The sequence below is a fragment of the Acinetobacter sp. YH16056_T genome, assembly GCF_024605895.1.
Taxonomy (GTDB): domain Bacteria; phylum Pseudomonadota; class Gammaproteobacteria; order Pseudomonadales; family Moraxellaceae; genus Acinetobacter; species Acinetobacter amyesii.
Window position 1 is genome coordinate 2,363,929 of sequence record NZ_CP094545.1, and the last position, 115,343, is coordinate 2,479,271.

Sequence of the window (115,343 nt, forward strand, 5' to 3'; positions counted from 1 at the left end):
ATAAGTTGCTTCCATTGCTTGAACCATTTCACCAAGTGTTGCTTCAGACTTACCGATTGCAAGGTTACCTGTATTAAATACAGTATCTAAGTCAGACTGAGTTAAACCATGCGCAGCAAGATCTAGATCAGGCACGATTTCACGTTTTGCAAGACCTAGTGGATCTAATTTTGCGTTTTGATGACCACGGTTACGGTATGCAGCGATCAACTGTAATACACCGATTTGACGGCGTTCATGCTCAGAACTTACTGCACTTTGCACTACTGGCTGAACACGGCTTGAATTACGGCCTAATAATAGGAATTGCTCACGTACATTGCTGTGTGGTTGATCACCTTTCGGGAATTTATCGAAGTATTCACGCCAATCAGCCTCTACTGAGTCTGGAGCCGTTAGATACTGCTCATAAAGTTCTTCAATATACGCTGCACTGTCAGCGCTAAGTTCAGTGTCAAGACGCAGTGCGTCAGCAACTTCTTGCATTTGTGGACCCATTTCCTATTGCAAAACATTTCAGGATGCTTTTTAAGCGAACCCATGATTAGTAATGTCAAATTGGTAATATGACATTAGTCCCCATTAGGCTTAAGCCTTGAGGCGTTATCACTACATTAGGATTACCCAATGTGATTAATGAACAATAACGCCCTCAGCGGCATCATTACTCATTGAGAAATACCCGACATAAATCGGGCAATTTTTGCAAATCGTCTTAGAAAAAATAAAATTTGCACCATTATCTTTTCTAAAGCGACTTTATTAACATTTATATACCGTCTACAGCGCTTAAATTGTAGAAAAAATGTACCCAATTCAAAGTCATTTTTTACATATAGTGATACTTTAAATGCTAACACGTTCGAGCATTTTCAATTGATTTTTTTGACACATACCTCTCATAAATTAGCGAAATACACTGTTTGTATTTTCATCTATGATATGGTGCTACATATAAAATGATCTTTCAATTAAGACAAAAGTCTACGTTCGATTTTTACCTCATCTCATATACAAAAACAAAAGAGAGCTGACATTCCTATCCTCTCTCTTTTTACTACGTTACATAATAACATCTTCTAATCCTTTTGACAGACTTGAACGAGCGTTTCATCAATAAATAACCATTTATCTATCACTTTATACTTTTAATTCACTACGTTTCTATGAAATCCATTTATAGCACTCTGCAATGACAGCGAATAACTTTCACTATCATCATTTTTATATATGACAAAAAAAGCGCACCCAATGGTGCGCTTTTTTTTTACTGCTAAATCTATTAACCAAGATCTAAAAGCATATTACGGATGTGACCGATTGCTTTAGTTGGGTTAAGACCCTTAGGACATACAGATACACAGTTCATGATACCTTTACAACGGAACAATGAGAATGGGTCATCAAGACGAGCCAAACGCTCTTGAGTTGCTGTATCACGAGAGTCAATGATGAAGCGATATGCGTTCAACAATGCTGAAGGACCCAAGAACTTGTCTGGGTTCCACCAGAATGATGGACATGAAGTTGAACAACATGCACAAAGAATACATTCGTACAAACCATCTAAGTGTTCACGCTCTTCAGGAGACTGCAAACGCTCTTTAGGAGGTGCAGGCTGATTGTTGATTAGGAACGGATGGATTTTATTGTACTGATCGTAGAACTGATTCATATCTACAACCAAGTCTTTAATAACTGGAAGACCTGGAAGTGGACGAATTGTAATCACTTCTGGTAAGTCGTTTAGGTTCCAAAGACACGCTAAACCATTTTTACCATTGATGTTTACACCATCAGAACCACAAATACCTTCACGACATGAACGACGGAATGTTAATGATTCGTCTTGTACTTTTAATGCTAGAAGCGCATCAAGCAACATACGGTGCTTGTCAGTCAACTCTAGTTTAAAAGTTTGCATGTACGGAGCTGTATCCTTATCAGGATCGTAGCGGTAGATATTAAATGTACGAGTACCTCTACTCATCTTACTTCTCCCAATTAGAATGTACGTGGTTTAGGCGGAATAGCATCTACAGATAAAGGCTTGTAACGTACTGGTTTGTACTCAAGACGGTTATCTACAGAGAACCATAAAGTGTGTTTCATCCACTCATCATCACGACGACCGTATGGGTAGTCAGCATGATCAGGTGGTAATTCAAAATCTACCACTGTATGCGCACCACGACATTCTTTACGCGCAGCCGCAGAAATCAGTGTCGCTTTCGCAACTTCATACAGGTTTTCAACTTCTAGAGCTTCAACACGCGCTGTGTTAAATACTTTAGATTTGTCTTTCAAGTGAATGTTACGTACACGTGGTTCGATCGCAAGAATCTGTTTCACACCCTCTTCAAGAAGTGCAGATGTACGGAATACACCAGCGTGATCTTGAACGATGTCACGGATTGCATCTGCAACTTCTTGAGCATTTTCACCAGAAGTTGATTCATCAAGATGACGAACACGATTCAAAGTTTTTTCAAGAACAGTTGTAGGAAGCGGTGCATATTCATCACCGTGGTGTTTAGTTACATAGTCAACAATATGTTCACCAGCAGCTTTACCAAATACAACCAAGTCAAGCAATGAGTTTGTACCTAGACGGTTAGCACCGTGTACAGATACACATGAACATTCACCAATTGCATAGAAACCTTTCACTGGTTTAGTGAAATCACGGTCACCCGCATTGTGTGAGTACACACCAGTTTCTTTATTGTAGTTCGCAACCAAAGCTTCAGTTTCACGAGATACAGGAACAACCACTTGACCATGAATATTTGTAGGAATACCACCCATTTGGTAATGGATTGTAGGTACTACAGGAATTGGCTCTTTAGTGATGTCAACGTTCGCGAATTTCTTACCAATCTCAAATACAGATGGAAGACGTTTCATGATTGTTTCAGCACCAAGATGCGTCATATCAAGCAAGATGTAGTCTTTCTTAGGACCACAGCCACGACCTTCTTTAATTTCTTGGTCCATTGAACGTGATACGAAGTCACGAGGTGCCAAGTCTTTAAGTGTCGGAGCATAACGTTCCATGAACGGCTCACCAGCATCGTTACGAAGGATCGCACCTTCACCACGACAACCTTCTGTCAACAATACGCCTGCGCCCGCAACACCTGTTGGGTGGAATTGCCAGAATTCCATATCTTGCAATGGAATACCTGCACGAGCTGCCATACCAAGACCGTCACCAGTATTGATATAAGCGTTAGTAGATGCACGGTAAACACGACCAGCACCACCAGTAGCGAACAATGTTGCTTTACCTTGGAATACTGCAATTTTACCTGTTTCTTGGTCAATTGCTGTCACACCAAGCACATCACCCTCTTCATTACGGATCAAATCAAGTGCGATCCATTCAACGAAGAATTGAGTACCCATTTTCACGTTGCTTTGATAAAGCGTGTGAAGAAGTGCGTGACCTGTACGATCGGCAGCAGCACATGCACGTGGAACTGGTTTTTCACCATAGTTCGCAGCATGACCACCAAACGGACGTTGGTAAATTGTACCGTCAGCATTACGGTCGAATGGCATACCTAGGTGTTCAAGCTCATATACAACTTGAGGCGCTTCACGAGTCATAAACTCAATTGCGTCTTGGTCACCTAACCAGTCAGAACCTTTAACTGTATCGTAGAAGTGGTAGTGCCAGTTATCTTCTTGCATGTTACCAAGAGATGCACCAATACCACCCTGCGCTGCAACAGTGTGTGAACGAGTTGGGAATACTTTAGTCAGTACAGCAACTTTCAAACCAGCTTGAGCAAGTTGGTAAGAAGCACGCATACCTGAACCACCACCACCAACGATGACTGCATCGAAAGTTAGGTGTGGAATATTTGTGTAATCTTCTTTAGGGGTTATAGCGCCCATGATATTTTCCTATCAATTTGCCCAAAAAATCTGGATCGCCCAGATCGCGTATGCAAATACTGCAACAATCACTGCAGAAGTCAGCACTAAACGCAGACCGTTTGCTGAAGGACCCATTTGACGAGTAGTCACATAGTCAGTGAATACTTGCCACATACCAATCCAAGCATGCGCAACAAGAGATAAGACAGACAATAAAGACATAATCTTCATTGGTGTTGTCATCATAAAGCCATACCATTGCTCAAAAGTGAATCCGCTATTGCAAAGGATCCAGCCCAGTACAACAATAGTATAAACAGCCAATACAACGGCACTTACACGCTGGATAAACCAATCGCGAGAACCTGATCCTGTTAAACCTGTAGCACTTTTCATTAGAGAACAATCCATACAAATGCTGCAACAATACCGATTGCAGACAAGATCAATGAAATAGTAGCTGCGATACGACCACTTTGAAGTTCTTCAGCAACGCCAAGATCTGCAAATAGATGCTTGATACCACCGATAAGGTGATAAATTAAGCCGGCTACAAATACCCATACGACAAAACGCACAATAAAGCTATCAAACACAGCTTGAACTTGCGCAAAACCTTCAGGTGAAGATAAAGATTTGTCTAAAATCCAAAGAAGGACCGGTACGAGTAAAAATACGATAACACCTGATAGACGGTGTAAAATTGATGCAATAGCCACAGGGGATTTTAAGTTTACGTCTAAAACTTGACCCATGGACAAATTGACAGGTCTGTTGCTTTTCACAGCGGGCATCCTGTAAGTAAAAACTCCATCCGGAGTTTGTTGGAATTAATTCGTAGGAAAGCTAGCATAGTCAGACATTACAATATAATAAACTCTGCAGCTGTCTGATCTTATAAACGACAGGGAATTATAAAACGTGAACTTTCAAAACACAAACGAAGACAATTAGGAATTTTGCAAAATATCCTTAAATAAGAATCATTAACAATAACTTTTCTAAAAAAAAATACCTTATTTATCTAAGAAAATCATACTATGTTGTTGGTTTTAATCAGTTAAATGTAAATTTAACTTATTGTTTTTGTGTGTATATAGCGATTTAAACTTTTAGACTAAAGATGAACAAATCTAAATCTTTCTTTTCCCACTACATTTTAAAATCTTCCAACACATTCGCCAAGCCATAATCATAAAAATAAATGTGCATCATTTTCTCAAATGATAAAACTGAAAGATCATGAAACGAAATAAGAACTTAGTCTGTGCATAAAAATCTCAACAACAGCAAATCTGTTTAATAAAACGCCATTTTTTACCTTTCAAATGACAAAAATGATCATTTATTAAGCTTTTAAAGGCGTTTAATTAACTATTTTTTAACCAAACGAACTTTTTTTTAAGTACGATTAAGTCGTTTTAATTATGAATAAGAAAAAAGCAATTTAGAGCCACAGATGTGTGTAAGTTACGAAAATTATAATAATTTAATGAAATAGCGGTCTTGTAATTCATATTTGTTTCAGAGTTTTTAAGAATTAAAAATTGCTTACAATTAAGGCAATAGGCTTTTTTTAATCTGCACCTCCCCTGCAAATTGACTTATTATACTGCGTCGGCACTGTGATTTTACTCATTTTTTAAGCGGATGAATTGTGCTTCATTTCAAGGAATGATCCTCAATTTATATCCATAAGTATAATTGACAAAATTTCAGTTCCCTCTAATCTTAGAGCAAATTTTTGATCCGTCTGATTCTCGCATTAAAAGATTAGTACTGAGTCAGATAAAACATTCACCAGGACAGGAGATCTATTGAATGTCTGAAGCAACTGGCAAAAAAGCCGTTTTACAGCTTGATGGCAAAGAAATTGACTTACCAATTTACAGTGGCACTCTAGGCCCAGATGTAATTGACGTTAAAGATGTGTTGGCCGCAGGTCACTTTACTTTTGATCCTGGTTTTGTCTCAACGGCTGCTTGTGAATCTAAAATCACTTTCATTGACGGCGGTAAAGGTGTTCTTCTACACCGTGGCTACCCAATCGACCAGCTTGCTACTAAAGCAGACTACTTAGAAACTTGCTACCTTCTTTTGAACGGCGAGCTTCCTACTGCTGAACAAAAACAAGAATTCGATGCTAAAGTTCGTAACCACACTATGGTTCACGATCAAGTTGGCCGTTTCTTCAATGGTTTCCGTCGTGACGCTCACCCTATGGCGATCATGTGTGGTGTTGTTGGTGCGCTTTCTGCGTTCTATCACAACGGTTTCGATGTTGAAAACATTGATCACCGCGAAATCACTGCTATTCGCTTAATCGCTAAAGTTCCTACTTTAGCTGCTTGGACTTACAAATACACAGTAGGCCAACCATTCGTTTACCCACGTAACGACTTAAGCTACGCAGAAAACTTCTTGTACATGATGTTTGCTACTCCTGCAGACCGTGATTACAAAGTTGACCCTATTCTTGCTAAAGCAATGGACCGTATCTTCACGCTTCATGCTGACCACGAACAAAACGCGTCTACTTCTACAGTACGTCTTGCTGGTTCTACTGGCGCTAACCCATACGCATGTATCGCTGCGGGTATCGCGGCTCTATGGGGACCTGCTCACGGCGGCGCGAACGAAGCTGTTCTTAAGATGCTTGATGAAATCGGCACTGTAGAAAACGTTGCTCCGTTCATGGAAAAAGTGAAAACTAAAGAAGTTAAACTTATGGGCTTCGGTCACCGAGTTTACAAAAACTTCGATCCACGTGCGAAAGTAATGAAAGAGACTTGTGACGAAGTGTTAACTGCACTTGGTATCAACGATCCACAACTTGCTTTGGCTATGGAACTTGAACGTATTGCGCTTTCTGACGAATACTTCATCAAACGTAACCTATACCCTAACGTAGACTTCTACTCAGGTATCATCCTTAAAGCGATTGGTATCCCAACAGAAATGTTTACTGTAATCTTCGCTCTTGCACGTACTGTTGGTTGGATCAGCCACTGGTTAGAAATGCACAGCGCACCTTACAAAATCGGTCGTCCTCGTCAGCTTTACACTGGCGAAACTCAACGCGATATCCAAGGTCGTTAATTCGAAAGAATTGTGCGAATCTAAAAACCGTCCCTTTGGGGCGGTTTTTTTATGCAACTAGATTTATTTTGCGCTATTAAACACCCCCATCTGACTGAATTTTCCAACTCAATCATTAGATAAAACGATGCCTCACAAGCTATAAAGTATGGTGTTTATTGCTGAGTGTATTTTAAATCGCCATTTTCTAGAAAATCTCACACTGTTTCATCAGATATCGTCATAAAAAAAGCCCAATGCCACGTAGAAATTAGGCTGTAAACAAAAGGTTTAAATATTGATGATGCTTCATTTTGGCTTATCGAGTTAAGCGACATTTATTAAACCAAAGTCTCTAAGCAACAGTCTCATAATCTGCCAAATCCACATGTTTAAGACGCTGCTTTAACTGTTTCAGTGACCACGGCCAAGCTGCAAAATTGCGCCCATTGGCATCTAAGTAATAGCTCTTACAGCCGCCACTATTAAAGACTGTCGTCTGTAGATGTGTCTGCACTTTTGCATTGTGATAGGCCAATACATTTGGCTTAATTTCAAGCCGTTGTATCTTCTCTTGTTTCATTTTTACCAAGGCATCGACGATATACCCAACCTGTGCTTCTGCAATCCCAATGAATGAGTCATAAACCAAAATATTTGGCCCGAGCACCAAGAAGGCATTAGGTACTTGCGCGATACTGGTACCCAAAAACGCTTCAGGAGAACTGTTTTTCCAAAGTTCTGACAATAACTCCCCTTTGGCATTTTTTACACGTTGTCCAATCGGCGGATGAGAAACTTCAAATCCTGTGCCCCAAATAATGACATCGACTTCATGACGTTCACCATTTGCAGCGATGACGGTATTACCTTCTATTTCAACTAAACCATGTGGCACAAGTTCAACATTGGCTTGCTGCAATGCAGGATAATAGTTATTGGCAAATAAAAGACGCTTACAACCAATAGAAAAGTTTGGTGTTACTTTTTCACGTAATTCAGCATCTTGAATTTGTGTTTTCAACAACTGACGACCCAAATAATTGACTGGCTCTAACAGTGAAGGATTACGCAGTCCTAAATTGATACCATTTAATATACCGGCCACACTTTTGCGCCAAGTTTCTTGAACAGAGGGAAAGCGTGTAATCATGCCTTTCGCACGGTCATTCAGTGGTAAATCTGCTTTTGGTAATACCCATGGCGCAGTCCGTTGAAACACCACCACATTTTTGGCAATAGGTTGAATCTGAGGAATAAACTGAATCGCAGATGCTCCCGTACCTATCACTGCAATACGTTTATCTTTTAAGTCATAGGCATGGTTCCATCGCGCAGAATGGAACATTTCACCTTCAAAGCTTTCAATACCTTTAATTTTTGGAATTTGCGGTTCAGTAATCGGCCCAGTGGAAAAGATCACTGTTCTTGCCGCATACTTACCTTTACTGGTCTCCAATTGCCATGGCTTTAATTGCTCATTCCATTCCGCTGCAATTAATTCACAATTGAACTGAATGTTGCGATACAGCGCATGCTGCTCCGCAACACCTTCTAAATAGTTCAGAATCTCAGGTTGCTTGGCAAATAAATGACTCCATTTATGACTCGGTGCAAATGAAAAAGAATATAAAGCCGAAGGGACATCACATCCACAACCTGGATAGGTGTTGTCGCGCCATGTTCCTCCTACGCGATTGGCTTTTTCCAAAACCACATAATCGGTATAACCTCGTTCATTCATTTGATGAGCGGCAGCTAAACCGGATATCCCCGCACCAATCACAATGGTATCGTAGACACGCACTTGATTTTCTACGCTTGGTTTTTGTAGGCTAGGTTCTGGCTCTGCTTGGTCTTGTGCTGCTTTTTTAGCTTTAGCAGAAGACGATGCAGGACGACGTGCATTAGTATGTGCTGTGGGCTTTTTAGTTTGAGTTTTCTCTTGATCTAATGCTTTTACATCTTCGTCATGTAATTGTGTCGGCATGTTCATGCTTTTGCTCCCGACTTTTTAATATAGTTGTTAAATATGGGATAACCCACCCCCAATAAACGGGTATAGGTTTGCGGGGATAAACGCTTTAACCACCAAAATAATTTGGCATCAGGTTGCGGAATGGTGTACAACTTCCCTGCATCTAAATTATTCAATGTCAAATTGACTACATCGTGGCTCGTCGTAAATGCATGATTCATCAGCAGTTGATCAGCTAAGCTTGAATATCGATTGGGCAAGCGTCCATTCTTCATGATATTGGTCGGCACCAAGGTTGGGCACAGTACATTCACACGGATATTTGCCGATCGGAGCTCTGCCGATAAAGTTTCAGACAATGCCAACACACTCGACTTCGTCACGTTATATGCTGTCATTTCTGGTGCAGCAGTATATGCCGCAGCAGAAGCAACATTAATAATCGCGCCGCCCTGCTTATTTTGTTTCAACTTGGGTACAAAATAATGGCAGCCATGCACCACACCCCACAAATTGACATGCATACACCACTGCCAGTCATCTAAACTCAGTTCATCAAATTTACCACCCAGCCCGACGCCTGCATTGTTGATCACCAAGGTCACAGCATGTCCCATCAACTGCTCAGCTTGCTCTGACAATGCTTTTACTTCTTCAGCTTTACCTACATCACACTGCACCGCATAAGCATTTGATGATGTCATGGATTGAATTTGATCCACCGTTTCTTGCGCTGCTTCTAGATGAATATCGGCACAGACCACTGTCCCACCACGACGTGCCAACTCCAAAGCAAAGCTTCTTCCTATACCACTGCCTGCACCAGTAACCACCGCGTAGGCATTTTCACTTGGCTTATCCTTTTTTCCAAATAGACCCATGGTTGTGTCCTTTTATCGTTTTAATGCTGGGGTAAATTCTTTGACAAAATAAGGTGTTAACACGCCATCAACAGGGTTCAGCAAACGCTTTTTGTAATATTCAAGAAATGCAGAAGTGTCATGATCATTCGGGTGAAAACTTGGTCGTAGATAGTCAAAAATATGCCCGAGGCTGCTGCCATAAACACCATCTTTTAACCCAAAAATCAGCTGGAAACTGCGCGGAACATCCTTCCAGTAACTTAGGCTAATCAAGTTCGATGGCTTTCTGTAGAAAGGGACAATCGAAGCACCAATTGAAATCAAACCCAAAATGGTAATTAATGCAGGGAAAAAACCGGCAATACGTAAAGCATAATTACCTGATAATTCTTGATAGACATCATAGGCAATGTCTTTGTGTTCAGACTCTTCCAACATATGCCACATCCAAATAGCGCGCTGCTTTTCATCTATTGAATTAAAAAAGATTTCTTCATGATTCATCATGTATTCCGCAAGCACTGCGGTGAAATGCTCAATTGCTGCCATTAAGGATAACTTTATTGGCTGTGGCATACGTTCAAAACCATAGGCAAAGACGTAGTGTTCTAACTTTCTAAAAAATTGCACAGGCAGATTTCTTGCGCGATATGCTTCATTCATTTCTTCATGCATACGTGAATGAATGGCCTCTTGCCCAATCAACGACGTGACACGTTGTCTTAATACAGGATCTTGAATAAAGTCGCGATGATATCGAGCAGTATCAATCACTAAATCTTCGCCACGGGTTAAGAAAATAGATAAAGATGCAAAATAGGCACTGGCCAATTCTGCATTCATATAAAATTTTGGATCAATTTTTTCTGGCTCGAAATCAAATTTCATATGACGAATAGGAACAACGGCAGACTGTTTTGTTGGGTCAAAGACAGGGCCTGCAAATACGCGTGCTAAAGTTTTTTTTATCGGTTGAAAAGCGCTCATGATTTTGCTCTCAATTTGGGTGTTTACCGTTCATTGACTTCATGTCGATTAAAGTAAAAACACATAGATTGAGGATCAAATTAAGTGAGATAGATCACTAGGCCATTAGCAAAACCGACCTCTAGATTTGCAAAAATGCTCAAATATTTTCTTTGTCAGACAATCTTTAAAACATCAATGCTGTATGGCTCAAAAGCTTGTCATTAAAGGTCATGGCGTATTTTTTGTGAGGGACGATTATTAGATTTTTTGCACTTCGCCAGTCACAGATTGATAGACCCATTGATGATCAAACAGGCTGTCATCTAAATGATCTAGTTTAAAATTACCGATAGCCACAGCATAGAATCCATTGCCCTGCTGCTTAAAATGTGTGATCTCTTGCATGAGTTCTTCAGTCAGTTGACCCATTATAAAGTCGGAAATTACCACCACATCGGCATGTACAAAATTCGGTTGTTTCAACATGTCCACGGCATGATTCATCGCAGGGATAATATCGGTTCCCCCATGAAATGACTGCCCTAAAAAGTGAATGACATCATCCAAAGCACTGTTACTCTGTAAATTCAGCGCGGTTAAATTGGTCGAGAAATTTACCAAACACATCGCTCGCTTTTCTTTTAACGCTCGAATGGATAAATATAGACAAATCGCTTTGGAAATCAGTTCAGGTTGCCCATTCATTGAGCCACTAGTATCTAAGCAAACAATCATCGGGCCTTTTTGTCCGACTCGATGCTGCGTATGGCGTTGGTCTTCAATCACCCGTCCCTGTTGCTGACCTTGTCGATTAAAACTCATCAAATTAGATTCTAAATATTTCAAATCAAATAAAACTTGCAAGTCTGGATCGGCTAATAGCGCCAACTCGCTAGGTAAAGCCATACTGAGTTCTTGTGCCAATTTAATTCCAGTAATTTCCTCTTGCGCCATCGGGGTGTGAATAAGCTGCAGTGGTTCTTGTTCTAACTGCGCAGAAATCCGCTTACGTGGCATATTCGGCTGTGCGCTTCCGATCATTTGACATAAACGTTTAAGCGCCCGATCTTGCTCGAGATAATTCGCCCATTGCTCAAAGTTCTGTACATCATGCTCAGTTAATTGCCCTTTGGAATAGTCTAGAAAAATCCCAGTTTCAAACCCGACACTGTCATGGTGCTTGACCATTTTCGACAATGTCGCAAGAAAATCTTTGATTTCATCTAAAAAGGCATCTCGTTGTAACCTGAGCTGCTCAAACTCCCAATGCGCAATGGCTTCGGTCAATTTACGCTGCCATTTGCCTTTAAATAGCTCTATTTGTAATTGACGCTGCTGCTTGGTCAGCAATGGCTGTTGGCTCTGTTGCCACATTTCAGTGAATTCTGGAATCCCTAAGGTTTGCATGAAGGCGGCATATTCAGTGTGGAATTGAACAAAATCACCCTGCTCCCAATGCTTTAACGCAAGCCAATATTCCAATTGCTGCTGCGCCACTGCATAGGGATGCTGCTGATCTAAACTCGATTTTGCCTGAAAGGCCCATTCCTGAATTTTTTGATCGAGCTTTTTTGCAACTTTATGATCTTCCAACCAATGTTTTAAACTGGATTGTTTTAATTCATCATATAGTTGTGAACTTAATTCATCGAGTGCCGATTGAGTTTGATGTCGTGTCAGTTTTAATTGCGACATAACTGTTCCAAGCGCTCACAATCTTGTAACTGCAACTGATATCTCGCCAATTGCTGCTCAATAGATTGAATTAATTGTTGAATATCCTGTTCAGTGACAAAGACCGATTTAAACTGATGTTTTTGACTGTTAAAGCGTTCCGTCAACAGATCCAATTCTGTTTGAAACAGTGCTTTGAGCTGTTGAACTTCGTGTAACAGCTCATATTGGCTTTGTGCTGAAAGAGAGCTGCGTGGACTACCTTTGGTATGTTTTATATACGGCGTCACCACTTCTTCTAAGCCGTAATAACCACCTTTTAACGTACATACTCTTGAACCATTAAAATTACATACGATGCCACGCACTTCTTCACCAGTATCATCTAAGGCAAAGAAGTCCTTTTTCGTATCCATTTTATCCAGTTCGAGATACAACACTTTATCTTTATAGTGTCGATCTAGATTAGTCACTGCACGCAAGTAGTCAATGCCATGAATTAAATAACTCTCATACACATCATCGGTATAATAAAAATGATTGAGCACCCGCTGTTCAAGTGCATCCTTCTCTGCCACATGCTGTTCGAATTGCAAACCGTAATTTAAGCCATTTTCAGCCAATACTTCATCTATCTGCTGCGATACAAAACCAATGTCTTCAGGCTGATTCCACAAGCAATGTTTTAAAATCAATAGATCACTCAAAATCACCGATGGACGATCATTTAAAAATGCACAGGCTTTGACTAAATAAGCCACACGTTGCCAACGACGGTCAGAGACATAGACCACGTGATCTTCAAAGTTATGATTGAGTCGTGTTTTAAGTTGATCAAATAGATTTAAAATCGATTCGGGTAAATCCACCTGATAAATCTGTTCCCGCCAATCTTGTAACTCTGCTTTTGTTATTTTTAAAGTTGCATCGACTTCAACACTGACTTGACTCGGTTTGGCCTCTAATAGTGCATGGAAGTTTTCTGCAATAGCAATCGGCGGCACTTCTAAACGCAAAATAAAACGATCATACAATGCATCTAGACCTTGATTTGGTTCGGGAATTTCATTCGATGCACTAACCAAAACATTCAATGGAACTTTTTGGACAATGTCACCATTTTTAAAACTCCGCTCATTCACCAAGGTCAGTAAAGTATTTAAAATCGCAGGGCTGGCTTTCCAAATTTCATCTAAAAATGCAAAATCTGCCCGTGGTAAATAATGTTCTGTTTTACGAATGTATTGATCTTCTTTTAAGGCTTTGATCGATACCGGTCCAAAAATTTCTTCAGGCGTACTGAAACGATTCATCAAATATTCAAAATAGTCATGGACCTCAAAAGCAGAGGCGATTCGACGTGAAATCAAACTTTTTGCTGTACCGGGCAAACCATATAAAAAGGTATTCATGCCCGCAACACCAGCCAATAAACTCAAAGCAATAATCTGCTCACGTTCATACATATTTTTGCTGATTTCAGAAATTAAAGTATTGATCCGTGCTTGCATCTGACTATCTGTTTGACCGAAAACTAAATTGTAACGCCCTAACCGATTTTTCGCTGTAGCAGATGCAAAAATATCGCTCTTTAAATACAGCGCAACAGCGTGATATTGTATTTTCAGGTTATAGTAAAACTACACATCCCTTTGGAACAATAAACACTTTTCATCATGTTGCCCTTCTTTCCTACACTCATCCGACTGTTAAAACTTGAAGGTTTTAAATATCGATCCCTCACGGCAGGTGAAATATCCATGTGTCGCAGTGTGTTTGGTGATTTGATTCAATATGAGCAAGTGAAAGTGATGAATCACCCTTTTTTGCCTTGGCAATCGGCGCATGTGGTCATGGCGCCTCAGGGGTATATCCATGCACGAAATTTACTGTTTAAAGCGGACTATGCCAAAGCGTCTTTAGGATATCGTGCCCTGTTTATTCATGAAATGACCCATGTTTATCAATACCAGCAACAGATCAATGTTTTGGGTCGGGGTGCTATTTTGCAGATGGCGTATTTCTTCAGTTTTAAAAAATATAATCCATACCGCTATACCCTCAAACCACACAAAGCATTTTTTGACTACAACATTGAGCAACAAGGCGACATTGCTCGTGACATCTATTTAAAGCGAATAAAAAATATTATTTTATATCCAGAACTTGTTCATCAAATTGAGCTGTAAAGCGTCAATGCTCTTTGACGAATATTTATAGATAAAATTGAATATCGCCTGATCATTCTATTTCACACTAGTGCTCGACCATTGACGCTATTTTAAGTACAAAAAAACAGCATTAATATTTACTTTATAGCACATAAGCTCAGCTAGGCTTTTAAAAGCTATGAATACCTCTAGTATCTCGCTTAAATTCAGATAAAATAGGTTCACCTTATTTTTTTGCTTTGCATCAAAACAAGTGAATTATCATACGATGATGGTGTTTTGTTTTCGCCTTTCGGCAGTATTTTTCGTATCTAAATACACTCGCTGAATAATCACAATAATACAAATCAGTGTGTTAAGTGTATTCACCTATAGGAATAGGATTTAGTTGGAATGAATAGTTTTAAAATTGCACTTGCTCAGTTCTCTCCGCATATTGGTAACCTAGAATCAAACGCAGCAAAAATGCTTCAACAAGCCAATGCTGCAAAAGAACAGAATGCAGATATTATTGTTTTTCCGGAACTTTCTACAGTTGGTTATCCTGCTGAAGATTTATTATTACGTCCAAGTTTAAATAAACGTACACAGCAAGCTTTTGAACAATTAGCGAGCATTAAGGACATCGTTTTAGTCTTTGGTTTTGTGAATCAAACTGAAGATGGTCAGCGCTATAACTCTGCTGCTGTCATGAAAAATGGTCAAGTTCTCGGGATTTACAATAAACAAAATCTTCCAAACTATAGCGTTTTTGATGAAAGACGTTATTTCAGTGAGGGTCATCAACACCTTGTCTTTGAATATTTAGGTCATAAGTTTGGTGTGTTGATTTGCGAAGATGTTTGGGCATTACCAACTGTTCAACAGCTTGCTCAGTTAAATGTTGAAACCGCTTTGGTGTTGAATGCTTCACCTTATGAAGTTGGTAAACCACAGCATCGCATTGAAACCATGACTGCATTGACCAAACAATTGAACATCAATCTGGTTTACTGCAACCAAGTGGGCGGTCAAGACGACCTTGTCTTTGATGGCACAAGCTTTGTGATGAACAATTCAGGTGAAGTTGCGTTGCAAGCACCAAGTTTTGTTGAAGATCTATATATCGCAGAATACGATGCTGAACAAAAAGCCTTTAAAACAGGTGCAATCACGCCTGTATTAAATACCATGGCTGAAATCTACCAAAGCCTTGTAATCGCAACCCGTGACTACGTACAACGTTCAGGCTTCCCTGGCGTGATTTTAGGTCTATCTGGTGGTATTGACTCAGCATTAACTTTAGCGATTGCTGCCGATGCGATTGGCGCCGATAAAGTTCAAGCGGTCATGATGCCATATACCTATACCGCGCAAATCAGCGTTGAAGATGCTGCTGAACAAGCCAAGAATATGGGCGTAACTTTTGGTATTGCCGAAATCAATCCAATTGTGAATGGCTTTATGCAAACCTTATTCCCTTTCTTTGGCGATGCACCGACTGATGCGACTGAAGAAAACCTACAAGCGCGTTCTCGTGGTACGTTGCTAATGGCCTTATCGAACAAGTTCGGTAATCTTGTACTTTCTACAGGGAACAAGTCTGAATTGTCTGTTGGTTACTGTACATTGTACGGTGACATGGTCGGTGGCTTTGCAGTTCTTAAAGACGTTTATAAAACGATTGTATTTGAACTAGCAAAATACCGTAACAGCATTTCAGAAACACCAGTGATCCCTGAACGTGTAATTACTCGTCCACCTTCTGCGGAACTTCGTCCAGATCAGAAAGACCAAGACTCATTACCTGAATACGAAGTATTGGATGCCATCTTATATGCGTATATCGAAGAAGACATGAGCCAAGATGACATCATTGCCAAAGGTTTTGATGCTGAAGTCGTGAAAAAAGTCATCCGTTTGGTTGATCTAAACGAATACAAACGTCGCCAAGGCGCGATCGGTCCACGTATTAGCTCACGTGCATTTAGCCGTGAACGACGCTACCCAATCGTGAATGGTTGGAAACCGGGTATCTAATTACTCAATTCAAATCAAAAAAGCCCAGTTCTATAACTGGGCTTTTTTATAGGCGCAAAAAACACAGCAGTAAATATAAAAAGTAATTGAGATGTGTATTTCAAAAGTTAGGACATCAATTCATAACATCAAAGATTTGAGTTCTCTTTTATTTCTACATTAACATCGTGAACAGATCATTTTATTAGTGCTGTAATTATTTCAATCTATTTGACTTTTTCTAGGCACAAAAAAAGAGACCAAGCTGAGAGCTTGGTCTATAAAAATGGTGGCTATGACGAGACTTGAACTTGTGACCCCCGCATTATGAGTGCGGTGCTCTAACCAACTGAGCTACATAGCCGTAAACTGTGGTGGCATTATCTAGATTTCACACATTATCGTCAAGCATTTTTGTTTGCAATTGTTCAGAGTTTAAACAAGCAAAGTTCAAGATGTTACTATTTAAGCAAATTATGCTATTTTTAGCCCTATTTACTATATTTTTTGATTAAAAATTAGAGTTTTATCATGCAATTCAATTCGATAAAAAAAGCCTGTCTGACCCTCAGCCTTGCCGTCATGACCTTAACGGGCTGCCAAATCGTCTCACCTATTTTTGTTGACTATAATGGTGTGCGACGTGATGTGGCGACTTGGATTAATAAACAGCCTTTACTGAGCATGCAACAAAAGCGCAGCATGGCTCAACTTAGCCGAGCACAGCAGCCTATCATTCGTCTCGACTTCAATGATCAGGAGAAATTAGTCAGTGTTGCTCGCGCCAATGAAGCTGCAATGTATTGTGCCAATCAGTATTTATCAGCTCAACAGATTCAACGCCTACAGAAACAGATCTTTCCTGAAGATACTTTGCATAAATTAAGCCTGCTTGAGCAACAAGCGTTGCATATTACCCTGACAGAGCAAGAGAAACGGTGTGATTGAAAATATGTCTGCTGTTGGATGAATTATCTAGGCTCAATTTTTCAGCACCAAATTGTCTTACAATCTAGACATAGCTGCTTACATTATTGAGCATTTTTGCTATCGCTAAGCATGGTGAAGACAAGTCCATATTTTTGCAATATTTTTATTACAAAATTCACAATATCCTTATGAATTTACTTGGTTTTATTCCAAAATAAAAAAGCGTATGATGAAACTATGATCAATGTAATAGCGCTTTTTTTCAGGTTTTTCCATCCAAATTCAATTGATCAGATAAGGAGAAATAAGATGGCTTTAAATAATATTTTAGTTCCAGTGGACGGTTCAGAAACTTCTTATGCTGCGGTGGCTAAAGCTGTCGAGTTTGCAAAAACTTTTGGCAGTAAAATTACTGTGGTTCAAGTACTGACGCTCGATCCATATATTGCTGCAGAGTATATTTCAGCAGCGCAAACCAATGATTTAATTGAACGTGCTCGTGCATCGATTTTAAATACACTTGAAGAAGCAAAAGCGAAATTTTCAACTGAAGGTGTCACTGTTGAAACTCGCTTACTTGAAGGTCAAGTGGTGCATACTGAACTGGTTAAAGCTGCAGAAGAAACACATGCGGACTTGATTATTATTGGTTCACATGGCCGTACAGGGATCAAAAAATTCTTCTTGGGCAGCGTAGCTCAAAGCGTACTAGGTGCTTCAGACATTCCTGTTTTGGTTGTACGCAAATAAGCCATTAGATTTATAGCGTGAAATAAAAAGCCTTCTGATCCTAGAGGGCTTTTTATTGACTACTTCATCAATTATAAAATTATAATTCTATGTTTAAGGCAAGGATTTTTTAGGGTAACCATTGATATTGTTTCAATGAGATGCGTCCATTCACCACAAAGACATTTTCAGCTGCCAATTTCAATTGCTGGATATTTTCACCTTTTTCATTGCAACGCTGCGTGCTGATTTTTCCCTGAGCATTCACCACCCGATGCCATGGGATCGTTGATGTTGCATCTAGATGCTTTAGTACATAGCCAACCAGTCGTGCATGTTTCGGTAAACCCGCTAATTTGGCAATTTGTCCGTAAGTGGCAATCTTCGCCTGCGGTATCAATTGAATGACCGACAAAATTTGCGTTGCCAATTCATCACTCTGCTTCATCTGATCTCCTTTGAGCCGCATAAAAAAGAGAACCCGAAGGTTCTCTTTGATTAATACTTAATTTTGACAGATTAGTACAGTAATTGGTTGTGATCGATTAGATCTTGTAAAGTCACATCGGTATTTTTCAAAGTGAGTAATTCAACTTTATCGACACATTTGGGCTATGACAACCATTTGTATAAATATCGCCCCTTGGTAGAGAGCGCATTTATGCAATTAAAAACATGGCGAGATATCGTATTTCTTATGCAAAAAGACAGCGTCATTTAAAGCAGAACTTCAAATAAACTTTATCATGATGTGACTAAAAGCTTCATGACGGCACACCTTACACGTCGGACTGTCTTTAAGAATTCATTTCTTCCCAAAGCCACAGTTTTTTGTCTTTTCATGGTTTCGCATTTTTTCTTTGAGGAATGACTAGAGTGCTTATAAATCTGAAATGATATGCCTACAGCATTTTGTGTCATATGCGCTATCGGTATAGCTAGAATTCATTGGCTCACTAGGTGAAATTTATGCAAGTAAGTTTTCTAGTACTTATGAACTGCTGACATTGTTGTCATGAGCTGAATTGTCCATGTTTGCAATGTTTTCAGCATCTATACCAATACGAAGTTTACGCCATTGTCGTCGACCTTCAGACTGATGTTTATTAGGTTTCGATTCACCTTCAGCTAATAACTTCAAACCTATAGAGTCAACAAGTAGATGTAGTCCATCAGAACTTTTTTGATAGCTAATCGCAATATCAATATGTTTTTATCTCCTGCTGAATGACCAGTCATAATTTCCCACATTTTGCTGTTTCATGATGGAACACAGCTAGAAATAAAAAAAGGAAATGCTCAAGCATTTCCTTTTTTTAAATCGAACAAAGCAATTTAGAAGTTTTCGGGATTTTCTAATCGACGAACTTCTTGCACTTTCTCTGGATTATGTACAGCAGCAACACCATCATCCGCTTTGGTATCTATTAATGCTTCTGGGTTATATACCGTGATGGTTTCATTACCATGTATATCTTCGCCCACGATATATTGGAAACCCTTTTTATTCATTTTATGGCACATTCTTTGATACCAACCTTTGAAACCTTTGGTTTCTTCATTCGGGTTGTAATAAAAAGCATTCATCACAGCGGGTAAACCTAGGCCACACACGAGGCCCGACATTAAGACTGCAATAAATGTATATCCAATCAAAATACTGCTGTATTCACTGAGTTCAGGAATATTGGCAACAGCAAGGATTAAGGCCAATGAAATACCGCCACGAACCCCACCCCACGATAAGATGGCAAGGCTACCGTTGTAACTTTTTTTGCGGAAACTTGGGAAGAATGCAAAAGATAAATAGTTTGCTGCAAAGCGCGATGCATGCAAAATGATAAACGCCACCATACCGCCTAAAATTAAGCTGATACTTAAATCTAAGATAAATAACTCGAGACCGATCAGGGTAAATAAGAAGGAATTGATGATTCCTTCCACGGTATGCCAGAAATGGTTCACTTCCCTGATTTCTCGGTCTTGGAGGATTTCTTTCCATTTATTCCCAACGATCAGACCACCAATAACACATGCAATTGGTGCAGATGCATGTGCGAATAAAGCGACTAGATATGAACCACTTGCCAATAATGCTGTGGTTAAAATCAAGGACTCCATTTCATGTTTACCGCGGAGTAAACGTAAAATCCCTAAACCAAATGCCCAACCAATAATGACTGCAACAACAATTTCATATAACAGTGTTTCAAGCGTACCAATGACGGTAAAATGTTCACCTTGCAAAACATTGAGTAAAGTCATAAACACAGCAATACACATGGCATCATTAAAGAGCGATTCGCCTTCTAATTTCACCATCAAATGATGTGGGGCACGTACAGAACTTAATACACCTTTAACCCCAATTGGGTCAGTCGCACCTAAAGCAGCGCCTAATAATAACAACACCAATAAATCAACATGATGACCAATTAAGAACTGATAACCATATAAAGCAACACCAAAAAACACCGCACAAAGCACCAAGGCAATACTGGCCAAAATACTGATCGGCTTCCAATGTAAACGTAAATCTGAAACTTTAAATTTCAAGGCTGAAGAGGTCAAAATAAAACAAATCACGCCATTAATTAAAAAGTCATAAAAGTCGATATGACGAACTGCCTCTTCAATATTGTGCAAATTAATCGTCACAAATTGATTGCCATTGAGTAAACTCGCACCCCATTGCAAAATAAAGACAAAAATTGCAGAAACAATGGGAACACCTATGGCTTGTGGAAAAGCCAAGATACGTTTATTAAAAATGGTGGTTGCAATCGAAAGTGCAAAAATAACGGTAAAAACCTGTAGAAAAAAATAATTTCCCATTTCGTTCCCAATTTTGGTGCTGTGTCGCCTACAGAGTGAGATATAGGTATTTTAAAAATAAATACTAAATTATTTGGTATTTAAAAATAAAATATTTTAACGAATTTTATCTAAATACCGTGTATAAATTCAGTTTTTTTCACATCTTTTATCAAGATCATTTAACATAGCAAGCCTGCATCGATTTTATGCATTTTTATCCTCTAATTTATTTCTCCTATGCATCAGACCATTAAAACTATTTTTCGACTCTTTTTTGCTGCTGTGATCTTTATCATTACTGCAGCGCTGATCCTGACTTGTTTTAGCAAGACACAGGAAATTTTACGTGCTGAGCACTATTTTAGTCAGGCAAAAAAGGTTTCACTGGATTCAACACCCAAAGAACAATTGGTTTTGGTCTCCAATAATGAATCACCCGATCGTGCGATTTTTATCATGCTGGCGAATAATGGTTATCTTGCCAAACTGAATTGTGAAAACTATGCACAAGATATTTGTCTCGATGAATTTAATCAGCAACACACCCGACAAATTCAACACCTCGATTTACTGAAAATCGGACAATTTCAATATATCCAAAATGTGAGTTTCACCAATAGCCGCACTGGACAAAAACAACAATTACGCTATAGCGATGCCCAATTAAAACAGTTCTATCAAAACGATATTTCAGGCCTTAAATATACTGTTTTTGGCGTGGCTTTATTCGCATTTGCCGCATTGTATGTCAGCTATCGTATTGTTCGAAACTTTAAATCATTTCTTAATAAATAAGTTTCAATCTATTTTTCAATGAAAAAAAGAGGATGTTTGCATCCTCCTTTTTTTTGTTTTAAATGGCTTGGTTAAAGGTATCACAGCTATTGATATTGCCTGATTTCAACCCTGTCTGGAACCATTTCATACGTTGCTCACTGGTTCCGTGCGTGAAGCTATCTGGGACCACTTGCCCAGTTGCACTTTTCTGTAAATAGTCATCACCAATCTTATGTGCAGCGTCCATCGCTTCTTCTACATCACCCTGCTCTAAAAATTGGGTACGCTGTTGATTATGATGCGCCCAAATACCCGCAAAGCAGTCTGCTTGTAGTTCTTGCATGACCGAATAACGATTACCTTCAGCTTTAGACGCTTGCGCACGCGCCTGCTGAACTTGCTCAGAAATACCTAAAATCGTTTGGATATGATGTCCAACTTCATGGGCAACCACATAGGCTTGCGCAAAATCACCCGCCTGATCTTGACGACTCAATTCAGTTTGATTTTGTTCACCCGTGATGCCCATTTGCGTACGCATATCTTTAAAGAATGCAGTATCAATATAGACCTTCTGATCTGCTGGGCAATAAAACGGCCCCATTGCAGCTTGTGCTGTACCACAACCCGAGTTGACCACACCATTAAACATGACCAATTTAGGCGCTTTATACTGGGCATTTAACTGTTCTTGGAAGACTTTAGTCCATGTATCTTCCGTATCGGCCAAAACCGTTCCAACAAAATCCATCGCTTCTTGTTGTTCAGGTGTTGGATTATCCAAACCTTTGACTTCAGCCGTTTGACCCTGTGAAGTCACTTGTTTAGTCGCCTGATAAGCTTGCTGCGGATCTACACCAAAAAACTTCCACGCAACAAATGCTACAACCAAACCGAGAATACTGATACCACCCGCTTTTGCACCGCCACCACCGCGACGGTCTTCTACGTTTGAACTAACTCTTCGACCTTTCCAGCGCATAGTGATCTTCCTTATATAAAATAGTTGATATCCGTGCGTTTACAGATTAATCCTTTTGCGACTTTGGCCATACTTTTTGAACTAAAGACACGACGCACAGCACGATTAAACCTGCAATAAAACCTGTCACTAAATTGATTAAAGTCGGTGTTAATGCACCCACAATACTGCCAACTGTAGGAATATGTTCTGCATAATCCACAGAACCTTCAATAAAATGGTGTAGCAGAGGCACACCATGGGTAATGATGCCACCACCCACTAAAAACATGGCAATCGTACCTACAATGGTTAATGTCTTCATCAACTTAGGTGCAAATGCTAACAAACCTTGTCCAACGGTCTTTTTAAATTGTGATGCTTGTTGCGTGAGATAAAGTCCTAAGTCATCAATTTTGACAATCATCGCGACAAAACCATAAACACCAACGGTCATTATAATTGCAATCACCGAAAGCACCATGACCTTAGTCCCAAATGCCGCAGTTGCAACCGTACCCAATGAAATCACCACAATTTCAGCAGATAAAATAAAATCGGTCCGGATGGCACCTTTGACTTTTTCTTTTTCAAAAGTCACCAAATCCGTTTCAATATGGGTCATCTCTTCACGAGCAACTTCTTCTGTTTTGGCTTTTTTATGATGCAAACTATGCAGGACTTTTTCCACACCCTCATAGCACAAAAACAAACCACCAATCATCAAAAGCGGTGTAATCAGCCAAGGTGCAACCACACTGATCAATAAAGCAGCCGGAACCAAAATTAATTTATTAACAAAAGATCCTTTGGCGACAGACCAAACGACAGGAAGTTCACGATCGGAACGGACACCACTGACTTGTTGTGCATTCAGTGCTAAATCATCTCCAAGGACACCCGCTGTTTTTTTGGCTGCCATCTTACTCATCACAGCAACGTCATCCAACACAGTTGCAATATCATCAAGTAAGATTAATAAGCTACTCGCCATTATTTTTATCCTTTAGGCATTTTTTAATATTCTAATTCTATTTAACGCTAAAATTGTATTTAGTTTTTTAATAATTAACAAAATATTCACCCATTTTTCAGTCAATTGTGCTGTGTCAGTAACAATCAAAAATAGAATGCCGTACAATGGGGACATTCTTTGAAAATCAGCCGTAGCTTTGACTACCACTTTGGAACAGATAATGAGTACTCAAGATAATCGTCCAGTGATTTTGACTGGCGACCGTCCGACTGGACAATTACATTTAGGTCATTTTGTAGGTTCTTTACGTTCACGTGTAGGTTTACAAGATTCGCATCATCAACATCTCCTTTTAGCTGATGCTCAAGCCTTAACTGATAATGCCGATAACTTCGAAAAAGTTCGTCGCAATATTATTGAAGTCGCAACCGATTATCTTGCTGTAGGAATTGACCCAACCAAAACCACGATTTGCGTTCAATCATGCTTACCAGCATTGAATGAATTGACCATGTTGTATTTGAACTTTGTGACGGTTTCTCGCTTAGAGCGTAATCCCACCATCAAATCTGAGATTCAAATGCGTGGATTTGAGCGTGATATTCCTGCAGGTTTCTTATGCTATCCAGTGGCTCAAGCTGCCGATATTACAGCGTTTAAAGCATCTGTCGTTCCAGTGGGCGAAGACCAAATTCCAATGATTGAACAAACCAACGAAATTGTTCGTCGTTTAAACCGTCAAATTGGTCGTGACGTACTTCCTGAATGTAAAGCTTTACTCTCTAATGTAGGCCGCTTACCAGGTTTTGATGGTAAAGCAAAAATGTCTAAATCTTTGGGCAATACCATTGTGCTTGACGCGACTGATAAAGATATCAAAAAAGCCGTAAACGCAATGTATACCGATCCAAATCATTTACGTATTGAAGATCCAGGTCAAGTGGAAGGTAACGTGGTATTTACTTACCTTGATGCATTCGACCCAGATAAAGATGCTGTTGCGGAACTGAAAGAACACTATCGTCGTGGTGGCCTAGGAGATGGTACGGTGAAAAAGCGTCTTGAAGGTGTGCTAAAAGAGCTCATCGGCCCGATCCGTGAACGCCGTTTAGAATTGCAAAAAGATCCTGACTACATCATGGATATTTTAAAAACCGGTACCGATAAATGCCGTGATATTACCCAACAAACGTTGGATGAGATTAAATCTGGACTGGGTGTATTCCACTTCTAAATTTAAAAAATTCCATAAAATTAAGCCTTTCCAATGTGAAAGGCTTTTTTATAGGCACTTTTTGTGAAAGTATTCACAAAATCTCCTTAGTTTTAACGTTAGGTAACATCACTTAACGTGAACACCAATGAAATGACTGACCGTTCACTCTATTATCTATTTATGTTTTAGGAATACCTAAATTCATAACATTTCTCCTTTACCGAACCTGTGGAAACAGATTCGTTGTTATACGCAATGAACACCCCAATCATTGCGTATTTTTTTGTCTGAAAATTGGCAACTACCAATATCCAAAAGTCCACTATAAGCGGACTTTTCAATGAATACATCATTTTAAAAATGAATATAAATTAGTAACTGATGTTACGCAGTAACATCAGAAGCGCAATTTTCTTCAAATAAAAGAACGATACGCAGTAACGTCATCCGCAACTGTTCGAGGCAGGACTACTTCTAATCAAAAAAGTTTTTGCGATACTTTGAGTAATTTGACGCTAGTAAACGAGTTTTGCGGATGACAATGGTTTTGGGTACTTTTGCCGAAACAAAAGTACCTCCAGCCGAAGGCTAATCCCTTTATTCAAACCCTAGATGCAAGACTCCGTCGAATAGACTTAAAAAAATCATTTTAAAAATGCGTAATTACTTTTACGCGCGTAACATCAGTTAGTAATGAAATAAACGGTTATCTAATGGTAGTTCAATTCCAATTGACACTCCACCATCATTACCATTTAAATCTGAGTCACTTACCCAACCGTTAATTTTTAAAGGCATATCTGGACGTAAATAATGTGTCCAAGTTAAGTCTAGAGCTTTCAATTCATCTTTTTCAGGAAATGCTGCGTTATTCAAAGCAGCACGCTCTGTTTCAGAAACTTTTGCAAACAGTACACGACCATTTAGACGGTTTAGTTGATCAATACGTATATTTCCACCCACTGAAACCATTTGAGCATCACCACCTAAGGCATGACCTAGTGGATAGCCATGTTGATAGTAGCCATCTGTATATATGTGGTGGTTATAAGAAATGCCTTTAGCATCACCATTGGTTCGAGTATCGACCCATTCAGTATAGAGTTGATAAGGCATATTTTTCACACTTGAAGAATAATCAACCCCAGCAAGATACATGCTTTTTGCAGGCAAACCACCTGCTTCATCTTCACCAATATATTGGCCATACAGACTGGCTGGAACTTGCAATAATGGTTGTAAATTCAAACGCGCATCAAAACCAGCCAATTGATTTGAGGGATTTCCTTCACCCGCGCAACCCGTATCTGTACATTCATTATCTTTGCCAATGAATGCATTCCAATACGCCTTAGCACTTCCTGGTTGCCCTTCCCCATCAATTTGGAAAGTACGTGAAGCCCCTAACTCAAGATATGGTAATGGCTGTGCTGTAAGTCTAAAACCAATTAAATTCGTATCTGGAACCGCAGCATAGTCATCTAATCGACCAGCAAAAGCTTGATACTGCCAAGGGCCGATCCAAGATAACCACGGTGTTTCAAAAGCATTCTGTTCTGCACGCTATGCAGTAAAACCATACACAGGGCGACTCGCATCACCACGGATTAAACTACCGTCATGACCAGGCCCCCAATAAGTCGGAATCTGACCTGCAATTAACCATTGGTTCCAAAGCTTCCCGGCAATGTATGTGCCTTCTACATTTACATCTTGATCATTATTAATTTGTTGTTTATCTTCAGCATTTACACGTAAACGACCATCCCAATTTTCACCACCAACGTTCAGTTCAAGTGCACCTTGATACTGCGCTTTTTGATGATCACCAAAATTTTGCGGTAAATTATTTTTATCTGACTCAGCAAATAATTCGGCTTTTAATAGTGTATTTTCAGCAGTCAATTTATTTTGAATGTTTTGTAATACTTTTTGCTGTACAGATGTCGTCGCTTTTGCAGCAGATAAAGCGCGCTGTATTTCATCACCACTCATCGGCCATGTTGAGGTGCTAATTTGAATGACGCCTTGCTGATTTAACCAATTTAAATCTGCGCGTAATTCTTCATTATTTAATACAATCCCCTGAGCAAAAACAGGAACTGATAATCCAAACAGTACAGCAGCATAGAGTGACTTTCTTAAATACATGCTCTTTTTCTCAAGTTTAATTCACAGCCCACCTTAGATTTTTCAACTCATTTATTCAAGGGCGAAACTGTATCTACCCTAATTTTTTATCATTTCGATTAAAATGCTCAATAAAAGCACAAAATAAAAAACCCGCATTAAGCGGGTTTTTCATTTCAAAACTTAATTAGTTTTTATGATTAGTTTTTATGACGCATATGTGGGAACAAGATCACTTCACGAATACTTGCAGCATTGGCAAATAACATCACCAAACGGTCAATACCAATACCCTCACCCGCTGTAGGCGGTAAGCCGTATTCAAGCGCTTCAATGAAGTCTGCATCGTAATGCATTGCTTCATCATCGCCTGCATCTTTTTCGGCAACTTGAGCTTGGAAACGTTCAGCTTGATCAATTGGGTCATTTAACTCTGAGAAACCATTTGCCAACTCACGACCACCGATGAAGAATTCAAAACGGTCCGTAATATGTGGATTATCATCATTACGACGTGCTAATGGTGAAGTTTCCGCAGGGTATTCTGTGATGAATGTCGGTTGACGAAGTTCAGTTTCAACAGTTTCTTCAAATACGATGGTTTGAAGTTTACCTAAACCAAAACCAGGTTTTACTTGCTCTTTCAGTTCATTTTTAACGAAGTTAGCAAGGAACTCACGGTCAGCCACATTTTCAGCAGTGAACGTTGGGTTGTGTTCAAGAATCGCATCAAACATCGAAATCTTCTTGAATGGACCTTTGAAGCTATACACTTCTTCACCATAAGGCACATCCGTCGAACCCAAGATGTCGATCGCCAATTTTTCAAGCATATTTTCAGTCAAAGCCATCAGGTCTTTGTAGTCTGCATACGCTTGATAGAATTCGATCATGGTAAATTCTGGGTTATGACGTGTTGATACACCTTCGTTACGGAAGTTACGGTTAATTTCGAACACACGCTCAAAACCACCAACGACCAAACGTTTTAAGTAAAGTTCAGGCGCAATACGCAAGAATAAAGGCATATCCAATGCGTTGTGGTGAGTTTCGAATGGACGCGCAGACGCACCACCCGGAATCACATGCATCATTGGTGTTTCAACTTCCATGAAACGCTCATTGCTCAAATATGAACGAATACCTGACACCACTTTTGCACGAATTTCAAAAGTTTTACGTGTTTCTTCGTTCATGATGAGGTCTAAATAACGCTTACGGTATTTAACTTCAGTATCAGTCAAACCATGGAATTTGTCTGGAAGTGGACGGAGTGATTTGGTTAAAAGCTCAAAATGTTCAATATGAACATAAAGGTCACCTTTACCAGAACGACCAATATAACCTTTAATGGCAATAATATCGCCCAAATCGAGTGCTTTAATTGTTGCAAGAACATCAGCATCCAACTCTTTACGTGGTACATAAAGCTGGATACGACCAGTCATATCTTGGATTACGATGAATGAACCACGGTTCAACATCACACGACCAGCAACTTTTACATAAACCTTTTCGCCTGCTTCAATTTCTTCTTTTGATTTTTCAGCGAATTGATCTTGTAGGTCTTGTGCATAGTGTTCACGCTTAAATGTGTTAGGCCACGGGCTAACACCTGTTTCCTTGGCGTGCTCTTTGATGTGCTCTAACTTGGCATGACGCTGTGCAATTAAATCGTTTTCGGAAATGGCTTGTTCAGAAGTCGATTGAGCGTTATGTTGCGTCATCTCTGTCTCAAATAGTTAAAAAACGGAAGTTGCATAGCATAGCAGATTTCCTTTGAATTGAGCAGTAAGCAATGCGCGCATTTTTTTAATAAGTAGAAATTTATCGAAGTAAGATGTTTTGACAGCTATACCTTCAGGTCTGCTTAATCCATACCTTTCATATATGCACGAGATAAAAGTTAAATATTTAAACTTAGCGAGCCAATATTTAGCGATATCACAATGACTACTGCGCACTTCAAAATATTTATAACTATCAATATATTGAAATATATTTCAATAGCTTAATTCAACCTTTTAATCTATTTTCTTTAAGACTAAAGTCTTTTAAATGCCTACAAATTAGACCAAAAGCTAAATTCTCTTTTTGACAATTCTCTCTACAATGAAGTCATAAAATTGTTGAAAAATAAAATATTCAACACATCCAAAAATGTTTTAAAACAGTGTGTAGAAAAACAATGACTTCCTGCTTATCGAAAATTCTGTTTTTACATGGATTGGATTCTTCCCGTGAATCTACGAAGTTCCATGCCATCAATGCAAAACAAAAATTCTGCATTGAAGTGGACTATCGCAACTTAAATTTTCAAACTGTTGCGGATTTTTACCACGAGAGTATTGAAACCATTAAGCCCGATATCATCGTCGGGCATAGTCTCGGGGCATATTGGGCATTAAAAATGTCGCTGTTTCATCGTATTCCGTGTGTAATTGCCAACCCGAGTCTGCATCCAGACTTTCGCGACGACTACCCTGCAATTAATGAAATGGATTTGGATCACGATATTCCACAAATTGCCTATATCGAACGTGGCGATGAAATCTTAGATATGTATGAAGCAGAACAACAACTCGAAGACTATATGCAAGTTCAAGTGATGGATGGCGGACACCATCGTCTACAATGCCCTGAAAATATTAATGATTTAATCCAACATCTCGAATTAAACTATTTAAAAAAATAAATCATAAGATTAATCATAAGTAGCAACGTCTTTTTTATCAGACATAAAAAAGCCCTGTCATAGACAAGGCTTTTTACATTTTAAAACTGACGCTTAGGCTGCATCTGCTTCAGGACGTGTTTTATCATCTAAAACAGACCAAATATTTAGTCCTAAATCTTTATGCAAGTCAGGCAAATCTAAGAAAATGCTTGCGCCTAAAACTTGGTGTTTACATTTTTCAGCCAATTGTTTCACTGCACGAAGCGTACCGCCCGTCGCCAATACGTCATCCACAATAATTACTTTTTGTGATTCGATTTCAGCTGACATTTCAAGACGATCTAAACCGTATTCAAGGCTATAACCAACACCGACCACTGGTGGTGGTAATTTTCCGGCTTTACGTACCAACACCAAACCTTTGCCTGTACGCTGAGCAAGTAAGCTTGCCAAAACAAAACCACGCGCTTCAACTGCAATAAAGCTATCTACTTCTGCCAATTGCTCGGCTGGAATACTTGCAATTAGGGCATCAGTTAACGATTCGATGTTATTCATAAATAACGGCGTAAGGTCAAAGAAGCAAATTCCTGGTTTTGGGAAATCTTGGACAGTACGAATGTTAGACCACAATGCCGCAGCAGTAGAATTACTCATAATAGGAGAAAATAAATTAAGGAAGGAATGTGTGAATTTTAACGCGATTTGAGAGAAAAGAACAGCTAACCCCCGACTAAAATGCATATTTAAGATACAGCAAATTTACATAAGTTACTGATTATTAATATTGTATTTATTTAAAAAATATCAAATATATATTTTCCTAATCATAAAATAAAAGATTTTAGAGATTTTTTCTGCAAGACTTTAGTCTATGAAGATAGAAAAAGCGGTATTTAGAACCCAATTCACGGAAATGAATTCCAATATAGCTTTCAATAGGCATAAATATTGTCAGACAATTTTTCACAGATCTGGGGTTTTGATGATATTTATTGTCCCTCACTGCCATTCTGCTTTTAATTTCACTCATTAAACTCTTAGCCACTTTACTTTATCGTTAGAACTGCGTAAAAATTTAACATAAGAGTCTACTGTATAAGGCTAATTAACCTTAAGGTATAAACTTATACAGTTATGAAGTATTTACTGACTTAATTTTGTGTCAGTTTTTGGAGAATGGAATGAAAAAGTATCAGTGCATCGTTTGTGGATGGATTTATGACGAAGCAGAAGGCTGGCCACAAGACGGTATCGTGGCAGGAACGAAATGGGAAGATATCCCAGATGATTGGACTTGCCCAGACTGTGGCGTCTCAAAAGTAGATTTTGAAATGGTTGAAATCTAATAAATAGAATCTAAGGCCATCATCGTTATGGTCTTTTTTTTGTCTTTAAAAAAATATGAAATGTGTTTGGAGTTGAGTATGCACCCTATTGTCATTATTGGTTCTGGTATGGCGGGATATGCCGTTGCACGTGAATTTCGAAAGTTAAATACTGAACTAGAACTTATTATGATCTGTGCGGATGATGCCATTAACTACGCTAAACCGACATTATCCAATGCGCTCGTTGGTAATAAAGCTCCTGAGCAAATCCCTCTAGGGGATGCCGCAAAAATGTCGGCTCAACTCAATATGCAAATCATCAATAACAGTTGGGTTAAAGCTATCGATGCAGCAAAACATGAGCTCGCCATCGAAAGCCAAAATGGAACTCAAACACAACTGTATTCAAAACTCGTTTTAGCCGTCGGTGCAAATCCAATTCGCTTAGCCATTTCGGGTGATGGCAGTGAAGACATTCATGTCGTCAACAATTTAGATCACTACAAAGCTTTCCGTAAACAGCTTGCAGCACGTGAAGATAAACGTGTGGTGATTTTAGGGGCAGGCTTGATTGGCTGTGAATTTGCCAACGACCTCCAAAATACTGGGGCGAAAGTATCGGTGGTCGATTTAGCTCCGCAACCTTTGGGTCGCCTACTGCCGTCTCATGTTGCAGCTAAATTCCAAAGCAATTTAGAAGAAACGGGTATTCAATTCGTTTTAGGTACGACAGTCGACAAAGTGTCACGTATTGAAAATGGTGACTATCAAGTGAGCCTTGCCAATGGTCAAAGCTTAGTGGCAGATGTTGTGTTGTCTGCGATTGGTCTACAGCCTGAAATTAACTTGGCAAAACAAGCCGGCATTCACACCAGTCGTGGCGTATTAACCAATAAAGGCTTAGAAACCAACTTGGCAGATATCTATGCTGTCGGTGACTGTGCTGAAGTCAATGGTACCCTTCTGCCATACGTCATGCCGATCATGCAACAAGCACGTGCTTTGGCAAAAACCCTCAATGGTGAACATACCGCAGTGCATTATCCAGCCATGCCTGTAGCCGTTAAAACACCTGCTGCGCCATTAACTGTCCTTCCTGCACCTATTGATGTTGAAACCCAATGGGAAACAGAAGAGCTTGAAGATGGCATGATTGCCCGTGCGATCGATCAAGATGGCGTATTACGTGGATTTGTACTGCTCGGTGCAACTGCTGGGAAGCAACGCTTAACTTTGACTAAGCAGGTTCCGGACTTGATTCCTGCTTCAGTTTAGGGTTTAAATACAAGGACGTCCTGATAATAATAGACGTCCTTTTTAAAGGAAAATAAAAATGAATAGTGCCCTTCAGTTTAATATTTCACCTTATGCCTCTTTTATGCATGAAACTCGCGTAGAGTTAGGCAATGGCATTGAACTTCATGTCGAGGTGGGTGGTCATCCTGAAGATCCTGCAATCTTATTGATTATGGGACTCGGCGCACAAATGTTGTATTGGCCCGATTTCTTTTGTAAGTCCCTAATAGATCAAGGTTACCGAGTTATTCGCTTTGATAATCGTGATATTGGTCTGTCGAGTAAAATTCGTAACCCAGGCCCACGTCTTAACACCTTTAAATTGATGGGACGTTTTGCCTTAGGTCTAGAGAATCAGGGTGCGCCCTATGATCTATACGATATGGCAGACGATGTTGCACTATTAATTGATCGTATGGGACTCGATAAAGTCCATATTTTAGGCGCTTCAATGGGCGGCATGATCGCTCAAATCGTGGCAGCACGCTATCCAGACAAAGTGCACAACTTAAGCTTACTTTTTACCAGTAACATCCAACCCTTACTTCCACCGCCATTTCCAAAGCAATTATTTAGTCTAATTGAAAAACCTGAATATAACGATGAAGATGGCATTATTAACCATAGCCTGAAAGTTTTTAATATTATAGGCTCTCCAGGCTATATTAATCAGCTTGAAGTGATACAAACTGCACGTAAACTCTATAAGCGGAGTTATTACCCAGCGGGTGTACTTCAACAGTTTTTAGCAATATTATGTACAGGTTCCCTGCTGCAGTTAGATAAACAAATTCAGCATAAAACCATTGTGGTTCATGGAGCTCGTGACCGTTTGCTGCCGCCAAGCCATGGTAAGGCCGTTGCAAAGGCTATTTCAGGTGCTAAATTTGAATTAATTGATGGAATGGGGCATGATATCCCACCGCATTTTATTCCATATCTTAGCGGTTTGTTTGCTGATCACTTTAAATCATAAATTAGGACACTATGGCTGCATTACCATCCTTAAGACAGCTGTCATATCTAGTAACACTGTCAGAAACGCTACACTTTACTGAAGCTGCGCGTCGTTCTTTTGTCACCCAGTCTACTTTGTCTGGCGGGATCATGGAACTTGAGCGTTTACTAGGTGGCGTATTGGTAGAACGCGACCGTCAAAACGTGCGTTTAACTCCTCTTGGTGAACAAGTTGTCGGAAGAGCTCGAGTTCTATTGGCAGATGCGCAAGACCTAATGCGTTTAAGTCGTGAAATGAGCGAACCTCTAACGGGTGATTTACATCTAGGGGTCATTCCTACTATTGCGCCATTTTTACTTGCACCATTATTAGAAGAAGTGCATAAGCAACTACCAAAAATTCAATTGCATTTACATGAAGCACAAAGTGAAAAAATTGTTGAGAAACTCGAGCACGGTAATCTAGATATCGTATTACTTGCTCTTCCTTTCGATACACGTAGCTTGAAAGTTGCAGAAGTAAACAAAGAAAAATTGTTCTTGGTGTACAACAAAGCTGACCAAAATGCAGCTCAAGCGAAATCTTTAGACGACCTAGATTTATCTCGTTTAATGTTGCTTGAAGAAGGCCATTGCTTACGTGATCATGCTTTGAGTGCTTGCCCGATTGGTGAACGTAAAAACGACCATCGTTTAAAAGCAAGCTCATTGCCAACTTTGGTTGAAATGGTTTCCGCAGATTTAGGCTTTACCTTATTGCCTGAAATTGCAGTTCATACCAATATGATCAAAGCCAATGAAGATTTGGCTGTGAAAGAAATTGAAGCAAGCCCTACACGCACATTAGCATTGGTGACGCGTAAAAGTACGCCGCTTCAAAGTGAATTTGATGTATTGCTTCAAATCTTGCAGAAAATCACTAACAATCTGCACTAACTAATCAGTGTGAAAATTAAAGAGAGCCCTGTGCTCTCTTTTTTATTTTGCAGAAATGAATAATCCAGAAATAATAATATTGAGATGAATTTAAAATTTAAAATAAAAATATAGTATCTAGAAAAAAGAAAAGGCTAACCCAAATAGGTAGCCTGATAAGGTAATATATGACTTGATGTATATCTCAATTCATCGCCTCGATAATATCTTCACACTAGCCAGATAAGTAAGAAGATTAATACATCTTAGTAAAATATAACTTTCGTTAAAATCACTAGTTTCAGGTATTTTAGATAAAGTACGTCTGATTCATTTTCAAAGGGCTTTTTTCATAATTATGTTTTGTGCTATAAAATAACCATAATGAGAAATAAATCACATTATTTTAAATAGTCACTAATATTCATGTTTAAAATAACTAAGCAATAGGTGAATATTAACTCACATCAGAAACAGTTCAATTTATTAGTTGTCAAAATACTGCTTTCACATTTCATTTATTATTTTCAATTCGAATCGAAATCTGATGATTATTTAATCAATATTCTAAAAATAAAAACGAAAAAACTATAAATCTTTGCATTCAACATAATGAAAAACACAAAAAACCATACATTAATTAAATTCTATTATATCACAATAACTTAATTATACTTTGATGTATAAATCACTACTTCTAGGTATATTTTTCTAATTCACTTCCATGCACATTATGGAAATGCAATTTGATTAAAAATAATAAATGAGCGAAATGTATGATGAGTGAATTTTTATTACCAGTACCCGTTTTGATCATTGATCATCAATCAATGACTTCAAAAACAGTGCTGTTTAACATCTTAGGAGACCTCGGTTATCCTGAAGACCTCATTACATTTTCAGAAAATTTAGCAGATGCAGAACAACAAATTTTCAATCAATTGCCAAATTTAATCTTTTTAGTGGTCACGCAACAGTCTGATATCTCATTCATACATAAAATTAAGAAAATCTATCCTTCAAGTAATCTCATCATTTTAGTCAATGAACAATCTGCTGATTTAACCTTACATGCGATTCAGATCGGTGCAACCGCCTATATGCTGATTCAACAACCGATTGAAGACACTTATAACCAACTGAAAACCATTTTAAGAGGTGGGGCTGCCCTGCACCCAACTTTTGCTAAATTTTTATTGAGTGAAACTTTTAGTCCGCAAAATGCAGCGCCGAAACAACTCAGTCTAAATCCAGCTGAATATCAAATTTTGGATATGGTCAGCCATAGTGCGACTCAAGAGCAGATGGTCAATGAATTAAAACTATCAACGTATCAAATTGATGGTTTTGTCAAAAATATCTATAGAAAAATTTGTAGCTACAGCTAAATTTAGCTGAGATAAAGTATTCAAAAATAAATCTATACTTAAAAAATACCAAAGGGAGCATCTGCTCCCTTTATTTATAACCCACATCTATTTAAATGCATCTAAAAGCACATGCTGTGAATTATGTGCCTCCTCTCCCTCTTGAACATGGGTACGAATCCAACGACCATCACTTTGGAGCAACCAAGCTTGCTGATTATCTTTTAGATAATTCACTAAACCTAATTGATAAATACGCTTTTTCAAGGCGGGATCCTCAATTGGGAAACAAGCTTCCACACGGTTAAATAAATTACGATCCATCCAGTCTGCACTTGAACAGTAAATCCGAGCATCGCCATTATTACTGAAATAATAAACTCGGGTATGTTCTAAGAAACGGCCAACAATAGAACGTACGCGAATATTTTCAGACAGCCCCGGTAAACCTGGACGCAAACAACAAATAGAACGAATAATTAAATCAATCTGCACACCCGCTTGTGACGCTTCATACAGTTTATTGATCAACTGAACTTCAGTTAATGCATTGACCTTGACAATGATTTGCGCAGGCTTACCTGCTTTAGCATTGGCAATTTCATTATCAATATAATTAATCAGTTGAGCATGTAAGGTAAATGGCGCATGCAGCAGTTTTTTCAACTTCGCCATTTTACCCATACCAGTCAGTTCTTGGAAAATGCGATGTACATCCTCACAGAGTTCTTTATCGGTGGTTAATAGGCCATAATCGGTGTAAATACGCGCATTGCCCGCGTGATAGTTCCCCGTACCTAAATGCACATAACGCACCAATTTATTATTTTCACGGCGTACCACCAAAATCATTTTGGCATGGGTCTTATAGCCCACGATGCCATACACCACCACTGCACCCGCTTCTTGTAATACATTGGCTACAGCAATATTTGATTCTTCATCAAATCGTGCACGAAGCTCAATTACTGCGGTAACCTCTTTACCATTACGTGCTGCTTCCGCTAAAACTTGCACAATTTCAGAGTCTGCGCCACTTCGATAAAGCGTTTGTTTAATGGCCAAAACTTGTGGATCACGTGCAGCTTCGCGCAGTAGGTTAATTACTGGTGCGAATGATTCAAAGGGATGGTGCAGCAAAATATCTTGTTTTTGCATCGCACTAAAAATGTTTTCAGATTTTTTGAGTACTTTCGGTATAACAGGAATATGTGCGTCATAACGTAGATGTGGACGTTTAAAGTTTGACAGTAAACGTGCAAGGTTAACTGGTCCATCTACTTTATAGAGTTGCTCTTCTTCTAAATCGAACTCATCAAGCAAATATTCATAAATATGCTGCGGACAATTTTCTGTCACTTCCAAGCGAACGGCGCGACCAAAACGACGTGAATTCAACTCACCTTTGAGGGCTTTAGCCAAATCTTCAACATCTTCATTTAAAGCCAAATCGGCATTACGCGTCACACGGAATTGGTAGCAACCCGTCGCCGTCATGCCGGGAAACAAATCAGAGACATGTTCATGAATAATTGCCGATAGCATCACATGATGCTCTTTGCCACCGGTTAATTCATCAGGAAGCCGAACGACACGTGGCAGCGAACGTGGTGCAGGTACAACGGCTAAGTCAATCTGACGGCCAAACGCATCCTTCCCTTCTAAAGTCACAATAAAATTCAACGACTTGTTGACCAAGCGAGGGAATGGATGTGCGGGATCTAAGCTAATTGGCGTTAAGACTGGAGCAACTTGCTCTTGAAAATATTTTTTCACCCATGCCGACTGTGCAGGGGTTAACTCACCACGACGTAAGAAGCAAATATCTTCTTCACGCAGTTTGGGTAAAATTTCTTGATTTAAAATACGATACTGGCGCTCAATTGCCGCATGCGCTGTCGCAGAAATTTCATCTAATACTTGTTTTGGTGTTAAGCCATCTGGACTGCGGCTTTCATTACCTAAGTCTAGCTGTTCCATCATTCCCGCAACACGAATTTCAAAAAATTCGTCTAAGTTACGTGAAAAGATCAGCAAGAAATTCATGCGTTCAAGTAATGGATGTATCGGATCAACCGCTTGTTCGAGCACACGCAGATGAAAGTCGAGAATCGATAACTCTCGATTAATATAACGATCATTATAAGTATATTCAGTAGGTACTTGCGCGACTTCAGCTGCGGTATTCATTTCAAACCCATATTAAAAAATGTGTGCTGTACTCAGTTTAGTATGCTTCAAATTTGTGACAATTTCATAAAAAAAGCCCATTAATATGAGCTTTTTGTTGTAATTCAAATCACTGCCATGCCATTTGACGAGTGTTTAGATCGTTCTTAATCTGGGATATGGCTATAACGCATATATTTTTGGATCATGCGCTTACGATAATTTAGCTTACGATCTTGTCGATTTTCATCATAATATTTTGGATTGGGTAAAATAGCCGCAATAAACGCTGCTTGCTCTCGACTCAAACTCCTTGAACTTTTACCAAAGTAGTGCTGTGTTGCAGCTTCTACGCCGTAAATGTTATCCCCAAACTCAACCGAGTTGAGATATACCTCTAAAATGCGTTGCTTCGTCCACATGCGCTCCATCATCCATGTTGCAACGGCTTCCTGCCCTTTTCGGATAAATGAACGCTTATTATATAAAAATAAGTTTTTTGCCAATTGCTGAGAAATGGTAGATCCACCTGCAACCACTTTGCCTTTATCTTTATTGCGTTCTAAAGCATTTTGCATGCCTTCCCAATCAAAACCTTTGTGTTGTAAAAACTTGCCATCTTCCGCGGCAACAACAGCATGTTTGACATAATCACTGATTTGGTCGTAATCACGCCATTCGTGTTTAATCGGTTTTGATGGCTCAGACCAATAATCTAAACGCATCATCATCGTCGATTCCACAGGATGTGTACGCCACCACACCAGACTACCAAAGATCCAAAGCTGTACCAAAAGCACAAGACTGACAAGAATTAACAATGTACGAACAATAAAGGCTTTCATGTCAGTGTGTTACTCCAGAAATTCTGTTTTTTCATGTTAAGCTTATTTTTAAATATTTTGACACAGTACAAGAATAGCATGTCTGAACTCAGCCCTCCTGCTGTATCAACCCGTAAGCTGCAAATCCAACTGTGGTGGATCACGGCACTCTTAATTACCATCAATGTTGGACTCTTTGGCTGGCAAGTGTTGCATGGAATGAACGTTAGCCAACCCGACACACTGGATGCTTTGCGTTGGGGTGCTGATTATGCACCTTTAACCTTTTTAGAGGAACCCATCCGCTTATTCAGCAGTATGTTTTTTCATTTTGGCCTGATTCACCTGATGTTGAATATGTGGGCTTTGTATATTTTTGGCAGTGTTGCCGAGCAAATGTTAGGTCGTTTCTACTTCCTCGGCCTGTATGTTTTAGCCGGACTCATGGGAAGTTTATTGAGTGGTTATTTAACCATTCAAGATAGCTATGCATTATTGGCCGAAGGTGCAGCCAATCAGCAACTTTTTCCGAGTATTGGTGCAGGCGCATCGGGTGCAGTGATGGGACTGGGTGCAGCGCTGACGATTATTTCGCTGCTCCCCATGTTACCTCAACAGCAATTTTATCTGGATAAAAAAACCTTATTGATGGTGATGGGGATTAACCTCGCGATGGGCTTTATGATTAGTGGGATTAACAATGCCGCGCATATTGGCGGCATGTTGATGGGCGCTGCCTTGGCTTTCATTTGGTATGTGGGACAAAAATTACATCAATCCCTAATCATTCAAATGATCGGTCTAATCACCGCAGCTGTCGGATGCTACCTGTTTTATCTGCATTGCCAACAATTAATCCAACCGATTTTACCGCTTTGGGAACACTTTATCCTGCTGATGAAGCAATCTCTCGCAGCACGTTAAACAGTGGAATGAACCCTGTGGCTATCAACACAGATATGTTGAAAACACATCAAATCATGTCTAAACCTGGACTGCGCACTGGGTTCCTGCTCCACTCTTAACTTGCTCGGCTGTTAACCATCTCCCCCCTTAACTATTTAGTTCACGTAAGCTTTCTAAGGGTGGGATGTCGCAAAGATAACTTAAGCGATAACGTCCGATCAATGTACAGACTAAGGTCATGACCAGTGGGAGGATCAACCAAATCTCTGCATGTAGCTGGATGGTCAGTTCCATTTTATAACTGACAATCGCACTGATCACTTCAGCAAAAATACATGCCACAACACCCGAAATTAGCCCCATCAAACCAACTTCCAAACTGAGCATCGACTTTAACTTTTGCTTGGAACTGCCGAAGGACCGCAGTAATGCCACTTCTTTTTTGCGTTCATCCATAAATAAGTTCAAACATGCGACCAAAACTAAAATGCCTGAAATACTGACCAACAGCGCCAAGATGGTAATAATCTGAACCAATACACTGACGATGCGTTTGATCTCATCCAAAATTAGACTGACATCAATAAACACGGTATTCGAAAACTGCTGAATTAGACCAATTAACTGATTTTTATCTTGCGGTGGAACATAGAAGCTCCCCAAGTAACTACCGGCATTTTCATCCATGGTTTGGGGAGAGAAAATAAAGAAGAAATTTGGACTAAAGCTTTCCCACTCCACACTGCGAAGGTTGATCACCTTGGCTTGTAAAATCCCTTCAGGAAGGCTAAAACTCAGTCGATCTCCAATTTGAATACCCAGTTCTTGTGCGGTTTTCACTTCTACCGATACTTCATTGACCTGTTGAAACTGCTGATTGCCCGCGATGATTTGATTATCTTTTGGAAAAGTTGCAGCCTGTGTGAGATTCAATTCACGGCGTAATGAATTATTGCTTTTAATTAAGGCATCCGAAAAAGGGAGATCATTTTTGGCAACTAATCGTCCACGAATATTCTGGTACATCGGCGTCCCTTGCCAACCATGCTGCTTGAGTTGTTGATTAAAATCCTGCAACTCAAATGGCGGTAATCCATAGACAAATTGGTTAGGTGTCCCTTGTGGTAATTGTTGTTGCCAACGTTCCAGCAAATCTGTACGTAATACCGCTAAAACCGTAATCAGACTTAGACCCAATGCTAATGCGGTAATTTGAAATGCCGTTTGATACGGTGTGCGTATATACGCTGAGATTTTCGTCCCCCAACTTTTCAAAGCCTTTAAACTGAGCCAGACCATCATATATAGGCCAACACACAGGAAGATGATGGCGCAAATCAGCCACAGGGTGAGTTGTAAATTTTCAGTTAAAACCACACAAAACACCACCAAACTGAGTGTTCCGAAACTTAGCATCCAAAGCATGGAACGTACAGAACGCTCTTGTTGTCGTATCACCCGTGCTGGCGGCGTCCCTAATAATTGCCAAAGACTCGGAAGAACAAACCCTAATAGCACAATCGCACTGGTAAATATTGCGATTGGAAGCGGGCCAAGCAGCATAGACAGGGCTGAAAACTCTAATTGTAAATTTGGAATCAGCTGTAGCATCAGTTGCAATAAGCCAAACCCCAATCCCAGACCAATCAAACTTCCAAACAGGATTGAAAGCCCGAGTACAACCAACAGTAAAGCCAGATAAGCACTTAATATTTGCTGTTTGGTCGATCCAATACAGCGCATCAATGCAATAGCATCTTGATTTTGTTGTACATAGCGCTGGCTGGTTAATGCGATGGCGATGCCACAAAGTAGAATGGTTAAAATATTCGCCAGTTGTAAAAACGTTTCAAGATTGGCAATCGGCTTCATCAAGCGGGTATTGCCTTCACTGGCATTTCTCAGTTTTAAACTGCTTTGAGCCGCATCTTGAACCTGCGTATTATTTGGGTTGGCAGCACGGTCTTCAGATTGATCACCAAATTTCTGCTTATACAGTTTTTCAAATCTCTGGGTATTTTGTGCATCTCCTGCCATTAACAGGCGATATTCAATCCGACTCCCGACTTGGATGGCATTGGTTCTCGCCACCTCAGACTGCGCAATTATAACCGTCGGTGAAAAACCACTGAAGCCAAGCTCTTGATTGGTGTCATGAATGATTTTGGCACTGACTTGAAAAGCAGCATCAGCAATATTGATCTGATCTCCCACTTTTACGCCCAACAAATCCATAGCACGCGGACTTAACCAAACCTCACCTGCTTGTATGGAGCGGTTTAGTTTCGGTTCTGTTTCGAGTTCACCTCTTAATGGAAATGCAGCATCAACGGCTTTGACATTAACCATGACAAATTGCTGATCAGTGTGCGCCATGCTGCTAAATAGCGTGACATTCGATTGTTTTAATTGCTGTGCTTTGGCTTGTTGTCGCCACTCTTGTGGAATTGGTTCATTGCCTGTCAGCACCAAATCTGCTGCCAACATTTCAGCAGCTTGTAGCGCTACAGCATTTTGAATTTGTACATTACTAAACTTTAAAGCCGTGGTGGCACTGATCGCCAAGGTCAGTGTGATCAATAATAAATACACACCCGTGGTTTTAAAACTCAGCTGTAAGAGTGGTCGAAACAGTGCCAAAAGATTCATGCAGCATCTCCTGTTCGATGCTCAATCAATTGACCATTGACCAATTCAAAATGGCGCTGACATTGACGGGCCAAATCGGCATCATGCGTCACCAATACCAAAGTGGTTCCCATTTCACGATTTAACTGAAATAACAGTTGTTCAATTTCCTGTGCCGTTGCACTGTCTAAATTACCTGTTGGTTCATCTGCAAAGATCAGATCGGGTTCACTCACCAAAGCACGGGCAATCGCAACCCGTTGCTGCTCACCACCGGATAAAACTTTGGGAGCTTGATGCGCTTGTCGTTCTAGTCCGACCTTTGCTAACAGTTTTAATGCTTTTTCTTCTGCGGCTTTGACCTGAAAATTTGCTTGTAGCCGTAGCGGCAGCATGACATTTTCCAGAGCCGTTAAATGTGGCAACAACTGGAAAGACTGAAAGACAAATCCAATATGAGCCAAACGGACTTGAGCACGCTGTTCTTCATTTAATAAATGAATATCTTGACCACAGACCCGTAATTGTCCCGAACTGGCCTGATCTAGTGTTGCCAAAATACCCAACAAGGTGGATTTACCTGAACCAGAACGACCAGTAATCGCAACTTGTTCCCCTGCAAAGATTTCAAGATCGAGTTGTTCAAAGATCGATAACTGTTTTTGTGGAAGTTGTATCTTTTGTGTCAATTGCTGTGCAGAAATAATCGCCTGTGGCATGATGTCAACATCTGTCGTGAGTTGGGTCATATCTTCCCTATATGCAAAATCGCATTCAAAATAATCGTCTATTGAGTTACTTGCTGGCTATTGCACTGATGTTCTGCCCGATGCTGCTCTCTGCCAAAACCATTATGATTTTGGGCGATAGCTTAAGTGCGGGTTATGGTGTTTCAGTGCAGCAAGGCTGGGTTCACTTATTACAAAAACGTCTAGACCAACAGTATCCGAAACAACATAAAGTGGTCAATGCAAGTGTCAGCGGTGAAACCACCAGTGGTGCTTTGGCACGACTGCCTAAACTGTTGCAGACCCATCGTCCAGACCTTGTGGTGATTGAGTTAGGTGGTAATGACGGTTTACGCGGACAACCCCCTGCACAAATTCAAAAAAATTTAGCGCAGCTGATTCAAAAAAGCCAACAGGCCAAATCGAAAGTGATTTTATTTGGAATGAAAATTCCACCGAATTATGGCAAGGCATATAGCCAAGCTTTTGAAAATAACTATCAAGTGTTGAGCCAACAGTACAAAATCAAATTATTACCTTTCTTTATGCAAGGGGTGGCGGGACATAAAAACTTAATGCAACAAGATCAGATTCACCCTAATGCCAAAGCGCAACCAATTTTGCTGAACAATGCTTATCCATTAATTAAAGCAAACTTATAAATTTAGTGGGTGAAAATGGATTCGTTAAAAAAGGCGCTTCATTTGAGCGCCTTTTTTTAAATCTTGTATTTACTGTAGTTTGCTTAGAAATCGTAGAAGCTTACTTCACCCGTTTCGAGTGAATACTCAGCGCCCACCACTTTTAATTTGCCTTGCGCAATTAAGTTTTCAAGGACTGCTGAACCATGACGCAGTTGATTCACTGAGGCAAAAACATTTGAACGTACTGCATGCATTGAAAGTTTTTCGAGGTCATCTTTCAATTCAGTTTGCATGAGTATTTCTACAGATGGACGAACGCGGTTCACAATCGACATCAAGTTTGCTGATGGTGGTGTCGCAGGGTTAGTTAAAGCTTCAATCGTAGAATGAATTGCGCCACAGTGTGTATGACCCAATACAATGACCACAGGACATCCAAAGCTTTCTGCTGCAAATTCCACGCTACCGACTTGAGACGGTGCCACAATATTACCTGCAACACGAATCACGAATAAATCGCCTAAGCCTTGATCAAATACCATTTCAGCAGGAACACGTGAGTCTGAACACCCTAAAATAATTGCAAAAGGTTCTTGGCTTTCGGCCATTTCAGCACGTTGTTGATGCGTCAAAAGCTTTGGGTGATTCGTTTCACCGTTTACAAAACGTTGATTCCCTTTTTTTAAACGATCTAAAGCTTCTGCTGCTGCTAGCATGTTCTAATTACCCTTATCCGAAGTTGCAATATTTTAATCCCAGTCGAATCGATTGTCACTTGCAAAAACAATTGCTGTGAATTTTTTCTACGACGATGCAACTTGATAGAAAATGCTACTCTACATTCATCAAAAAAAATTATTTTTTCTGTAATGGTTCACATTATTAAAACGCAAGTTTAACCACGTCAAAAAAGCAATGGATGACAAAGGTCATTTTTAATTTACAATATATTTCATAAATATACGCTTTTGCTATTTCAGCCCATTCTGATAATAGTCATATAAATGATCTAAAAAATATATCGATTCGATTTAACTGGGGTAAACGTCAATGAAAGGACATCATTCACGCATTTTTGGCTTTTTCAAGCTAGCAACAATTTGCTGTATGACGTTTACTGCCAACAACACTTTGGCTGCAAATCCGTCTCCCATCAGCAAAAACTTTGCCGTACCCTCTATCGTGCAAAATTATTTGAGCCAAGAGCGTAAAGCGGCAGGTTTAGTCACACATAGTGTTCAAGTCGGCAATGTGAATTGGAGTTATAGCGAAGGCGGTCAACGCTCTAAACCGACCATCTTGCTCATTCATGGTTTAGGCGGCACACGTGATAATTGGAATCGTGTTGCGCATTATTTAACACCGAACTATCACGTGATCATCCCTGACCTTCCGGCCAATGGCGATACACATGTGCCGGTCGATTTTGATGTCTCAGTGCCGAATGTCACGGAACAACTACGCCAGTTTGTCCTTAAAATAGATATTGAAGATAAACTGAATGTTGCAGGTCACTCATTGGGTGGTTCCATTGCCACGGTATATGCCTCTCAATATCCTTTTGATACCCAAAGTTTATTTTTACTCAACAGCGCGGGCATTTATAAACAGGCCAATACCAGTTACACCCGCGACCCGTATAAACTTAAAAATTTAATCGTTTCAAAACCGGGGGATTTAGATGATGTCATGCATAAACTCATGCAAAATCCGCCCAATGTTCCGACACAGCTTAAAGAAGCGCAGGAGAATATCTTAATTGCGCGTGCGCCCTTCACCAGTAAAATGATCGATCAAGTCGTCACGCTCAATCGAATCTACACCCCTGAAACTTTTGCTCGTTTAACACGAACAGTAGAAGCCCCAACCCTGATCCTTTGGGGCAAACAAGATAAAATCTTTAATGTGGAAGTGGCTGGCGAACTCAAGTCTTTACTGAAACGTGCAGAAACCCCAGTGATTTTAAATAACGTCGGTCATATGCCAATCTTAGAAGCTGAACAACAAGTTGCAGAGCATTACTTGCCTTTCCTTGCGAAAAGTCAAAAGTTTAAAAACCCTTTGGTAGATAAACTGATTCAGTTAAACTGAGCATTCGCCATTTTTAGATACCCATGACTGGGACTTCAGGGAAAGTATGCAGAAAAATCCGATGATTGAGCAGTTGATTGACGCTCAACTGAACTTTTTAGATCAGAGCTTTTCACACAATGATACCGTAGCCACTGAATTCACCCACTTTTATCAATGGTTTCGTAAACAATCTTTGCAGCAGATTTGGAGTTTTGATCAAATCAATGCTTTGTTGCAAAAACAAATTTTAAATACCCCTGCAAGTCAATTTCTGATTGAGCAAATTGCTGAACATATCAAATTTGCACTGATTCATCCTGCAAATGACAGCACCACGATTGCCGAAATCATTCCTGTGTTGACCATCGATAAAATTGCACAGTATGTGGCCAGTAAACAAGGACATCGTCAGCGTTTAATTCATACCATGGTCAACAATCCTGCATTTTCAGCCATGATCAGTCAATTGATTCAACATGCGATACAAGATTATTTAGATAATTCGGTGATTGCAAAATCGGTACCCGGTGTTTCACGATTTATGAAAATGGGGAAATCGGTACTGGAAAATGTCACAGATACCAATTTAGATAATGCGGTCAGCAAATACTTGCAAAAGAATATTTTAAAACTCAGTCAAATGAGTGAAACCGTGTTAAATCAGCACTTTGATGATCATAAGCTGTACCATTTTCAAGCCAATTTGTGGCATAAAATTAAAGCGCTGCCAGTTTCGGTATTAAAGAACTATGTTGAAGTTCAGGACTTGCCGCAAACGGTTGCCATGGGTCATGAAATTTGGGACTTTATGCGACAGTCCGAGTATATGAAACAGCAAGTGCATGATGGCGTATACGCTTGGTACGTGCGTAATGCAGAACGCCCTTTTGATTTATTGCTACGTGATTTAAATATTGATGAAGCGTTAATTCAGCATGAACTTCAAAACTTACTCAATCCAATCGTTCAACAAATGATTGAGTCGGGTTATTTGCGTGAGCGTTCACGTCTCTATTTAGAACAATTCTACTACTCAAGTGAAGCACTGAAAATTTTAAATATCCCAACATAAAAAAAGCCGCGTTAAGCGGCTTTTTTTTGGACATACTTAGAACTGGTATTTCAAACTTGCATAATAAGCTCGACCCGGCTCGTTATATGTTTGGTTGACCGTTTTATCACGCAGTTTTTGCTCATCAAATAGGTTATTCACACCGATACGAGCACTTAAAGCCGCATTAAATTTATAACCAAAGTTAATGCCTGCAATGCCATAACTTTTCACGCTATCCATCGCCAAGCCATCTTTGCTTTCAAGACTGGTTTCTGCATATTGACGTGGTTTTTGACGTCCATATTGGGTATAGACAAAGTTACTGTCTAATCGATCCGTGATGTTGTAGTTCAAAATAGAGTTTAGTGTGTAATTCGGAATCACTGAAAGCGGGTTGCCTGTACGTTTATCTTCAGAGTTGATCATATAGGTGACGTTATTGGTCCACGTGATATCACCCCAATCCAAAGAAATACTTCCTTCAACACCTTCTACCAAGGCTTCAGGCGTATTCATCCAACGCAGTACATTATATGTTGTTCCATTTACTTCTAGTTCTTCTAGACGTGTATCCCCTGCAACGATCTTATTTTTATAATCATTACGGAACCATGCAAAGCTTGCATTTACGATGTCTTTTTCAAACTGTACACCTAATTCTTTATTCACTGAAGTTTCAGGTTTGAGATCGCCATTACCTTGTAATAGACATTGGCTCAGCCCAATCGGACAGCCATTACCGCGAGTGCTTAACAGATAACCTTCCGCATTTTGGTACATATTAGGTGCTTTATACGCCTTAGCTACACCACCTTTTAGTGTCCAATAGTCACCAAGTTTTTGCGTAATATTGAGACTTGGACTCCAGCTATCTCCCGATTTACTATGATTATCATAACGCAGTGCCAAAACAACATCGGTGCTTTCGCCCAAATTCATATTATTTTCAATATAGGCCGACGCAATCCGTGAATCCATTTGTGAACGGTCACCTGAAGTCAGCGCATCACCAAAACCGCCTGCGCCAGCTTGTGTATTAACCGTATCGGTAAAGTCATCTTCGACCCACTCAGCGCCTAAAGTTAATACTTGTGGGACATACCATTGGAACGGCAGATTGGCTTCTGCATTAAAGCGAATGGTTTCTAGATGTGACGTTTGTTTATTCTCGAGATTATTAATCTGACCCTCTGTACTACCGCCTGTACCTTCAGGTAAGCGCTTATTTTTGGTTTTGTCATATTGCGCTATGAGTTTACTGTCACCCCAACCCCAAGTACCTTCATGAGTTAATGCAAAACTATCACGATAAATGGTATTGGTTTCTTCACCGATTAAAGCCGATAAAATTGGTGCTTTGTTTGGATCGGCTGGATCAAATACACTGTTTTGACTGTCGCCTGCAAAACGGTTGCCTTGGCGGCCAACACTTGCATCAAACATCAAGACTTGTTGATCATTCAACTGCCAAGCCAAGCGCCCAGCAATATCTTTATTCTCTACGCCTTCTCGACCCGCCATACGCGCGCCATTGTCCATTAAGGCATTAATATCCGCAGCATCTGAATCGGTTTTGTTATAACTACCGTAGAAACGATATGAAAGGACATCTTTGAGAATTGGGCCGCTTAAGTTAAAGCTTTCACGGTGACTTGCGCCCTCTTTAGCATCTTCAGGCTGATTGGTAAAAACCTCCACAGAGCCATGCACGTCGTTGGTCACTTTCTTGGTTTTAATATTGACCACACCACCCATCGCACCTGAACCATAACGCGCTGCAGCTGGACCACGCAGCACTTCAATTGATTCAATAGCATCTGCAGGTACCCAGTTCGAATCACCACGTGTATCACGCTCACCGCGCCAGCCATAACGTACTGAGTTTCTCGAATTTACTGGCTTGCCATCAATTAAGATCAACGTGTTTTCAGGCCCCATACCACGGATATCAATCTGACGGTTATTACCACGTTGGCCTGTGGCACTGTTACCAGTCAAATTCACACCCGGCATACGGCGCACATACTCTGAAATATCATTCACAACCGGCATTTTTTCTAAATCTTCTGCCGTAATTTTTGAAGCACCTAATGATTGTTTAACTTGTTCTGCTGCAGTAACAACAATAGTTTCCATTTTAACTGCAGATTCATCGACTGCTTCTGCTGCTTCATTCGCATGGCTGAGGCTTACCATTGCGCTAAGAACTGAAAGTGTAAGCGTTGATTTTAATAGTTGTTTGGTCATTGAGTGCTTCCAAATAAACGTATTTATGGAGAAATCTAGAATAATGTGTTGCACATTGTAACCACCACAAACAATATTGCAATTAATTTTAATAATCATTCTCATTTATATTTGTGATATAGCTTATCATTTTGATGTAGAAACCCTAGAAATATCTGAAAATCTTCGTTTTTTTGATTTAGACAATAAAAAAGCCGCAACGTTGCGGCTTTTTATAAAAATACTGAACTTATTTGAAATAAGCACCTTCAGTATTACTGTGATCCGTTTGGTCAACAACACGCATTAACTCAGGTACATGCTGCTTCAATGTTGTTTCAACACCTTGTTTCAAGGTTAAATCGATTGAAGAACAACCTTGACAACCACCACCGAATTTAAGTACTGCAGTTAAACCATGTTCTGCATCTTCAACCACTTCTACCAGTGCACAGTTACCACCATGACCTGCAAGGCCAGGGTTAATTTCTGACTGTAGAACATAAGTGATACGCTCTTCTACAGAAGCATCTGGACCCACACGTGGCACTTTTGAGTTTGGTGCACGGAATGTTAACTGACCACCAAAACGGTCTTTGTTATAGTCAATCACCGCATCCAAAAGATATGGAATAGACGGTGTGTCAATAAATGCAGGGAAATCTGGATAGTCTTGTTTATAGTCTGTAGGCACAACTTCTTCTGGTGCACTGTAAGCCATACAACATTCAGCACGTGGCGTACCCGGATTTTCCACAAAAACACGTACACCAATGCCCGGTGTATTTTGTTTATCCAAAAGATCTTTCAAATACTCTTGGGCATTTGGAGTGATCAATAGGTTTGGAATTTCTTCAGCAACTGCTGTGCTGTTGTTCTCAGTCGACATTACAATATTTCCTCAAGCTGAAGTCGCTATTTTAACTTAAGATGCGGGGCATTAGAAAAAAATCAACTAAAATTGTCGGAATTATTCTGAAAGTTCACGCTTTAGGCAGATTTAATGGCATTATTGAGCATAAATTTTAACAAGTAGAATAGTCATATATGTTGGGCCTACCCTTTAACCACACCGTGACCATTATCCTGATTACGGTGGTGATTTCACTGATTGCATTTTCAAATCAGAAAGTGATGAATCGTTTGTTATTTTGGCCGCCAGCCCTCAGTCGTGGCGAATATGACCGATTTATTAGCCATGGTTTTATTCATGCAGATGGCGCGCACCTATTGTTCAACATGATTACCTTATTTTTCTTTGGTAGCGTGATTGAAAGTTTTTATCGCCAATATTTCTTCGACATGGGCTTTGTATTGTTTTATTTAGGCGGTTTGATCGCTGCGATTATTCCGAGTTATTTAAAACATAAGCATGATACCCATTGGGCAAGTTTAGGGGCTTCTGGGGCAGTATCTGCAGTACTCTTTGCTTATATCTTGTTTGAACCGTGGAAACTGATTTTTGTATTCTTTATTCCTGTTCCTGCGATTATTTTTGCCGTGCTGTATGTGGCTTATAGTATTTGGTCAGGTAAACGTGGCAACAGCAATATTAACCACAGCGCACACCTTTGGGGCGCAGCATATGGTGTAATCATAACGATTATTCTTGAACCGAAGCTCATTCCACATTTCTTAAGTCAGTTATTAAACGTTCCTTTCTAACATTAAGTTTAAAAAATCAGCCTGATGTAACCAGTAAAATGACAGCCTAAACCGTTTCAGTTTAGGCTTTTTTATTGTGCTGCGTTAAACCGAAATGTCCTTTAATTTTTTCTTTAGCCAATTTCCCACATCTACAACACTGCACTTTAAATATCGAGCTAAACAATTTCACAGCAGATTGAAACGCTATCTATCCTTGCCCTGATTTAAACTGAAATGACACAGAATAAAAAAGGGAAAATTCCAATGAAAATAGTCCTGATGTTCTCAAGTTTGCTGTTGACCTGCGTGTTGAGTGCTTGTGCCGTTCACACCCGTGAAGGCAGTATCGTGGTCGACCCAGATCGTAATCACTACCCTTATAAGTACCCAGATCGCCATGGCGACTTTTGCCCGCCCGGACAGGCTAAAAAAGGCCGTTGTTGATTTGCCGTTGCTGATTTCATACCCTCTTCTTTTAAGCCTTCAAAACGAAGGCTTTTTCAATTCCGACAATAAAAATTGACGCTGTATATTCTACGAAAGTTCACAAAAGCACATGACAAATCATATAAATCTGGCACTTTATGCCACCCTATTTTTTAATTTGGCATAGATAATGTATACATCTGTATATTAATGACAAAATTAGCTGAGATATTTTGCATGTCGAGTTCAACTGAAGGTCTTCAATTTCCCATTTCGGCTTCAAACCAAAAGCCGAGTACATCTAAAACTGGTCGTGAAATTATCGCTGAAGCCTTAGCTGCAGTTGACCATCACTCTTCTGTACGTGCAAAACAAGAAAAAAACTGGCGTAAAAAATATCCTGAATATTTTAAAGCCTTGGTTGAACAAGGGATTCAATCATCTGAAGCAGCGATCAACATTGCTGAGCAAGGTTTAAATAAAGCGCATCACGTCTTTGAGTTTTATCGTGATCAAGAAAAGCATACGCTCAAAGATGCAGTAGCTTTGACTGCACATCCGCTGCATACCGTGAAGTTAAAAGGTGAAAGTGACGCAGCGCCTGAGTGGTATGTGCCCTATCATGGCCAAAAACTGCAAGGTGAGGCTTTACTGGCTCAGATTCAAAAATGGCAAGATGCTGGCATTATTGAAGCAAGTCATGCCGACGCATTACGTGAAGCCATTGCACACCCAGAATGGTTCGATTTGTCAGATCGGACTATGGTGCTTTTTGGTGCTGCCTCCGAAGCTGGCCCTCTGACGTGGTTAGCAAAATGGAAAGCCAATATTGTGGCAATCGACCTCAATAATGAACGTGTTTGGGATCGAATCTTAAGCACGGTTCAGGCCGGTAATGCCACTTTATATGCACCAAGTCTCGACGCTGTGCATGAAGACACATCCATTCAAGAACTAAAACACAAATTGGGCGCCAATTTACTGACACACATTCCTGAAATTGCACAGTGGCTTGCACAAAGTGAACATCAACTTGATCTGGCTGCAATTGCCTATTTAGATGGTGAAAAGCATGTTCGTGTTGCAATGGCGATGGACAGCATCATGGCTTATGTCAGCCAGCAAAAAGCCGACACCAGCTTGATGTTTATGTGTACTCCGACCGATGTCTATGCGGTGCCAGAAGAGATTGTTACGGCAGCGCAAGCCAAATTCCAAAACCGTGCTTCTGCACAAAAGCTTTTGACGCAAAGCATTGCCAAAGTCACAGGTCAGCATTTCTTTAAGCAAAATAATGAGCAAACCACCACAGCAGACAATGGAAAATCCTATGGTATCGCTGACTGTTTGGTGGTGGAACAAGGTCCTAACTACGCACTTGCAAAACGTATTCAACAATGGCGCGCAACTGTCGCACGTCAAAATGGTCAGCGGGTTAGTATCAATATTGCGCCATCCACCACGACCCGCTCAGTGACGAAGAATCCATTATTAAAAGCCGCATTTAATGGTGCGAGTTTATTTGATGTGGAATCGTTTCAACCTGAAACCACCAATGCACTCATGGCGGCTTTATGGATTCATGACTTGAGAAACCCTCAATCGGTTGCTAACCCTGAAACAGCGCTGGATCATCCTTTAGAACTCATGATGCATGGTGCCAACCATGGTGGCTTATGGCGTGTGGCTTATTTGGCGCGTACCGCCTTACCTTTTGCGGCGCTGTATGGTTTTGCTGAAGATAAATTGCCCGTGAAAAAGGTATTGGGTCTGTTTAAAAAAGCATAATTGCATTGGTTTAAATCATTACTGAACTTTGCAAAGTTTCAACTTGCTAGTTTGATTGTTCTAATTCAGCTCAGTCACCCCATTCAAATCGGTGATGACTGAGATTGAGCCATAAAAAAACGCTGCCGAAGCAGCGTTTTTTTATATCTGGAATTTGAGTTGCTTAGAACACTTTCAAGAATAACCAGTACAAGCAACCTGATAGACAGATCGTTGCAGGTAAAGTAAAGACCCAAGCCGATAGAATGGTTTTCACTGTTGCAAAGTTCAGACCCGATTTATTCGCGACCATAGTACCTGCAACCGCAGAGTTAAGTACGTGTGTAGTCGATACTGGCATACCAAAACCATCTGCAGCAGCAATCGTTGACATAGCAACAAGCTCGGCAGACATACCCTGACCATAGGTCATGTGGTTTTTACCAATACGCTCACCTACAGTCACGACAATACGTTTCCAACCCACCATGGTTCCAAGACCCAGTGCCAATGCAACAGCGACTTTCACCCATGTTGGAATGTACTGTAAGAACGAATCTAAGTGACTACGATATTCCTTCACTGTCTTTTGTTCAGCTTCTGCCATTGCTGGTAGTTGTTCAGCTTTATCTAGACGTTTAAAAGCAGTAGTACTGAGGTACATGTCATTACGAATCGAAGATACTTCTTGTTCAGGAATATCTTTTAAGTCGCCATACTGCGCAACACGCTCACCTAAATGATCGGTCAAACTTGCCAAAGCTGGCACAACTTCTGGGCTGACTTCTTTGGTTTGAATGTATTTGGTGAGTACATCACGTGCTTGTGCATCAGGAATATCCTTATGCTCTGCGTAGATCGCAGTCGCAGTTTGAGCAGATAACTGATGGAAAGATTGAATATGTTGATTATCTAAGTTCTTATTCAATGAATAAGCCAATGGCACACATCCGATCAAAATCAGCATGATCAGACCCATACCTTTTTGACCATCATTTGAACCGTGCGCAAAACTTACACCTGTACAGGTAAAAATCAAAATTGCACGAATCAGTGGTGGTGGCGGCTTATTGCCTTCTGGTGGTTGAAACAGTTCAAGCTGTTTGCGGAAAATACGCTTCACCAACAAGAAAACGAGAGCCGCAAATGCAAAACCAATCAGTGGCGAGAACAATAACGCCTTACCGACTTTAAGCACCTGCTCCATATCTACACCGCTCGCACCACCGCCTGCATTTAACAGGTAGTTCATGATGCCAACGCCAAGAATAGAACCAATCAAAGTATGCGAACTAGACGCAGGGATGCCTAAGAACCAAGTTCCTAAATTCCACAAAATCGCTGCGATCAACATAGCGAAAACCATGGCAAAGCCAGCACCTGAACCGACATTCATAATCAATTCAACAGGTAACAAGGCAATAATGCCGTAAGCGACTGCACCACTGGCAACCATTACGCCTAGGAAGTTACAGAAACCCGCCCACATTACCGCAACCGGTGCTGACAAGGCGTTGGTATAAATCACTGTTGCTACTGCATTTGCAGTGTCATGGAAACCATTTACAAATTCAAAGCCAAGTGCGATGAATAAGGCTGTGCCCAATAAAATCATTGAATAAAGACTTAAAGGCGGAACATGCGCTAAATCGGCAGTCACCTGAAAACCAATATAAATCAACGTTGAAATAATCACCGTTAAAAATACCGGCATAAAGAATTTCGGTGTAGGCACATGAACATTCGTAGACTTTTGAGTAGTCGACGTGTGCGCTGAATCTACGGGAGTTTGTTTAGAATTCATGCAGGCAGGAATAGAGGATTTTAAAATCCCCATATTGTTCAATTTAATTATGACAATTATATGACAAAGCGGTGTCATATAAAGCAATTTTTCATGCTTTATTTGTTTTTTTAAAGTGTTAAAAACCGACTTTTATACTCTACTTTCATAAAGTAAATCAGTTGTTTAAGCTTCATATTCAAACTTTAATTTCTTTGAAACCCAATGTTTCAACTTATATTTCATCTGTCATCTTTTTTTTTCATATTGCATAGCCCTACTGTTTGTTTTTCAAGCTTGCCTGAGCAATATGACAAATTCATGAAGCTTTCCATACATTTATATGAAATTGGTATATGAAATTAACAAGTTGCAATATTGCTCATTAATTCAACAAGCTAATAATTGCGCGCTGTAAAGATGGTTGAATATCAATAAAACTGCAATGAATTCTGTTAATATATTTGCCGATTTTATATTCCATCGGATTGGGGTTATTTATGTCCACGCTTGCCACCCTAAAAGAGCTGCTCGCTCAACGGATTCTGATTATCGACGGTGCAATGGGCACCATGATTCAGCGTCATAAACTCGAAGAAGCTGACTACCGTGGTGAGCGTTTTGCAGATTGGGCATCTGACCTCAAAGGCAATAATGACCTATTGGTGTTGACTCAGCCGCAAATCATTCAAGGCATTCATGAAGCCTATCTCGATGCTGGTGCAGACATTATTGAAACCAACAGCTTTAACGGCACAAAAGTTTCAATGTCTGACTACCACATGGAAGATTTGGTATCAGAGATCAACCGTGAAGCAGCGCGTATTGCCAAAGCCGCTTGTGAAAAATACTCAACGCCTGAAAAACCGCGTTTTGTAGCAGGTGTGCTTGGCCCGACTTCACGTACTTGCTCGATCTCGCCAAATGTAAATGACCCTGCATTCCGTAACATTACTTTTGATGAGCTGAAAGAAAACTATATTGAAGCTGCACATGCCCTGATTGAAGGCGGTGCGGACATTCTGCTCATTGAAACCGTATTCGATACCTTAAACTGTAAAGCTGCCATTTTTGCAGTGAAAGAAGTGTTTAATCAGCTGGGCTATGAATTGCCATTGATGATTTCAGGCACCATTACCGATGCCTCTGGCCGAACTTTAACTGGCCAAACTGCTGAAGCGTTCTGGAACTCTGTGCGTCATGGTGATTTATTGTCGATTGGCTTTAACTGTGCCCTAGGTGCAGATGCCATGCGTCCGCATGTAAAAACCATTGCTGACGTTGCCGATACTTTTGTTTCGGCGCATCCGAACGCTGGCTTACCAAATGCCTTCGGCGGTTATGATGAAACCCCTGAACAAACTGCTGCCTTTATTAAAGAATTTGCAGAAAGTGGCTTGATTAACATCACTGGCGGCTGCTGCGGTACAACGCCGGATCACATCCGTGCTATTGCCAATGCCGTAAAAGACATTGCGCCGCGCCAAGTGCCAGAAACCAAACCCGCTTGCCGTCTCAGCGGTTTAGAGCCGTTCAACATTACAGAAGATTCGCTGTTTGTAAACGTCGGTGAACGTACCAACGTGACAGGTTCTAAAAAATTCCTACGTTTAATCCGTGAAGAAAACTTTGCCGAAGCTTTAGAAGTTGCACAGCAGCAAGTTGAAGCCGGTGCTCAGATTATCGACATCAACATGGATGAAGGCATGCTGGATTCAGAAGGCGCAATGGTGCACTTCCTGAATCTTGTAGCCTCTGAGCCTGAAATTTCACGTGTGCCTATCATGATTGACTCATCAAAATGGGAAATCATTGAGGCAGGCTTAAAATGTGTACAAGGTAAAGCGGTTGTAAACTCGATCTCCCTCAAAGAAGGCTATGACGAGTTTGTGCATAAAGCGCGTTTGTGCCGTCAGTATGGCGCTGCCGTGATTGTGATGGCCTTTGATGAACAAGGTCAGGCAGATACTGCTGCACGTAAAAAAGAAATCTGTAAACGCTCTTATGATGTATTGGTGAATGAAGTGGGCTTCCCTGCTGAAGACATCATTTTTGACCCGAACGTGTTTGCAGTGGCAACAGGTATCGAAGAACACAACAACTATGCTGTGGACTTTATTGAAGCAACAGGCTGGATCAAGCAAAACTTACCACATGCGATGATTTCAGGCGGTGTGTCTAACGTATCGTTCTCCTTCCGTGGTAATGAACCTGTACGTGAAGCGATTCACTCTGTGTTCTTGTACCATGCCATCAAGCAAGGCATGACCATGGGTATTGTCAACGCTGGTCAAATGGCGATTTATGATGATATTGATGCTGAACTGAAAGCTGCGGTTGAAGATGTGATCTTGAACCAAAACCAAGGTGAAAGCCATCAAGAAGCTACAGAAAAGCTGCTTGAAGTTGCTGAAAAATACCGTGGTCAAGGTGCTGCGCAAAAACAAGTGGAAAACTTGGAATGGCGTGAGCTTCCCGTAGAAAAGCGCCTTGAGCATGCTTTAGTGAAAGGTATCACCACCTTTATTGATGAAGATACTGAAGAAGCACGTCTGAAAGCTAAACGTCCACTCGATGTGATTGAAGGTCCGCTGATGGACGGCATGAATGTGGTAGGTGATTTGTTCGGTTCAGGCAAAATGTTCCTGCCGCAAGTGGTGAAATCTGCACGTGTCATGAAACAGGCTGTAGCTTGGCTGAATCCGTTCATTGAAGCGGAAAAAACAGCTGGCCAATCTAAGGGTAAAGTCCTGATGGCGACTGTTAAGGGCGATGTGCATGACATCGGTAAAAATATCGTAGGTGTGGTGTTAGGCTGTAACGGCTATGACATCATCGACCTTGGCGTGATGGTGCCTTGCGAGAAGATTTTACAAACTGCGATTGATGAGAAAGTCGACATTATTGGTCTATCTGGCCTGATTACGCCGTCACTGGATGAAATGGTTTTTGTTGCGAAAGAAATGCAGCGCAAAGGCTTTAATGTTCCATTGATGATTGGCGGTGCAACCACTTCTAAAGCACATACGGCAGTGAAAATTGATCCGCAATATTCAAATGATGCAGTCATTTATGTTGCCGATGCTTCACGAGCTGTGGGTGTAGCAACAACTTTACTTTCTAAAGAAATGAAGCCTAAATTTGTTGAAGACACACGTGCTGAATATGAAAAAGTCCGTGAGCGTATTGCCAATAAACAGCCGAAAGCAGCGAAACTGACGTATGCTGAATCGGTTGAAAATGGCTTAAAAATTGACTTTGCAGCCAATGCACCTGTGAAGCCAAACTTTATTGGTACGCAAACGCTGACCAATTATCCATTGGAAACATTAGTTGAATACTTTGACTGGACACCGTTCTTCATTTCTTGGAGTTTGGCAGGTAAATTCCCTGCTATCTTAACTGATGAAGTTGTAGGTGAAGCAGCAACTGACTTGTATGAACAAGCACAGACCATGCTAAAAGACATCATCGACAACAAACGTTTTGATGCTCGTGCTGTGTTTGGTATTTACCCTGCAAACCGTTCAGCAGCGGATTCGGTTGAAGTGTATAGCGAAGATGGTCAATCGGTTACGCATACCTTCCATCACATTCGTCAACAGTCTGATAAAGTGACAGGTAAACCAAACTTGTCATTAGCGGACTTTATTGCGCCTAAAGGTGTCGCAGAAGACTACTTGGGCGGTTTCACTGTATCGATCTTTGGTGCAGAAGAAATGGCCAATGAGTACAAAGCTAAAGGCGATGACTACTCTGCAATTCTTGCGCAATCTTTAGGTGACCGTTTTGCGGAAGCGTTTGCGGAGCATTTGCATGAGCGCATTCGTAAAGAGTTCTGGGGCAACCAAGCTTCTGAAACCTTAAGCAATGAAGAATTGATTAAAGAGAAGTATATAGGCATCCGTCCTGCGCCGGGCTACCCTGCTTGCCCTGAGCATTCTGAAAAAGCGCCATTGTTTGATTGGTTAGGTTCTACCGATAAAATTGGTACGCAATTGACTTCTAGCTTTGCAATGTGGCCGCCTTCATCTGTCAGCGGTTTTTACTATGCAAACCCTGAAAGCCAATACTTTAACGTGGGTAAAATCGCAGGCGATCAGCTTGAGGATTATGCAAAGCGTAAAGGCTGGACTTTGGATGAAGCGAAGCGTTGGTTAGCACCGAATTTGGATGATTCGGTTCAATAATTTGCATTAATAAAAGCTCTCACAGTGAGGGCTTTTATTTTTTAATCCCCCTAAATCCCCCTTTTTCAAAGGGGGACTTTCGCGTATCAATTTAATTACGTGACAGCTCCTCCCTTTTTAAAGGGAGGCTGGGAGGGATTTTTTAGCCAATTTACAAGAAATATTAGTAACTCTTATTTTCATTTTAAATAACCATAAACCTTTATGTTTTAATGGTTCGGGATATTTTAGTCTAGCAACTATTTCTATCTTTTCGATAGTGCTCAACTGTGAATATTTTTTATGTTCTCTTCTTAAATATTTATCTATTCCATTCAATCCTGAACCCAAAAATGCAATTTTAAGATAGGCAGTTGCTATGTGTTTATGACTATATTTTCTACAAATTAAAATAGACAATAATTGTTCACGAAATTTTCTAATCCATGTTCGCTCATACCTTTCAGTAATTACTCTGACATATTGTTGAGCCACTGTACTTGCTCCTTGAAATTCATTTTTAAACTTTGTGCAGTAAATAGCACGAAGCATTGCATAATGATCTATTCCAAAATGCATTGAAAATCTATGGTCTTCAGCAAGGAATAAAATATTGAGTGTTTCATCATCTACGAACTGATAAATACTATCTAAATGAACTTCACATTTCTTGAAATCAGAATTTATTTCATCAAAGTTTAGAATTTGAAATAACTTAGCTACAAAATAAAATGGAATGGTTGCTAAGAAATAAAGTGCCCTCATACTTTACCTTTGATTTCAGCAATAGATTGGGGAAATGGTTCTTTAGATAACCAAACTTTTCCTTTTTGATCAGCAACCATTGAATAAAAATCACCTTCAAACTTAGTTGCTTTACGATCACTAAAAAAGATGAAATTTTTCCTTAATTCAAATCTGCAATAAATTGTTGATTGTCTCCGCTCTCCATATTCAGTTGCATGTAAAGTTAATATATCTGGACCAAAAATATTTTTTTGAATTGACCCTTCTATTTGTGCTCTAGCACGATGTTTACCAGTATATTTAAGGACATGTCGGCTATGCGTAAAACGTTTTCCATAAGTAGAATCTTCATAAATTTTTTCAGAGGCTCCTCGAATATTATTCCCCTCTAATCTCAAAAATAAATTATGTTGTAATTCCATATTTTCATAGGGTCTATATGCTGTTTTCTCAGTTTTAGATCTCAAATACCATTTTCCTGAAAAGTCTGGTATTCCTAAAACCCGTTCTCTAACCCAGAAGAAAAGACCAGCAATAATGATTGCTGCAAAAACTGCTTCTAATACATCCCCACATGCAAAATCCTTAATTAATACATCCAAAAGTTCAATTTCACTCATTTTTAAGATTTTTATAAAGAAATTGATTCATTTTATATAAAACATAAAGTCTTTTAAAGGAAAAACTCTATAAAAAACAATCAACTTATCTAGAAAACCATGAGATTAATTACCTTTATATTTCTATTTTTTCTTATAATCCCTCCTAATCTCCCTTTGAAAAAGGGAGGAACTACGCGAATCCACAATGGCAATCAAATTCGTGTGAAGTCCCTCTTTCTTAAAGAGGGATTTAGGGAGATTCTTTCAGACAATACCGATAAATCACTTCCACCACATCATCAATCTGCGCCATTACCTGCCCATTATCAAACCTCGGCACTTTTAGCCCAAGCTGAGCCAAAGCTTCATCTCGAATTCGATCTGCCTCTAATTCTTCAGGCGAAAAGTGCTGACTACCATCGCACTAAAGCCTACATTCAAGCCCTCACCCCAGCCCTCTCCCAAAGGGAGAGGGAGCACCATCTAATTTAATAATCAGGTTAATTCAATAGTGAAAGTTCCCTCTCCTCTCAGGAGAGGGTTAGGGAGAGGTAAATCAGTCATGTTATTGCGTAAATCACGCGAGGCTTGTTTTAAATTTTTATTGTAGGGTTTCATTTTATTCTTCTATTTTAATATTTTTAATCCCTCCTAACCTCCCTTTAAAAAAGGGAGGGACTATCACGTAATTCATTTAATCACATGAAAAAGTCCCCCTTTGTAAAAGGTGAGAAGCGTAGCTTCGCAAGAGAGGGATTCTATCGAAGAATATATACAACTGAGACGTCAATTTTCCACCACACTCATCGATCAACTGCCCTTTTTTACACTTTTATGTCAGACACCACGCCAATTTCCTTATAATAATCACTTTAGATCTCCCCAAATTCATAACCCATTGGTGCATTAATGAAAAAACTCATGAACGGTGCAGAAAACATCGTAATTGAAATGTGCAAAGGCTTTGTTCTTGCGCATCCTGAACTCGCATTTAACGAGTCACACAAAATCATTTCACGCAAAGAAAAGCACAACAACGTGGCATTGATCAGTGGTGGTGGTAGCGGTCATGAACCTGCCCATGCAGGCTTTGTCGGCACAGGCATGTTAGACGCTGCTGTGTGCGGAGACGTATTTGCATCTCCGTCGCAAATTCAGGTTTATAAAGCCTTACAGCAAGTCGCAACTGACAAAGGCGTGCTGATGATCATCAAAAACTATTCTGGCGATATGATGAATTTCCAGAATGGCGCAGCCCTTGCGACTGAAGACGGCATTAAAGTTGACTATGTAAAAGTGGCAGATGACATTGCGGTTAAAGACAGCCTATATACAGTCGGTCGTCGTGGTGTTGCAGGCACAGTATTTGTACATAAGATTGCAGGCGCAGCAGCATCAAAAGGCTTAGAACTTGCAGACGTAAAAGCGATTGCTCAAAAAGCTGCAGACAACGTCATTAGCCTTGGTTTTGCTTATAGCTCATGTACTGTTCCAGCCAAAGGCACGCCAACGTTTACTTTGACTGATGACGAAATGGAATATGGCGTCGGCATTCACGGTGAACCCGGCATCCGTCGTGAAAAAATATTGCCTTCTAAAAAAATGGCACAGCGCATCGTGGATGATTTATTCCTCGACCGTCCAGACATGAAAGAAGTTGCAGTCTTGGTCAATGGCTTTGGTAGCACACCGCTGCAAGAGTTGTATGTCTTTAACCATGATGTATGCGAACACCTTGCACGTAAAGGCATCAAAATTTACCGCACATTTGTCGGCAACTACATGACCAGTATCGACATGAATGGTGCATCTGTGTCCTTGCTTGCTGTCGATGATGAATTGAAAACCTACCTCGATGCAGCAGCCAATACCCCTGCATTTAAAATGGATGGTTCAGCAGCACAGCCTTTAACTTTTGTGTCCAAAGATTCTTCAGCCGAAGCTGTAGTAAACACCCAAGTTGAAACACAGCCTGAACATGCGGTGATTAGCAATGAGCAATTCACCATCGAAAACATGCGCTATGTGGTGGATGTGATGTCTGCCTGTATCATTAGAAATGAAGTGCCATTCTGTGAGCTGGACGCGCATGCTGGTGACGGCGACTTCGGTATGAGCGTGGCGAAAGGCTTTAAGCAATTAAAACGTGAATGGCAAAGTCTGATTCAAGCGCAGCAGATGGATGAATTCATGCTGAACTGCTCAATGATCATTATGGAACATTGTGGTGGCGCGTCTGGCCCAATCTGGGGTTCAGCATTCCGTGCGGCAGCGAAATCAATTCAAGGCAAATCAGTTTTAACTGTCGCTGATTTTGCCGAGATGCTGCAAGCAGCGGTCAAAGGCATTCAAACTACAGGTGAGCGTTCATTTGGACGCGGCGCAGTGGTGGGTGATAAAACCCTGATTGATGCACTTGTACCATGCGCAGATTCTTGGTCTGCCCATACCGATAAATCCTTTAAAGAAAACTTTGTACTTGGTGCAAAAGCGGCGGTTCAAGGCGCTGAAAAGACCAAAGAAATCGTAGCGCGTATGGGACGTGCGGGAACTGTAGGCGACCGTAGTCTTGGCTATCCAGATGCTGGCGCACATGGTTTAGGTGTAATCTTTACGGATATTGCAGAACATATTAAATAACTGAGCATCTTTAAAAATTGCCAGACCACATCAAAAGCATCGATTCGTCGGTGCTTTTTTATGACTATTTTAAAGCACTTTTTTTATCAAATATCTCATGCATACAATACCCTTAGCATGAAATCCATTTTCAAATAATGCTTAAAAATTAACACAATTGAGCTGCTTTATCGCCCAGCGCTTTGCTAAGTTAAAACACATAACGATTAAAAAGGATGAGACATGGATATCACTCAAATTTTCATCCATGACACGACATGGAGCTTTGCTGCTGAAGTTATCTTACGCAGCATCATTATGTTCGTTTTAATTATCGTTTTTTTACGCCTTACAGGGAAACGTGGCGTTCGTCAGTTGTCTATTTTTGAGGTCGCGATCTTACTCGCTTTAGGCTCAATTGCTGGCGATCCGATGTTTGATGAGGAACTCCCCATCTTACAAGCTCTCATCGTGATGACGGTGGTGATTGGTTTATACCGCGTAATCACTTGGCTAATGATGAAATACCAACCCTTTGAAGATTTAATTGAAGGCAAAGCCCTCTACATTGTGGAAGATGGTGAATTGGTTTTAGAAAAGATTAAACAAGGTAAAATGTCACATGATGAATTCTTCTCTGAAATGCGTCAGCAAAATGTTGAGCATCTAGGACAAGTTCGAGTTGGTTTATTAGAAAGTGATGGCAAGTTTAGTATTCTGTTTTACCCACCTGAACAAGTGCGTTATGGACTGCCACTATTTCCGAAACCCTATAAAGCGGTTCGAGATATCAAAATGCATCAGCTGTATGCCTGTACGCACTGTGGCAAAACCATGTACATTCACGGTGCTCAGGATACCTGCCCGCGCTGCGGATGTTGTGGCTGGGCTGAAGCGATTAATACACAGCGTTTAGCTTAAGCATTCAAGGCTTAAACTTAAAATTCTGTGCCTCTTCAATTAAACACGTCATCAAATACAGTCAGCCCCAACGACCATCACCTCAAACCCACCCTTCAATGTTTTATTCGCCATCTAAAAGTGCAGCAGCAGAGATTTCATGGGTTAATATCTGTGCATCATTTCAATTCAGGCAAGACATCAAGCTTTCATCTTTTAAAGACCCCAAGATGCTCAGACAGACTCCCAAAAATGTATCATTCGTCAATTTTCAGTTTCATTCTCGCGCTAACATCTATCAATCAGATAAAAATACAAAATAATGAATTGCCCTGAATTAACTCAGAAATGGCGCTATTTGTTTTTCATTTTTTAAACAGATTCAAAAAACATAGTTTTTCACTTAATAATCATTCATTTAATTTTGTCATTGCAAATCACCATTGCACTATTTTAGTGCATTGTTGTCATACTCATGCAAGTCTTTGCTTTATATCGAGTCTTCTACATTTTTTAGTTTTTTTAATCAAAATTTCCCTCTCTCACTCCTCTTTTCGAAATTATTCCGCTCGATATACTGAACTTCTTTTCGTGAACTAGCGCACTAAACTGGAACACCTTATGCAAAATATAGATCTCCTCTTTCTCCTTCTTGGTGCAGTCTTGGTTCTTGCCATGCATGCTGGCTTTGCATTTTTAGAATTAGGTACAGTACGACATAAAAATCAGGTCAATGCGCTGAGTAAAATTTTGACTGACTTTTCTATTTCCGCAATTGCATACTTTTTTGTGGGTTATTACATCTCTTATGGTCAGCATTTTTTCCATATTGGGGACACTTTAGCAGCCGATCATGGCTACAACTTAATGCGTTGTTTCTTCCTGCTGACTTTTGCCGCAGCCATTCCAGCGATTATTTCTGGTGGTATTGCTGAACGTGCAAAAATGCGGACTCAAGCGATTGCCACATTATTATTGGTCGCTTTGGTCTATCCATTTTTTGAAGGCATGGCGTGGAATGGTAATTTTGGGCTACAAGCATGGTTAGAACGCACATTTGGCGCAGCCTTTCATGACTTTGCAGGTTCGGTCGTGGTACATGCGATGGGCGGTTGGATCGCTTTAGTTGCAGTACTTTTACTTGGCGCACGTCATGGACGCTATAAAAAAGACGGTCGTATCAGTGCGCACCCGCCTTCAAGTATTCCATTCCTTGCCTTGGGCTCTTGGATTTTAATCGTCGGCTGGTTTGGCTTTAACGTGATGAGTGCGCAACGTTTGGATGCCATTTCAGGACTGGTTGCGATTAACTCTCTCATGGCAATGGTGGGCGGTACGCTTGCAGCAAACTTTATGGGTAAAAATGACCCCGGTTTCTTACATAACGGTCCCTTAGCAGGTTTGGTAGCGATCTGTGCAGGCTCAGATGTAGTTCATCCTGTCGGTGCGTTGATTATCGGCGCTATCGCAGGTCTGATCTTTGTCAAACTATTTACATACACTCAAAACAAACTCAAAGTCGATGATGTACTTGGCGTATGGCCACTACATGGTGTCTGTGGTGCTTTCGGTGGTATTGCAGTGGGTGTATTTGGACAAAAATGGTTGGGCGGTTTAGGCGGTATTTCAATGATCTCTCAATGTATCGGTACGCTGCTCGCGATCGTGATTGCATTGGCTGGTGGTTTTATCGTTTATGGTCTACTCAAAGTAACGATGGGCATTCGCCTAGATCAAGAAGAAGAATTCCGTGGTGCAGACTTAAGTATTCACCGTATTTCGGCAAACTCTGAAGAAAACATGTTTTAAACAGCATAATCTAAAGTGGCATTTATGCCGCTTTTTTAACCCTGAAATGCACTCAAAGCTCTATTTTTAGAAATCCTTATTTTAGAAAATCTAAGACCTGATCCAAATGCTGAATTTTATTCGGAATGCTGTGCTGTTGTTCTGCACTTAAAGTATGAAAGCCTTCAAGCAATACGGCAGACATCCCTGCTTGGCTCGCACCATAAATATCATTGACAGGATGATCACCAATAAATAAACACTCGGTTTCCGTCACGCCCAACTCACGACAACTGTACTGAAATATTTCAACTTTGGGCTTACTGATGCGTGCACTTTCCGAGCTGATGATCTGATCAAAATACGATGCAAAACCCAGTCCATTTAAAATATTCAGGCGTGTGGCATGTCCACCATTCGACACCACCGCCAATTTATACTGCTGTTGTTTTAGTTGCTGCAGCAAGCTCAATGCTCCTGGCATCGCCACAGCAAACTGACCAAAGTGCTGAAACCAAAATTGTGTGAGTTCATCAAAATCAGGGCGTTGTATCCAATCCAGCTCCGTTTGTAGAGCATAAGCGACAGATGCCCCAATACTCGGATGAGTAAGGAGTTCTTTTTTCGGATATCCCCCATTATCTATACGGTTAATAATACGTTTAATCTGTACAAGGTCTACCTCCGCCAACGTCGACTGATAAGACTCGGCTAAATACTGCGTATAGGCCTGAACGCTGTGATCTCGGTGAGTCAAGGTATTATCTAAATCAAAAAGGACTGCACGTATGCTCATAAATCTTCATTACTGAGTTTTCAAAAACTTTAACACAATGCCCGTTCTGCTTTATGCACCTTCTTCGCTATCGATATCAATACAGTTCAAATAGCCGATTAAGTCTGATTTAAGTTTTGTGGTTTCAAATAGCAGCATTCAAACAAAATAATTTCAGCACATCACACGACTTATGCTCTCGAACCGTACCTTTTTATTGCGACAAGCCCTGCTGCTCACACTCAGTTTGGTTGGCCTCCTTTATGTTTTTCCCGTCGGCGGTTCGCTCGACCAAGCTTTTATTCAGCCTTGGGTCGACCTACATGGTGGTTTTCCTCATCGTAATGATTGGGCACTTGCGGTGCTGAACCATCGCTATATCAAGAATATTGTCATAGGCGTTTATGTTCTCTATATCGCAGCGTGGATATGCAGTTTTAAATATCCGCATCTGAAAGCACGTAAGTTTGAATTTGGCTATTTTATCGTGGTGGCTCTACTCAGCACGGCAATTATTGGTTTACTCAAATCACAATCTGCACATGCCTGCCCTTGGAATATGACCGTCGCCACAGCCCATGGCTTTTCTTGGGATTTTTCAGCACGCCAAGGACACTGCTTCCCCGGTGGCCATGCTGCGACTGGTTTTGCCCTAATCACGGGCTATTTTGTTTATCGAATACATCGACCTGCCCGTGCCTATTTCTTTTTATCTGCTGGGCTGATTTTAGGCTTTGCTTTTGGCTGGGCGCAAATGATGCGGGGTGCACATTTTCTGAGTCATAACCTTTGGACAGCATGGATCATTTGGGCATTTAATTGTGTCATGTATGTGTTGTTTTCTCGCCATTTCAATGCATCAACTACTCAGCAAAAGAGCAAAGCATTTACATGGATCTAATTAAATCCCTGAATTGACCTTGATTTGAAAATGATTGAGTCACTCATGATTCACTCAATGGGATCTGTAAACTCACATTCAGACCACCCAATGTTTCACTTTTAGAAAACTCCAATTCCGCACCGATATGTTTTGCGGCTTTATCTACAATTGCCAGCCCTAAACCACTTCCAATTTCTTCATGATTATAAATTCGATAAAAGCGTTTTCGAATTTGCTCATATAAAGCTGGGTCGATGCCAGGCCCACTATCTTCAACCTGTACAACCGCCTGCCCCGCATGTTCAAAGACGGAGACATTAATCATGCCCTGTGCAGGGGTATATTTAATGGCATTATCAATCAAATTAAAAATGATTGAATGTACCGTTGGCTCAAGACTATATAAGGCAATGCTTTGTTGTTGCTCCATGCCAAGGTCAATATCTTTTTGCATAGCCAAATGTACCAGTTGCTCCACGCAATTGGTTGCGACTTGCTTAAGATCAAAATGTTGTTTGCGCTCAAGTTCAAAGACCGAGGCGTCTTGTTTTGCCAAACTCAATAATTGACTGACCAAATGCTGAATACGAATTAAACCTTTACTCAAATTTTGTAGAGCGTCATCTTGTGGAAATTTTTGTAGCAAAATCTGCATTTGCAAATTCAGTGCGGTAATCGGGGTCCGTAACTCATGCGCTGCGTCAGCAATAAACTGGCGCTGTTCCTGCTGCGACAACGAAATTCGTTCAAACAACTGGTTCATTTCAATGATAGTCGGTGCAATTTCCTCTGGATACGGCATTTGAGAGATTGGAGAAAGTTCAAAGGCATCCCTTTTTGCCAGTTCTTTTTTAAATTTTTCCAGTGGGTTTAAGCTGCGTTGAATCAACCATCCCAAAGCGATTAATGCAAAAGGTATAAAAACCAAATAGGGAATAAACATACTACTGGCCAATTCTGCTGCAAGATGCTGCCGAACCGACTCTTGCTGACTGACCTGAATTTGCCGATCTGTGAGTGGCAAAATATAGGTATGCCACTCATCCTGTTGGGTACTGTGGGTATAAAAACCGGCTTTGGGCTGAGGCGCGACCAATAATTTTAATTGATGGGTTTGATGTGCATTGGATTGATAGGTCCACACATCAACAAATAAATCTTCTTCGTGATAATGCTTATGTTGATCAAATTCACTGCGAATGGGCTGCGGATCATGCTCTGCAACACGTTCCGCCAAATTTTGCATTTGCGCATCTAAAATTTCATTAATTTCTTCAAGCGCAATTCGATATGCTGAAAACACCAAAAGACAGCCCAAAAGCATACTGAAAACAGACACATAAATAATTAGTCTCTTTTTCAGAGAATAAGGCTGGTGCATGGTTGATAATTCCTTTGCCTTAACCGAGTCGATAACCTAAACCACGAATGGTGCGAATAAAATCTTTGTCTAATTTTGTTCTGAGATGATGCACATACACTTCTATGGTATTACTACTGATATCACTATCAAAATCGTAAAGCTTATCTTCTAAATTGGCTTTCGAAAAAATCTTATTCGGATGCGTCACCAGTGGAATCAATATGGCCCATTCACGGTTAGATAAATCAACATATTGCCCCTTATAGCGTGCAAGATGCTGTTCGATATCTAAAATCAATTCACCATGTTTTAAAATTTTCTGTGGTGCTTCGACTGAACTCAGCCCTGTGCGTCGAAGGAGAGCATGAATCCGTGCAAGTAATTCATCAAACTCATAAGGTTTAATTAGATAGTCATCTGCCCCATGGTTTAATCCATCTACACGATTTTGTAATTGATCACGTGCGGAGATGATTAATACCGGCAATTTGGGCTGCATTTGACGAATTTGTTTCAGGACTTGCATACCATCCATCATCGGTAAACCCAGATCCAGCAAGACGATATCAATTCCCCCTTGCATTATGAGCTTTAAGCCATCGATACCATTATTCACCCACTCGACTTCAAACTGTTGATAGTTCAACAAGGTTTTAGTCGATTCGGCAATCATGAAATCATCTTCAATAATAAGTATTTTGTGCATGGCTTAAGTCCTGCGCTGTACTGAACTACATTGTTGCAACATATTGTTTTTTTCATCAATCACTTGAGTCTGCACATCGAGCAAACTCAATAGCGATGGAAATAGATTATCCTGACTTAATTTTTGGCTTTTTTGTGCCATTAAACAAGTATATTGCGCTGAATTATTTTTTTGCCACGCCGGTGAAAACCACATCAACATCGGTACATGGGTTTGCTGTGACGGTGCAATTGCGTATGGAGAACCGTGTAAATACAAACCATGCTCACCTGTCGACTCGCCATGATCGGACAAATACCACAGTCCTGTTTGATAGTTGTCAGTCACTTTTAAAGTGTTAATCAATTTACTCAGTACATGGTCGGTATAGACAATACTGTTGTCATAACTATTTATTAATTCCGTCGAGCTACATCCCTGTATGGCATTGCTATTACAGGTTGGCTTAAATTTTTGAAACGCTGTGGTACTTCGTTTGAAATAGGCAGGGCCATGACTGCCCATTTGGTGTAATACAATTAAACGAGGTGTCTGATCTGCTTTGGGAATCGAAGCCAAATATGCCTTCAAACCATCCACTAAGATTTCATCATGACATTCGCCATCGGCATCACACCACTTTTTATTCAATGCTTCAGGAAATTCATATTTTTCAACACGTGTGCATGTACCCTTACAGCCTGAATTATTATCTAGCCACGTCACCTTATAGCCTGCACGCTGTGCAATATCGAGTAAACCTTCGCGATGACTTGCAAGCTGTTCGTCATATTCGGTTCTCGGCATGCCCGAGAACATACAAGGAACAGACACAGCGGTTGCGGTGCCACATGAACTGACTTGGCTAAAATTGATAATATTTTGCTGACTGAGTTCAGGATTGGTATTTTTAGCATAGCCATTGAGTGAAAAACTTTCCGCGCGCGCAGTTTCACCAACCACTAAGACCATCAATTTTGGTAAGCTTTTGGCGCTTACGTTTTCAACCATATGTGCATCTTCACCATAGATCAGCAATGGCAAATCCTGTTTCGGTGCTTTTTTGTGATAATAGGAAAATGTCGAAGCGATACTGTTTTGTGGTGAGAGCATGCCTTTTAAGTCACGATGCTCACGAAAGATCGCAGCATAATCGACAAAATAAACAAACAGCAAAGCACCCATGAGGATGAGCGACAGCACTATATGTAAACCTTTTTTGGCTACCACCGTGCTTAGGGCCTCTTTATGCAGTGGCAAAAGCCAGATCAAAAGCACTGGCAAAATAACCAGTCCAAAGACCCAGATAAAAAATTGTGGCGAGATTAAATCCTGCACTTCCTTTACATCTGTTTGCATCATGTTCTGCACTTGGTCAGATGTAATGGTCACGCCTAAACTATTGACAAAATAGGCACTCAAGCCACCAATGATCAGCAAAACACTCGCCAAAAGTTTTGAATTCCATCGCCATTGCAGTAGTTGCATCAGCACATTATAAAGTGCCACCACCACCAGTACGGTTGCCGCTAAAAATAGTCCGGCCTTCAGCCCCGTATAAGGCGTGAGCTGCTGGATTTGCTGATAAAACGCGAGGTTCAAAACCACCCCAAGCCATAAGGCAAGCACGAGGTTAAATTGACTTAAACTAAGTCTTGGAATTTTTTGCTGTATTTTAGCTATGACCTGAAGCATATTGGCATCAATTATTGATCTTTGATGCCCTAATCTAAAAATTCAAACTTAAAAATCACTTAAAACTGATCAAAACCAAGCAAGATAAATCAAAAAGCGATGTAAAACATCGCTTTTTGAACAACTTAAATCTAAGTCTTAGAATTTAAATTCTAGACCTGTACCCAATACAGGTTGTTCGCTTTCATTCGAACCTTGTTCAAGTGCTAAGTAACCTGCATAACCATAAGCTTTCACTTGTTTGCTAAATGCATAATCCGCACCTGCAATGAATTGCTGAGCTTCGTAATCATCACCCACTTTATAGGTCGTGGTATTTTGACTATATTGTGCTTTTACTGTCCAAGCTTTTGCAGAAGGTAGATTGTATTCTGCACCGACTAACCAACCTTGAGCATCATCAATATTTTCTGCTGCAGCATCATTACCTTTAGCAGCCTCAACCTCTGATGTTTGATACAGTGCTTTGAGCGCCAAACCACCCTCAAGATTTACACGACCGATCGCACGAATTGTATTTGCTGCTGCAAATACTTTAGTTCCAGTTATTTCAGAATTAGAAACAACTTTATCATTCACGGTATATGAACCACTATTTAGCATCCCTACACCACCAAAGTTCGATGGAATGGCTTTGTCATAGGCTAAACCTGCGACAACAACGGGGCTGTCATAGACAACAGACGCCGACCAAGCATCGCCAAGACCACGACCTGCAGTTTTTACTACACCTTTGTCGCTCTTGATTCCTGAAGATTCACCTGTTGCAAGCAATGCATTAACTTTAATTGCACCTTCAGCAATTTTAAATGCTGGTGATTCATAGACAACAACGTTATCTACACGGTTTTCACCCGTCATGATGCCTGTAACATCAGCACGGTTACCCACGTAGTTATTGAATGTATCAACCGGACTAGACAATTGTTTTAATGGTGTATCGTGTGCACCGACTTTCAATGTACCAAGTTTCGCATCTTTCAAACCAACGAAGCGGTTACGCTTAGACCAGTCATCGCCTTCGCCGTCTGAGTTAAATGCCCATTCAATTGCATAAACTGCGCTTAAACGGTCAGTCAGTTTTTCATCGCCCTTTAAACCCAAGAAAGAACTGTTTGAACTGATTTCAACGACATCTTTGTCTGAAACACCCGTTTTATTATCTTCAGGTAAATAATCAACAGACGCATCAATTTCACCGTAGAAGGTTGGTGCTGCAAAGGTTGACCCAGCCAAAAGGCTCAATGCGATTGCCGCTGCTAACTTAGTTTTCATCAAAAATTTTCCTTAAATTATTTTGTAACAGATATTACACACGCGAAACATATTACAAAATTATTAAAATAATATTTGCATTGCTCTTTTAGTGCTTTAGCTGATAAAAAACAACCAAAATCATGATTTAGAAGTGATTTTGGTCATTTTTTGATGCTTTCCCCCAAAATAGAATCGGGACTAAGCTCAATGCAGCCAAACCTGTGATCCAAAATAAATAAGTGCTATAACCCAACTGATCGGCCACTATGCCACTGATGCTATACAGCCCCCCACTCACCGTCGCCATAATGGCAACCTGAAATGTAAAGTCCGTTGCTGCAAATGCTTTACGACTATATTGCATCACCAAAGTCAGCATGATCACAAGCAGCATGGCTGAAATCATGTCTTCGGCAGCATTGATCCCATAGATCAGCCATTCATGGACGGGCCGTTTTGCCTCGAACTGCAAAGCCAACCATGCATAGGCTAATAAGCTGAATATTTTCAATACTGAATAGAAAACCAAGGCCTGTGCCCGAGAAATATACTTCAAGCTAAGACCAGCAAGCCCTGCCCCAATTAAAGCAGCCACTGCACCTAGCATGGTGACATACAGACCAATTTGACTAAAACTCAATCCTAAATCGACCATCAGTGGCTTAAGTAAGGGTCCTGCTAGACCATCTGCAAGCTTAAAACTCAATAAAATCATCAGCCACAGTGTGAGAGTTTTAGTTTGAGTAAAATAAGTCAAATATTGGCGAATAGCGTAGAACAAGCCTGAAGTATGTTTATGGTTGTTATCATGCTCTTGAGAGGATTTTATATTGAGCTGTGGCTTTGAAGGTTCTCGATAGAGAAAAATAGGAATCGTATTCATGAACACCAATGCCGCTAAAAACAGAAAGGTGGCTTGCCAATCCAACCAATCCAAGGCCCAAAGTACAGCACCACCGCCCACGATAAAGCCGAGTCTTGAACCAATCACCTGAAAGGTATTGCCCCAGTGCTGTTGGTCAGTTTTTAAAATATTGACGGCCAAGCCATCGGTTGCGACATCTTGAGTCGCACCAACCAAATTCATACTGAGTAAAGCCACAAAAAATAGCAGCAAATACATCGGTTCATTCAAGCTTTGGATCGGCAAAAATGATAGGAAGACCAAGACCACCACGGACAACAACTGCATTGGAATAATCCAACTCCGATAGTGCCCTTTGGACCTTGAACCATGTCGATCAATCCACGGTGCCCAAAAAACTTTGATCGACCATGGCAGCATGAGTAATCCAAAGCCACCAATATGCGCCAAAGACACACCTTGCGCTCTTAAAATCACCGGTAAAGCATGTGTCATAAAACCGACAGGTAACCCTTGCGCCCAATATAAGGAAAACAGTAAAAGATAGAGCTGACGAAGCTGGATCATAAGTTCCTAAATGTTGAATGCGCTGAAGTTACATTTAGAGTAGTCAAAATACGGCTATTTTGCCAATGATCTAAAAAAATCATCGACCTAAGATAAGGTCAATGCTGATGCCATACTTTTAAATGTGCATCACATCAAAAATGGATTTCACCTATATAAGAATATGCAATGAATCAAAAGACTCAATTATTTCCAGTTTTGCCCGATCAAGTTCCATCACGTGGTTCCACTCTGAGCCGCGCAATTTTTAAAAAACTTTTTTTGGCACAAGGTTGGAAATTTGACGGCGAATTTCCCAACCTTGCCAAAGCTGTGGCGATCATTTCTCCGCATACTTCTAATATAGATGCATGGCATGGTTTTCTCGCCTTGCTTGGAATCGGGATAAAAATAACCATTTTTGGTAAAAACACCCTTTTTGATACTCCCTTAAAACCACTTTTGGATTGGGTCGGCGTGATCCCAGTACAGCGTGAAAATCCACATGGACTGACACGTGAAATTGCTGAGATTGTCCAAGCGACAGATCAAATTTGGATTGGAATGACACCAGAGGGAACACGAAAAAAAGCCGATAAAATCCGCAGTGGCTTTTACTATATTGCTTATGAAGCACAGATACCTATTGTGATGTTTAGCTTTGATTATGCAAAGAAAACCATTCATTGCTTAGGTGTTTTTGAACCCAGTGGAGATTTTGAAACTGATCTCAAAAAAATTTTGAAGATTTATGATGGCAAATTTTCCCCGAAAAATCCCGAATGGTTGGCATTGCCGTTACAAAAGCACTTGAAAAAGCCCTAGTCAAATGGCTATTTTTTTGATGTGATGTGCACTTTGTATATTTAAACATCAGATTTCACCCATGAAACTTTTGCATTACCTGATTCCTAGCCTCTTTGTATTGGCACTCACTGGCTGTGACTCTGCAACCAAAACGCCTGCGACCACGACACCTACACCAGCCAAAGCACGTGAACCGGTGATCGCGATTGCGCTCGGTGGCGGCGGTGCCAAAGGTTTTGCACATATTGGTGTGCTTAAAGTGCTCGAATCGCACGGTATTAAACCTAAAATTGTGACTGGGACTAGTGCGGGTAGTTTTGTCGGCAGCTTGTATGCTAGTGGAAAAACGCCTTATCAAATGCAGCAATTGGCCCTGAACTTTAAAGAGTCTGATATTCGTGATTTAACCTTAAATAGCCAAGGCATTATTCAAGGGCAAAAACTGCAAGACTTTGTTAATAAAAACGTCGGCAATAAATCAATTGAACAATTTCCAAAACGCTTTGCTGCTGTAGCCACCCGTTTAGATAATGGCAGCAAAACTGAATTTAACCGTGGTAATGCAGGCCAAGCGGTACGTGCATCGTGCAGCATTCCAAATGTATTTGTACCTGCAACCATTGCAGGGGTGAAATATGTCGATGGTGGCTTAGTCAGCCCGATTCCGGTGAAAACGGCACGTGATATGGGTGCAGATATCGTGATTGCGGTTGATATTTCTGCGCGTCCTGACGGTAGCAAAGCCGTAAGCATGTTTGGTTTACTCGATCAAACCATTAACATAATGGGACAACAAAGTATTAATGAAGAACTAAAAAATGCCAATTTCGTGATTCAACCTAAAGTGGGACATATTGGCACACTCGATTTAAAGTCGAGCAATGCGACGATTTTAGAAGGTGAAAAAGCCGCACAGCTCAAAGTGAATAGCATTATTAAGGCGATCGATAACTTTAAACAGTCCCCTGCGGCCTTTAAACCAGCACCAAAAGCGAAAATATAATTCAACGATTTTTTTTATATTCATTGAGTTATACATCTGCTACATTGATATAGATACTGGTTCATCTATATCAATTCACCCTTATATAAGAGTAGATGTATGGAATTTATTTTAGAACCTTGGCACTGGTTTGTATTGGGCGTCGCTTTGATGCTTTTTGAACTAATTTTGCCGTCTTTTGCTGCGCTATGGTTTGGCGTTTCCGCAATTTTGGTTGGGATCTTATATTGGATCTTTCCATCCATGGACTTTAATGTCCAAATTGTGGTTTGGATTATTTTTGCCGTGCTCTGCACATTTTTGTGGTTCAAATTTATTAAGCCTTTATCCATTGATAAAACCAAAGCAGGTCTGTCGCGTGAAGCGACGATTGGCCAAGTGGGTATGGTGATTCAAACCCAGCTAAATCATGGCAGCGTTAAAGTTCGCTTCCCGATGCCTGTTTTAGGTTCAGACGAATGGCATTGCCGTACCCAAGATGCACTTCAAGTCGGTGACCGTGTTCGCGTGACTGATATTTTAGGCAATGATTTAGTCGTCCAACTGCACAGCAGCAACCACCCCACTGACAATCCATAAATAAGTGAGAAATGACATGTCTGGTGTTTCTATTGTTTTTTTAGCGCTCTTAGTTTTTGTAGCCGTCACCATTTTTAAAGGTGTCCGTATTGTTCCCCAAGGTTATAAATGGATTGTTCAGCGTTTAGGTAAATACCATACAACGCTCAATCCGGGACTGAACTTTGTGATTCCGTATGTCGATGAAGTGGCTTATAAAGTCACAACCAAAGATATCGTCTTAGATATTCCCTCTCAGGAAGTGATCACACGTGACAACGCGGTACTGCTGATGAATGCTGTGGCTTATATCAATTTAACCACACCTGAAAAAGCAGTTTATGGTATTGAAAACTACACATGGGCGATTCAAAACTTAGTTCAAACCTCTTTACGTTCAATTGTCGGTGAAATGGACCTCGATGATGCACTTTCATCGCGTGATCATATTAAGGCTAAACTTAAAGCTGCTATTTCTGACGATATCTCTGACTGGGGAATTACGCTTAAAACTGTAGAAATTCAAGATATTAAACCTTCTCATACCATGCAAGCTGCGATGGAAGAGCAAGCGGCCGCTGAACGTCAACGTCGTGCGACAGTGACCAAGGCAGACGGTGAAAAACAAGCGGCTATTTTGGAAGCAGATGGTCGTTTAGAAGCCTCTCGTCGTGATGCAGAAGCTCAAGTTGTACTGGCAGAGTCTTCTCAACGTGCAATTGAAATGGTGAGTTCAGCCGTCGGCGATAAAGAAATTCCAGTTGCTTACTTACTGGGTGAACAATACGTTAAAGCCATGCAAGATATGGCTAAATCTAATAATGCCAAAACTGTGGTTTTACCTGCGGATGTACTGAATACGATTCGTGGTGTGATGGGACGTAATAACTAAATCTTCGCATTAATTAAAATGGGTCGTGATATACGGCCCATTTTTATGCCCAAAACAAAAAAGAAGGCAAAGTTTGTCAATTTATGTTTAAATTTCACGTTATTTTTTTGACGTTTTAGGACTTATCGTTCGATTTCACCTACTTGGCTTAGGCAAATCCCATTGAGTCCCCTAATTAAACGCAATTGTCCAACGCCAAAGCGGATACCGTATGAGCTCCCTGAATCCCACCCTAATTACCTTTCTCTTTTATATTGTCGCCATGGTCGTGATCGGTTTACTTGCATACCGTGCGACCAGTAACTTTTCTGACTACATTTTAGGTGGCCGCCGATTAGGGAGCTTTGTCACTGCCCTTTCTGCAGGTGCATCGGATATGAGTGGTTGGTTGCTCATGGGTCTTCCGGGGGCGATTTACCTTTCAGGTTTATCTGAAATGTGGATTGCAATTGGTCTGATCATTGGTGCTTGGCTCAACTGGTTACTTGTGGCAGGTCGTCTCCGTGTACATACCGAAGTTCAAAATAATGCCCTGACCCTACCTGACTATTTCTCAAATCGTTTTAACGATCAAAAGAAAATCTTACGTATCGTGTCTGCTGTGATTATTTTGATTTTCTTCGCAATTTACTGTGCTTCAGGCATGGTTGCAGGCGCTCGATTATTTGAAAGTATGTTTGGTATGTCGTATAGCACTGCGCTTTGGATCAGTGCCATTGCAACGGTGAGCTATGTGTTTATTGGTGGCTTCCTTGCTGTCAGTTGGACCGATACCATTCAAGCGGGCTTTATGATTTTTGCCTTGCTACTTACCCCTATCGTGGTCATGTTGTCATTCTCTGATTTAAGCCAGTTCACTCTGGCACTAGAAGCGGCACGCCCTCAAGCCATGGATGTATTTGCTGACTTAAGTTTTGTCGCAATCATGTCTTTATTGGCATGGGGCTTAGGCTATTTTGGTCAACCGCATATCTTAGTGCGCTTCATGGCAGCTGATTCTGTTAAATCGATTCCCAATGCACGCCGTATTGGTATGACATGGATGACGCTCTGCCTCGGTGGCGCAGTTGCAGCAGGCTTCTTCGGTATTGCTTATTTCCAACAGCATCCAGAACTGGCAGGTGTCGTTACAGCAAACCCTGAAACGGTCTTTATGGAATTGACTAAAATTCTATTTAACCCATGGGTGGCAGGTATCGTATTGGCTGCGATTTTAGCTGCGATCATGAGTACCTTAAGCTGTCAGCTTTTAGTCTGTTCAAGTACCTTAACTGAAGACTTTTATAAATCATTCTTACGTAAAAATGCTTCACAAAAAGAATTGGTTTGGGTCGGCCGTATCATGGTGTTAATGATTGCGTTGCTAGCGATCTATATGGCGGCTAATCCTGACTCTAAAGTCCTTGGTCTCGTCGCATATGCATGGGCAGGCTTCGGTGCTGCATTTGGCCCACTGATTATCATGTCATTGTTCTGGAAACGCATGACACTCAATGGTGCTTTAGCAGGTATGGTGGTTGGTGCTGTTATGGTTATTCTATGGAAAAACCTCTGGGGCGATACAGGCGTTTATGAAATTATTCCTGGCTTCATTTGCTCACTACTTGCAATCATCATTGTAAGCTTAATGGGCAAAGCACCATCTGCTGAAGTCACTGAAAAATTTGAAGAAGCAGATCGTATCTATAAAGAAAGTATTTAAGACCAATAGCACTTAAATTTAAGCTCTAATTTTTAATATCTGCAAAAAAGGACGCCTAGCGTCCTTTTTTGTTTTTTATCATGTCATCCATTTAGCTATTCCGTATATGGTTTATTGACTTCTGTTCCAAATATACAAAATATAAAAAAGCCCACAACATGTTACATGTGTGGGCTGAGGTCTTTTACTGCGTTATATTAACTTTGACGTTTTAATAAAAACTGCGTGATCTTGTGTAATTCTGCCGCATCTTCTGCAAAATAATCCAAAGCTTGAAGCGCTTGTGCATGTAATTCTTCTGCATAAGCTTGGGCTTGATCAAGACCCATTAGCGCAGGATATGTCGATTTATCCACTTGTTGATCTTTACCCGCTGTTTTACCCAATGCCTCAGTATCAGCAATAATATCTAAAATATCATCTTGCACCTGAAAGGCTAAACCAATCGCAAGACCAAATTCGCGGAGTTTAGGAATAGCTTGATCTGTGCCATTAAATATTGTCACTGCCGCCATCATGATTGCTGCAGAAATTAAAGCGCCGGTTTTATTTCGATGAATGTTTTCTAGTTCATCCTGACTGACGTGTTTGCCTTCCGCTTGTAAGTCTAGGACTTGTCCATTGACCATTTTTGAAGTTGCAGTCGCTAAAATTTGCATTTGCTTTAAGATAATCGGCGCTTCAACGGCTGGGCCTTGATCAAAGAGACGACTGCCTAAAACTTCAAAAGCCATCGATTGTAAAATATCGCCAGCAAGTAAGGCCGTATCTTCACCAAAAGCCACATGACAAGTTGGTTGACCACGACGAAGTAAATCATTGTCCATACACGGCAAATCATCGTGTGCCAATGAATAGCAATGAATAAATTCAATTGCCACCGCAGCACGGCGTACTGCTGCAAAATTGGTATTGGGTTTTAATGCTGCTGTTGCATAACAAAGTGCCGGTCGAACACGTTTTCCACCCAACATCACAGCATGATACACCGCCCCTTTTAAGGGTTCTGGAATTGAAAATGCATCAAGCGCTGTCAGTAAATCCTGCTGAATACGCTGCTGCGCTTCTGTCAGGGCATGTGTGGAAACGTCTGTTAAAGAAGACACATTCACCTCAAATACTTTAAATATTTAACTGCTTCGTTCATTAGCAAATCGACTGCCAATGTTTTCTGTCAATTTTGACCTGTTGCATCATACTGCTTTCTCAGATCTTTCTCTATGTTACGACCTAAATCTATGTGTTTTTCCCACAGTCTGATGGTTTTTTAAATGTCGTTTCCTCAAATAGCGCCACATTTTGTCCATCATTAAAACAAGTACAATTTTTCGAGCCTTTCTTGGCTTGATACAAAGCCTGATCGGCACGTGCCAATGTTTCAAAAAATGACTCTGTACCATCCCACAAGGCCACTCCGCATGAGATACTCAGTTGTAAAGCCTTATCCGCATAATTCATCGAAGAAGCATAGATTTGCTCACAACATTGTTGTGCAATCGAACATGCAGTCGATATAGCCGTGCGTGGCAAAATCATTGCAAACTCTTCCCCACCCATGCGATATATTTGTGCATCTGCGTGTTGACTAATTTGCACCCTTAAAAGCTGCGCACTTTTTCTTAAAACCTCATCGCCAAACGCATGACCGTAGATATCATTGATTTGCTTAAAATTGTCTAAATCGAGCATCATCAAACAAATTTCATCGGCTTGTTCAACCGCGAAGCTTTTTTGCCACTGAGAAAGGTCTAAATCAAAACCTCGTCGATTTTTTATCCCTGTCAGATAATCAAAATAAACTTGTTGTTCGAGTTGTTGGTTATGTTTCAACAGCGATAATTCGAATTGCTTTAAATTTGTAATATCCGCACAGCACAACAACACACGTTCCAAATCGCCACTTTGTTGAAACTTTGGTTTGAGCGTGAACCAATAATGCCGTTCATTTTCACTATACATAAAGGGTTCAATGCTATCGTTCTCTAAACAGCGTAAATCAAACTCAGAACTTGTGGCTTTGGTTTTTTGCTGCATCACAGACACATGATTTAATACGATCTCTTGTAAGTCTGACTGAAACCGATGTTTAAATATTTGATTGGCGCATATCAGCTCAGCTGTCGCAGAAAATAATGCAGCAGGCATTGGCAACGCTTCCAATACAGCCAATTGTTCAGTAGGTAGATCCGATTTTATTAAGTCTTTTTTAAGCATGGTTTCGCTACTTTTTTTCAGGGTAAAGCTACGCAAAATGCTAACAAAATTAATCTGGCATAAATCACAGAAACTTTCTAATATTAAATGCAGTTCATATTATATAAAAAGATATACCAATTCATGATTTGCTTATTCATATAAAAGATAAAGGCAAAAAAAAGCCCCTGCAAAGCAGAGGCTGATTTCAAATGAGATGTTAAATGCTTAATCCAAACTATCCGCAGGAATACGCACCCAACCTTCCATTAAGACACGCGCACTTCGGCTCATTACGGCTTTTTTAACGACCCACTGACCATTTTCATAAATTGCTTGCGCACCTACACGTAGCGTCCCAGATGGATGTCCAAAACGCACAGCTTCTCGCTCCCCACCACCCGCGGCTAAGTTCACAAGCGTCCCCGGTATCGCAGCTGCTGTACCAATGGCAACTGCCGCTGTGCCCATCATGGCATGATGCAGTTTCCCCATCGACAAGGCACGAACCAATAAGTCCGTATCTTGTTCTGAAATTTGTTTAGAACTCGAAGATGTATAAGCTTTCGGTTTTGAAACAAATGCAATCTTTGGTGTATGTTGACGTTGCTCTGCTTCAGCAATATCTGAAATCAAACCCATTTGCTGCGCACCATAAGCACGGATTTTTTCAAAACGGGCCAATGCCTTAGCATCACCGTTGATCGCATCTTGCAGTTCAGTGCCGACATAACCAATATCTTCTGCATTTAAGAAAATCGTTGGAATACCTGCATTAATGAATGTTGCAGGGAAACTGCCTTCATCGGGTACGGTTAAGGTATCGACCAAATTCCCTGTAGGGAACATAGCGCCGCCATCTTCACCATCATCTGCGGGGTCTAAAAATTCAATTTGAACTTCGGCTGCTGGGAAGGTTACACCATCTAGTTCAAAATCACCGGTTTCTTGTACTGCACCATCAGTAATAGGTATATGGGCAATAATGGTTTTTTGAATATTGGCTTGCCAAATACGAACCGTACATAAACCATTTTCAGGAATACGTGATGCCTCAACCAAACCATTTGAAATGGCAAATGCACCAACCGCTGCTGTTAGGTTTCCGCAGTTACCACTCCAGTCGACAAATGCTTTATCAATCGACACTTGTCCAAATAGATAGTCTACATCATGCTCAGGCTGTGAACTTTTTGCCAAAATCACGGTTTTACTGGTACTTGATGTCGCTCCACCCATCCCATCAATTTGTTTGCCATAAGGATCTGGACTGCCAATCACACGTAATAAAAGTTGGTCGCGAACTTTTCCAGCTTGTTGTGCTGCAAGGGGCAAATCATCTAGCTTGAAAAATACACCTTTACTTGTACCACCACGCATATAAGTCGCTGCAATTTTAATTTGGGGAGCAAAACTCATTTTTATTGAATCCTTAATCTTTATCATTGTGTTTTGGCAGAGCGTTCTTTTCTGCGCTTTTGCATCATACAATGTTTAATTGAAGTTTTAACAATCACATGACTTAAGTATAAAAAAACAACATTCGATACCTTTTCCATATAAAGCCAAGCATCAGAATTTCAATTAAAATAAAATTAATCTATTGATTCATAAATTTTTAATTCAGCATTTAAAACGAAAAATAGGTTATTAAACCTATAAATATTTTTCATAAATTTTGAGCTACTAGGCTATTCATTCTCTATACATTACAATTACCAAAATTAAACCATTCTCGGGAAGAGTAACTTGACTACCAATTCCTCCGAACTCAAGCGTGGCTTAAAGAATCGTCATATTCAATTGATTGCCATGGGTGGTGCAATTGGTACAGGCTTATTCTTGGGCTCAGCGCATGTGATTCAATCTGCTGGACCATCCATTATTCTTGGCTACGCCATTGGCGGTTTGATCGCCTTTCTAATTATGCGTCAGTTGGGTGAAATGATCGTCCATGAACCTGTAGCGGGTTCATTTAGCCATTTTGCATATAAATATTGGGGGAAATTTCCAGGTTTCTTAACAGGTTGGAACTACTGGATTCTCTATATTTTAGTGGCAATGACAGAACTCACCGCTGTTGCGAAATACATCAATTACTGGTGGCCTCATATTCCAGCATGGGCATCTGTACTGTTCTTCTTCGTGATCATTACTTTAGTAAACTTAGGTAATGTGAAGTTTTATGGTGAATCTGAGTTTTGGCTGTCGATTATTAAAGTCACTGCAGTTATTTCGATGATCGTATTTGGTTTGTATTTGCTACTGACTGCAGATGCCAACTCAACAGCATCATTTACCAACTTATGGAGTCAGGGCGGTTTCTTCCCAAATGGTTTTGAAGGCTTATTCTTCATGCTGGCTTTCTTGATGTTCGCCTTCGGTGGTATTGAACTGATTGGTATGGCAGCAGCGGAAGCTGAAAATCCAAAAGAAACTATTCCTAAAGCGATTAACCAAGTTGTTTTCCGTATTTTGATTTTCTACGTGGGTTCTTTGACTATTCTATTGTCACTTGTGCCATGGAATCAGCTTGAACTAGGTGGTTTAGACAAAAGTCCATTTGTGATGATCTTTAGCCAACTGGGTATTGATTGGGCTGCACATTTACTGAACTTCATTATTTTAACTGCAGCACTGTCTGTTTATAACAGCGGTATGTATGCCAATAGCCGTATGCTTTACAGCTTGGCGAAGCAAGGTAATGCTCCAAAAGTTTTCGCTAAAACCAACAAAAGTGGCGTGCCAATTCCAGCGGTATTACTTTCTGCAGTCCTGATTTTCGGTTGCGTACTCTTAAACTACTTCGTACCTGAAGATGCGCTTGGTCACTTAATGTATGTGGTGGTTGGTGCACTTGTCCTTAACTGGGCGATGATTACCATGACTCACTTACAGTTCCGTCGTGCAAAACGTATTTTGAATTTTACAACGTCTTATCCTGCACTTTGGGCACCAGTCAGCAACTACATCGTTCTGATCTTTATTGCTTTAGTTCTCTTTATTATGTGGACTCAGGGCTTTATGGAATCTGTTCTAATGATCCCTGTTTGGATTACAGTCATGTTATTAATGTTTAACTATCTTAATCCTAAAGATTTGAGCGACATTGACCCCAATGAAGTTCATAAAGACTAAGTAATTTAAAAAGTTATTGTTTCGGCAATAACTTTTTTTTTAGCTAAAATAGGAGTACATTAGCCTCCGTCTTGCGCTCTTAGCTTAACTGGATAGAGCAGTTGCCTCCTAAGCGACCGACGTGGGTTCGAGTCCCGCAGAGCGCACAATTTCTGAAATATCCCTCCTCCCTGTATTTGTAATCCCCCATATACCAATAAATATAAAGAAAGAACCTTTCACACTAAAAACCCATCAATTACAGTTTTTAACTTAATTATTGTTTTTACAAAGATTACTGTTCAAAGACTATTTTTAAGAACAGTTAAATAGCGCTTTAAAATGTGCTAACCACCTACCTCTCAATGCAAAAAACGACACATAGTATGGTCCATAAGGCCAAAAAATCAATTTATGACTGCTCATATCAAAATTTTTTCAATTTTTTTCTAGGTTTAGAAAATAATGCGCTAAATGAAAATATTAAATAATAATCAAAATGTTATATATACTAATTAGTACTTTTACTCTAAAAATAGCAACTTTTAGCCATATTTTTCAATCTAGAGCATTTACTCTTATTTTAATTGTGCTATTTTTGTCACATGGAGTAACAATTAAGCCTAAGAGTATTAAGAAGTTTTCCATAACGAATATATGCAGTAACCATAAAAATCAAATTCGTATCTCAAGGAATGACGAAGAATGAAATTAAAAACTTTAGCTACAGCCATGATTCTTGCTTCAGTTCCAATGACAGGTGCTTTTGCAGCAGCACTAGATCGTTCAGGACAATCTATTTCTGCATTTTTACAACCAGGGAACTATTTTGAAGCAGGTATTTCGGTTTTAGATCCGAATGTTTCAGGGAAGATGAACAGCACTGCACCTGCTAGCAACCCAACATTAGGAGCTCTTGCTAATACATCACTAGATGACATGGCGGGTGATTACTATTTTCCACAAGCAGCATTAAAATTACAGCTAACTGATAATTTTTCTTTTGGTTTACTATATGATCAACCTTTTGGTGCAGAAGCTAAATATAGTGCAACAGATCAAACACTACCAGTTGCAGGTAACCCTGGCGCATTCCAATTAATGGGCGAAACAACTGAAGTCGACGTTCACACCCAAAATATTTCGATGATATTTGGTTTTCAACCGACTGAAAATTTCAACATTTATGGCGGTGGTGTATATCAAACAGTAAAAGGCGATGTTCAACTACGTGGTATTGCATATGGAGCAAACCAAGCTCTCGGTTTATATAATGCAAATATGAAAGAAGATAGCGCCGTTGGTTGGTTAGCAGGATTAGCTTACCAAATCCCAGAAATTGCTTTAAAAGCATCTATTACTTACCGTTCTGAAATTGATCACGAAGCTGCAACCACAGAAACTGGAAACAGTGCTCTACTTGGCGGTGCTTTTTCAACACGTGCTGACACCAAGATCACTACACCTCAGTCTGTTAACCTAGATTTTCAAACTGGTATCATGGCCGACACTGTCGCATTTGCGAATGTCCGTTGGGTAGATTGGTCAAATTTCGCAATTCGTCCAACTGCTTTTGGTGCAGCATCTGAAACACTAGGTGCCATTGGTCGTGGCCCAGTGGGTGGGTTTGATCTTGTTGCTTATACTGATGATCAAATCAATGCTACAGTCGGTGTAGGTCGTAAATTTAGTGAACAATGGGCTGGTAACGTCTCTGTAGGCTGGGATTCAGGCGCAGGTAACCCTGTATCAACACTTGGTCCTACTGAAGGCTACTGGAACGTAGGCTTAGGTTTACAATTCAGCCCAGCGCCTAACTACTTTATCGCAGGTGGTGTTAAATACTTCATGTTAGGTGATGCTGAAGCACAACCTGCATCAATGTTTGGTACAAATGAATCAGTAGCATCATTTGAAGATAACGATGCTTGGGCATACGGTTTAAAAATCGGTTACCGCTTCTAATTTAAATATGATTCGGGCCATAGTTCGCTATGGCCCTAACTTTTTATTCTTTCCCTATCTTGTTTGATCAAACAATAAACATTTAAATTTACTAAAACATTTATCAAAAACTAAGCTTTTTACTCTAATTTTTCATTTAAAAATCATAAAGATAATTATCAATCACTAGAATAAATACTCTAGTCATGCTCATTTTTTAACTTCCCTAGTTCAATTTTAGAGTAGCAACTCTTATTTACTGTTTTTCTATTTATGTTACTTTCCACACATTGAAATAACATCAAAAGTTACAAACAGGGAAAAGTATGCGCTTAAATCACCTTAGCTACGCAATTTTACTTACCGCTTTACCAACAGCATCATTATTTGCAGCGGGTCTAGATCGTTCAGGTCAGTCTATTTCAGCATTCTTACAACCTGGTAACTATGCAGAAGCAGGTATCACTGTTCTAGATGCAGAAGTAAAGTCAAATGAACTTAATGTCGATGACATGGCGAAGTCATATTACTTCCCTTCCGCTGCTGTCAAAGTACAAGCGACTGACAAAATTTCACTAGGTTTAATTTACGACCAACCATACGGTGCAGAAGCTGAATATGATGCTGCATCGCAAGTATTTGGTAATGGTGCTCAAGGTACATCTGTAGATGTTAAAACTGAAAGCTTAACTGCCCTAATTGGTTACCAACCAAACGAAAATTGGAACTTTTATGCAGGTCCAGTTTGGCAAACTGTAGAAGCCAATATCAAACTACGTGGTGCTGCTTATGGTGGTAATGCCAAACTTGGTACTTATAACATCGAAATGGAACGTGAAGAAGCTTATGGCTGGTTAGCAGGTGTTGCTTATTCGATTCCTGAAATTGCATTAAAAGCGGCTATTACCTACCGCTCTGAAATTGAACATAATACAAAATCCAATGAAACTACGCTTCTACCGTATCCATCTTTAAGTGCGCTGACATCATCTGTTGATGCAACAACACCTCAATCAGTTAACTTAGATTTCCAAACAGGTATTGCTAAAGATACGCTAGCATTTGCCAATGTTCGTTGGGTACATTGGAGCCAGTTTGCGGTTAAACCAACTTTACTTGGTAACGTAAGTTCAATTCCAGCACCTCATGTCCGTCAAAATCTTATTGATTACTCAGACGACCAATGGTCAGCTAATGTTGGTGTAGGCCATAAATTTAACAGCAAATGGTCTGGTTCTGCATCTGTAGGTTACGATTCGGGTGCTGGCAACCCTATTACGACTTTAGGCCCTGTTGAAGGGAATTGGAATGTTGGTCTAGGTGGTCAATATAGTCCTGCTGAAAACTATTTCATCCAAGCAGGTGTTAAATACTTCTGGTTAGGTGATGCTACTGCTCAAACTGGTGGTAATCCAGTAGGTGAATTTGAAGATAACCATGCGCTTGGCTATGGTTTGAAAATAGGCTATCGCTTCTAAGTTGTTAGAACAGCTTTGCATTAAACAAGAAAGGGCGCATAAGCGCCCTTTTCTATAACCAGCTATACAGAATTAAGCTGGAATATCACGAACTGAAGCATTACGAATCGCTTCTTTTAATGCAGCATAGCCATGAATTGGTGGGAATTGTGGAAATTCTGCAATCACATTGTCAGGCGCATCAAATAAGAAACCCGCATCTGCTTCACCAAGCATCGTCGTATCGTTATAAGAATCACCTGCTGCAATCACCCGGAAGTTTAACCCATGCAATGCTTGAACGGCTTTACGCTTTTGATCAGGTTGACGAAGCTTATAAGCTGAGATCATACCATTTTCATCAGTTTCTAATTTGTGGCAGAAAATCGTTGGCCAACCAAGTTGCTGCATTAATGGATGTGCAAACTCATAGAAAGTATCTGAAAGAATAATCAATTGAAAATGAGTACGCACCCACTCTACAAACTCTTTTGCACCTTCAAATGGCCCCATATCTGCGATTACGTCTTGAATATCGTTTAAACCCAAACCGTGTTGTTTTAGGATATTTAAACGCTGAGTCATCAACACATCGTAATCTGGAATGTCACGAGTCGTTGCTTCAAGTTCTTTAATGCCTGTTTTTTTCGCAAAATTAATCCAAATTTCAGGTACTAAAACCCCTTCTAGATCTAAACAAACGACTTCCATGCACTCTACCCTCTGTTATGTGAAAAAAATTTTTCATTATCATAGCGGAAGAATAAAAAAATGCATTGTTCTTTTTTAAATCTGTTTTTTTCATAAGTATCTATTTTTTAGTGATAAGTGTGTTTTAGCATTTCCATTAAAATAGTTCTGAAATAAATTAATATAGGTTTTAACGTTCCAAGCCTATAGCCAGGACATTCATGACTACCATCCCTACTATTGACCTTGTCGATGCACTTGCATCTGAATATGCAGATAAATCACCTTCTGAGATTATGAAACTTGCGCTTAGCCAGCAAGGTGAAGTTGCGATTTCCTTTTCTGGTGCAGAAGATGTTGTACTGATTGATCTTGCATCGAACTTAGGGATTCCTTTTCGTGTATTTAGTTTAGATACCGGTCGCTTACACCCTGAAACTTACCAATTTTTAGATACTGTCCGTAAACATTATAAAATTGATATCGAAATCTGTTTCCCAAAAAGTGATGCGGTACAAAAACTGGTGACAGAAAAGGGCTTTTTTAGCTTCTATCAAGATGAACATAAAGAATGCTGTGGTATCCGAAAAGTACAACCTTTGCGTAAAAAACTAGCCACTTTAGATGGCTGGATCACAGGTCAACGTAAGGACCAAAGCCCTGGCACACGTAATGAAATTCCTGTGGTACAAGCAGACCCCGGTTTTTCAGGTCCGGGCAAGCAATTGATTAAATATAATCCTTTGGCAAACTGGTCTAGCGCTGATGTATGGAACTATATCCGTCTCATGGAAATTCCATATAATCCACTACACGAACGTGGCTTTATCTCGATTGGCTGTGAACCATGTACTCGACCTGTTTTACCGAATCAACACGAACGTGAAGGTCGCTGGTGGTGGGAAGATGCAACCCATAAAGAATGCGGCTTACACGCAGGCAACATGAAAAAATAAAGATCACAAAACCACTGCATAGCAGTGGTTTTTTTCAACGCATAGATACACATAATTCCGTATCATTTCAACGTAAAAACGCTATACTGCAAATGACAATTTAATAATTCTAACAATGCTACTCATACATGAGCAGCTGTAGAAATTGCAGTGAGGCAATCAACGCTATGCGTCCATTACATCCTATTGATTTCATATTCTTAAATTTAGAGAAACGGCAACAACCGATGCACGTAGGTGGTCTATTTTTATTTCAGATCCCTGACAATGCACCAGATACTTTTATTCAAGATTTAGTCGCAGATATTCGTAATTCAAAATCCATTCCTATTCCTCCTTTTAACAATAAACTCAACGGCTTCTTTTGGGATGAAGACGAAGAGTTTGATTTAGATCATCACTTCCGCCATATCGCACTGCCGCATCCCGGTCGTATCCGTGAACTTTTGACTTATATTTCACAGGAACACAGTGCGCTGATTGACCGTGCAAAACCGCTTTGGACCTGCCATATTATTGAAGGCATTGAAGGCAATCGTTTTGCCATGTACTTCAAAATCCACCACGCGATGGTCGATGGCATTGCAGGTATGCGTTTAGTTGAAAAATCGCTTTCGCATGACCCAGATGCTAAAAGTATTGTGCCACCATGGTGTGTAGAAGGCCCTCGTGCAAAACGCCTGAAGCAGCCTAAAGCCAGTCGTATGAAAGGTCTGTTATCGACCATTAAGGGACAACTTGACTCTACTCCACGAGTTTTGTACGAACTGTCACAAACCGTGATGAAAGATATGGGGCGTAACCCAGATTATGTGTCTAGCTTCCAAGCGCCGAGTTCAATATTAAACCAACGGGTCAGTTCTTCACGTCGTTTCGCTGCTCAGTCTTTTGAATTTTCACGTTTGTCACATATTGCCAAGTCACTTGGTGTAACAATTAACGATATTGTGCTCGCAATTTGTTCAGGTGCATTACGTGAGTATTTAATTACACAAAATGCATTACCTAAAAAGCCATTGATTGCCATGGTGCCTGCATCTGTGCGTACCGATGATTCAGATATGTCAAACCGTATTACCATGATTTTGGCCAATCTTGGAACCCATAAAGAAGATCCGCTAGAACGGTTGAAGATTGTGCGTCGTAGTGTGCTCAATGCCAAAGAGCGCTTTAAGCGGATGAACTCGAATCAAATTTTAAACTACAGTGCTTTTGTCTACAGTGCAGCAGGTTTAAATATTGCATCAGGCTTCATGCCAAAACGTCAGGCCTTTAACTTGGTCATTTCGAATGTTCCCGGCCCACAAGAGCCGTTATATTGGAATGGTGCACGTTTAGAAGCGCTCTACCCAGCGTCTATTGTTTTGGATGGTCAAGCGCTTAATATCACCATGACCAGCTATTTAGATAAGCTTGAAGTTGGTTTAACCGCATGTCGTAATGCGCTGCCAAAAATGCAAAATTTACTCACGCATTTGGAAGAAGAAATTCAACGATTTGAAACTATTGTGAACCAAGATTCCCCAAAGTTACAGGCGGTTAGCTAACCGCCTGTTTCTAGATTTGGTATCAATTCATCAGCATCTTGAACCATGCATAATGATAAAAACCCGTCTAAATTAAACAATCTAGACGGGTTTTTAGTATTTGAACTTTGATTGATTTTTTGGAGCAATTTATGTGTATAAGCTAAAATTTAGGTGAACAAATCCGTTGCTATTGTTTAATTATGACTTGTAGATACGAACTGATAATTAAGTTTATTTTCCATTATTTATAAAATTTTAGCGCATTAAATATTTTAGAATTGCGCGTTAGCACTTTAACCCTCTGGATTACATTATTTATATTTCAATATTTAAGCTTTAATTGCTCGGCACTGTTTAAGTAACTGATGACAAGCAGAACGAATCATAGACGCTGTAATTTGAACCTCATTACCACGCTCATCCACGATATAACCTGAATGGATCGCTTTTGCTTCAACAACAGTTTTAAGACCACTTTTCATTACTGTTTTACTAACACCCATAGTACACCTCTTTTTGCTAAGCCATTTTCAAGTCCAATGCAGGAAAATGGCTTTGGCTATTTGATGTGTCTAGTATTCAAAATAACAGTTCAAAAGTAAAATCTCAGTTGTAACAAGTGTTTAACGATATTCTGTTACAATTTCAGCTCAGAATGATATCGTATTGCTCTTGCGTATATAAATTTTCCACTTGGAACTTGATCACACGGCTAATAAAGTGCTCTAAATCAGCTACCGCAGGTGCTTCAGCAGTTAACAATCGGTCAATCACCGACGGATGTGCCACCACGGTAAAACCACTTTGTGACTCATAAGCACGTGCATATCTCAAGATTTCACGGAAAATTTCATAGCAAACTGTTTCAGCCGTTTTCACATAACCACGCCCCTGACAGGTTGGGCAAGAATCACAAAGAAGATGCTCCAAAGATTCACGGGTGCGTTTCCGAGTCATCTCCACCAAACCCAGCTCAGACACTTGAGTGATCTTGGTTTTTGCATGATCGCGCTCGAGCATTTTCTCAAACTGGCTCATCACTTCTTCACGATGATGTGCTTCTTGCATATCAATGAAGTCAATAATGATAATCCCGCCCAAGTTACGTAGTCGAAGCTGACGTGCAATGACCTGTGTGGCTTCCATATTGGTTTTAAACACAGTGTCTTCAAGTGAACGACCACCAACATAGGAGCCAGTATTGACATCAATCGTGGTCATGGCTTCAGTTTGATCGATCATCAGATAGCCGCCAGACTTAAGTGCTACACGTGTCTGTAAGGCTTTCTGAATATCTTCTTCGACATTGTACAAGTCAAAAATTGGACGCTCACCTGGATAATGCAGTAAGCGATTTTGCATACTCGGTACAAATTCTTGGACAAACTCTTGCAATTTGCCATGTACTTCGCGTGAGTCGACCTGAATTTTAGACGTTTCTTCGTTGGCTAAATCACGGATGACGCGTTGCGGTAAAGGCAGCTCTTCAAAAATCAAAGATGGCACAACAATACTGCGTTGTTTACGTTGTATGTATTCCCACAGTTTTGCTAAATAAGCCATGTCCTGCGCAATTTCACATTCAGGAATACCTTCAGCAGCAGTACGAACGATGACTGAACCCGGTAAATTGTGTTCCTTTTGAATGCGTTCAATCATGCTACGCAAGCGATCACGTTCTTCTTCAGACTCAATGCGCTGTGAAACACCGGTATGACTGCCATATGGCATTAAAACGAGGTAACGGGAAGGAATAGAAAGATCAGTTGATAGTCGTGCACCTTTTGTACCCAACATATCTTTCATCACTTGTACGGTGAGTACTTGTCCCGGTTGTAACAGCTCAAAAACGTTCGGGGTCGGTTGATTGCGCTGCCAGACCATATCATTGATATGTAAAAAAGCCGTTCTCGACAATCCAATATCAATAAAAGCAGCCTGCATACCCGGAAGCACACGAACAACTTTCCCTTTATAAATATTGCCCACTAACCCACGCTTCACGGTGCGCTCAACAAATAATTCATTGACCGTACCGTTTTGAATCAACGCCACCCGACATTCCATCGGTGTGACGTTAATCAACAACTCGTCAGACATATCAAAACTCAAAACATTATAAAAATTCTTGTGTTGCAGCAGTTAATTTAATGCCTTAACTGTCTGTAATAACTGTACGGTTTCATGCAAAGGCAGCCCAACGACATTGCTGTAGCTCCCTTCAATACAAGGAATATAGCGCGCAGCAATTCCTTGAATGGCGTAGGCTCCCGCCTTGCCGATTGGTTCACCTGTTGCCCAATAGCTTTCCATGTCAGCTAGACTCAGCGTTTGAAATTCAACCTGTGTGCGCACTACTATACTGTATATTTGATCTTTTGTACTGACACAAACACCTGAAAACACATCATGTTTTCGTCCAGAGATCATTTCCCACATAGAAAAAGCATGTGCTTTCGACGCTGGTTTTCCTAAAATGTGCTCATCAACGCCTAAACTGGTATCGGCGGCAATAACAATAGCATCAGGGAATTGTTGTTGTACTGCGCAAGCTTTAGCACGTGCTAAACGCTCTACATAATCCGCTACAGGTTCTCCTTCCAACACGGACTCATCAATATCTGGACTGAAAATTTCAAATTCCAGACCTAATTGTTGCAATAGTTCGCGTCGTCGAGGAGAACTCGAAGCTAAAATTATATGCGCCATTTTCTCAAGAAGTAATACATGATTGGCCAAATGAGTAAGCTAGTAACAATTGGCTGCCAATGGCGGGCAAATGAAAACTGTGCTCCACCCATCACTTGAACAATCCACACAAACAGTAAATGCGCGAAAATTGCCATTGCAGCAATAATCCATAAATTACCAAATGTGAGGATACGACGTTCACGGGTCAAAAAGCGTGTCACAAATGCAATGACCACAAAACTCAGTGCGTTCATGCCAAATGGCGCATCAGTCAATAAGTCCGTAAAGAGACCTGTGGCAAATGCAAACCAAACACCGCACCATGTCGGCTGACAGAGGACCCAAAATAGCATGATCATCATCATGAATAATGGGCGCCAACCCGATAGGTCATAAGAAAGCGGATACACCATCAGCACGGATGCCAAAATGATGGAAAAGATAATTGGAAATAATGGGTCGCGCTCTGTATGACGACTAAGCTTAGCGAGTGACATGCGGTTGCTCCATCGCTAAAGAATCGGAAAATAGCACAACCACATGATGACCACCTGCCAATTGGGCAGCAGGATTGATATCAATTTGGGCAAATTCACCACTATTGTGACGACTGACTTTCGAGACTGTCCCCACCAAATATCCTGCTGGGAAATGTGCCCCTAGCCCTGAGCTATAGACTTTTTCACCGACTTTGATATTCGCACTGGTTGGCACGTATTCCATCTTAAGTCGACCTAAGTCACCTGTACCCGTAACGATTGCGCGCATACCTGTATGCTCCATACGCACGGATAAAGAGTGCTCTTTGTCTGAGAGCAACATGACACGGCTACTATGCGGGTAAACATTGATAATTTGCCCCATAATGCCCTTGTCATCGAGTACAGTTTGTCCCACTTTAAGCTGACTGCTGGCTCCACGGTTAATCACAATAATATGACGTAAGGGATCAGCATCAGTACCAATGACTTCGGCAATCTCCATACGACCATCAATGATGAGTGGTGTATCGAGTAGTCCACGTAGTCGAGTATTTTCAGCAGAAAGTTCAGAAAGTTTCTGTAAACGGACTTGAGCCTGAATTAACTCTGCTTGCATCGCGGTATTTTCACGACGTAATTGAGCTTCAGACTTGGTTTGTTGATTCAGCCATTCTCGCGATAACACTGGATAGCTTGCAAGGGCATAAATTGGATTATATGCCGCATACAAGACGTCTCTGGCCGGTTGAATTACATGTGGCATGCGCCAATCAAAGAAAAGCACCACCAAGCATGTAATCACCGCAATGATAAATGAGCGAAAAGATGGCGGTTGTCTTGAAAACAGTTGCGTTTGCACCCGCCGAGTCCTTTTCTTAGCCTACAAATAACATGTCATGATTTGGGTTATCGAAGAATTCGAGAACCTTACCACCACCACGTGTAACACATGATAGTGGATCTTCTGCAACCACGACAGGAAGACCTGTTTCTTTTGCAAGAAGCTTATCAAGATTGCGAAGTAATGCACCGCCACCAGTCAACACAATACCGCGTTCTGCGATGTCTGAAGACAACTCAGGTGGCGTTTGCTCTAGTGCAGATTTAACCGCAGCCACAATGTTTTGCAGTGGATCAGAAATCGCTTGAGTCACTTCATCAGAAGTTACGGTAATCGCACGAGGTACACCTTCAGCCAAGTTCCGACCACGGACTTCGATTTCCAAAGGTTTTGCACCTTCTTCTGGAAGCGCCATACCAACTTCTTTTTTGATGTTTTCTGCAGTGGTTTCACCAATCACACAACCATGTGCTTTACGCACGTAATTAATGATTTGTTCATCAAATACATCACCACCGATACGTAGTGAGTCTGCATAGACACAACCTTGAAGTGAAATGATCGCGATTTCAGTTGTACCACCACCAACATCGACAACCATCGAACCACAAGCTTGCTCAACAGGCATACCTGCACCAATTGCAGCAGCCATTGGCTCTTCAATTAAGCGAACTTCACGTGCACCTGCATTGTATACAGCTTCACGGATTGCACGGCGTTCCACCAACGTCGATTTACATGGCACACACACCACGACACGCGGTGCAGGTGGGAACAAACGTTTTTCGTGCACTTTGCCAATGAATTGATTCAACATCGTTTCAGTGACTTCAAAATCTGCAATCACACCATCTTTCATTGGGCGAATCGCAGAAATATTTGCAGGTGTACGACCTAGCATTTGCTTCGCGTCAAGACCTACTGCGGCAACGATTTTTTGTGAACCACTGTGGCGAATTGCCACCACCGTCGGTTCATTTAATATAATGCCTCGTCCTGGCGCATAAATAAGTGTATTTGCAGTGCCTAAATCAATGGCAAGATCCGGCGAAAACAAGCCAATTAGTCGTTTTAGAATCACGGGGACGTTCTCAGTTAAACTTTTATATGGACGCAAGGTGGCAACTTTAACTAAATGTGATGATTTGAACAAGTCAATCGCTTATTATAAGCCACGATATTTTGAATTTTTTTAATACTGATTAGGTAATGTTATGTCTACATCGGATGCACAGCATTCTGCAGATCTAAATGCACAAACAGTTTCAGCGATTGCCCATCTGGCTCGATTGTCGCTAGATGAAGCGCAATCTGCTGACTATGCTCAAAGTTTAAATAAAATTTTAGGCATGATGGAAACCCTGAAAGGCATCGATACTGACGGTGTTGAACCACTAAAAAGTCCATTCGACAATCCACAGCCCTTACGTGAAGACGTGGTATCTGAGACCAATCATCGCGAAGCATATCAAGCAGTTGCTCCTGCCGTACAGGATGGCTTGTACCTTGTTCCGCGTGTGATTGAATAATTTTTATTCAGATCAACATTTTTTCAAATTAAACGTAAAGAAATATTTCTCATGACAGATTTACATCGCTTATCAATTCGTGAATTGTCTGAAGGTTTGGCTGGCGCTAAATTTTCTTCACGCGAATTGACAGAACACTATTTAAAACGCATTGAAAAAATCGATGCTCAAGTCAAGTCATACGTGACCGTGACTGCTGAACAAGCACTTGCGCAAGCAGATGCGGCTGATGCTGCAATTAAATCAGGCAATGCAACTGCGTTGACCGGTGTACCAATTGCGCACAAAGATATTTTCTGTACCCAAGGCATTAAAACCACTGCTGGTTCTAAAATGCTGGACAATTTTATCTCTCCTTACGACGCAACCGTTGTAGCGAAAGGTAAAGCTGCGGGCCTCGTGACACTTGGTAAAGTGAACATGGACGAATTCGCCATGGGTTCGACCTCTGAAAACTCTTACTACGGCGCAACGGCGAATCCTTGGAATTTATCGCACGTTCCGGGCGGTTCATCAGGCGGTTCTGCGGCAGCGGTAGCGGCTGATCTTGCTCCGTTCGCAACAGGTACAGATACAGGCGGTTCAATCCGTCAACCGGCGTCTTTCTGTGGTTTGACTGGCCTTAAACCGACTTACGGTCGTGTATCACGTTTCGGTATGATTGCGTATGCATCATCTTTAGACCAAGGCGGCCCGATGGCACGTTCGGCTGAAGATTGTGCTTACCTCATGAACGTGATGGCAGGTCATGACGCGAAAGATTCAACTTCGGTTGAAAAAGACGTAGACAACTATGTGGCGAACCTCAACGGCACATCGGTTAAAGGCTTACGCATTGGTATTCCGAAGCAATACTTCAATGTTGCAGGTTTAGATGCTGACGTGAAAGCACGTGTTGAAGAATCTCTGAAAAAATTGGAAGAGATGGGCGCAATCTTGGTTGAGATTGACCTGAACATGACTGAAAGCTACGTACCAACGTATTACTTGATCGCACCTGCTGAAGCATCGTCTAACTTATCTCGTTTCGACGGTGTACGTTATGGCTACCGTGCAGAAAATCCTGTGGATTTGATGGATCTTTACAAGCGTTCACGTTCGGAAGGTTTTGGTAAAGAAGTTCAGCAACGTATCTTGATTGGTACATACGCGCTTTCTGCGGGTTACTACGATGCTTATTATGTGAAAGCACAAAAAGTACGTCGTTTAATTCAACAAGACTTTTTAAAAGCATTTGAATCTGTAGACGTGATTGCTGCTCCTGCTGCGCCTACGACAGCGTATAAGATTGGTGCAAACCTTTCTCCTGTAGAAATGTACTTAGGCGACATCTACACCATCGCAGTGAACTTGGCAGGTCTGCCTGCGATTAACGCGCCTGTTGGTTTTGACAAAGACAACTTACCTGTTGGCTTACAGTTGATTGGTAACTACTGGTCAGAATCTCAATTGTTGTCTGTGGTGCATCAGTACCAACAAGCAACCGATTGGCATACACAACGCGCTGCAATTGCTGAGGAGAACGCATAATGGCTAAGAACGCTGCGAAACCAAAATCTAACCTGATTGATGGTTGGGAAGTCGTTATTGGTATCGAGATTCACACTCAGCTTGCGACCAATACCAAAATTTTCTCAGGTTCATCTACCACATTTGGTCAAGACCCAAATACACAAGCTAGCCTTGTAGATTTGGCAATGCCGGGCGTATTGCCAGTATTGAACAAAGAAGTGGTTGATCTAGCAATTCGCTTTGGTTTGGGTATCGATGCGTACATCGACCAAGCTTCTGTATTTGCACGTAAAAACTATTTCTACCCTGACTCTCCAAAAGGCTACCAAATCAGCCAAATGGACAACCCGATTGTGGGCTTGGGTCATATCGACATTCAACTTGAAGATGGTACGGTTAAGCGCATTGGCGTAACCCGTGCTCACCTTGAGGAAGATGCAGGTAAATCGATCCATGACCAATTTGAAGGTCAATCTGGTATCGATTTAAACCGTGCAGGCACACCTTTACTTGAGATTGTCTCTGAACCTGATATGCGTTCGGTTGAAGAAGCAGTTGCCTACATTAAAGCGATTCACACTTTAGTGCGTTGGTTAGGCATTTCTGACGGTAACATGGCAGAAGGTTCGTTCCGTGCGGACTGTAACGTGTCACTACGTCGTCCGGGTCAACCATTTGGTACGCGCTGCGAGTTGAAAAACTTGAACTCTTTCCGTTTCATTGAACAAGCGATCAATGTTGAAATTGAACGTCAAATGGAAATCCTAGAATGGGATGGCACCATTGATCAAGAAACACGTTTATTCGACCCTGTGAAGATGGAAACGCGTTCAATGCGTTCTAAAGAAGAAGCGAACGATTACCGCTACTTCCCAGACCCTGACTTGTTACCTGTGATCATTGCAGATGCGCAAATTGAAGCGGCACGTGCTGCATTGCCTGAGTTGCCTGCTGCACGCCGTGCGCGTTTTGTAGCTGACTTTGGCGTGACTGAGTACGATGCTCACGTGCTTACGCTTACTCGTGAAATGTCAGAGTTTTATGAAGACGTGGTGAAAGCTGCTGGCGGTGCTGCTCAAGGTAAAGTGGCTGCAAACTGGGTGATGGGCGAATTCTCAGGTGCTTTAAACAAAGCGGGCTTCGAGCTTCATGATTCTCCTGTATCTGCGGAAAAACTTGGCGGCATGATTGCACGTATTGTGGACAACACCATTAACGGTAAGATTGCAAAGCAAGTGTTCGGCTTTATGTGGGAAGAAGGCAAAACTGCGGACGAAATTATTGCGGAAAAAGGCTTGAAACAGGAAACTGATACAGGCGCGATTGAAGCGATTATTAAAGACGTGCTTGCGGCAAACGAGAAGATGGTTGAAGAGTATAAATCTGGTAAAGAGAAAGCCTTTAACGGTCTTGTTGGTCAAGTGATGAAGGCTGCGAAAGGTAAGGCCAACCCTGCACAAGTCAATGAATTAATGAAGAAATTGATTGGTTGATTTGATTAATTTTGGAATAAAAAACCCGCTTTAGAGCGGGTTTTTTCTTAATCCTTCAGGTCTTAAATCAGGTATTTCCACATTAATTTCTGTTGCCTTAACACCTATCAATTTCTGATTTTTAATAATTTCTTTATTCACCAACACTTCAATCGTACGGAAAGTTAACTGCATAATTGATTCTAATAATTCAGGAAGTATTTGATTAATTTTAATATCCTTAGAATAAAATAATGTTCTTCCTTTATACTTGTCTAGTTGTCCTTCATTGTAATCAGGCATAAGAATAAATCTTTCTTTTAACTTACCATTCTCTTTGTTTTCATAGATACTAGCTTCCATGTCTAAAAAACCGTTATGTACAATATGGTTTCGTAATTTCTTAATTAATAAAACATCTGAGTTTTTATCTTCAAAGATAGTACCTTCTCTGTCCTCAGTAGACCACTTTAATTTTTTTTCATTCTTAGTTTGACCAATTAAAGAATCACCATGTGAATATTCTAATGATTTTCTCTTTGGATATTCATTAAATTTAGAAGGTAAGTTTTCAGCTTCAAAAGCTAATTTACTTAAATAATCTAATACAGAAGAAGTCTTAATTATTATTGATTCCAAAAGTGAGCTAATGATAATTCCTTCCCTTGAATATATAGTTGTTAATCCTTCTTTTGTTTTACGTCCTTCAAATATATTTTCACCATTAAACTGATCATAAAAGAAGTAAAAATTATCTTGTACTTGCCTGCAAAGATTCTGAATATTTTTTGTCAAATATAGAACTTCAAAAGAATAAAAATATTTATATATGGATTCCTTCATCTCCGATTTGCTAATTATTTCTTCAAGATAGTTTTTAAATTCATCTCTTGATAACAAACTTTCCCCACTTAATCCTGCATATATAAAATAGATCTCTTTCATAAATCAAAAAACGATCTTCTTTTTGGTTAATATTTGCACTCCGGATTTCTTAGCATTCGTGCATAATCTGCGGATGAAATACATCGATTCAAACAAGCTTTCTGATCCTCAGTTCAAGCGATACACAGGCATCTCATGGTCAACTTTCTATTTGATGGTTGAGCAATTGAAGAAACATGTCCCTGCCAAAGGCAGACCGCCCAAGTTAAGCCTGGAAGACCAGGTTCTGCTCTGTCTAAGCTATTGGCGGGAATACCGAACCTTATTTCACGTTGCGACGAGCTACGGGGTTTCAGAGCCCACAGCCTCAAGAATTGTCCGTCATGTTGAAGACTGCCTGATTCGGTCCAATCTCTTTAATTTACCCAAAGATTTACCCGAGGGCGAAGGCATCGATTGGAATGTTGTGATCGTGGATGCCACAGAAATTCCAATCCAAAGGCCTAAAAAAACAGAAGAAAAGCTATAGCGGCAAGAAAAAGACCCACACTTTCAAAGTACAGGCCATCATTCATTATCAAACTCAAAAAATCCTGAGTTTATGTACGAGTCGTGGTGCCGTACATGATTTCGAACTCTTCAAACGTAACTTGAATCAGATTCCTGCAGGTGCATTTATCCTTGCGGATAAGGGTTATCAGGGAATTTATACAGTGTATCCAAATAGCTTGTTGCCATTAAAAGCAAAGAAGCGCTGTAAACTGGATTCCGAACTAAAAATCTATAATCAGGAAATCAATAAAAGAAGAATTGGAATTGAGCATGTATTTGGCAGTTTGAAAACCTTCAAAATTCTTGCTGAGCGATATCGCAATCGAGGCAAAAGACTAGCATTGAGATTCAATCTAATTGCTGGAATTTATAACTTGGAGCTGAGTGAAAAACGACTTATGAAAGAAATCTAATATTTACTCTTGTCTAATTTATCAAAGTACTCAACATTAAGATGATCATAAATTTCTTGCTCATTTTCAAAAAGTGAATTAATTATAAGATTTGCATAAAATACACAGGCATTATCAATCTGCTCCATCAAAAGTTTTATATTAGATGAATAACTACCATCACTCTTTTTAACAATATAGTATTTCTTCTTATCATTAATGCTCTTAGTTGAAATACCATCTAAATTAAGTATTTTTTGTTTCATTAAGATTACCGTCAAAAGTTATAATTAATTCAATATATTAAATTAATCATATAAATAAAATGAGATCATACCATGTATTTTTCATTACAAATATCGAAGACTTAGGGCGTATTCAGCTTTCAAAGTCCTTCTTTATGCGCGACTTCTAATACCCTCATCCCCCGCCTTCTCCCAATGGGAGAAGGAGCATCCATTACTAATTTAATACCGTTATAAATTTTGTAATGGATGTTCCCTCTCCTTTTAGGAGAGGGTTAGGGAGAGGTAAACCATTTAAATTTCAAAATTTTAAATATAAAATCCACCAAAACACTTCACACTAAAAACAACATGACCATCAAAAAAGTATCATCCATCGCCAAACTCGAAGCCTTAGGACGTATTCAACTTTCAAAGTCTTTCTTTATGCGTCACTTCCTTTATAGCGAAATTGCCAATTGGTACGGCGTACCCAACTTCCCCGACCATCCTGACATTGCCATTCGCACAGGAAAAGAACTCTGCCAACAACTGCTCGAACCTCTACAAGAAAAGTTTGGACGTATCGCTATTCGTTCAGCCTATCGCTCACCAAGCGTCAACCAACTTGGCAACGAAAAAGGACATAACTGCGCGAGTAATGAAAAAAACTTTGCAAGCCATATTTGGGACTATCCTGACGCAAAAGGCTACGGTGCAACGGCGTGTATTATCATTCCCTCACTCATCGATTTAATTGAAAAAGACCCAAATAATTGGAAACAGATTGCATATTGGATTCACAATCACTTGCCATACAGTCATCTAGAATTTTTTAAAAAAGAAAATACGTTTTGTGCATTCAATATCGGTTGGCATGAGAAACCACTTAAAGAGATCAATAGCTATGTCACAGGATCTAAAGGCAAGCTGAAAGTAACGCATGAACCAAATCTAGACTATGAAAAATTTTATCCTGATTTGCTGTGATTTATCCCTCTTCCAATGGGAGAGGGAGCTTTCAAAGTGAATAAATACTTAAACGATTTTTTGGATATCCCCCCTCTCCTTTTAGGAGATAAGCAGCAGTGCTGCGCAAGGGAGAGGTAAATATTTAACTTTTTAAAACTTTGTGAAAAACATTAAAGTCATTAATAATTGATAGCATCTAGCCTACTAAACTCATCATATTTTGAACTATAACCATCTATAACTTTTATAAATCTAAATAAAAATATACAACTAAAGAATTTACAGCCTGCTTAAAACTGTCATTCCAATATGCTAAGGTAAATGAAAAATTGATATAAATCATATTTCAACAGAGGGTTACATCATGTCAAAACAAATTCTTATGCTCGTGGGCGACTATGCTGAAGACTACGAAACAATGGTACCTTTTCAATTTTTAGTTGGTCTTGGTTATACCGTTCATGCCGTTTGTCCTGACAAAAAAGCTGGCGACAGCATTGCCACAGCCATTCATGATTTTGAAGGTGAACAAACTTATAGCGAAAAACGCGGTCATAACTTTGCGATTAACTATGACTTTGATGCAGTTAACTCAGAAAACTATGTCGGCTTAGTGATCCCGGGCGGTCGTGCGCCTGAATATTTACGTATGAATACACGTGTGATTGAAATCGTACGCGAATTTGACGCGGCGAAAAAACCTATTGCAGCGGTTTGTCATGGGGCGCAAATTCTAGCGGCAGCCGATGTGCTAAAAGGTCGTACCTGTTCGGCTTACCCAGCATGTGCAGCCGAAGTTAAACTGGCTGGCGGTCAGTATGCAGATATTGCAGTCACGGATGCAGTGACCGACGGTCATTTAGTTACTGCTCCTGCTTGGCCTGCTCACCCTGCGTGGATGGCGCAATTTGTTAAAGCATTAGGCGCGACGATTACCATTTAATGCTTGAGTCAGCAAACTAAAACGCATTGGATCATCATCCATTTAGGGTGAATCCATAAAAAATGCTCCTTGTATAAAAGGAGCATTTTTTATTTACTCAAAATAAAATTAACGAACCACACCTAACTTATTCCAAATTTCTGGGGTTAAAAATTTGGTCACCAATTTATTCAAATCGACATAACGCAGTACGCCTTGTAATTGTTGTTTAATTTCAGGCGTCTTTAATATTTCATCCCCCGTCATACTACCAAGCTCTTGAAAACTTTCGCCTACAGCCTGTAGACCGTCGGCTTTAATTACAGCCTGCGTTTGCGTAGAACATTGCTCCACCAAAATTCGCTGCATCACTTGAGCCAGATTTTTATCGAGTTGCGTTTTTTGCGCATCACTGACATTACTGTATTGTTTTAAATCTGGATGCGCTGCCAAGGCAGAAAAGGTCCATTGCAGCACCGCTGTTTTATCCGCAGCAGTGGTCGATTTCACTAAACATTGACTAAGCTGATCGACCGTAGGACTCGCCAAACTCACCTGAGTCGACCCGAGCATGATGAGCGTCAATAAAGCCAAACCTGCAGGTCGTGAAAAACGTAGATGTAATTTTTTAGATAAACCGTAAGCCATAGACCAAACTCCCAAAACTTGAGTCACCTTTGTATCATGAAGTGCTGTATTTGCTGTTTGGTCTATGTAACTCAACTATTCATTTTTGCTAGTCGGTGCATAGATGAGAGGATGAATCGTTGGCCTTCTATTCCAATACCAGTAAAAATGTCCATTGGTATCGAGCAAACTATGGGTGGTCAATGTCGATTTATTGCTATCACCTCGCCAACATGCAAGTGCTGCATTACGGTTATTATGTAGGTCAATAAACTCGGGATTTAAATATTTTGGTTTCGCAGGAATGTATAAAGCATCTCCCGGATTGACCCATAAATCTGCCAAGTAAATCTTGCCTAGATTTGGAAAATAGCGCCCTACTGAGATGACCAGTGGCAATTGATCCTGATCTGTCGCGCTAAAAATATGCGGAAAGTCATGATGTTCTAAATCAGTAATGACAAATGGCGTTAAAGTTTTACAGCCATTTAAATTTGATGTTGCATTTTCATAAGGCAAATAATGCCCTGCCATCATGCCGTATTCATAATGAATTTCTGATAGTCGTTTTTGATTTGAATGAATCTGAATCGCTTCACCTGCATGGACTAGGGTGATACCAAAAGCTGCCGCGGTTTCTTTGGTTGCCACCAATGGCATAAACTCGAAGTATTGCCCTTCAAAATCAAGCTCAGTTTGCTCGCCCCAATCGGTAGTGATCGTCGAAATTTCGGAAGGAACTGCGTAGGCATTTCCCATCGTCATTTTCGCATTAGTAGTTAACTCGGTAATTAAATGAATCCCCGCCCCAAGTGACGCTAAATATGTTGGATGCCCTCGATCATTCAAAAAGAAGGGGGTTTGCTTGATATCAACTAAAATTTCTGTCAATTCACGGTCAAATAATGGTGCATTAAAATAAATTTCATTTACTGAACTCATGGTTTTTTCCTTATTATTTTTAAAACTTTACTTGAGTACATCATTAGATCAGGATAAAAGCCTATTTCCCCAAATGGCTTTTATCCTGTTGAGGTTTATTTCATACGATTCAACATATTTTTTGCCCCTGCATGGTTATAGTTGGTCGCTAAGTTTTGTAAGATGCCTTTTGCTCTTGCATTGGCGTTTGGATAACTTTTGCTATATGCAGGCACTGAGGTTAAGCATTTTGCAACGAGCATACCTGATTCAGCATAGGCTCTATTGGCATTTGCACCATTTAATTTGCCATAGCTATAAGCGCGCTGTGCATTATTACAAGCGGTGACTTGGTTTTTTCCGGCATTCAGATCGCGTCGTGCATTCACATATAAGCGCATTTGTATCTGCTGAGATGTTTCAGCAACTGGTTTCACTATAGGTTTGTTTTCAGGCTCTTTGGCTTTGGTTTCTTTTTTAGTCTCTACTTCTTTTTTTGCTTCATCTTTCGCATTGCTTTTTGTTGTCGTTGCTTTTGCTTTTGCTTTGCTTGGTGTGGCTTTTTTAGCTACAGTTTCTTCTTGTTTATTATAGTTTTTGCGACGTTCTTCGGGTCCAATAATTGCTGTATACAAACTCACTAAGCGGGTTTCAGAACGGTCATTTGATTTACGCTCTGAAACGGGTTCAATTGCAACCATCCAGCGTTGTCCATCTGCCTGACTACACTGAAATACGCCTGTGCCCTGTTTTATACTGCTATAGGTCGCTAATAATTTACGACTCCATGCATTTTTGACTTGGTTCAAATTACTTTTATTCAGTTGAATAAATTTGCCATTTTTGGCTTGGCAGTAACTACTCATATTTTGCTTGGGTATCAGTGATTCTGCTTCAACATTTTTCTTTTGTGGTCCCCAATCATAGACGTATTCTTTCGCCTTCCCATTTGAACTATTTAGCCCTTTTTGATTGATCACATCTTGTGGTGTTGCATAATGATTAAATGAATTTGGGTTTAAACTCTGCATGGTTGTACAACCATGTAATGCAAATCCAATACTCCCCACCCATAACATTGCCTTTAAATTCACAGCAAAAATCTCAAAAATTTCACCCTTAAAAAATAGCGTAATTTAGTGCCTTTCACAATTTTATAATCTTGATTTTATTTATTATTTTTATAAATTTAATCACTAAAATCGTACACGTTTGAGATGTGTGCATATGTTGTTCATTTTAATTTGATGAATTTCACATTTTATTTAAGTGTATTTGTTTATCCTTGGTGAACGGTCATCATCGTTCCCTTTTAGGTTATTTCGCAAGCATTTATGTATCGCTATGTGCTTATCAAATCTGCCATCAGAACAAGCCTCTATTATTAATAATAATATAAAGCTGGGCCTATCCATGATTCGAGCGACAATATGGAATCGAGTAAAAAAACAGCTCATCTAAAAATATTAATCTATTGATTTTATTGAAATATATTAACTTAAAATTAAAGTCATAAAAAAACCTGCATTTTAGTGCAGGTCTATTTTAAACTTATAAAATCAATTATTAATTTTTTCTTCAAATGCTCTTAAACGCTTATAAATAGAAATCAGTTCGATAATGGTTGTCCATGAGGAAATCAGGTATTGGAAAGAATCACGTACACGCCCAAAGACATTTAATATTTGCATTAATATACCGAGCGTGATTGTTCCCGCTGCAATACTTGGGAACAATATAAAGAACCCATAAATATTATCAAGCTGCATATACCAAATACGAACCAGGTTGAAATAAGCATAGTGAAAATACAGTCTAAAATAATTAAATCGGACTTTAGTAAATAATTCTTTTAATGTGAGAGGGTCTGCTCGATCTGCATAATCTTCACCATAAACTAATTCTTTACGATATGCTGCTTCGACTTTTTGATTATTAAACTCCAAACCCGGTAGTTTATAACCCACAAGCATTAAAATAACCGTCCCTAATACTGCCCAAAGGACTGCCGCCCAAACCAATGCATAGGCGATTTCCCCCACGACAGGTAATTTCTTTACATGTGTTGATAAAGTTAACAACACAGGTAGAAATGCAATTAAGGTCATCACCGATTCAACCAAGCTAACCCCAAGTCCTTCTGTGGTTCTCGCAAAACGCATCGTATCTTCTTGAATACGCTGTGAGGCACCTTCGATGGTTCTCAGTTTTTCCCAATGTGCAGTATAAAAGTCATTCATTGCGGTACGCCAACGAAAAACATAATGACTAACGAAAAACAGGTTCAATACCGCCAGTGTGACATATACCATGGCCACATAGAGAAAAGTCAGCGTCTCTGAATATAGCGTCGCCACTTCGCCCCCACCACCTGAAAGCATCTTCTGGATCAGATCATAGAATGGGTTATACCAAGCATTGATTACGACATTACATTCCACACTAAACCAAACATTAAACAGAATAAGTGCGGTTCCCCACACTGACCATCGCTGCCAAGGATTATCTGATTTGATCTTCCAAAAGGCTGCAAAAAGCGCCGTTGCTACAAAAAACCAAGCATAGAACCATAAAAATTTGGGACTCCAAAATCGGCTAATACCAATAGGCAATTCTGCTTGATGATAATTTGCAGGTAAACCGAACATCGTCCCCCAACTATGACCACCGCTATACCATAAGGCGATATTAATTATGAACCATATAAGGAATGATCCAAAAAACCATTTTGGATTTGGAAAAAAAGATTTAAACATTAGTCCTACATTTCCCTGAATCTTTGTTTTTAGTTTGAGTTGCTGATGATAAGTTTTATTTCATCAATTTTGTTATTCGGATTGAATATTTAACGCTGTTTAATCTGAAATTTAACAATCAAATACAAGACGACACATCATTCTGTTAGCTTAAGCATGAAAACTGAAAATTGCCTTAAATTCCTTTATTGATCAAGTCATATTGATGATTTGGTCATTGTTTGTGGAACAAAAGACACATCTTAGGACATACAGTTCCAGTTAAAAAGTTTGTTATATTTTAAAATTATTTTTGATATCAATAGATTAAAAAACCATAATTTATTTAACCATTATTTAAACTTAAGTTATGGAATTCTCTAAAATATTTTCTGCGATGTAGCTCACGTCATTTACAAAACATGTTTCTTCGCCAATAATATGCTAAGTTCAATTAACAACCTATGCTTGGGGAAGTAAAATGGAAAGTGCAATTGTTGAATTACTCAAACCAATTACATTAAATAAAGAAAATTGCAGTCCTTTGGTTTTTGAAACTGGTACCGTTCTAAAAGTGATTATGCAAACGCCAGAAGGCCTTTTGGTAAGTAATGATGACAAATTTAACTTTGTGATTTCATTGAAAGATAAGAATGAAGTTTGGCGCGAAATTTAATTTTCGCCTCACTTTGTGATTTGTTTTTAAATCATATTTATTCTAAGAAATTTAATCATACAATTATTGAATAAACAGGATAAGGTTCTTAAATTCCATAAAAAAAGAATCCTCCTTTTAAGCAAATATTTTTCATAACTTAGCTTAACGTTTAAATCCGTAAATCATATTTTTCTAAAATCGCATTGGTTTTCTGATGCAATCCCTCAAAATAGACTTTACTCACCAGTGCTGAAGGCTTGTTTTTTGGCAATGGACGAATTTCATGTGCGTGCGGAAAACGTTCAGTAAAATCAAATCGTTGAACCACTTTTTTAAATTCATCAATCACAAGATTTTCATCTTTACAAAAAACATCGTAGGCTTGCTGTTTTTCTGCATCCCAAAACTGCTTAAATGCATCTTGAACACTTTGACCATTCAGCATTCGTGGCATTTGTTCATCAATAAACTTCTGAATCAAATCCATTTTTTTATACATTTTTCGGTCATTACTGAGTAAAGATTGGAGTTGTTGCTGCTGTTTAGCCCTTTGAATCGAGGACGGTGGCGCAGCAGCAATCATATTTAATAATGTATAAATATAATCCTGATTGACATAATCACTAATAATAAAATCTAAAGCAAAATTCACGTCACGTAGCACTGAATCTTTTTCAACTGCTGTACCTTTATTTATTCTGTCATATAAATCTTTATATTTAGATTTATAGTCTTCAAGTTCTTGCGGCACTATAACTGCGTTATCAACATCAAAGTCTGTATACATTTTCAGTTGTGAATGTAGACGAATCACATCACGAAAAGCTTGAATAAACTGCAACTGCTGACTTTCGAGTTTTAGATCATCTACTGACTGACACTCAGGTGTTATTTTTCTTAATTCACTAACACACTTATTAAATTCTGCTAATTGTTGATCCAACGGTGGCACAATCACTTGCTCAAAATTTTGGTCGTCTGCAAAAGTAGAAAGAGCTTTATCTGTTGCCTGCTTTAAATTTCTAAAACACACGACATTGCCAAAAGCTTTTGTTGGCTTATAAATACGGTTTGTACGCGAAAAAGCCTGAATTAAACCGTGATATTTTAAGTTCTTGTCGACATAAATCGTATTAAGTGGCAATGAGTCAAAACCTGTCAGGAACATATTCACCACCAACAGCAAATCAATTGGCGGACCTTTCAACTCCCCAACTTCTTTAGGTGGTTTAGGGACTTTGAAGTACTTAACGCGATCACCTAGATTTTTATAATATTCATAAAATCCTTCGTCACAGTTATAGCTAGTCAGATGGCGCGTATTAAATTCTGCAATGATCCGTTCAAGTTGCGCTTTACGCCCCATATCAACTTGACTCGGCTGTTCAAGTTCTTCTTCAGAAATCGTACCTGTTGTGGAGTCATTGGCGTCGTTTGTCGTGTCCTGCGCTCCAAAAGAAAAAATCGTACCAATCACTAAAGGGGTATAAATTTCTTCCTTCTTGTCCGCTTCTGCAACCAACTCTGCTTGGACTTTGGCAAATATTGCATAATATTGAAGCAGGACATCTACTGAGCTGACACAAAACATTGAACAAAATTCGCGTTTTGCCGTTTTTTTGTCATGATTTTTTAAAATATAACGTACAATTTTTTCTAAGCGCTCAGGGTTGTCATACAATTCTTTAGTATCGATGCCTTGTATTTTTTCATCACCTGCATTCACCTGATGAGCGGTAAATTGTCCTACGTAATCAATTTGAAATGGTAAAACATTTTTATCTGCTATCGCATCGACAATCACATATTTATGCAGCCGTTTAGGAAATAGAAATTCTGTGGTGTATTTCACCCCACCAATGCTTTGACAGTTCACAGGAAAAATAGGCGTGCCTGTAAAACCGAACATTTGCGCCTGTTTAAAGAAGCGTTTGATATTTTGGTGAGTATCACCAAATTGACTGCGGTGGCATTCATCAAAAATAAATACGACTTTTTTATCTGCCAAATCGGCGATCAATTCTCTGAATTTAGGGAGTGTAATTGCGTTATTCAGCTTTTGAATGGTCGTCACGACCAATTTATCTGTGAGTATATTGCTTTCATTTTTTCGTGAGTTCAGCCGTTTACCGATGAGCTGTTCGACCAATGTTTTGGTGTTGGTCGTTTGGTCTACGCAGTCGGGAACAAAGGCATTGAACTCTTTAGTGGTTTGATTATCTAGGTCTTTTCGGTCCACGACAAAGATAACTTTTTCTATTTCTGGCAACTGACGCATGATTTCACTGGCTTTAAATGCCGTGAGTGTTTTACCTGAACCTGTTGTATGCCAAATATAGGCATGATCGGTTGAGGTTTTCACATGCTGAATCATGTTTTCAACTGCATAGACTTGATAAGGTCGTAGCACCATTAAGCATTCATTGGTTTGATGCTGAACGATGTATTTACTGATCATTTTCGTAATATGTGGTGCGTTTAAAAATGCTTCGGTAAATTTACTCAAATCATTAATTGCTTTGTTGTTTTCATCGGCCCACGGAAATGTGAAATCAAACAGTGGCGTACCGTGTGAATAATATAAGCAATTTACGCTGTTGCTAATGACAAACAGCTGTATGTATCCAAACAAACCTTTTCCAGATGTATAGGCGTCTTTACTGTAGTTATGCACTTGGTGAAACGCTTGTGCGATTTCTACGCCACTACGCTTAAGTTCAACTTGTACCAACGGAAAGCCGTTGATCAATAGCGTGACATCAAAACGGCTGGTTTCTGTACCGTCATCGCCATATTGAACAGTCACTTGATTGGTGACCTGAAAGATGTTTTTTGTTGCGTCATCGCTTAAAAAACGCAGTGTTTGGGTCGTACCATCATCATATTTGAGTTGAAATGAACCACGTAAAAGCTTGGCTTTGCCGAAAATCGTATGTTCACTGCTCAGGTAATTCCACACCTGTTCCCATTGCTCATGTGTGAGTGGTGCAGTCAATGCGTTAAATTTTTCTATCTGTTTTTTTAGATTTAGGAGTAAGGCTGTTTCGTTTCTGTACTGAACACGTTCGTACCCTAAAGTTGTTAAGTGCGCTATAAATTGGTTTTCGAGTTCGAGTTCTTTTTGGGTCGACATTTATAATACTGCTCAGTTTTTAACTATTGGTATGCATATCTATTGATTCTAATAGATTTATTATATTTTTCAATCTTTTAAATTCATCAAATAAATATCTAAACTGATGATACAGATCACTGTTTTTTCTTTTAGGAATCCTTCAGTACTTTCTTAAATAAAAAAATTCCCACATTTGAATAAATGCAGGAATTTTATGAAGCAATATAAACAATCAGACAAACATTTGCTGTAACAAGCCTTTTTTCCACTGTTTAGCTTGTTCAATTTGCTGTGCTACACCTGCAATTTTTTGGTCAATTGCAGAAAGGAAATTGGCAATTTTGGTTTGTTCTTCTAAACAAGGTACTTTGACCTCAATATTACCAATTGAGGTTGTATTTAAACTTGGCACACCTGTGGCTTCATTCAAATTTAACCAATTAACCAATAGCAGTTGCTGATAAACAAATTTAGGTATTAATCTCTCACCAATTTCCGTATAAAAAAGAGTATCAACCGTCCAAAATTTCCCAGATATAAACTGAGGTTTATCAATCGTACCTTTACGACCAATAAGAATACTGTCGCCGTCGTAAAGATAAGAATCAACGTATCGCATTATCCCACCTGTCCCAAGAACAGGAATATTTCCTTCTTTTAATGCCTTATGATCTTTTCCATATTTGATAGTAATAACATCTCTAAATTTTAAATTTTCCCACTCCCCAAACTCCCTCCCATCATCCGCTTTAAAACGTATCTGCTGACTAAACAGCTTTTGCATCAGACCTTGTTTATATTGGCTCAGTAGTTCATATTTCTGAGTTAGTAGGTTAATTTTTTCATCCACAGCGGAAAGAAAAGAAGCGATTTTTGTTTGTTCTTCTTTGGATGGAAAACCTAACTTGATTTCTTTTACATCATTTAATGACAGATTGGGAGGATCAGTACCAGCAATAGAGTTTTCCAATTCTTCAACAGTCTTCGATTTTTGTAATAACGAATAAATAAAATCTAAATTGTTACTTCTGCTCGAAATTTTAGCAACTCGCTGATTAAGCAAAGCACCATCATAAAAATTCCCAATCTTAGCTATTTTTAATTTCTTATTTAATATTGGACGAGTCAACGCAATTACATAATCATCTTTATTTACAACAAATTGTGAGTATTTATCTAAATATTCTAAAGGTAAATATGAAGGGTTATTTGGCGTCATTTCCTGTATGCCAACATCAGCAATTTTCAACCACTTAGCACCACTATCAGTAGAAGCACTGCTTGGAAAAGCATATCCAGAAATTAAACTAAAACTATCACTAAGGTTTTGTAGCGTCCAATCCGCTTCAAACTCTTTAAACCGTAACTTAGGCGAAGCCATTACTTCACCTCCGCAAACGGAGAATCAATGCCTAACTCTTTACAAAAACCTGCAATCAACGCATCAGTCTTTTGACTTTCAACTTCTAAAGCTTGAAGCTGTTTCGCTATTGCATCTAAATCAATTTCAGCTTCCGCTTCAAAAGTATCGACATAACGAGGAATATTCAAATTAAAATCATTGTCAGCAACGTCTTGCAGAGTTGCAACATATGCATATTTTTCAATATTCTGACGGTTTTCAAATGCACCAATAATATTGTCTAAATGCTCTGGCAAGAGCTTGTTTTGATTCTTTTGCTTATCAAACTCATTGCTCGCATCAATAAATAAAATATTGTCGCTATGCTCACGGTTTTTCTTCAACACCAACACACAAGTTGGAATAGTCGTGCCATAGAAAATATTGGCAGGCAAACCAATAATCGTATCAATCACATTTAACTTTTCAATTAGATGCTTACGAATATGTCCTTCACTCGAACCACGGAACAAAACTCCATGCGGCAGTACGATCGCCAAAGTCCCATTTTCATCTAACTGATAAAGCATGTGCTGTAAAAACGCCATATCTGCCTTAGAACTTGGAGCTAGCTTGCCAAAATCACGAAAACGCGGATCGCTTAAGTATGACTCACTCGCAGACCACTTTGCCGAAAATGGTGGATTCGCTACAATCGCATCAAATTTCAGTTCCATATGCTGTGGACGTTTTAAAGTATCCTCCTGCTTAATTTCAAACTTTGAATAATGCACATCATGCAAAATCATGTTCATACGCGCCAAGTTATAGGTCGTACGATTCATTTCTTGACCGTAAATCGCATCCACATCGCCGACTTCACGCTTTACACGTAGCAATAAAGATCCTGAACCACAAGTCGGGTCATATACACTGCGTAGACGTTCTTTACCTAAGGTGACAAGTTTTGCAAGCAAAGTCGAAACCATTTGCGGTGTATAAAACTCACCTGCTTTTTTACCAGCACCTGAAGCAAATTCACCAATGAGAAACTCATAAGCATCGCCTAAAATATCAGACTCAGTATTCGATAGATCAAAATTAATATCGTCTAAATGTACGATCACACGGCTAATCAACTCATTACGGTCATCAGGCGTATTTCCTAACTTGGTCGAACTTAAATCCATGTCTTCAAACAAATGCGAAAAATCATCGGCCGCATCTGTACGCAATGTACTTTGCTCAATTGCCTTAAGGGTTTTAATTACATCATCCAAAATGTATTTTTTTGCTCGAGCCAATGTTGCCATACTGTGGAACAATTCTTGTGGTGCTAAGAAGTAGCCCATACTCGCAAGACATTCTTCACGCACAGCACTCAAATATGCATGATTATTTTCAGTATCTTCGACCAATTCTGTAAACTTAATTTGATCCGGCGCCAAAATTTCGTTGGCATTATTTTGAATTTTTTCAGACAAATATTTATAGAAGATCAAGCCCAAAATGTAATCACGGAATTCATCTGCCCCCATTTTACCGCGCAAAGTATTGGCAATATTCCAGAGTTGTTTTTGCAGTTCTTGAAGCTGGACTTGAGTCATTGTTGTACCAAAAAATGTTTTTAATTAATCATAAAAAAAAGCCGAACCCGAAGGTTCGACTTTTTTGAATTTTGGTGGAGATGGCGTCAATTGAACTCAACTCCTAAGCTATTGATTTAGTGAACCATAAAGTCAATAGCGTTTTACCTGTACCCATTTTTTACCCAAATTAGATTTAGCGCATTGAATCACAAAATTTATTTTGTTCAAATTCATGAACAGGATTTGAAATGGTTACTGATTTTAACACGTATGCATTTAACATTAAAAGATATGTTATAACCTTCCTTTTTTATATTTGTTTTTTTCATGTATCATTCAAGAGTACAACTTCAGGGTGAAAGTTATGTTTGACAATATAGATGCTTTAAAAACAAAATTAGATCAGCATCGTCCTCTTTCTCCTGCAATTGTAAAAAATCTACAAGAAGATCTTATTGTTCGCTGGACATATCATTCAAATGCAATTGAAGGCAATACACTGACATTGCTAGAAACAAAAGTGGTTTTGGAAGGCATTACCGTTGGTGGAAAAGCATTACGAGAACATTTCGAGGCAATTAACCATAGAAATGCGATCTATTATGTTGAAGATATTATTCGTAAAGAAGAACCTTTTTCTGAATGGCAGATTCGTAATATCCATCAACTCATTCTAAAAAATATCGATGATGACAATGCAGGACGTTATCGCCAACAAAACGTGTTGATTTCAGGTGCTACGACTAACCCACCCGACTATACATTGTTGAATGATAAAATGGCTCAGCTTGTCGATTGGTACAATACTGAGGCACATAAGCTACATCCTATTGAACGTGCAGCTAAAGTACATGCAGACTTTGTAGGCATTCATCCATTTATTGATGGGAATGGTCGTACATCACGCTTATTGATGAATCTCGAATTACTTAAAGCTGGATATCTGCCTTGTGTGATTACAGTAGAAAATCGTTTGGCTTACTATGAAGCTTTAGATCAATGGTTGGCTTATGGAAAGACTGAAGCTTTTATTCAGTTGGTTTCTGAGGCTGTATTGGAAGGGTTTAAGCCGTATCAGGTTGTTTTAGGTATTTAGAGCTATCTAACTTACATTTTAATTTATTTGGATGGGATAGTGCACTCAGCGCGCACCATCTTTACAATTTAAATAATTGTTTATAATAAACATTTATAACCAACCAATGTCATTGTACCGCGAAAAATACCGCTAAAATTCAGCATCCTAAAAATATTGATGATGGCAATGTAGGAGGTTATCGTCAGCAAAACATTTTAATTTCAGGTGCTACGGTAATCCCCCTAAAAATAATAGGATCTAAAAGTAGAATTTTCTCTTAAGATACAAGCTGGAGATTCTTCATGAAAACATCTTAATATCCTGACAGTCATATCATGTCCATCTTGAAGCAAGCTGAATCTAGTACCCCCTTGTTACCATTTTTTGCCGAGAACATAGCATGTGTAAGGCGAGTTTTTAGAAATGGCGTGCTAAATATAGTGGTATGTATGCCTCATTAATTAAACGACTGAAAGAACCTATTCGGCCTGA

At 40.0% G+C, this 115,343-nt stretch carries 95 protein-coding genes, 2 tRNA genes and 3 pseudogenes (1 of these 100 running past the window's edge); 45 read left to right on the plus strand and 55 right to left on the minus strand.

The window, feature by feature from the left end; translation table 11 throughout:
• The 5 genes from MST17_RS11680 to sdhC all read right to left on the minus strand — a co-directional run.
• Window positions 1-486: the 5' portion of a 2-oxoglutarate dehydrogenase E1 component gene (locus MST17_RS11680; RefSeq protein WP_180026502.1), read on the minus strand. Its footprint begins 2,337 nt before the window's first position; the window shows 486 of its 2,823 coding nt (coding positions 1-486); it begins with the start codon at window positions 484-486; its stop codon lies beyond the left edge, outside the window.
• 796 nt (window positions 487-1,282) lie between these two features.
• A complete protein-coding gene (locus tag MST17_RS11685) occupies window positions 1,283-1,990 on the minus strand; it encodes a succinate dehydrogenase iron-sulfur subunit (protein ID WP_180026464.1) in 708 nt (235 codons plus the stop codon).
• Between the two features lie 14 nt (window positions 1,991-2,004).
• Complete coding sequence (gene sdhA / locus MST17_RS11690; protein ID WP_180026465.1) at window positions 2,005-3,903, minus strand: succinate dehydrogenase flavoprotein subunit; 1,899 nt, start codon at window positions 3,901-3,903, stop codon at window positions 2,005-2,007.
• Between the two features lie 12 nt (window positions 3,904-3,915).
• On the minus strand, window positions 3,916-4,281 hold the full coding sequence (sdhD, locus tag MST17_RS11695) for a succinate dehydrogenase, hydrophobic membrane anchor protein (RefSeq protein ID WP_078192992.1): 366 nt from the start codon (window positions 4,279-4,281) through the stop codon (window positions 3,916-3,918).
• On the minus strand, window positions 4,281-4,679 hold the full coding sequence (sdhC, locus tag MST17_RS11700; protein WP_078192993.1) for a succinate dehydrogenase, cytochrome b556 subunit: 399 nt from the start codon (window positions 4,677-4,679) through the stop codon (window positions 4,281-4,283). Before sdhC ends, sdhD begins: the two co-directional genes overlap by 1 nt.
• Before the next feature lie 1,027 nt (window positions 4,680-5,706).
• Here sdhC and gltA point away from each other — a divergent pair.
• Window positions 5,707-6,984 (plus strand): citrate synthase, encoded by a 1,278-nt coding sequence (gene gltA, locus MST17_RS11705; protein ID WP_078189909.1) that lies wholly within the window; start codon window positions 5,707-5,709, stop codon window positions 6,982-6,984.
• Between the two features lie 334 nt (window positions 6,985-7,318).
• Here the strand turns inward: gltA and MST17_RS11710 are convergent, their stop codons facing one another.
• The 5 genes from MST17_RS11710 to MST17_RS11730 all read right to left on the minus strand — a co-directional run bounded on the left by MST17_RS11710 (window position 7,319) and on the right by MST17_RS11730 (window position 13,958).
• Window positions 7,319-8,953, minus strand: coding sequence for an NAD(P)/FAD-dependent oxidoreductase (locus MST17_RS11710; RefSeq protein ID WP_180026503.1), 1,635 nt, complete (start codon window positions 8,951-8,953; stop codon window positions 7,319-7,321).
• 2 nt (window positions 8,954-8,955) lie between these two features.
• On the minus strand, window positions 8,956-9,822 hold the full coding sequence (locus MST17_RS11715; RefSeq protein WP_180026466.1) for an SDR family NAD(P)-dependent oxidoreductase: 867 nt from the start codon (window positions 9,820-9,822) through the stop codon (window positions 8,956-8,958).
• Window positions 9,823-9,834: 12 nt separating this feature from the next.
• On the minus strand, window positions 9,835-10,791 hold the full coding sequence (locus tag MST17_RS11720) for a metal-dependent hydrolase (RefSeq protein WP_180026467.1): 957 nt from the start codon (window positions 10,789-10,791) through the stop codon (window positions 9,835-9,837).
• Window positions 10,792-11,031: 240 nt separating this feature from the next.
• On the minus strand, window positions 11,032-12,468 hold the full coding sequence (locus MST17_RS11725; RefSeq protein WP_180026468.1) for a VWA domain-containing protein: 1,437 nt from the start codon (window positions 12,466-12,468) through the stop codon (window positions 11,032-11,034).
• Window positions 12,456-13,958, minus strand: a complete 1,503-nt coding sequence (locus MST17_RS11730) for an AAA family ATPase (protein ID WP_180026469.1) — start codon at window positions 13,956-13,958, stop codon at window positions 12,456-12,458. Before MST17_RS11730 ends, MST17_RS11725 begins: the two co-directional genes overlap by 13 nt.
• 162 nt (window positions 13,959-14,120) lie before the next feature.
• Here MST17_RS11730 and MST17_RS11735 point away from each other — a divergent pair, with 162 nt between their 5' ends.
• Both MST17_RS11735 and MST17_RS11740 read left to right on the plus strand, forming a co-directional pair.
• Window positions 14,121-14,636 (plus strand): hypothetical protein, encoded by a 516-nt coding sequence (locus MST17_RS11735; protein ID WP_180026504.1) that lies wholly within the window; start codon window positions 14,121-14,123, stop codon window positions 14,634-14,636.
• 375 nt (window positions 14,637-15,011) lie between these two features.
• A complete protein-coding gene (locus MST17_RS11740) occupies window positions 15,012-16,637 on the plus strand; it encodes an NAD+ synthase (protein WP_180026470.1) in 1,626 nt (541 codons plus the stop codon).
• 266 nt (window positions 16,638-16,903) lie between these two features.
• On the opposite strand, the gene MST17_RS11745 is transcribed toward MST17_RS11740, so the two are convergent.
• Window positions 16,904-16,980 (minus strand) — tRNA-Met (locus MST17_RS11745).
• A 167-nt stretch (window positions 16,981-17,147) separates the two neighbouring features.
• On the opposite strand from MST17_RS11745, the gene MST17_RS11750 reads away from it, so the two are divergent.
• Together MST17_RS11750 and MST17_RS11755 are read left to right on the plus strand one after the other, a co-directional pair.
• Window positions 17,148-17,564: a hypothetical protein gene (locus MST17_RS11750; protein WP_180026471.1), complete on the plus strand. Its 417-nt coding sequence runs from the start codon at window positions 17,148-17,150 to the stop codon at window positions 17,562-17,564.
• 291 nt (window positions 17,565-17,855) lie between these two features.
• Entirely contained in the window at window positions 17,856-18,296 is a 441-nt protein-coding gene (locus MST17_RS11755; RefSeq protein ID WP_078189919.1) for a universal stress protein, read from the plus strand.
• Between the two features lie 109 nt (window positions 18,297-18,405).
• Here MST17_RS11755 and MST17_RS11760 read toward each other — a convergent pair whose 3' ends face one another.
• The 3 genes and pseudogenes from MST17_RS11760 to MST17_RS11770 form a co-directional block, all read right to left on the minus strand.
• Window positions 18,406-18,723 (minus strand): MGMT family protein, encoded by a 318-nt coding sequence (locus MST17_RS11760; RefSeq protein ID WP_078193003.1) that lies wholly within the window; start codon window positions 18,721-18,723, stop codon window positions 18,406-18,408.
• A 332-nt stretch (window positions 18,724-19,055) separates the two neighbouring features.
• Window positions 19,056-19,488 (minus strand): annotated as a pseudogene (locus MST17_RS11765) (transposase); the annotation flags it as partial.
• Between the two features lie 122 nt (window positions 19,489-19,610).
• The gene (locus MST17_RS11770) at window positions 19,611-21,110 is read right to left on the minus strand and encodes a sodium:proton antiporter (RefSeq protein WP_180007461.1); all 1,500 of its coding nucleotides are present in this window, start codon (window positions 21,108-21,110) and stop codon (window positions 19,611-19,613) included.
• Window positions 21,111-21,329: 219 nt separating this feature from the next.
• On the opposite strand from MST17_RS11770, the gene MST17_RS11775 reads away from it, so the two are divergent.
• Window positions 21,330-21,887: a hypothetical protein gene (locus MST17_RS11775; RefSeq protein WP_180026473.1), complete on the plus strand. Its 558-nt coding sequence runs from the start codon at window positions 21,330-21,332 to the stop codon at window positions 21,885-21,887.
• A 58-nt stretch (window positions 21,888-21,945) separates the two neighbouring features.
• Here the strand turns inward: MST17_RS11775 and MST17_RS11780 are convergent, their stop codons facing one another.
• Window positions 21,946-22,851, minus strand: coding sequence for a neutral zinc metallopeptidase (locus MST17_RS11780; protein WP_180007459.1), 906 nt, complete (start codon window positions 22,849-22,851; stop codon window positions 21,946-21,948).
• A gap of 46 nt (window positions 22,852-22,897) precedes the next feature.
• On the minus strand, window positions 22,898-23,824 hold the full coding sequence (locus MST17_RS11785) for a DUF808 domain-containing protein (RefSeq protein WP_180007458.1): 927 nt from the start codon (window positions 23,822-23,824) through the stop codon (window positions 22,898-22,900).
• Window positions 23,825-24,026: 202 nt separating this feature from the next.
• Between MST17_RS11785 and trpS the strand changes: the two genes are divergently transcribed.
• Window positions 24,027-25,040 (plus strand): tryptophan--tRNA ligase, encoded by a 1,014-nt coding sequence (trpS, locus tag MST17_RS11790; protein WP_180007457.1) that lies wholly within the window; start codon window positions 24,027-24,029, stop codon window positions 25,038-25,040.
• Window positions 25,041-25,709: 669 nt separating this feature from the next.
• Here the strand turns inward: trpS and MST17_RS11795 are convergent.
• Together MST17_RS11795 and lysS are read right to left on the minus strand one after the other, a co-directional pair.
• Window positions 25,710-27,173: pseudogene (locus MST17_RS11795) on the minus strand (capsule assembly Wzi family protein).
• Between the two features lie 179 nt (window positions 27,174-27,352).
• Complete coding sequence (gene lysS / locus MST17_RS11800; protein ID WP_180026474.1) at window positions 27,353-28,879, minus strand: lysine--tRNA ligase; 1,527 nt, start codon at window positions 28,877-28,879, stop codon at window positions 27,353-27,355.
• Window positions 28,880-29,340: 461 nt separating this feature from the next.
• Here lysS and MST17_RS11805 point away from each other — a divergent pair, with 461 nt between their 5' ends.
• Entirely contained in the window at window positions 29,341-29,847 is a 507-nt protein-coding gene (locus tag MST17_RS11805) for a YqiA/YcfP family alpha/beta fold hydrolase (RefSeq protein WP_078193013.1), read from the plus strand.
• A gap of 93 nt (window positions 29,848-29,940) precedes the next feature.
• On the opposite strand, the gene MST17_RS11810 is transcribed toward MST17_RS11805, so the two are convergent.
• Entirely contained in the window at window positions 29,941-30,486 is a 546-nt protein-coding gene (locus MST17_RS11810) for an adenine phosphoribosyltransferase (RefSeq protein WP_078189930.1), read from the minus strand.
• A 527-nt stretch (window positions 30,487-31,013) separates the two neighbouring features.
• On the opposite strand from MST17_RS11810, the gene rubA reads away from it, so the two are divergent.
• From rubA to MST17_RS11835, 5 genes are all read left to right on the plus strand, one after another.
• Window positions 31,014-31,178 carry a rubredoxin RubA gene (rubA, locus tag MST17_RS11815; protein ID WP_005179369.1) on the plus strand — a complete coding sequence of 55 codons (165 nt, stop codon included), beginning with the start codon at window positions 31,014-31,016 and terminating at the stop codon, window positions 31,176-31,178.
• Between the two features lie 78 nt (window positions 31,179-31,256).
• Window positions 31,257-32,435 (plus strand): NAD(P)/FAD-dependent oxidoreductase, encoded by a 1,179-nt coding sequence (locus MST17_RS11820; RefSeq protein WP_180003895.1) that lies wholly within the window; start codon window positions 31,257-31,259, stop codon window positions 32,433-32,435.
• Window positions 32,436-32,493: 58 nt separating this feature from the next.
• Window positions 32,494-33,432 (plus strand): alpha/beta fold hydrolase, encoded by a 939-nt coding sequence (locus MST17_RS11825; RefSeq protein ID WP_218945492.1) that lies wholly within the window; start codon window positions 32,494-32,496, stop codon window positions 33,430-33,432.
• Window positions 33,433-33,443: 11 nt separating this feature from the next.
• Complete coding sequence (oxyR, locus tag MST17_RS11830; RefSeq protein ID WP_180007453.1) at window positions 33,444-34,349, plus strand: LysR family transcriptional regulator OxyR; 906 nt, start codon at window positions 33,444-33,446, stop codon at window positions 34,347-34,349.
• 755 nt (window positions 34,350-35,104) lie between these two features.
• On the plus strand, window positions 35,105-35,716 hold the full coding sequence (locus MST17_RS11835; protein ID WP_180026475.1) for a response regulator transcription factor: 612 nt from the start codon (window positions 35,105-35,107) through the stop codon (window positions 35,714-35,716).
• Window positions 35,717-35,803: 87 nt separating this feature from the next.
• On the opposite strand, the gene ppk1 is transcribed toward MST17_RS11835, so the two are convergent.
• Window positions 35,804-37,885, minus strand: coding sequence for a polyphosphate kinase 1 (gene ppk1 / locus MST17_RS11840; RefSeq protein WP_078189935.1), 2,082 nt, complete (start codon window positions 37,883-37,885; stop codon window positions 35,804-35,806).
• Window positions 37,886-38,031: 146 nt separating this feature from the next.
• On the minus strand, window positions 38,032-38,709 hold the full coding sequence (mtgA, locus tag MST17_RS11845; protein ID WP_078193019.1) for a monofunctional biosynthetic peptidoglycan transglycosylase: 678 nt from the start codon (window positions 38,707-38,709) through the stop codon (window positions 38,032-38,034).
• 78 nt (window positions 38,710-38,787) lie between these two features.
• On the opposite strand from mtgA, the gene MST17_RS11850 reads away from it, so the two are divergent.
• Complete coding sequence (locus MST17_RS11850) at window positions 38,788-39,612, plus strand: rhomboid family intramembrane serine protease (RefSeq protein ID WP_180026476.1); 825 nt, start codon at window positions 38,788-38,790, stop codon at window positions 39,610-39,612.
• Window positions 39,613-39,741: 129 nt separating this feature from the next.
• Here MST17_RS11850 and MST17_RS11855 read toward each other — a convergent pair whose 3' ends face one another.
• Complete coding sequence (locus tag MST17_RS11855; protein ID WP_180026477.1) at window positions 39,742-42,243, minus strand: ABC transporter permease; 2,502 nt, start codon at window positions 42,241-42,243, stop codon at window positions 39,742-39,744.
• Window positions 42,240-42,971 carry an ABC transporter ATP-binding protein gene (locus tag MST17_RS11860; RefSeq protein WP_111884437.1) on the minus strand — a complete coding sequence of 244 codons (732 nt, stop codon included), beginning with the start codon at window positions 42,969-42,971 and terminating at the stop codon, window positions 42,240-42,242. The genes MST17_RS11855 and MST17_RS11860 overlap by 4 nt, the downstream gene beginning before the upstream one ends.
• Window positions 42,972-42,982: 11 nt before the next feature.
• On the opposite strand from MST17_RS11860, the gene MST17_RS11865 reads away from it, so the two are divergent.
• A complete protein-coding gene (locus MST17_RS11865) occupies window positions 42,983-43,612 on the plus strand; it encodes an arylesterase (RefSeq protein ID WP_180026478.1) in 630 nt (209 codons plus the stop codon).
• A gap of 83 nt (window positions 43,613-43,695) precedes the next feature.
• Here MST17_RS11865 and MST17_RS11870 read toward each other — a convergent pair whose 3' ends face one another.
• Window positions 43,696-44,310 (minus strand): carbonic anhydrase, encoded by a 615-nt coding sequence (locus tag MST17_RS11870; RefSeq protein WP_078189941.1) that lies wholly within the window; start codon window positions 44,308-44,310, stop codon window positions 43,696-43,698.
• Between the two features lie 334 nt (window positions 44,311-44,644).
• Here MST17_RS11870 and MST17_RS11875 point away from each other — a divergent pair, with 334 nt between their 5' ends.
• Window positions 44,645-45,685, plus strand: coding sequence for an alpha/beta fold hydrolase (locus MST17_RS11875; RefSeq protein WP_373685388.1), 1,041 nt, complete (start codon window positions 44,645-44,647; stop codon window positions 45,683-45,685).
• A 46-nt stretch (window positions 45,686-45,731) separates the two neighbouring features.
• Window positions 45,732-46,739, plus strand: coding sequence for a hypothetical protein (locus MST17_RS11880; RefSeq protein WP_180024089.1), 1,008 nt, complete (start codon window positions 45,732-45,734; stop codon window positions 46,737-46,739).
• A gap of 36 nt (window positions 46,740-46,775) precedes the next feature.
• On the opposite strand, the gene MST17_RS11885 is transcribed toward MST17_RS11880, so the two are convergent.
• Together MST17_RS11885 and nfuA are read right to left on the minus strand one after the other, a co-directional pair.
• Window positions 46,776-48,917: a FepA family TonB-dependent siderophore receptor gene (locus MST17_RS11885; RefSeq protein ID WP_373692686.1), complete on the minus strand. Its 2,142-nt coding sequence runs from the start codon at window positions 48,915-48,917 to the stop codon at window positions 46,776-46,778.
• A 280-nt stretch (window positions 48,918-49,197) separates the two neighbouring features.
• On the minus strand, window positions 49,198-49,836 hold the full coding sequence (gene nfuA / locus MST17_RS11890) for a Fe-S biogenesis protein NfuA (protein WP_078189947.1): 639 nt from the start codon (window positions 49,834-49,836) through the stop codon (window positions 49,198-49,200).
• Between the two features lie 158 nt (window positions 49,837-49,994).
• On the opposite strand from nfuA, the gene MST17_RS11895 reads away from it, so the two are divergent.
• From MST17_RS11895 to MST17_RS11905, 3 genes are all read left to right on the plus strand, one after another.
• A complete protein-coding gene (locus MST17_RS11895) occupies window positions 49,995-50,612 on the plus strand; it encodes a rhomboid family intramembrane serine protease (RefSeq protein ID WP_180026481.1) in 618 nt (205 codons plus the stop codon).
• A 246-nt stretch (window positions 50,613-50,858) separates the two neighbouring features.
• Complete coding sequence (locus MST17_RS11900; protein ID WP_078193028.1) at window positions 50,859-51,038, plus strand: hypothetical protein; 180 nt, start codon at window positions 50,859-50,861, stop codon at window positions 51,036-51,038.
• A gap of 219 nt (window positions 51,039-51,257) precedes the next feature.
• Entirely contained in the window at window positions 51,258-52,808 is a 1,551-nt protein-coding gene (locus MST17_RS11905) for a hypothetical protein (protein ID WP_180026482.1), read from the plus strand.
• A 163-nt stretch (window positions 52,809-52,971) separates the two neighbouring features.
• Here the strand turns inward: MST17_RS11905 and MST17_RS11910 are convergent, their stop codons facing one another.
• Complete coding sequence (locus MST17_RS11910; RefSeq protein ID WP_180026505.1) at window positions 52,972-54,591, minus strand: inorganic phosphate transporter; 1,620 nt, start codon at window positions 54,589-54,591, stop codon at window positions 52,972-52,974.
• A gap of 479 nt (window positions 54,592-55,070) precedes the next feature.
• On the opposite strand from MST17_RS11910, the gene metH reads away from it, so the two are divergent.
• Window positions 55,071-58,760 carry a methionine synthase gene (gene metH / locus MST17_RS11915; RefSeq protein ID WP_180026483.1) on the plus strand — a complete coding sequence of 1,230 codons (3,690 nt, stop codon included), beginning with the start codon at window positions 55,071-55,073 and terminating at the stop codon, window positions 58,758-58,760.
• 117 nt (window positions 58,761-58,877) lie between these two features.
• Here the strand turns inward: metH and MST17_RS11920 are convergent, their stop codons facing one another.
• From MST17_RS11920 to MST17_RS17220, 3 genes and pseudogenes are all read right to left on the minus strand, one after another.
• Window positions 58,878-59,504 (minus strand): transglycosylase domain-containing protein, encoded by a 627-nt coding sequence (locus MST17_RS11920; RefSeq protein ID WP_180026484.1) that lies wholly within the window; start codon window positions 59,502-59,504, stop codon window positions 58,878-58,880.
• On the minus strand, window positions 59,501-60,106 hold the full coding sequence (locus MST17_RS11925) for a hypothetical protein (protein ID WP_180026485.1): 606 nt from the start codon (window positions 60,104-60,106) through the stop codon (window positions 59,501-59,503). Before MST17_RS11925 ends, MST17_RS11920 begins: the two co-directional genes overlap by 4 nt.
• Before the next feature lie 232 nt (window positions 60,107-60,338).
• Window positions 60,339-60,706 (minus strand): annotated as a pseudogene (locus MST17_RS17220) (endonuclease domain-containing protein).
• 291 nt (window positions 60,707-60,997) lie between these two features.
• Between MST17_RS17220 and dhaK the strand changes: the two are divergent.
• From dhaK to MST17_RS11945, 3 genes are all read left to right on the plus strand, one after another.
• Window positions 60,998-62,728, plus strand: a complete 1,731-nt coding sequence (gene dhaK / locus MST17_RS11935; RefSeq protein WP_180026486.1) for a dihydroxyacetone kinase subunit DhaK — start codon at window positions 60,998-61,000, stop codon at window positions 62,726-62,728.
• A gap of 222 nt (window positions 62,729-62,950) precedes the next feature.
• Window positions 62,951-63,628: a DUF421 domain-containing protein gene (locus MST17_RS11940; RefSeq protein ID WP_180026487.1), complete on the plus strand. Its 678-nt coding sequence runs from the start codon at window positions 62,951-62,953 to the stop codon at window positions 63,626-63,628.
• Between the two features lie 600 nt (window positions 63,629-64,228).
• Window positions 64,229-65,416 (plus strand): ammonium transporter, encoded by a 1,188-nt coding sequence (locus tag MST17_RS11945; protein ID WP_180005262.1) that lies wholly within the window; start codon window positions 64,229-64,231, stop codon window positions 65,414-65,416.
• 76 nt (window positions 65,417-65,492) lie between these two features.
• Here the strand turns inward: MST17_RS11945 and MST17_RS11950 are convergent, their stop codons facing one another.
• The gene (locus tag MST17_RS11950; protein ID WP_180026488.1) at window positions 65,493-66,191 is read right to left on the minus strand and encodes an HAD family hydrolase; all 699 of its coding nucleotides are present in this window, start codon (window positions 66,189-66,191) and stop codon (window positions 65,493-65,495) included.
• A gap of 172 nt (window positions 66,192-66,363) precedes the next feature.
• Between MST17_RS11950 and MST17_RS11955 the strand changes: the two genes are divergently transcribed.
• Entirely contained in the window at window positions 66,364-67,071 is a 708-nt protein-coding gene (locus MST17_RS11955; RefSeq protein ID WP_180005260.1) for a phosphatase PAP2 family protein, read from the plus strand.
• Window positions 67,072-67,114: 43 nt separating this feature from the next.
• On the opposite strand, the gene MST17_RS11960 is transcribed toward MST17_RS11955, so the two are convergent.
• The 5 genes from MST17_RS11960 to MST17_RS11980 form a co-directional block, all read right to left on the minus strand.
• A complete protein-coding gene (locus tag MST17_RS11960) occupies window positions 67,115-68,434 on the minus strand; it encodes an ATP-binding protein (RefSeq protein WP_180005259.1) in 1,320 nt (439 codons plus the stop codon).
• Between the two features lie 19 nt (window positions 68,435-68,453).
• A complete protein-coding gene (locus tag MST17_RS11965; RefSeq protein WP_078189962.1) occupies window positions 68,454-69,122 on the minus strand; it encodes a response regulator transcription factor in 669 nt (222 codons plus the stop codon).
• A gap of 3 nt (window positions 69,123-69,125) precedes the next feature.
• On the minus strand, window positions 69,126-70,796 hold the full coding sequence (locus MST17_RS11970; RefSeq protein ID WP_180026489.1) for a phosphoethanolamine transferase: 1,671 nt from the start codon (window positions 70,794-70,796) through the stop codon (window positions 69,126-69,128).
• A gap of 138 nt (window positions 70,797-70,934) precedes the next feature.
• Window positions 70,935-72,071, minus strand: a complete 1,137-nt coding sequence (locus MST17_RS11975) for a porin (protein ID WP_180026490.1) — start codon at window positions 72,069-72,071, stop codon at window positions 70,935-70,937.
• A gap of 127 nt (window positions 72,072-72,198) precedes the next feature.
• The gene (locus MST17_RS11980) at window positions 72,199-73,485 is read right to left on the minus strand and encodes an MFS transporter (RefSeq protein WP_180026491.1); all 1,287 of its coding nucleotides are present in this window, start codon (window positions 73,483-73,485) and stop codon (window positions 72,199-72,201) included.
• Between the two features lie 168 nt (window positions 73,486-73,653).
• Here MST17_RS11980 and MST17_RS11985 point away from each other — a divergent pair, with 168 nt between their 5' ends.
• From MST17_RS11985 to putP, 5 genes are all read left to right on the plus strand, one after another.
• Window positions 73,654-74,289, plus strand: a complete 636-nt coding sequence (locus MST17_RS11985; protein ID WP_180026492.1) for a 1-acyl-sn-glycerol-3-phosphate acyltransferase — start codon at window positions 73,654-73,656, stop codon at window positions 74,287-74,289.
• Window positions 74,290-74,350: 61 nt separating this feature from the next.
• On the plus strand, window positions 74,351-75,274 hold the full coding sequence (locus tag MST17_RS11990) for a patatin-like phospholipase family protein (protein WP_078189967.1): 924 nt from the start codon (window positions 74,351-74,353) through the stop codon (window positions 75,272-75,274).
• 99 nt (window positions 75,275-75,373) lie between these two features.
• Complete coding sequence (locus tag MST17_RS11995) at window positions 75,374-75,853, plus strand: NfeD family protein (RefSeq protein ID WP_078189968.1); 480 nt, start codon at window positions 75,374-75,376, stop codon at window positions 75,851-75,853.
• A 16-nt stretch (window positions 75,854-75,869) separates the two neighbouring features.
• Entirely contained in the window at window positions 75,870-76,724 is an 855-nt protein-coding gene (locus MST17_RS12000) for an SPFH domain-containing protein (RefSeq protein ID WP_078189969.1), read from the plus strand.
• A 211-nt stretch (window positions 76,725-76,935) separates the two neighbouring features.
• A complete protein-coding gene (putP, locus tag MST17_RS12005) occupies window positions 76,936-78,426 on the plus strand; it encodes a sodium/proline symporter PutP (protein ID WP_180026493.1) in 1,491 nt (496 codons plus the stop codon).
• Window positions 78,427-78,623: 197 nt separating this feature from the next.
• On the opposite strand, the gene MST17_RS12010 is transcribed toward putP, so the two are convergent.
• The 3 genes from MST17_RS12010 to prpF all read right to left on the minus strand — a co-directional run bounded on the left by MST17_RS12010 (window position 78,624) and on the right by prpF (window position 82,038).
• Window positions 78,624-79,532 (minus strand): polyprenyl synthetase family protein, encoded by a 909-nt coding sequence (locus MST17_RS12010; protein ID WP_180004317.1) that lies wholly within the window; start codon window positions 79,530-79,532, stop codon window positions 78,624-78,626.
• A 130-nt stretch (window positions 79,533-79,662) separates the two neighbouring features.
• The gene (locus MST17_RS12015; protein ID WP_180026494.1) at window positions 79,663-80,640 is read right to left on the minus strand and encodes a GGDEF domain-containing protein; all 978 of its coding nucleotides are present in this window, start codon (window positions 80,638-80,640) and stop codon (window positions 79,663-79,665) included.
• A gap of 207 nt (window positions 80,641-80,847) precedes the next feature.
• Entirely contained in the window at window positions 80,848-82,038 is a 1,191-nt protein-coding gene (gene prpF, locus MST17_RS12020; protein ID WP_180026495.1) for a 2-methylaconitate cis-trans isomerase PrpF, read from the minus strand.
• Window positions 82,039-82,368: 330 nt separating this feature from the next.
• On the opposite strand from prpF, the gene MST17_RS12025 reads away from it, so the two are divergent.
• From MST17_RS12025 to MST17_RS12040, 4 genes are all read left to right on the plus strand, one after another.
• Window positions 82,369-83,757, plus strand: a complete 1,389-nt coding sequence (locus MST17_RS12025) for an amino acid permease (protein ID WP_078189974.1) — start codon at window positions 82,369-82,371, stop codon at window positions 83,755-83,757.
• Window positions 83,758-83,830: 73 nt separating this feature from the next.
• Window positions 83,831-83,903 (plus strand) — tRNA-Arg (locus tag MST17_RS12030).
• A gap of 538 nt (window positions 83,904-84,441) precedes the next feature.
• On the plus strand, window positions 84,442-85,701 hold the full coding sequence (locus MST17_RS12035; protein WP_180026496.1) for an OmpP1/FadL family transporter: 1,260 nt from the start codon (window positions 84,442-84,444) through the stop codon (window positions 85,699-85,701).
• A 305-nt stretch (window positions 85,702-86,006) separates the two neighbouring features.
• The gene (locus MST17_RS12040) at window positions 86,007-87,158 is read left to right on the plus strand and encodes an OmpP1/FadL family transporter (RefSeq protein WP_180004312.1); all 1,152 of its coding nucleotides are present in this window, start codon (window positions 86,007-86,009) and stop codon (window positions 87,156-87,158) included.
• Between the two features lie 72 nt (window positions 87,159-87,230).
• Here the strand turns inward: MST17_RS12040 and thrH are convergent, their stop codons facing one another.
• Complete coding sequence (gene thrH, locus MST17_RS12045; RefSeq protein ID WP_078189978.1) at window positions 87,231-87,848, minus strand: bifunctional phosphoserine phosphatase/homoserine phosphotransferase ThrH; 618 nt, start codon at window positions 87,846-87,848, stop codon at window positions 87,231-87,233.
• A 200-nt stretch (window positions 87,849-88,048) separates the two neighbouring features.
• Here thrH and MST17_RS12050 point away from each other — a divergent pair, with 200 nt between their 5' ends.
• Both MST17_RS12050 and MST17_RS12055 read left to right on the plus strand, forming a co-directional pair.
• Complete coding sequence (locus tag MST17_RS12050; protein ID WP_180026497.1) at window positions 88,049-88,783, plus strand: phosphoadenylyl-sulfate reductase; 735 nt, start codon at window positions 88,049-88,051, stop codon at window positions 88,781-88,783.
• 167 nt (window positions 88,784-88,950) lie between these two features.
• Window positions 88,951-90,330 (plus strand): wax ester/triacylglycerol synthase family O-acyltransferase, encoded by a 1,380-nt coding sequence (locus MST17_RS12055; RefSeq protein ID WP_180026498.1) that lies wholly within the window; start codon window positions 88,951-88,953, stop codon window positions 90,328-90,330.
• Between the two features lie 311 nt (window positions 90,331-90,641).
• Here the strand turns inward: MST17_RS12055 and MST17_RS12060 are convergent, their stop codons facing one another.
• The 6 genes from MST17_RS12060 to MST17_RS12085 form a co-directional block, all read right to left on the minus strand.
• Complete coding sequence (locus MST17_RS12060; RefSeq protein WP_168379036.1) at window positions 90,642-90,815, minus strand: PA1571 family protein; 174 nt, start codon at window positions 90,813-90,815, stop codon at window positions 90,642-90,644.
• A 142-nt stretch (window positions 90,816-90,957) separates the two neighbouring features.
• Window positions 90,958-92,412: a ribonuclease G gene (rng, locus tag MST17_RS12065; protein WP_111885603.1), complete on the minus strand. Its 1,455-nt coding sequence runs from the start codon at window positions 92,410-92,412 to the stop codon at window positions 90,958-90,960.
• 42 nt (window positions 92,413-92,454) lie between these two features.
• Entirely contained in the window at window positions 92,455-93,021 is a 567-nt protein-coding gene (locus MST17_RS12070) for a Maf-like protein (RefSeq protein ID WP_168379037.1), read from the minus strand.
• On the minus strand, window positions 93,009-93,500 hold the full coding sequence (gene mreD / locus MST17_RS12075) for a rod shape-determining protein MreD (protein WP_168379038.1): 492 nt from the start codon (window positions 93,498-93,500) through the stop codon (window positions 93,009-93,011). The genes MST17_RS12070 and mreD overlap by 13 nt, the downstream gene beginning before the upstream one ends.
• A complete protein-coding gene (gene mreC, locus MST17_RS12080; RefSeq protein ID WP_078189984.1) occupies window positions 93,487-94,344 on the minus strand; it encodes a rod shape-determining protein MreC in 858 nt (285 codons plus the stop codon). Before mreC ends, mreD begins: the two co-directional genes overlap by 14 nt.
• 16 nt (window positions 94,345-94,360) lie before the next feature.
• Window positions 94,361-95,407 carry a rod shape-determining protein gene (locus tag MST17_RS12085; RefSeq protein ID WP_086178633.1) on the minus strand — a complete coding sequence of 349 codons (1,047 nt, stop codon included), beginning with the start codon at window positions 95,405-95,407 and terminating at the stop codon, window positions 94,361-94,363.
• A 133-nt stretch (window positions 95,408-95,540) separates the two neighbouring features.
• On the opposite strand from MST17_RS12085, the gene gatC reads away from it, so the two are divergent.
• The 3 genes from gatC to gatB are packed head-to-tail and all read left to right on the plus strand — an operon-like array spanning window position 95,541 to window position 98,860.
• Window positions 95,541-95,855: an Asp-tRNA(Asn)/Glu-tRNA(Gln) amidotransferase subunit GatC gene (gene gatC / locus MST17_RS12090; protein ID WP_078189985.1), complete on the plus strand. Its 315-nt coding sequence runs from the start codon at window positions 95,541-95,543 to the stop codon at window positions 95,853-95,855.
• A 51-nt stretch (window positions 95,856-95,906) separates the two neighbouring features.
• Entirely contained in the window at window positions 95,907-97,385 is a 1,479-nt protein-coding gene (gatA, locus tag MST17_RS12095) for an Asp-tRNA(Asn)/Glu-tRNA(Gln) amidotransferase subunit GatA (protein ID WP_180026499.1), read from the plus strand.
• A complete protein-coding gene (gatB, locus tag MST17_RS12100) occupies window positions 97,385-98,860 on the plus strand; it encodes an Asp-tRNA(Asn)/Glu-tRNA(Gln) amidotransferase subunit GatB (RefSeq protein ID WP_180026500.1) in 1,476 nt (491 codons plus the stop codon). Before gatA ends, gatB begins: the two co-directional genes overlap by 1 nt.
• A 30-nt stretch (window positions 98,861-98,890) precedes the next feature.
• Here the strand turns inward: gatB and MST17_RS12105 are convergent, their stop codons facing one another.
• On the minus strand, window positions 98,891-99,784 hold the full coding sequence (locus tag MST17_RS12105) for a hypothetical protein (protein WP_180026501.1): 894 nt from the start codon (window positions 99,782-99,784) through the stop codon (window positions 98,891-98,893).
• 73 nt (window positions 99,785-99,857) lie between these two features.
• Between MST17_RS12105 and MST17_RS12110 the strand changes: the two genes are divergently transcribed.
• Window positions 99,858-100,253 carry a transposase family protein gene (locus MST17_RS12110; protein ID WP_071851480.1) on the plus strand — a complete coding sequence of 132 codons (396 nt, stop codon included), beginning with the start codon at window positions 99,858-99,860 and terminating at the stop codon, window positions 100,251-100,253.
• Window positions 100,201-100,689: a transposase family protein gene (locus MST17_RS12115; protein WP_079393637.1), complete on the plus strand. Its 489-nt coding sequence runs from the start codon at window positions 100,201-100,203 to the stop codon at window positions 100,687-100,689. Before MST17_RS12110 ends, MST17_RS12115 begins: the two co-directional genes overlap by 53 nt.
• On the opposite strand, the gene MST17_RS12120 is transcribed toward MST17_RS12115, so the two are convergent.
• Window positions 100,686-100,934: a hypothetical protein gene (locus MST17_RS12120; protein WP_180026600.1), complete on the minus strand. Its 249-nt coding sequence runs from the start codon at window positions 100,932-100,934 to the stop codon at window positions 100,686-100,688. The genes MST17_RS12115 and MST17_RS12120 overlap by 4 nt on opposite strands.
• 330 nt (window positions 100,935-101,264) lie before the next feature.
• Here MST17_RS12120 and MST17_RS12125 point away from each other — a divergent pair, with 330 nt between their 5' ends.
• Both MST17_RS12125 and MST17_RS12130 read left to right on the plus strand, forming a co-directional pair.
• Entirely contained in the window at window positions 101,265-101,882 is a 618-nt protein-coding gene (locus tag MST17_RS12125) for a hypothetical protein (RefSeq protein WP_180026599.1), read from the plus strand.
• Between the two features lie 346 nt (window positions 101,883-102,228).
• On the plus strand, window positions 102,229-102,807 hold the full coding sequence (locus MST17_RS12130) for a DJ-1/PfpI family protein (protein ID WP_168379042.1): 579 nt from the start codon (window positions 102,229-102,231) through the stop codon (window positions 102,805-102,807).
• A gap of 108 nt (window positions 102,808-102,915) precedes the next feature.
• On the opposite strand, the gene MST17_RS12135 is transcribed toward MST17_RS12130, so the two are convergent.
• From MST17_RS12135 to sbmA, 4 genes are all read right to left on the minus strand, one after another.
• Window positions 102,916-103,359 carry a hypothetical protein gene (locus MST17_RS12135; RefSeq protein ID WP_257221503.1) on the minus strand — a complete coding sequence of 148 codons (444 nt, stop codon included), beginning with the start codon at window positions 103,357-103,359 and terminating at the stop codon, window positions 102,916-102,918.
• 150 nt (window positions 103,360-103,509) lie between these two features.
• Window positions 103,510-104,355, minus strand: a complete 846-nt coding sequence (locus tag MST17_RS12140; protein WP_180026597.1) for a hypothetical protein — start codon at window positions 104,353-104,355, stop codon at window positions 103,510-103,512.
• A gap of 95 nt (window positions 104,356-104,450) precedes the next feature.
• Window positions 104,451-105,428: a hypothetical protein gene (locus MST17_RS12145; RefSeq protein WP_233944460.1), complete on the minus strand. Its 978-nt coding sequence runs from the start codon at window positions 105,426-105,428 to the stop codon at window positions 104,451-104,453.
• Window positions 105,429-105,893: 465 nt separating this feature from the next.
• A complete protein-coding gene (gene sbmA, locus MST17_RS12150) occupies window positions 105,894-107,090 on the minus strand; it encodes a peptide antibiotic transporter SbmA (RefSeq protein WP_180026596.1) in 1,197 nt (398 codons plus the stop codon).
• A 460-nt stretch (window positions 107,091-107,550) separates the two neighbouring features.
• On the opposite strand from sbmA, the gene MST17_RS12155 reads away from it, so the two are divergent.
• The gene (locus MST17_RS12155) at window positions 107,551-107,745 is read left to right on the plus strand and encodes a hypothetical protein (protein ID WP_180004283.1); all 195 of its coding nucleotides are present in this window, start codon (window positions 107,551-107,553) and stop codon (window positions 107,743-107,745) included.
• Between the two features lie 151 nt (window positions 107,746-107,896).
• Here the strand turns inward: MST17_RS12155 and MST17_RS12160 are convergent, their stop codons facing one another.
• From MST17_RS12160 to MST17_RS12170, 3 genes are all read right to left on the minus strand, one after another.
• The gene (locus MST17_RS12160) at window positions 107,897-110,860 is read right to left on the minus strand and encodes a type I restriction endonuclease subunit R (RefSeq protein ID WP_180026595.1); all 2,964 of its coding nucleotides are present in this window, start codon (window positions 110,858-110,860) and stop codon (window positions 107,897-107,899) included.
• Between the two features lie 214 nt (window positions 110,861-111,074).
• Entirely contained in the window at window positions 111,075-112,223 is a 1,149-nt protein-coding gene (locus MST17_RS12165) for a restriction endonuclease subunit S (RefSeq protein ID WP_180026594.1), read from the minus strand.
• A complete protein-coding gene (locus MST17_RS12170; RefSeq protein WP_180026593.1) occupies window positions 112,223-113,791 on the minus strand; it encodes a type I restriction-modification system subunit M in 1,569 nt (522 codons plus the stop codon). Before MST17_RS12170 ends, MST17_RS12165 begins: the two co-directional genes overlap by 1 nt.
• 346 nt (window positions 113,792-114,137) lie before the next feature.
• On the opposite strand from MST17_RS12170, the gene MST17_RS12175 reads away from it, so the two are divergent.
• A complete protein-coding gene (locus MST17_RS12175; RefSeq protein WP_180026592.1) occupies window positions 114,138-114,869 on the plus strand; it encodes a Fic family protein in 732 nt (243 codons plus the stop codon).
• Window positions 114,870-115,343: the final 474 nt, after the last annotated feature.

What these genes read in the sequence shown, in the direction of transcription:
- MST17_RS11685 (WP_180026464.1), bottom strand. Translation starts at nt 1,990, where the DNA reads ATGAGTAGAGGTACTCGTACATTTAATATCTACCGCTACGATCCTGAT.
- sdhA (WP_180026465.1), bottom strand. Translation starts at nt 3,903, where the DNA reads ATGGGCGCTATAACCCCTAAAGAAGATTACACAAATATTCCACACCTA.
- sdhD (WP_078192992.1), bottom strand. Translation starts at nt 4,281, where the DNA reads ATGAAAAGTGCTACAGGTTTAACAGGATCAGGTTCTCGCGATTGGTTT.
- sdhC (WP_078192993.1), bottom strand. Translation starts at nt 4,679, where the DNA reads ATGCCCGCTGTGAAAAGCAACAGACCTGTCAATTTGTCCATGGGTCAA.
- gltA (WP_078189909.1), top strand. Translation starts at nt 5,707, where the DNA reads ATGTCTGAAGCAACTGGCAAAAAAGCCGTTTTACAGCTTGATGGCAAA.
- MST17_RS11710 (WP_180026503.1), bottom strand. Translation starts at nt 8,953, where the DNA reads ATGCCGACACAATTACATGACGAAGATGTAAAAGCATTAGATCAAGAG.
- MST17_RS11715 (WP_180026466.1), bottom strand. Translation starts at nt 9,822, where the DNA reads ATGGGTCTATTTGGAAAAAAGGATAAGCCAAGTGAAAATGCCTACGCG.
- MST17_RS11720 (WP_180026467.1), bottom strand. Translation starts at nt 10,791, where the DNA reads ATGAGCGCTTTTCAACCGATAAAAAAAACTTTAGCACGCGTATTTGCA.
- MST17_RS11725 (WP_180026468.1), bottom strand. Translation starts at nt 12,468, where the DNA reads ATGTCGCAATTAAAACTGACACGACATCAAACTCAATCGGCACTCGAT.
- MST17_RS11730 (WP_180026469.1), bottom strand. Translation starts at nt 13,958, where the DNA reads ATGCAAGCACGGATCAATACTTTAATTTCTGAAATCAGCAAAAATATG.
- MST17_RS11740 (WP_180026470.1), top strand. Translation starts at nt 15,012, where the DNA reads ATGAATAGTTTTAAAATTGCACTTGCTCAGTTCTCTCCGCATATTGGT.
- MST17_RS11750 (WP_180026471.1), top strand. Translation starts at nt 17,148, where the DNA reads ATGCAATTCAATTCGATAAAAAAAGCCTGTCTGACCCTCAGCCTTGCC.
- MST17_RS11755 (WP_078189919.1), top strand. Translation starts at nt 17,856, where the DNA reads ATGGCTTTAAATAATATTTTAGTTCCAGTGGACGGTTCAGAAACTTCT.
- MST17_RS11760 (WP_078193003.1), bottom strand. Translation starts at nt 18,723, where the DNA reads ATGAAGCAGAGTGATGAATTGGCAACGCAAATTTTGTCGGTCATTCAA.
- MST17_RS11770 (WP_180007461.1), bottom strand. Translation starts at nt 21,110, where the DNA reads ATGGGAAATTATTTTTTTCTACAGGTTTTTACCGTTATTTTTGCACTT.
- MST17_RS11775 (WP_180026473.1), top strand. Translation starts at nt 21,330, where the DNA reads ATGCATCAGACCATTAAAACTATTTTTCGACTCTTTTTTGCTGCTGTG.
- MST17_RS11780 (WP_180007459.1), bottom strand. Translation starts at nt 22,851, where the DNA reads ATGCGCTGGAAAGGTCGAAGAGTTAGTTCAAACGTAGAAGACCGTCGC.
- MST17_RS11785 (WP_180007458.1), bottom strand. Translation starts at nt 23,824, where the DNA reads ATGGCGAGTAGCTTATTAATCTTACTTGATGATATTGCAACTGTGTTG.
- trpS (WP_180007457.1), top strand. Translation starts at nt 24,027, where the DNA reads ATGAGTACTCAAGATAATCGTCCAGTGATTTTGACTGGCGACCGTCCG.
- lysS (WP_180026474.1), bottom strand. Translation starts at nt 28,879, where the DNA reads ATGACGCAACATAACGCTCAATCGACTTCTGAACAAGCCATTTCCGAA.
- MST17_RS11805 (WP_078193013.1), top strand. Translation starts at nt 29,341, where the DNA reads ATGACTTCCTGCTTATCGAAAATTCTGTTTTTACATGGATTGGATTCT.
- MST17_RS11810 (WP_078189930.1), bottom strand. Translation starts at nt 30,486, where the DNA reads ATGAGTAATTCTACTGCTGCGGCATTGTGGTCTAACATTCGTACTGTC.
- rubA (WP_005179369.1), top strand. Translation starts at nt 31,014, where the DNA reads ATGAAAAAGTATCAGTGCATCGTTTGTGGATGGATTTATGACGAAGCA.
- MST17_RS11820 (WP_180003895.1), top strand. Translation starts at nt 31,257, where the DNA reads ATGCACCCTATTGTCATTATTGGTTCTGGTATGGCGGGATATGCCGTT.
- MST17_RS11825 (WP_218945492.1), top strand. Translation starts at nt 32,494, where the DNA reads ATGAATAGTGCCCTTCAGTTTAATATTTCACCTTATGCCTCTTTTATG.
- oxyR (WP_180007453.1), top strand. Translation starts at nt 33,444, where the DNA reads ATGGCTGCATTACCATCCTTAAGACAGCTGTCATATCTAGTAACACTG.
- MST17_RS11835 (WP_180026475.1), top strand. Translation starts at nt 35,105, where the DNA reads ATGATGAGTGAATTTTTATTACCAGTACCCGTTTTGATCATTGATCAT.
- ppk1 (WP_078189935.1), bottom strand. Translation starts at nt 37,885, where the DNA reads ATGAATACCGCAGCTGAAGTCGCGCAAGTACCTACTGAATATACTTAT.
- mtgA (WP_078193019.1), bottom strand. Translation starts at nt 38,709, where the DNA reads ATGAAAGCCTTTATTGTTCGTACATTGTTAATTCTTGTCAGTCTTGTG.
- MST17_RS11850 (WP_180026476.1), top strand. Translation starts at nt 38,788, where the DNA reads ATGTCTGAACTCAGCCCTCCTGCTGTATCAACCCGTAAGCTGCAAATC.
- MST17_RS11855 (WP_180026477.1), bottom strand. Translation starts at nt 42,243, where the DNA reads ATGAATCTTTTGGCACTGTTTCGACCACTCTTACAGCTGAGTTTTAAA.
- MST17_RS11860 (WP_111884437.1), bottom strand. Translation starts at nt 42,971, where the DNA reads ATGACCCAACTCACGACAGATGTTGACATCATGCCACAGGCGATTATT.
- MST17_RS11865 (WP_180026478.1), top strand. Translation starts at nt 42,983, where the DNA reads ATGCAAAATCGCATTCAAAATAATCGTCTATTGAGTTACTTGCTGGCT.
- MST17_RS11870 (WP_078189941.1), bottom strand. Translation starts at nt 44,310, where the DNA reads ATGCTAGCAGCAGCAGAAGCTTTAGATCGTTTAAAAAAAGGGAATCAA.
- MST17_RS11875 (WP_373685388.1), top strand. Translation starts at nt 44,645, where the DNA reads ATGAAAGGACATCATTCACGCATTTTTGGCTTTTTCAAGCTAGCAACA.
- MST17_RS11880 (WP_180024089.1), top strand. Translation starts at nt 45,732, where the DNA reads ATGCAGAAAAATCCGATGATTGAGCAGTTGATTGACGCTCAACTGAAC.
- MST17_RS11885 (WP_373692686.1), bottom strand. Translation starts at nt 48,917, where the DNA reads ATGGTAAGCCTCAGCCATGCGAATGAAGCAGCAGAAGCAGTCGATGAA.
- nfuA (WP_078189947.1), bottom strand. Translation starts at nt 49,836, where the DNA reads ATGTCGACTGAGAACAACAGCACAGCAGTTGCTGAAGAAATTCCAAAC.
- MST17_RS11895 (WP_180026481.1), top strand. Translation starts at nt 49,995, where the DNA reads ATGTTGGGCCTACCCTTTAACCACACCGTGACCATTATCCTGATTACG.
- MST17_RS11900 (WP_078193028.1), top strand. Translation starts at nt 50,859, where the DNA reads ATGAAAATAGTCCTGATGTTCTCAAGTTTGCTGTTGACCTGCGTGTTG.
- MST17_RS11905 (WP_180026482.1), top strand. Translation starts at nt 51,258, where the DNA reads ATGTCGAGTTCAACTGAAGGTCTTCAATTTCCCATTTCGGCTTCAAAC.
- MST17_RS11910 (WP_180026505.1), bottom strand. Translation starts at nt 54,591, where the DNA reads ATGAATTCTAAACAAACTCCCGTAGATTCAGCGCACACGTCGACTACT.
- metH (WP_180026483.1), top strand. Translation starts at nt 55,071, where the DNA reads ATGTCCACGCTTGCCACCCTAAAAGAGCTGCTCGCTCAACGGATTCTG.
- MST17_RS11920 (WP_180026484.1), bottom strand. Translation starts at nt 59,504, where the DNA reads ATGAGGGCACTTTATTTCTTAGCAACCATTCCATTTTATTTTGTAGCT.
- MST17_RS11925 (WP_180026485.1), bottom strand. Translation starts at nt 60,106, where the DNA reads ATGAGTGAAATTGAACTTTTGGATGTATTAATTAAGGATTTTGCATGT.
- dhaK (WP_180026486.1), top strand. Translation starts at nt 60,998, where the DNA reads ATGAAAAAACTCATGAACGGTGCAGAAAACATCGTAATTGAAATGTGC.
- MST17_RS11940 (WP_180026487.1), top strand. Translation starts at nt 62,951, where the DNA reads ATGGATATCACTCAAATTTTCATCCATGACACGACATGGAGCTTTGCT.
- MST17_RS11945 (WP_180005262.1), top strand. Translation starts at nt 64,229, where the DNA reads ATGCAAAATATAGATCTCCTCTTTCTCCTTCTTGGTGCAGTCTTGGTT.
- MST17_RS11950 (WP_180026488.1), bottom strand. Translation starts at nt 66,191, where the DNA reads ATGAGCATACGTGCAGTCCTTTTTGATTTAGATAATACCTTGACTCAC.
- MST17_RS11955 (WP_180005260.1), top strand. Translation starts at nt 66,364, where the DNA reads ATGCTCTCGAACCGTACCTTTTTATTGCGACAAGCCCTGCTGCTCACA.
- MST17_RS11960 (WP_180005259.1), bottom strand. Translation starts at nt 68,434, where the DNA reads ATGCACCAGCCTTATTCTCTGAAAAAGAGACTAATTATTTATGTGTCT.
- MST17_RS11965 (WP_078189962.1), bottom strand. Translation starts at nt 69,122, where the DNA reads ATGCACAAAATACTTATTATTGAAGATGATTTCATGATTGCCGAATCG.
- MST17_RS11970 (WP_180026489.1), bottom strand. Translation starts at nt 70,796, where the DNA reads ATGCTTCAGGTCATAGCTAAAATACAGCAAAAAATTCCAAGACTTAGT.
- MST17_RS11975 (WP_180026490.1), bottom strand. Translation starts at nt 72,071, where the DNA reads ATGAAAACTAAGTTAGCAGCGGCAATCGCATTGAGCCTTTTGGCTGGG.
- MST17_RS11980 (WP_180026491.1), bottom strand. Translation starts at nt 73,485, where the DNA reads ATGATCCAGCTTCGTCAGCTCTATCTTTTACTGTTTTCCTTATATTGG.
- MST17_RS11985 (WP_180026492.1), top strand. Translation starts at nt 73,654, where the DNA reads ATGAATCAAAAGACTCAATTATTTCCAGTTTTGCCCGATCAAGTTCCA.
- MST17_RS11990 (WP_078189967.1), top strand. Translation starts at nt 74,351, where the DNA reads ATGAAACTTTTGCATTACCTGATTCCTAGCCTCTTTGTATTGGCACTC.
- MST17_RS11995 (WP_078189968.1), top strand. Translation starts at nt 75,374, where the DNA reads ATGGAATTTATTTTAGAACCTTGGCACTGGTTTGTATTGGGCGTCGCT.
- MST17_RS12000 (WP_078189969.1), top strand. Translation starts at nt 75,870, where the DNA reads ATGTCTGGTGTTTCTATTGTTTTTTTAGCGCTCTTAGTTTTTGTAGCC.
- putP (WP_180026493.1), top strand. Translation starts at nt 76,936, where the DNA reads ATGAGCTCCCTGAATCCCACCCTAATTACCTTTCTCTTTTATATTGTC.
- MST17_RS12015 (WP_180026494.1), bottom strand. Translation starts at nt 80,640, where the DNA reads ATGCTTAAAAAAGACTTAATAAAATCGGATCTACCTACTGAACAATTG.
- prpF (WP_180026495.1), bottom strand. Translation starts at nt 82,038, where the DNA reads ATGAGTTTTGCTCCCCAAATTAAAATTGCAGCGACTTATATGCGTGGT.
- MST17_RS12035 (WP_180026496.1), top strand. Translation starts at nt 84,442, where the DNA reads ATGAAATTAAAAACTTTAGCTACAGCCATGATTCTTGCTTCAGTTCCA.
- MST17_RS12040 (WP_180004312.1), top strand. Translation starts at nt 86,007, where the DNA reads ATGCGCTTAAATCACCTTAGCTACGCAATTTTACTTACCGCTTTACCA.
- thrH (WP_078189978.1), bottom strand. Translation starts at nt 87,848, where the DNA reads ATGGAAGTCGTTTGTTTAGATCTAGAAGGGGTTTTAGTACCTGAAATT.
- MST17_RS12050 (WP_180026497.1), top strand. Translation starts at nt 88,049, where the DNA reads ATGACTACCATCCCTACTATTGACCTTGTCGATGCACTTGCATCTGAA.
- MST17_RS12055 (WP_180026498.1), top strand. Translation starts at nt 88,951, where the DNA reads ATGCGTCCATTACATCCTATTGATTTCATATTCTTAAATTTAGAGAAA.
- MST17_RS12060 (WP_168379036.1), bottom strand. Translation starts at nt 90,815, where the DNA reads ATGGGTGTTAGTAAAACAGTAATGAAAAGTGGTCTTAAAACTGTTGTT.
- rng (WP_111885603.1), bottom strand. Translation starts at nt 92,412, where the DNA reads ATGTCTGACGAGTTGTTGATTAACGTCACACCGATGGAATGTCGGGTG.
- MST17_RS12070 (WP_168379037.1), bottom strand. Translation starts at nt 93,021, where the DNA reads ATGGCGCATATAATTTTAGCTTCGAGTTCTCCTCGACGACGCGAACTA.
- mreD (WP_168379038.1), bottom strand. Translation starts at nt 93,500, where the DNA reads ATGTCACTCGCTAAGCTTAGTCGTCATACAGAGCGCGACCCATTATTT.
- gatC (WP_078189985.1), top strand. Translation starts at nt 95,541, where the DNA reads ATGTCTACATCGGATGCACAGCATTCTGCAGATCTAAATGCACAAACA.
- gatA (WP_180026499.1), top strand. Translation starts at nt 95,907, where the DNA reads ATGACAGATTTACATCGCTTATCAATTCGTGAATTGTCTGAAGGTTTG.
- gatB (WP_180026500.1), top strand. Translation starts at nt 97,385, where the DNA reads ATGGCTAAGAACGCTGCGAAACCAAAATCTAACCTGATTGATGGTTGG.
- MST17_RS12105 (WP_180026501.1), bottom strand. Translation starts at nt 99,784, where the DNA reads ATGAAAGAGATCTATTTTATATATGCAGGATTAAGTGGGGAAAGTTTG.
- MST17_RS12110 (WP_071851480.1), top strand. Translation starts at nt 99,858, where the DNA reads ATGAAATACATCGATTCAAACAAGCTTTCTGATCCTCAGTTCAAGCGA.
- MST17_RS12115 (WP_079393637.1), top strand. Translation starts at nt 100,201, where the DNA reads ATGCCACAGAAATTCCAATCCAAAGGCCTAAAAAAACAGAAGAAAAGC.
- MST17_RS12120 (WP_180026600.1), bottom strand. Translation starts at nt 100,934, where the DNA reads ATGAAACAAAAAATACTTAATTTAGATGGTATTTCAACTAAGAGCATT.
- MST17_RS12125 (WP_180026599.1), top strand. Translation starts at nt 101,265, where the DNA reads ATGACCATCAAAAAAGTATCATCCATCGCCAAACTCGAAGCCTTAGGA.
- MST17_RS12130 (WP_168379042.1), top strand. Translation starts at nt 102,229, where the DNA reads ATGTCAAAACAAATTCTTATGCTCGTGGGCGACTATGCTGAAGACTAC.
- MST17_RS12135 (WP_257221503.1), bottom strand. Translation starts at nt 103,359, where the DNA reads ATGCTCGGGTCGACTCAGGTGAGTTTGGCGAGTCCTACGGTCGATCAG.
- MST17_RS12140 (WP_180026597.1), bottom strand. Translation starts at nt 104,355, where the DNA reads ATGAGTTCAGTAAATGAAATTTATTTTAATGCACCATTATTTGACCGT.
- sbmA (WP_180026596.1), bottom strand. Translation starts at nt 107,090, where the DNA reads ATGTTTAAATCTTTTTTTCCAAATCCAAAATGGTTTTTTGGATCATTC.
- MST17_RS12155 (WP_180004283.1), top strand. Translation starts at nt 107,551, where the DNA reads ATGGAAAGTGCAATTGTTGAATTACTCAAACCAATTACATTAAATAAA.
- MST17_RS12160 (WP_180026595.1), bottom strand. Translation starts at nt 110,860, where the DNA reads ATGTCGACCCAAAAAGAACTCGAACTCGAAAACCAATTTATAGCGCAC.
- MST17_RS12165 (WP_180026594.1), bottom strand. Translation starts at nt 112,223, where the DNA reads ATGGCTTCGCCTAAGTTACGGTTTAAAGAGTTTGAAGCGGATTGGACG.
- MST17_RS12170 (WP_180026593.1), bottom strand. Translation starts at nt 113,791, where the DNA reads ATGACTCAAGTCCAGCTTCAAGAACTGCAAAAACAACTCTGGAATATT.
- MST17_RS12175 (WP_180026592.1), top strand. Translation starts at nt 114,138, where the DNA reads ATGTTTGACAATATAGATGCTTTAAAAACAAAATTAGATCAGCATCGT.